The following is a 115,343-nucleotide window of genomic DNA, read 5'->3' on the forward strand; positions in this document are numbered from 1 at the left end:
ACCCGCTGGAGCGGGCTGCCAGTCCGTTCCTCCGCTTCCGCGAATTCCCTTTCCGGCGTTTCCGACTCTATCAGATCCTTTCGGACCCGATTCCCAGTCGAACGGGACTGCCTTTCCGGCCACCAGGCCGTTCCGGCGGTCGAAACTCTAGCCCATTTCCCGGTTGGCTCATAACTGAACCGATCGAAATGAGTTTCGGCATGCCGAAACTCATCCCGGTTGGGAGATCGTGCTGAGTTGGTGTGCCGCGTCCGCGGCGGGATCGGTTGCCGAAGAACCGTTCCGGCTCCGTGACAACTCGAAGAACCTTACGGGGTGGCCGGGATCGTGTCAACCTTCGCTGTTCATGTTCCTGATACCGGCTTGTCCGGTCCCCGGTCGAGGTCGGTGAGTCGCCCTCCCGCGTCGGGCTGGGCCTGCTCCACCCGGCGCAGAACCCTGATCAGCATCTCCCCCAGCACTCCCCGTTCCTCACCGCTGAGGTCCTGAAGCAGCTCCTCCTCGAAGTCCGTCGCCATGCGCATGGCCTCCATCCACTTCGCGCGGCCCTCGTCGGTCAGTTCGACGATCACGCGAACCCGGTTGGACTCGTCCCGGTCCCTGGTGACCAGGCCTTCCGCCGCCATCCGGTCGATGCGGTGGGTCATGGCCGCGGGAGTGAGGCCCAGGCGCCTGGCGAGGTCCCCGGGCCCCAGGCGGTACGGGGCGCCCGAGAGGACCAGTGTCTTGAGGACCTCCCATTCGGCGTTGCTGACACCGAGCGCGGCGACCTGCCGGCCGTACGCCACGTTCATCCGGCGGTTGAGCCTGCCGAGGGCCGAGACGACCTGCTCCACCTGGGGGTCCAGATCGCGGAACTCGCGCTGGTAGGCGGCGATCTGCTCGTCGAGGCTCGGCTCCTGCGACGCCCCGCGGCTCGCGGGGGTTCCCGGAGCCGCGCGGCCCGGAGGGTTCGGTGCGACGGGCCCACCGGAACCGGCAGGGACCGGAGGGGAGGAGTGGGAGGGGGCGGCGGCCGGGGTGGACCGGGCGCCCGGTGCCGACCGCCCGCTCTCCTCGCCGGACTTCCGGGACGGCGCCTTCGCGGCCGCCCGCCCGGTGCGCGCCGGACGGCCGGGCCTCTGCTCGGGGGTGTCGGACATGCGCCTCACTATCCCATGCCGCTGGTTTGGTTCTAAGTCCTTCAATGTGTATAGTTCATGTTCGAACTTTAGTTTCTAAGTCTTCGAACTTCAGTCCTCCGGGCTGACCGACCAGGGCAGGTGAGTGTGACCAAGGCGACGGGCGCGACGATGCGCCGGATCCAGGCGGGAAACGCGCTGAGCGCGTTCGGGCTCGGGTTCACCGTTCCGTACCTCTATGTCTATGTGGCGCAGGTACGGGAGCTGGGAGCGAGCACGGCGGGCGCCGTACTCGCCGTCTTCGCCCTGGCCGCGCTCGTCGTGCTCCCCTTCACCGGGCGGGTCATCGACCGGCGCGGACCGCTGCCCGTGCTCGGCGTGGCCGCGCTGCTGGCCTCCGGGGGCTCGCTGACCATGGGGCTGGCCGGCGGCGTGGCCACCGTCGTGATGTCAGCCGCGCTGCTGGGCGCCGGCACCGCCGTGATGCAGCCGGCCCTGGCCACGATGATCGTCTGGTGCTCCACCCCGTCCACCCGGACCAGGGCGTTCGCCACGCAGTTCTTCCTGCAGAACCTGGGCCTCGGCGTCGGTGGCCTCATCGGCGGGCAGATCGTCGACGAGAGCCGTCCCGGCAGCTTCACGCTGCTGTTCTCGATCGAGGCCGCGATGTTCGTCGTCCTGGCCGCGGTCGCCGCGACCGTACGGATGCCGCGGGCACCGTCGATTCCCGGCGCCATGCCGGAACACACCGAGGCCGGGGCCAGGGGCGGACTGCGGGTACTGCTCGGCCACCGCGCCATGGTGCAGCTGTGCGTGCTCGGCTTCGTGCTCTTCTTCGCCTGCTACGGCCAGTTCGAGTCGGGGCTTCCGGCCTACGGCACCGAGGCCGGGGGGATCGAGCCGGCGACACTCGGCTACGCCCTGGCCGCCAACACCGCGGTGATCGTGCTCGCGCAGTTCCTGGTGCTGCGCTTCGTCGAGCGCCGCCGTCGTTCACACGTGATCGCCGGGGTGGGGCTGGTCTGGGCCGTGGCCTGGCTCATCGCCGGATACGCGGGCCTCGGGCACGGCGGCCCGGCGATGGCGGCGGCCGCGTTCATCGCCACGTACGCCCTGTTCGGGCTGGGCGAGGCGATGCTGTCGCCGACCGTGGCACCGCTCGTCGCCGATCTCGCACCCGAAGCGATGGTCGGGCAGTACAACTCGGCGTTCGCACTCGTCAAGCAGCTGGCGCTGGCGGTCGGTCCGGCGGTGGGCGGTCCGATGGGGGCCACGCTGCACGCTCCGTACATCGTGACGTTCGTCCTCTTCTCCCTGGGCATCAGCGTGCTGGCCCTGAGGCTGGGGCGGAACCTCACCGCAGTCCAGGACCGGCCCTCGCTCGCGAACGCGTCACGGATCGTCCGCCGGCACCGGCCCGAACAGGACAGGGCCCGGGCCGGAGTCTGACCGGCCGGAGTCCGACCCGGCCGGGGCCCGGCGGCATCCGGGCGGCACCGGGCAACGGCCCATACCGGCGGCTGCCCCGGCTCGCCCTAAGGGCCGCCGGGGAGCGCGAACTCGCACCACACCGCCTTGCCACCGTCGGGGGTGCGGCGGGAGCCCCAGGACGAGGCGATCGTCGCGACGATGGAGATCCCGCGGCCCGCCTCGTCCTCCGTTTCCGCGCGGCGGCGGCGCGGAAGGTGCTCGTCGCCGTCCGTGACCTCGATGATCAGCCGGCGGTCGGTGCGCCGCAGACGCAGGCGCATGGGGGGTGTGCCGTGCTGGAGCGAGTTCGCCACCAGTTCACTCACGGCGAGCACACCGAGATCACGCAGTTCCACGGGGAACCGCCACGAGGCGAGCACCCCCGAGGCGAACGCCCGCGCGCGGGGCGCGGCCTCCACTCCGCCGAGCAGTTCCAGCGCCGCGTTGTGGAAGAGTTCCGCGTCCCCGCCCGAGCGGGCCGGATGCTGCAGGACGAGCACGGCGACATCGTCGTCATGGTCCGCCGTGACTCCCAGGGAGCGGATGAGCCGGTCGCACACGATCTGGGGGGAACCGGTCGCTCCGGCCAGCGCACGCTCCAGCGAGGCGACCCCCTCGTCGATGTCCTCGCCGCGCCGCTCCACCAGTCCGTCGGTGTAGAGGACCGCGGTGGAGCCGGGCTGCAACGGGATCGTGCCGGAGGAGTGGAGCCAGCCGCCGGTACCGAGCGGAGGGCCGGTCGGCTCCTCGGCGCGGTGGACCGTACCGTCGGCGTCGCGCACGAGGACGGGCAGATGCCCCGCGGAGGCGTACACGAGCCGGCCCTCGTTCGGGTCGTGCACCGCGTACACGCAGGTGGCGATCTGGCTGGGGTCGATCTCGGACGCCAGTCCGTCGAGGAGCTGGAGCACTTCGTGCGGGGGCAGGTCGAGCCGGGCGTACGCGCGGACGGCCGTGCGCAGCTGGCCCATGACGGCGGCCGCGCGCACCCCGCGGCCCATGACGTCGCCGATGACGAGCGCGGTGCGGCCGGCGCCGAGCGTGATCACGTCGTACCAGTCGCCGCCGACCGCGGCGTCCGTGCCGCCGGGGCGGTAGTCCGCGGCGATCCGGAGGTCGTCCGGCTGTTCGAGTTCCTGCGGGAGCAGCGACCGCTGCAGTGTGACGGCGGCCTCCCGGTGCCTGCTCTCACTGGCCCGCAGCCGTTCGGCGGCCCCGGCGTGGGCCGTGACGTCGGCGGCGAAGACCAGGACGCCCCTGGCGGACTCGCCCTCCCCGTGCGGGTCGGGCGCTTCGGCGGGCAGGCAGGTGACCGTGTACGAACCGCCGCCCCGGATCCGGCGCGACCTCACCGTGCGGGGCTTGCCGCTGCGCAGCACCTGGTCGAGCAGCGGGAGCAGTCCCAGCTCGGCGAGTTCGGGGCAGGCCTCGGCGGCCGCGGCTCCGGTGGCGCGGGGGCCGAACGCCGTCTCGTACGCCTCGTTGACGTAGCAGATCCGGTGCTCGGGGCCGTGGACGAGGGCGACCAGCGCGGGCAGCCCGTCGAGCAGCCCGCGGACGGGGAAGTGCTCGAGCGCGGGAACGGAGAATTCAGCGGGCGGGTCCTGCGGACCGCGCGGGTCGGTGACGACGTCCGCGGGGTCGGGCCGCAGGCCCGGCCGCCGGTCGTACTCGCCGCGGGCCGCGGGGACGGAACGGCGGTCCGTCCGCGCTGCGGCGCGGCGCTGCGTACCGGGGAGCCGGGCGCTCCAGCGCGTGAAGTTCACGGATTTTCAAGCCTCGTGGTGTCGTTGCTGTTGTCGTGCGCGGTTGCGCCCGTGTGTCCGACCGGGCCGGGGCGGTTCCGGTTCCGGTCGCGGGGCCGATCCTCACCGGAGCGGCCGGGTCTGCTGGTCCCGTCGCCGATCGGCGACGGGCGGGCGGTCGGCGCCCCGGGCATGTCACTCTGCGCTAGCCGCACGTCCACCTATCGTCACATGTCCAGTGTGGCCCACCGCGCTGACAGCCGGGTCAACCGTCCCCGGTTCCGGGCCAACCGTCCCCGGTTCCGGTGCCGGGTCCGCTCTGGTCCCCTCTCCGCCGGTCCTCCCCCGGTGCGCCGCCCGGGGGCTCCTCCGGCGGATCGCCGCCGGTTGCGGCCGCGGACGCCGCGGCCGGGCCTGGACGGGGCGGGGGAGCCTGGCGCCGCCTCCTCTCCCGTGCGCTCATGGGCGGATCCTCGTGGCGGCGCGCGAGCGGCCTGGACGGGACTGCGCCCGCGGCGAGTTCGAACTCGGCCCGCGGGTGCTCCAGCGACCCGAGGGAGACGATCTCACGTTTGAAGAGCCCGGAGAGGGTCCACTCGGCGAGGATGCGGGCCTTCCGGTTGAACGTGGGCATGCGGCTGAGATGGTACGCGCGGTGCATCAGCCAGGCGGGATAGCCCTTCAGCTTTCGGCCGTACACATGGGCCACGCCCTTGTGCAGCCCCAGTGACGCCACGGAGCCGGCGTACTTGTGGGCGTAGGTCTTCAGGGGCTGCCCGCGCAGCGAGGCGACGATGTTCTCGGCGAGCACCTTCGTCTGGCGGACCGCGTGCTGCGCGTTCGGCGCGCACACCGTGCCGGGTTCCCCGGCGGTGACGTCGGGCACGGCCGCGGCGTCACCGGCCGACCATGCGTGCCCGACCCCCTCCACGGTGAGTTCCGCGGTGCACTTGAGCCTGCCGTGCTCGTTGAGCGGCAGATCCGTGGCCGCCAGGACGGGAGCGGGTTTCACACCGGCGGTCCACACGACCGTGCGGGTCGGCATCCGGGAGCCGTCGCTCAGCGCCGCGACGCGGTTCTCGCAGGAGTCCAGGCGGGTGCCGAGCCGTACGTCGATGTTGCGGGCGCGCAGTTCCCGGATCGCGTACGTCCCCATCGCCTCGCCGACCTCGGGGAGGATCCGGTCGCTCGCCTCGACGAGGATCCACTTCAGGTCCGCCGGCTTGATGTTGTGGTAGTAGCGCGTGGCGTAGCGGGCCATGTCCTCGAGTTCGGCGAGCGCCTCGACGCCGGCGTAACCGCCGCCGACGACGACGAAGGTGAGCGCCGCGTCGCGCAGAGCGGGCTCGCGGGTGGAGGAGGCGATGTCCATCTGCTCGATGACGTGGTTGCGCAGGCCGATGGCCTCCTCGACGGTCTTGAAACCGATGGCGTAGTCGGCGAGTCCGGGAACGGGCAGGGTGCGCGAGACGGACCCGGGGGCGAGCACCAGCTCGTCGTATCCGATCGGGGTCGCCCCGGCGCCCTCCTCCTCGGAGGCGAGGGTGGTGAAGGCGGCGGTGCGCCTGGCGTGGTCCACCGACCGGACCTCGCCGACGACGATCTTGCACCGGTACAGGACCCGGCGGAGCGGTACGACGACATGGCGGGGCGAGATGGAGCCCGCGGCCGCCTCGGGGAGGAAGGGCTGGTAGGTCATATAGGGCGCGGGCGACACGACCACGATCTCGACCTCGCCGCGCTCCAGCTCGCGCCGGAGCTGCTGCTGGAGGCGGATCGCGGTGTACATCCCCACATAGCCCCCGCCGGCGACGAGAATGCGCGTGCTCGACGGGGTGCCGGGGATCGTGCCGGTAGTCGTGCCGGGGGTCGTGTCCCGGGAGTGTGCAGCCTTCACCACCCCATGACGCAACGCTCCTCGGAGTTTGTCCACAGTCCCGACGGATTGTGTGACCGGAGGTTCCGGCCACACCTCGGCGGAACTGGTGCGCCCATCGAGGGAAGGTGCGCAGGTCAGCGGGGTGGAAGAGGGTGCGGGGCGGGGGTGGGACCAGGAAGGATCCGGCCCTTGCTCCGATCGGGTGGGGCACCGGACGGAACTGCCCCTTCTGAATTGACCCCGACTCAACTATGTTCGTATCTCGTCGGGGTGTTCTGGCCGGTGACTCGCCTGATTCACCCCGGTGTCACAGCGGGGAGGTCTCCGGGGGGAGACGACATTATTTCCGGGGGAACATTGATGCACATTCAGGATTCGCATTGGCCGGGCGCCGTCGCCACGGAGGCCGGGGGAGACGGGCGCGCGGGGGCGACTGCGACCAGCCGGCCGGCCCCGCTGCGCGTGGACGCGCAGCGCAATCTGGAGCATGTGCTCAGGGCCGCGCGCGAGGTGTTCGGCGAACTCGGCTACGGCGCTCCGATGGAAGACGTGGCGCGTCGGGCCCGGGTGGGCGTGGGCACGGTCTACCGCCGCTTCCCGAGCAAGGACGTGCTGGTGAGACGGATAGCCGAGGAGGAGACATCGCGGCTGACGGAGCAGGCGCGTACCGCACTCGGCCAGGAGGAGGAGCCCTGGTCGGCGCTCTCCCGCTTCCTGCGCACCTCGGTCGCCTCGGGGGCCGGCCGACTGCTGCCACCGCACGTGCTGCGGGTCGGTGTGGCCGATGACCCGACGGCCGCCGAGGGCCCGGTCCGGGCGGAGGCGCGGGTGCCGCAGCAGCGTGCGGGCGTCGCGGGCCAGCCGGAACCGCGGGTGGTGGCACCGCGTCCGGTGCCCGCGGCAGAGCGGGACGACACCGGGTCGGATGAGCTGGTCGACGTGGTGGGGCAGCTCGTCGACCGGGCGCGGGAGGCCGGTGAACTGCGCGGGGACGTCACCGTCGCGGACGTGCTGCTGGTGATAGCCACCGCCGCACCCTCCCTCCCGGACGCGGCGCAGCAGGCTGCCGCCTCGGCGCGGCTGCTGGACATCCTGCTGGAGGGTCTGCGCTCGAGGCCTGTGTAGCCGGGGCCTCCATGCCCGTCAGCCCCGGCTGCACGGCGCCGGGGCCCTCTCGGGCAGCCCTCCCGCAGCGTCCCTCTCACAGCGGCTCTCCCGCAGGGGTTCTCCCGCGTCGGCTCTCCCGCAGCGGCCCGGGCTCGTGCTCGGGTTCGGACGGTCTCCCCGGACGAGTGGTTGCTGCGCATAGGAGGCTTGACAGCGCCATCCCTATGGCACTCTGGCCGGTGTTCGGGTCACTGGGTGGGTACGGGGGCTTCCGCGATGAGCGGTGACGGTCACAACGAGCCGCGCGCCGGGGGGATCGGCGGCGAACGCCGTGGGCGGGTTCCGTCGCAGCGCGGGGGAGCCTCGTCCGGCCCCAGCGCCGGCGCTTCGGCCTCCCCTCCGGCAGTGTCGGACGCCGAACTGGTCCTGCGGATGCGCGGAGGTGACGACAGCGCGTACGAAGAGCTGTTCAGGAGGCACGCGCAAGCCGTGCGCCGCTATGCCCGCACCTGCTGCCGCGACGTCCACACGGCGGACGACCTGACGGCCGAGGTGTTCGCCAGGACACTGCAAGCGGTACGCGGAGGCGCGGGACCGGAGCACGCGGTGCGGGCGTATCTGCTGACGGCAGTGCGCCGTGTCGCCGCCGCCTGGGCGAGGTCCGCCCGCCGGGAGCACCTGGTCGAGGACTTCGCGGTCTTCGCCGACCAGGCGGTCCGTGCCACCGAGGCGCCACGGGACGACACACTCCAACTCGGCGCGGACGTACGCGCCATGCACGAAGCCGAGCAGTCGATGGCCCTGCGGGCCTTCCGCTCGCTGCCCGAGCGCTGGCAGGCGGTGCTGTGGCACACCACCGTCGAGCAGGAGCCGCCGAGCGCGGTGGCACCGCTGTTCGGTCTCACGGCCAACGCCACCGCGGTTCTCGCCGGGCGCGCCCGGGAGGGGCTGAGGCAGGCATATCTTCAGGCGCATGTGAGTTCCGCGCTCACCTCGGGCGGTGACTGCGCCCGGTACGCCGACCGACTCGGCGCCTACGCCCGGGGCGGACTGCGGATGCGGGCCGAGCGCGGGCTGCGCAAGCACCTGGAGGTGTGCGCCGGATGCCGACTTGCCGCGGGGGAACTGGACCAGGTGAACTCCGGGATTCCGGCGCTGCTGCCGGTCGCCTTCCTCGGGTGGTTCGCCGCGGGTTACTCGTCCAAAGCCGCCGGGGCCGTGGCGGCCGGTGCGGTGGGAGCCGGAGCCGGGGCGGTGGGAGCCGGAGCCGCCGGGGCCGGAGCGGCCTCCGGCCCGTCGGGCGGCGCGGGGAGCGCGGCTGCGGCGGAAGGACTCGCCGCATCCGTGAAGGCCGGGATCGCCGCGGCGGTGGCGGCCACGGTGGGCGTGGGGCTGGTGTGGGCGCTCTCGGTCGTTCCGGAGCCGAAACCCCGCGCGCGGCCGCCGGCGGCGCAGCCCGTACCGGCGCACCCCGCCGCGCCTGCGGTGACGCCCTCACCGCAGCCGCCGGACTCCGCCGCACCGGGCCGGCCACCGGCAGCGGCACCCCGTGCGCCGGCACCCGCTGCACCGCCCGGGACATCGGGCCCCACGCCGTCCCGGGCACGTCCGGCGCCCGCGCCGGACCAGCCGACGGCGCCGCTGCCCGCGTCCGCTCCGCCCGGGACACCCGGGACACCCGGGGCGGCGACACCGGCCCCCGCGGCGGCGCCTCCTCCCCCCACGACCGTCCACCGGCTCAACCAGCTCCAGTACGCCGTCGCCGGCGACCATACGAACCCCGAGGTGCGGCTCGGGGCGAACAGCTGGTTCTGGAAGCGCGACAGCATGTCGATCGGCGGTACTCGCTACGAGCACGGGGTGTCGGTGCACGCCCGCTCGTCCGTGACGATCGATCTGAACCGCGAGTGCAGTTCGTACGACGCGCTCGTCGGCGTCGACGACATGACGCTCGGGCTGGGAACCGTCCGCTTCTCCGTCTACGCGGACGGGGTGCGGCGGTGGCGGTCACCGCTGCTGAGGGGAGGCGCCCCTGCGGTACCCGTGTCCGTCGGCCTCACCGGCAGCGAGACGCTCCGCCTGGTCGTCGCCCCCCACGGCGTGCGGCCACTCGCGGCGACGGCGGTCGCCGACTGGGCGCGGGCGCGGATCACCTGCTCCTGAGGGCTGTCGTGTCCGCCTTCACTCGGCGTGTCGGGAGCCGCTCCCGGTTCTGCGGGCCTACAGAGCCGCGGGCGGATCCGACTCCTGGGCCTGCGGCAGGGGCACGGGCACGGGCAGTGTGCTTCCTCGCCCGCGGCGCTCGGGGCCCGCTCGGGCCCGCACCGCCTCGCGCTCCCTTCGCGCCCGTCCCGCCCCCGGTGGCCTGGCACCTCGTCACCGGCGCCGCCGCGCGCCGTCTCGCCCGCCCGTCCCCGCCCCGTCGCGCCGCCTGACGCGCCCGTACCGCCCGTACCGCCCCGGGGTTCGGCCTGCTTCCCGCCAGGGCCGGATTCCCCGCCCCGCCCCACCCCCACCGCACACGGCCTCGCCCGGTTGCGGGGGTCCTCCAACCCCCGCCTCTTGACGCGGCCGCTGCGCCGACCGGGCGGCAGAGCGGAGACCTGAGCGTCCCCGGCGCCCCTACGCCCCCGCGCCTTCCACACGCACCGCCTTCCACAACCACCACCGTCCACACCCACCGCCGCCGTCGGGCGGCAGGGACGTGGTCGGACAGCGGCGAACACACCCCCGACGGGCGCGCCGCTACGCGCGCAGCGTCGGGCGGCGCGGTACGCCCGAGGCGACCGCGCGCCGGCGGGGTGCCTCCGTGCCCGTCCAGCACGTGCCGCGCCGGGCCAGCAGCCGCCGCAGCCAGAGTTCCATGGAGACCAGGTCCGCGAGCCCGTCCAGGGGGACCGGTTCGCCCTCGGACGCGGCCCGCAGGGCCTTGCGGACGACCCGTGCCTCCACGATGCCCGCGTCCGCGAGCAGCGGGGTGCCGAACAGGTCCAGCAGGTGCGGCAGCGACATCCGGATCCCCGCCCGCGTCGCCGTGGTCGAAGCGGTCTGGGACGGCGCCCCCCAGCCGGGCGGCAGGTCGTGGATGCCCGCGCCCGCGAGGACCGTGCGCAGTACGGCGGTGCGTGCGCCGGGCTGGACCCGCAGCGCCTCGGGCAGGTCGCGGGCGGCCCGTACGACCTGGTTGTCCAGGAAGGGGGCGTGCAGCCGCTGGCTGCGTACCTCCGAGGCCTGTTCCATCACCCGGTGGTCCGCGGCGTGGCGGGCGAGCGCCGCGCGGGCGCGGGACTCGCCGGGGCGCTGCACGGATGTCGGCCGGGTCGCCGCCTCCTGGAGGCGAACCGACACCTCGGCGAGCGCCTCGCCGGTCATCCAGTGCGCCGCGGGCCCGGGCCGGGACCAGGAGAGGGCCGCGAGGGACGCGCCGAGCGGCCCGTTGACGGCGGGCATCCGGCGGTTCGCCTCGGGGAGCCGGGAGGCCGCCGTCTCGAGGCCGGTGCGGTAGGGGGTGCGGGCGAGCCGCCGCGCCGCCCGGTAGACGGTGAGCGGCACGAGCAGCGAGCCGGCGGTGGGTGCGGAGGCCCGGGCGAGTGCGGAGACGGGGCGCAGCAGGGGCCGTCTGCGGCGGTCCATCAGCAGGTCCGCCAGGCGGGCCGGGTGGGCGTCCAGCACCTGCCGGGCGCCGTGTCCGGTGAAGTGGTCCGCGCTGCCGGACGCGAGGCGCCGCCGGTTGCGTTCGGCCTCGACGAGGGACGGTCCGGGTTCGTCGGTGAGGGGGCCGTCCAGGTCGGCGTAGGGCAGGGCCTCGGCGCCCGCGGCGACGACGACATGGTGCAGCCGCGGGTTCTCGGCGATGGTCCTGGCCCGTTCCGTCTCGGCCTGGTGCCCCTGCGGTGTGGCGAGGTCGTTGAAGGTCACGGCCAGCAGCCGTTCGCCGGCTCCGGTGCCGTGGCCGAGGATGGTGCCCGGGACGCCGGGCAGTCCGGCGGCGAGCAGGGCGAGGGTGCCGGAGGCACTGCCTCCGGAGAGGTCGGCGCCGATGCCGGGCGCGGGTGCGCCGCGGGCGGCGCGCCGTTCCGCCGGGCCCATGCCGGGCACCGGTCCCGGATCCGGTGGCAGGGTCTCGGGGGCGTGCCGGGGTGCGGTGAGTCGTGCGCGTACGGCGTCGACGAGTGCGTCCCGCACGGTCTCCACGGCCCGGTCCGGGTCGAGTTGGGGTGCGGCGACGGCGAGTGAGGCGACCGGTTCGTAGCCGGTGATCTCCCGGGAGCCCTCGCGCAGGATCAGTGCGTGGCCGGGGGGGATGCGCCTGACCCCGGCGTACGGGGTGGAGTCGCGCAGCGCCTCCGGTGACTCGGGGCAGGCGAGCAGGGCGGCGAGGTGCCCGATGTCGAGCGGGGCCTCGATGAGATCGGCCAGCGGCAGTGCGGCGGTCGCGTAGGCGGTGCCACTGGCCCAGGGGGTGTAGAAGACGGGGCGGGCGCCGGCCAGGTCGCCGGTGACGGTGACGCGGCGGCCGACCTGGACGACCGCGGTGTAGCTGCCGGCCCAGGCGGTGAGGTGGCGCAGTGCGCCCCCGCGCGCCGCGAACAGGCCGACGCGCAGTTCCTCGTCGCTGGCGGCGCAGCAGCCCAGCACGGCGAGGCGGACGGCGGGGGTGCCTCCGGTGAGGGCGGGGGGCGGGCCGGCGGTGACGACGCGGACCTCGTCGGGGCGCCAGTCGCCGACGGCCCACAGGGGATCGGGGTCGCCCCACAGGAGCTGGGCGCCCACGGGGTGGACGGTGCGGTTGTCGTCACCGGAAGGGGAGGGGCGGGATCCGGCGGATCCGGCAGATCCCGCCGTACCGAAGCTTGCGGCGACACTGCTCCACCCCACCAGCCACCGCATCGCGCCTCCACAGCCTGTGGACAACTCTCGGCACGCCCGACTCGGCACACCCCGATGAGGACATGCTGCCATGCCAGGGGCGCACCGGAGGGGCTCCCGGTAGCGTGCGCAAAAAGTGAACGCGCCCCTGGCATCGGCCGTACGGGGCCGTCCGGCCGCTGCGTATCCGTGCCCCGGCCCGCCGATCCACGGAGGGTCAAACACCGGCGGAGGATCGGCATTCAGCCAATTTGGAGCCGACGAGGTGCGGAAGACACCGCAAGAATCGGGGCGCGGGCGCTCGGTCCGGGAGACGGCAGCCGCCTCCCGGACCGGTCCGCCGCCCGCGGGGATTGAGGCGGCGGTGTCCCCCAGCCCATTGGATCCCTGGCCAATGGGCCGACCCACGCAGCACTCATGGAAGCCCTCCCGCGACGGCTGGAGGAGAGCGCACGGACGGGCGCACTGCCACACACCGGGAGCACGGTCCGCACGGGGAGTCGCACCCGAACACGCAACAATCTCGCCATACGGAACACTGCCTCTTAACGGTAGGGATGCGGCGAACTACCCTGTGTGGCACCGCTGTTCTCCTCGGGGGTGCATATTCCCGGGGGCTCGGACACCTGCTCTTGCGTCCGGCTTCCGTGGAGTTGTCCCCCTGGGGTGAAGGGCGGAGCGAACGCCGGGCGCGGATGCCCGGCGGCCGTCCGTGTGTCGAGGGGTGGCGCATGTCCAGGGAGCAACGCGGGCCGAACGAGAAGCTCGGCACCGTTCTCGCCCTCGCGGGAATCAGCAACGCCGGGCTCGCCCGGCGGGTCAACGACCTCGGGGCGCAGCGCGGTCTGACCCTCCGCTACGACAAGACGTCGGTGGCGCGATGGGTGTCGAAGGGCATGGTGCCGCAGGGCGCCGCGCCCCATCTCATCGCGGCGGCCATCGGGCAGAAGCTGGGCCGTCCGGTGCCGCTGCACGAGATCGGGCTCGCGGACGCCGATCCGGCGCCGGAGGTCGGTCTCGCGTTCCCGAGGGACGTGGGCGAGGCGGTGAAGGCCGCCACGGAGCTGTACCGGCTGGATCTCGCGGGCCGCCGCGCGGGCGGCGGCGGGATCTGGCAGTCGCTGGCCGGCTCCTTCTCGGTGAGCGCGTACGCCACACCCGCCTCGCGCTGGCTGATCAACCCGGCCGACTCGTCGGTCGAGCGGACCCTCCGGGGCTCGGAGGGCGCGGGGACGCCGGAGAGCCCGGACGACGGGCAGGTGCGGGTGGGCCACAGCGACGTGGCCAAACTGCGCGAGGCGGCCGAGGACGCCCGGCGCTGGGACTCCAAGTACGGCGGCGGGGACTGGCGCTCGTCGATGGTCCCGGAGTGCCTGCGGGTCGACGCGGCGCCGCTGCTGCTCGCCTCGTACTCGGACGAGGTGGGCAGGGCCCTGTTCGGCGCCACGGCGGAACTGACCCGGCTCGCCGGCTGGATGGCCTTCGACACGGGCCAGCAGGAGGCGGCCCAGCGCTACTACATCCAGGCGCTGCGACTGGCGCGTGCCGCGGCCGACGTCCCGCTGGGCGGCTATGTGCTGGCGTCCATGTCGCTTCAGGCGACCTACCGGGGCTTCGCCGACGAGGGCGTGGATCTCGCGCAGGCTGCGGTGGAGCGCAACCGCGGCCTGGCGACCGCGCGCACGATGAGCTTCTTCCGGCTGGTGGAGGCGCGGGCCCACGCCAAGGCGAGCGACGCGGCCGCGGCCGGGGCCGCCCTGAAGGCCGCGGAGAGCTGGCTGGAGCGCTCCCGCGAGGGCGACGCGGACCCGTCCTGGCTGGGGTTCTACTCGTACGACAGGTTCGCGGCGGACGCCGCCGAGTGCTACCGGGACCTGAAGGCGCCCCGCCAGGTCCGCCGGTTCACCGAGCAGGCGCTGTCCCGGCCCACGGAGGAGTACGTCCGCTCGCACGGGCTGCGCCTGGTGGTGAGCGCGGTGGCCGAACTGGAGTCCGGCAACCTGGACGCGGCCTGCGCCGCGGGCACCAGGGCGGTGGAGGTCGCGGGCCGGATCTCCTCCGCTCGCACGACGGAGTACGTGAGGGACCTGCTGCACCGGCTGGAGCCGTACGGGGACGAGCCGAGGGTGGCGGAGCTGAGGGAGCGGGCCAGACCGCTGCTGATGGCCCCGGCGTGAACCCCGCGCGCCCCGTGACGCGCGCCCTACCCGGTTTAGCGCGCCCGCCCGCGGGCCAGTGCATCATCAGGGGCGGGACGGTTTCCCGGGAGGGCACCGCCGGGCTGGAAGGTGTGTGGTGAAGGCGGCCGCGTTCGACTGCGACGTGCTGGTGATCGGTGGCGGGATCATCGGACTGTCGACGGCGTACGCCCTGACGCGTGCCGCGCCCGGCACCTCCGTGGTGGTGCTGGAGAAGGAGCCGGGCCCGGCCCGCCACCAGACCGGGCGGAACAGCGGAGTGATCCACAGCGGGATCTACTACCGCCCCGGTTCACTGAAGGCACGTTTCGCCGTGCGCGGCGCGGCGGAGACGGTGAAGTTCTGCGCCGAGTACGGCATACCCCACGAGGTCACCGGCAAGCTGATCGTCGCCACCGGGCGGGAGGAGCTGCCGCGGCTGCACGCGCTGGCCCAGCGCGGCAGGGAGAACGGCATTCCCGTCAGCGAACTCGGCCCCGCCCAGATGGCGGAGTGCGAGCCGGAGGTGGCCGGCGTCGCGGCGCTCCGGGTCGGCACCACCGGGGTGTGCGACTTCGGGGCCGTCGCCGGGCAACTGGCGGAGGTCTCCGCCGCCTCGGGGGCGGAGATCCGCTACGGCGAGGAGGTCCGGTCCGTGGACCCACGGCCGTGGGGTGTCGCCGTCGGCACGTCCTCCGGCCCGGTCGTCCGCGCCCGCGCCCTGGTGAACTGCGCCGGTCTGCACTGCGACCGGGTGGCCGAGCTGGCCGGCGAGCGGCCGGGCGTGCGGATCGTCCCCTTCCGCGGGGAGTACTACGAACTGGCGCGCCCCGAGCTGGTGCGCGGCCTGGTGTACCCGGTGCCCGACCCGGCGTTCCCGTTCCTCGGGGTCCACCTCACCCGCGGTGTCGGGGGCGGTGTCCACGTGGGGCCGAACGCCGTCCCGGCACTGGCCCGCGAGGGCTACGACTGGTCCACCGTCCGTCCCGGCGAGCTGGCGGCCGTCCTGGCCTGGCCCGGTTCCTGGCGGATCGCCCGGCGCCACTGGCGCTACGGCGCCGGCGAACTGCACCGATCCCTCTCGAAGCGCGCCTTCACCGCGGCCGTGCGGCGGCTGCTGCCGGCCGTCGCTGAGGAGGATCTGCGGCCGGCGCCGGCGGGGGTCCGGGCGCAGGCGGTGCTCCGAGACGGCACCCTGGTGGACGACTTCATGATCAAGGAGTCGGCCCGCGCGGTCCACGTCCTGAACGCGCCGTCGCCGGCGGCGACCGCCTCCCTGCCGATCGGCCGGGAGGTGGCCCGACGGGCGCTGGCCCGACTGGGCCGCACCTGACACCGACCCGTACGCGACACCGACCCGCACGCGAAACCGGCCGCACCTGACACCGACCGCACCTGACACCGGCCGTCCCCGGTCCGCGCCCGCCGCCGTACAATCGGGGCATTGTGTCTGAGTCCGAGAACACCACCCCCGCAGGCCGGCGGGGGAACGCTCCCCGCGACATCGCCACCGCCCGACCCGAGGGTGCGCCGCGCTTTCCCGACGGCCCCGCAGCCGATCCCGCGGGCGCGCACCACGAGCGGCGGATCCGCAGCTTCCAGCCGCGCCGGAGCCGGGTGACGCCCGGGCAGGCCGCCGCACTGCGGCGCCTCTGGCCGGTCTGGGGACTGGACATCGACGGGCTGCGCACCCTCGACCTGGACGCGATGTTCGGCGGACTGCCGGTCGTCCTGGAGATCGGCTTCGGCATGGGCGAGGCGACCGCGCGGATGGCCGCGGCCGACCCGGGGGCGGGCATCCTCGCCGTGGACGTCCACACCCCCGGCCAGGGCAATCTGCTGGGCCTCGCGGAGCGCGCGGGCCTGGACAACGTGCGGGTGGCCAACGGCGACGCGATCATCCTGCTCCGCGAGATGCTCCCGCCGGCCGCGCTCGACGGCGTGCGGGTCTACTTCCCGGACCCCTGGCCCAAGAAGCGCCACCACAAGCGACGGCTGATCCAGCCCGAGTTCCTCGCCCTGGCGGCGAGCCGGCTCAAGCCGGGCGCGCTCCTGCACTGCGCGACGGACTGGGAGCCCTACGCCGAGCAGATGCTCGCGGTGCTGACCGGCCATCCGGACTTCGAGAACACCGAGGCCGGCGGCGGCTACGCGCCCCGGCCGGCTTTCCGGCCACTGACCCGGTTCGAGGGCCAGGGCCTCGACAAGGGCCATGTCGTACACGACCTCCTCTTCCGGCGCCGGAGCGGATGACGGCGAAGTCGCGGTTCGCCGGCCCAACCCGAAGCGGACGGCGCCGAGGGCCCCTCCCGGGCGGCTGAGTCCGGCGAGGATCCGCCGGCACCCGAACGAACAGCACCCAGCACCCAGCGCCCATCCAGGAGCCCGGGCACCGACGGCACCGGCGCCGTCGCGCGTTGTCCGTACCTCTCGTTAGGGTCGTGTGGTGTCCGACTGGTCCCCGCAGCCGCATCCGGCCGCCCGCCCCGCCGTCCCGGCGTGCGACGAGCGGCCGCTCTTCGACGCCGTGCCGGAGCGTGCCCGCTGGCGCTACAAGCCGCGACGCGACTTCTGGCGCAGCGGGCCCGTCCGCGCGTGGGCGCTGATCACTCTGCTGGCCCTCTCGGGACTGATGATCCTCGCGCTGGTGCGCGAACAGACCGGGACAGAGGGCTTCCTGGTCGGACTCGGTCTCGCCGTGCTTCCCGTGCCGCTCCTGGCCGCGGCGTTCCGCTGGCTGGACCGGGTCGAACCGGGTCCCTGGCGCAACCTCGTCTTCGCCTTCGCCTGGGGTGCCTGTGCGGCCGCCCTCGTCGCCATCATCGCCAACACGTTCGCGACCCGGTGGATAGCCACCGCCACGGCCGACCCGACGCACGCCGACGCGATCGGCGCGACCGTCGTCGCGCCCGTGGTCGAGGAGACCGCCAAGGCGGCCGCCGTGCTGCTGCTCTTCCTCTTCCGGAGGCAGGACTTCACGGGCCTGGTCGACGGTGTCGTGATCGCCGGTTTCACCGCCACCGGTTTCGCCTTCACGGAGAACATCCTCTACCTCGGCAACGCCTTCGGCGAGGACCAGCAGTTCGGCACCTCGGGCTTCGCCTCCGTCACGGCGGCGACGTTCTTCGTCAGAATCGTGATGTCGCCGTTCGCCCATCCGCTGTTCACGGTGCTCACGGGCATCGGCTTCGGCCTGGCGGCGGCCTCGGCGCGGCACCGGAGGGTCCGCAGGGTCGCACTGCCGCTGCTCGGCCTGCTCCTCGCCATGGGCATGCACGCGCTGTGGAACGGCTCGGCGGTCTTCGGCCCGCTGGGCTTCTACGCGGTGTACGCGGCCTTCATGGTGCCCGCCTTCGGTCTGCTGACCTGGCTGGCGGTGTGGACCCGGCAGCGCGAGCTGCGCACCGTCGCCGCGGAACTGCCCGCGTACGCCGCGGCGGGCTGGCTGGCCCCGGCCGAACCGCTCGCGCTGTCCTCCATGAAGGCCCGCACGATGGCCCGGGACGTGGCGGGCCGCACCCACGGCCCGGCCGCCGCACGCGCGGTCTCCGAGTACGAGATCTTCGCCACCTCCCTGGCCTTCCTCCGGCACCGGGCCGGGCGGGGCGCGGCCGAGCCGGACTTCACCGCCCGGGAGCAGGAGCTGCTGCACCACCTCTGGCAGCGCAGGGGCGTCGCGGGCCCGGCCCTGACGTACGCCGCCCGTGCGACGGGCCGGGCCTGGCAGCCCCCGCCGCATCTGGACTACAGCGGCTTCAACCCGTACCGCGGCTGACCGCTGCTGATCGGTGGACGGGTCGAGACCGTGGACGCGGGGAGACGAGGGATGCGGGGAGACGGGGGACGCGGAGAGACAGGGGCACACCGGACGCGTGCCCTCCGGGCGGCCCGTCCCCGGGGCATGGCACGACCCCAGGTGGCCCGGGCGCCGGTGGGGCGCGTAGCCGGGCCGCCAGCGGCCCGGGCCGCCGGCGCCCGGACAGCAACGGCTCCCTGTCAGACCGGACGGGCCGACCGAGGGGCGGGCCGGGAGTTGCCGACGGGCCGAGGGGGATCAGATGGGCCGTGTGGCCGAAGGGCCGGGGGCCGGGGGGATTCACCGGGCCGAGGGACCCCACGGGCCCCACGGACCAGACGGTCAGACGGAGAGGCCCTTGCCTCGCAGCCAGGCGGCGGGGTCGATACCGTCACCACCCGGTGTGTGCACCTCGAGGTGCAGATGCGGGCCGGTGACATTGCCGGTGGCGCCGACCCGCCCGATGGTCTCGGAGGTGGAGACCTTCTGCCCCGCGCTCACGGTCATCGACGACAGATGGCTGTACCAGACCTCGGTACCGTCCTCGAGTTCCAGAACGATGTGGTAGCCGTACGACCCGGACCAGCCGGCCGACTTGATCGTGCCGCCGTGCACGGCCTTGACCGGGGTACCCGTCGGAGCGGCGAAGTCGAGACCCGTGTGGTAGCCGGAGGACCACAGTGATCCGGCCTGCCCGAAGGTGGAGGTGAGGGTGTACGACGAGGTCGGCAGGGAGTAGCTCGCCGCGAGCTTGGCGAGTCGCTCGGCCTCCGCCTTGCGCGCGGCCTCCTCCGCGGCCTTGCGCTCAGCCTCGGCGGCCGCTTCGGCAGCCTTCGCCGCCTCGGTCTTCTGCTGCTTCGCCTCGGCGGCGGCCTGCTCCGCGGCGGCCTGTTCGGCGGCCGCCCGCGCCTCGGCCTCTGCGTTGGCCTGCTGCTGCTCGGCCTGCTGGAGGATCCGGGCGCGCAGGGCCTCGCCCGCGTCGCCCCCCTCACCCGTGGTGTCGGCCGAGGTGAGCGGGCCGTCTGCGACGACCTCGTCAGCCGGCTCGTCCTGTATCAAGGAGCCCACGCCGGGCAGCGACTCGGGGTCCGGGAGTTTGTCCGCGATGACATCGGGCAGGGAGATGGAGACCGCGGGCTTGTCCTGGGCGGTGGCCATGCCGCCCGCGCCGACGGCGGCGATGACGCCGACACCGAGGACGGTGGAACTCCGCGCGAGCGCGTTGCGCTGCTTGACCACGCGGTGCCTGCCGCGGACGGGACGGACCGACTCCTCGGTCGGGTTCCACTCCTCCGCCGCGGGGGCGGAAGCCCACCGGTCGCCGGGTACCCACTGCGTAGTGGGGGGCTCCTGGAGGGCAGGCTCGTTGGACGCCACGGAGGCGTTCTCCTTTCCTTCCTTCTCACCTACCGGGTTAGCTGACGGGTTCGGAGCAGGAAGGTCTCCTTCGGGCACCGCGAAGTGCCCGATTCACCCCAAATAGATGGTTCCCCGGTTCCCTTGCGGGATTCGGCGCATGCGCACGGTGCCGCCTCTTGCGACGGCTGGGACGACCGCGCTGCGTTATCGAACGTTAATAGAGATCGAGGCCCGATTCCAAGCTGTTCCCGCTGATCGTTAGGAACGTTGGCCAGAGCTTAAGCACAACAACCGGTGCAAAATCGGCAAGTTGCCGCCCGTAATCGAGGCCAGCATTTCTGACAGTTCGTCAAATGTTATGCGGAGGGCTCCGCTTCGATCACGCTCCGTAGCGTCAGCCCATCGGCCCACCCCGGCCAACCCACCCGCCGTCCTACGCCACACAAGCACCACAAGCACCACAAGCACCACAAGCACCAACGGGACCTGCCACGGGAGGCCGGCGTCGTCCGGCGCCCCGCTGACTACCGCTCCCCGCGCCGGGTGACCGCGAGCAGCGCCATGTCGTCCGTCGCCGCACCGCCCGTGTGCCGGCGCACATCGGCGACGACCACGTCCAGCAGTTCCTCCGGGCCGGAGAAGGCACGGCCGCCCAGCCGGCTGCGCGGGTCGTACATCACACCGTGCGCGTCCCGTGCCTCGGACAGGCCGTCGGTGTAGAGCAGGAGCGTGCCACCGGGCGGATAGGAGGTCTCGGACACCAGATCGGGCCAGGTCCCCAGGTCCATACCCAGGGGCAGCGCCCGCTCGGGCGGATTCAGCACGAGCAGCGCGCCGTCCGCCGCGATCAGCAGCGGCGACGGATGCCCCCGGTTGACGATCCTGATCCGTTCTCCGTCGCCCGGGACCTCGGCGAGCACGGCGGTGGTGAAGCCCTCGGAACTCTCGGAGTTCTCGGAGTTCTCGGACCCGGCCTCCCACGCGCCCTCGCGCGCCAGCGCCCGCTCAAGCCGCTGCGCGACCCCCGCCAGCGAGGGCTCCTGCTCGGCTGCCTCGCGGAAGGCACCCAGGACCAGGGCCACCGTCCCGACCGCGCCCAGACCCTTCCCCCGCACGTCCCCCACGATCAGCCGCACCCCGTACGGGGTCTCCTGCACGGCGTACAGGTCCCCGCCGATGAACGCGTCCCGCTCGGCCGCCTCGTACCGGGCGGCGACCTGCAAGCCGTCGATCCGCTCGTCCGGAGTCGGCAGCACGGCCCGCTGCGCCGCCTCCGCGACGAACCGGGCCGACGCCAGGCGCTCCCCGCTCAGGCGCACGATCCGATTGAGGACGAGGGCCAGCACGGAGACCGTGAACACGGTCAGTATCTCCGTGATGGCCGGGATCCCCGTGAGTCGGTCGCTGTAGATGTGCATCCCGGTGACCGCCACGCAGGCGGCGACGCCGGTGGCCGCCGTCCAGCGCAACGAGCAGAAGGGGGCGGCGATCAGCGGTGCCGCCGTGAAGAGGGGTACGGCCGTGAAGGTGTCGGGTGTTCCCAGGTCGTAGAAGACCCCGCCCACGATCAGCAGCCACGGGAGCAGGGTGACGAGGCGGCGGCCACCGTTCTGCCACCCTTCCCCGCCGCGTTCTCGATGCCGCAACACTGTCTCCTGCCGGGTCCGTCCAGGCCGCGGACGGTACCGCGCCCCATTCAGGCTGACCGCAACAGCTCCGCCCGACGCATCGCCATCGGCCAACCGGCCCAGCCCGCGGGCACCGCCCCCGGCGGCCGCGGGTCACCAGGGGGCCCTCCTGGTGACGGGGCCGCGCGGGACACCGCCCGTCGGCGCCGGTCAGCGCCGGTCAGCGCCGGTCAGCGTCCGCACGCGGCTAGCGGTCTTCGCCGAGATGGCGCTCCGCGTAGACCTTCAGCGCGTCCCGGACGAAGGCCGCCGTGCCCTCGCCGTGCCGGTCGTAACCGGCCGTGAAGCGCGGATCGGCGACGTACATCTCACCCAGACCGATCACATACGACCTGGTGGGGGTGGCCGTCACCGAGAGCCACTCGCAGTGGCGCCGAGCGATGGCCTGGGCCTCCTCGCTGTCCGGCGCAAGCCCGTCCCTCAGAGCCTGCCCGAAATCGCGGGCGATCGCGACCTGGCGGTCCCGGAAGTCGCGCTTCTCCCGCGCGCTCAGCGAGCGCCACCAGCGGTCGCCCTCCTGGTACGCCCTGCGGCCCCAGCGCTCGGTCACCTCCTCCTCGTAGCGGGTGTGGTCGAAGCCGTCGAAGACCTCTTCGGCCATCAGTTCCTCTCCTCTCTCGGTCCGGTCGAGAGTGGTCCGCACCGAGGCGATCTGCCGCCCGATGCGCTCCCGCTCCTGCTCCAGCAGCCTCAGGTGCGCGCGCAGTGCGGTGGCCGTGTCCCGCTGGCCGTCCAGAACCCGCGCGATGGCGGGCAGGCCGAGGCCCAGCTCCCGCAACAGCAGGATGCGCTGCAGCCGGACCAGGGCGTCCTGGTCGTAGTAGCGGTAGCCGTTGCCGCCGATCCGGCTCGGCGGGAGGAGCCCGAGTTCCCCGTAGTGGCGAAGCGTGCGGCTCGTCGTGCCGGCTTTCCTGGCGATCTGCTGGATGGACCACTCCATGCCCGGAACGCTAGATCTTGACGCTGCGTGAAGGTCAAGGCGAGAAGAACCGGCCCCGGGGAACACCGGCCGCAGGGGCAACCTCAACGGCAACGGCAACGGCAACGGCAACGGCAACGGCAACGGAGGGTGCACGGGCCGGGGCGGCGGGGGAAAGGTCCCGGATGGACCGACGGGCCGGTCGGGGCAGGGAGAGAAGAGGAAGAGAGGCATACGCGCCGAGGGCCCGGAACCAGATGGTCCCGGGCCCTCGGCGTTCAGTAGCGGGGACAGGATTTGAACCTGCGACCTCTGGGTTATGAGCCCAGCGAGCTACCGAGCTGCTCCACCCCGCGTCGGTGAACACCACCTTACGCCATGCGGAGCAAGATCAAATCCATTTTCCCTCCCGGAGGCGCCGATCCGCGCGGAACGGGCACCCGGGACTCCGGGCAGCGGAGCCCCGGCGCGGTACCCGCTCCCGGCTCGGGTCCGCCGGAACGGCGAAGCCCGTGCCCATGCCGCCGGAGTCCCTGGCGGGGAGGGCGTGCCTGCTCCTCCGCGGGAGGGCACCGCCGAACGAACGCCAGGCGGCCCTCCGAACACCCGGGCACCCGGGTGCCCGCACAGCCGCACAGCCGGACAACCGAACGCCCACCGAGACCCGGCAGAGCCCCCAGGCCGGACGCCCGCCGAGACGGGGCACAGCCCCAGGTCCGCAGAGCACGCCGGGCGGCAGGACGGCGCACATGTCATTCCGGGGTGGCGAGACCGCCCCACCCGGCCCTTTCCAGCCCGCCGGACTGCGACTACTCCGCCACCTCGGTGCGCTCCCACCACTCGTAGACGGTCAGCCGCCCCTCAGGGGAGTCCTCGTGGCGGGTCGTGGCCTTGAAGTGCTCATAGCCGCCACGGTGCGGAATCTTCAGCTCCTGCCCCGGAGGGGTGATCGGCACGACCCGTCCGCGCAGGTCGTCCGGCCCGCCCTCGAGGCGTGCCTTGCTAGCCATACCTCCAGTCTTCCCCCACCTGAGAGCTCCCCGCACGCCCGCAGCCACCGAGCCGCCGTCCCGGCCGCCCAGTCCGGTGCCCCGTCCGCCGCACTCGTCCCGTCCGCGCCAGGCTACGGACGCACCGGCGACCAGCGGTTCGCCTCGGCATGAACCGCCTCGGCCCCGAACCGGCTCGCGTCGAAGTGGTTCCGGCGCCGCCCAGGGCCTGGAGGCCCCTTCCGTTCTCGTGAACACGGACCCGGGGGCCTGCTCGGGACGCCTCCCGGAGTGGTGCACAACGTCCGTCGAACCCCTGGACCAGAGTGCTGCGCCCGGCGCCTCGGCTGCCACCTCGACGGCGCACCCGTCCCGGAAACATCCGAGCGCCGCGGGCCGCTCTCCGCAGGCCTCGACCCCCAACGCCGCCAGTACCCATGAACACGACGCGCCCCCTCGCCCGGCATCACGGTCGGGCAAGGGGGCGCTTTCGTGCGTCCGAGGTCAGGCGCGTGGCTGCTCGATGCCGATCTCGTAGGCGATCTCCCACCGAACATCCGCGACGGTGATGCCTGCGGTTTCCACCGGCCGCCCCTCCGTGTCGTAGTACGTCCGCTCAATCTCTGTGATCAAGTCGCCGACGGAGATGCCAAGGAGGTTCGCCTGCTCCTGGGTGGCGCGCGCCGGGCGCGGGACCTCGACGGCGGTCTCGATGATGACGCCAATGGACCTCATCCGCTCGACCACACCAGCGCCCGCGTGCGGATCCCGCACACCCTGCGCTCCCTGGAACTGACCGACGAGATCACCGCCGAACTCACGGTCCTCGTGGGTTTCGACCAGGATCTCGCGGCCGAGGCCACCCGCACCTCCAACCGGATACGCGGCCTGCTCACCCAGTTCCACCCCAGCCTCGAACGCGTCCTGGGCCCGCGTCTGGACCACCAGGCCGTGACCTGGCTGCTGGAGCGCTACGGATCCCCGGCCGCCCTGCGCAAGGCAGGCCGCCGCAGACTCGTCGAGCTGATCCGCCCGAAGGCCCCGCGCATGGCGCAGCGGCTGATCGACGACGTCTTCGACGCCCTCGACGAACAGACCGTCATCGTCCCCGGCACCGGCACCCTGGACATCGTCATCCCCTCCCTGGCCGCCAAGAACGAGTGCGGGCTTGACCAGTACGAAGTCCGCCGCTACACCGGCTGGACGCGGCACATCACCCTGGCCATGCTGGCGCACGCCTTCCTGGCGGTCATGGCCGCCGACGCTGCAGCAAAAGGGGCAGCAGAAACAGTTCCTGCCTCGCGCCCCTCACCGTGGCTGAAGTTCGGCGGCTCCTGGCAACTGGCCACCCACCCGTCACACGCGCTGATCAGTCCCTCACCAGGTCACGCGCACTGAGATGGTCACACTGGCGCAGACGACGCCAAGCCGCCGCCCGCCGCTGCCACTATCAGCGGCGGCTGCACACGATCGAGGGGCAGTCCGGGAAAGAGAACACGGGCCGGAACGCAGCCCACTACACTCACCCAAACCGCCCCTGAACAGGGAAAACGTCAAAGTGCTGCTGGAGTACTAGTTGCAAGGCCGTGAAGCTTGCGGCTGGGCCGTGTCGTCAAGGGCCTGCGGCTGCGAGGATCTCGATGCCGGTGGTGGCCTTGTAGCTGGTCCGGTCGATACAGGGCCCTCGTGCCTGGTACTTCGAGATGGCGCGTCCCGCAGCCGCTCCTGGACCCTGCCCGTGGCCTTCAATGCCTCGTCGACCATTTCGAAGGGGATGCACTGGGTGAGTTCACCGAGATGACCGGGTGCGAACCGGCCTCCGGCCACCGTGACGACACGAGTGATGGCACACTGTCCGGACAGCGGAGCCTCCGGTCCTTGTGAACGGCTTGTCTTGGTCGACTGCCAGTTCTACCGGGGCTCCGCTCCTCATGTCCGCGAAACCGCAGCTTACGGACCCTGGACAACCCCACCCATCCGCAAACTGAACGGTCTTGGTACTAGTTGGCCAGAGGAACCCACCCACTGCACCAGCCGAGTCCAGCTCAGCTCTCAGGCGGAGATGAGGGGGGCGCCGGATGCTCGTCGCGCCGCCAGAAGGTGGGACGCCACCAGTACAGGGCCCTTGGGTCCTCAGGCCACTCGCCGCTGCTGCCTGGCTCTTCGAAGGAGTCCCGCGACGGGTCGATCGGACGCCACCCAGGGTCCAAGGGTTCATCCTGCGCAGGCGGCCGCACGTTCTTGAGGACGCGCTCCTCCGTGGCACCGAAGCGCTGGTAGTTGCGTTGTGCCTCCACTAGGCACACGGCGTTGGCCCCGAAGCTCCATGGCCAGCGCAGCTGCACCAGGTCGTCTTCCCAGTAGCAGACGGCACAGATCTCATAACTCCAGTGCTCGCCGAACATCTGGTGGCCGCAGCAGGGGCACGGAAGCCAGCCCTCTGCAGGGGGTGCCACGCTACTCTCCGGAATCACCAGAGGCTCCCCCCGCGCCTCCGCCGCTTCGAGAGCTTCGAGTTCAGCCAGCTCAGCGAGTATCTGCGGATCTACGTCGTTCATGGATAGGACCATACTGGGCAGCCTCACCAGGCGAATCGGCGGCTGAGCACCTAGTGTCTCGTGATCCGGTTCGTGTCAGTTTGCGTTGTTATTGAGAAGTTTCCGCACGGCGGTCTGGACGAGCCGGACCTTGGCGAGGATGTCCCCGGCGGTTGCGGTCCAGACGAACGGTTTCGCATTCGCGTTCCAGGAGTTGATGTAGTCACGGATCTGCTTGACCAGGACGTGGACGCTGGAGAAGGTGCCGCGACGAATCGACTGCCGGGTGATGATCCCGAACCAGAGCTCGATCTGGTTCAACCAGGAGGAGCCGACGGGGGTGAAATGGAAGTGCACGTGCGGGTTCTCCTCCAGCCATGCCTTGACGTCCGGGGTGGTGTGTGTGGACAGGTTGTCCAGCACGATGTGGATCTCCTTGCCGGCCTGCGGCTTCACCGCCTTCTTCAGGAAGGCCAGGAAGGTATCGCCGTTCCGGTTCGGTTTGCACTCGCCGACGACCTCGCCGGTGGCGATGTTCAGTGCGGCGAACAGGTTCGTGGTGCCGTGCCGTACATAGTCGTGGGTGCGCTTCTCGGTGGCCGCGAAGGTCACCGGCAGCACCGGCTGGGTCCGGTCCAGCGCCTGCACCTGCGTCTTCCCGTCCACCGACAGCACGACAGCGCCCCCGGGCGGGTCCAGGTACAGCCCGACGATATCGGCGACCTTCTCCGCGAACGCCGGGTCCTTCGACAGTTTGAAGGTGCCCGACCGATGCGGTTTGAGGTTCTCCTCGCGCCAGATGCGGGCGACATAGTGGAAGGAGACCTTGATGCCCTCGGTCCGCTTCAGGTAGGCGGCCGGCGTCCGCGTCGACCAATGCGACAGACCCGAATCCGGCGGCGGAGTCATCCTCGTCAGCGCGATCACCCGGCCGCGGGTCCGCGGCGGCACCTGATCCTTTCCGCCACCGCGCTTCCTTTCCACCAGGCCCGCCACCCCGTTCTCCGCGTACCGGGCCCTGGTCCGGTCCACCGTCCGCGCGGACACACCGGCCAGTTCGGCGATGTCCTTGCGGCGGCGGCCCTCGCCGGCCCACAACACGATGCGGGCCCGCAGAGCCACATCCGCCGTCACGTGACGGTCTGCCGCCAACGTCCGCAATTCCGCAGCCTGTTCCGAAGTGAGGTTCACACATTACCCCAACGAGTCAAAGAGCTTCAGGTGACACGAACCGGATCACGAGACACTAGTGACAGCCGCAATCCGCCACCGGCCTCGGGTCGTCGCGCTGGTAGTTGATAGCCGCATCCACGCCCGAACCCCAAGTGCAGGCTTGTGTAATGCCTTGGAGAGCTACCCATGCGGTGCTCTGGGCTTTCAGTTCATCCTGGCCTCGGCCACTCCGATCGACCAGACCGTGAAGGCGACCGGTAGGTCGCCCTTGGTGTACCGACGTCGGCCGGCCGGCGGCGGGGCCTTACATGTACTGGAAGTAGCGGTCGAACCAGACCGGGGGCAGGTCTTCCTCGTCCCCGTCCTCGTCGTCGCTGTCGTCGTCCCAGCCATGCTCGGCCGCCAGTGCCGCCAGGAGCGGCTCGGCGTACATCTGCTCGAGGACAGACCTGCCATCGTACGGCTCAAGGAGGAGCTCGACGGGGACGAAAACGCAGCCCAACTCGGTGCAGATGCGGTCGAGCCAGGTCAGGAACTCCTCGGTGAGGCCCTGCTCGGAGCCGGGCATGCCCTCGCCGCCCGTCCCGGCCGTGACGAAGCCGCCGAAGTTGCTCAGCAGCACCCACAACGGCCGGTCAAGGCCGGTCACTTCCGTGGGAACCGTGATGCCGCCGTAGTGACTGGTGTCCTGGGTGAGACCACTTGAGCAGGCTGGTCCGAAGTGTTCCTCAAGGGCGTGTACGAGCCCCGCGAAGCGGTCCCGTGAGGTGATCAGGTCGAAGTGCGGCGGGCGTTCCAGGTGGTCTGGATCGTCGTACTCCCTCAGGAGCGCCCGGATTTCGTCGGTGGGGAGCATAGTCGGGTCCTTTCGTGTTGTGCAGCGTGTGAACTGGACGTCGGTGGGCCCGGCCGGCTGCCGGGCCCACCGTCCCCCATGGGGTCAGGGACGGGGTGTCAGCCCCGCTACCGTGTTCCTCAGTGCCTCGGGCAGTCGGGCGAGGACGACGGGTAGGCGGTGATCACTCTGTCCTTCTTCTTGACAACCCTGGTGACGACGCAGAGGAATTTCTCGCCACCCTCACCGATTGCTTCGTCGTAGTCGATGCGGGTGACCTTGTTCTTGTTGTTGGTCGGGACGATCTCGCCGCCCTTCTTCCAGGCGTCGTCGATCATCTTCAGGAGCTCGTCCTGGTCCTTCACGATGAAGACGCCGTGCAGGGGCTTGCCGTCGACGGCCTTCGTGTGGTCCATGATGTGGTCGATGCGGTGCTTGGTGGCGCTTTCGCGCAAGTAGACCAGGCCTGCAGGCGACATGAAGATGTCGTTGCCCATGTTCACCATCCACGAGGGGCAGCTGATCGACTGTGTCATGGCCCGCGCCGCGGACCTGGCGCACGACGGGAACTGCGTGTTCTTGCCGAAGAGCTTCTTGAAGAAGTCGTCTGCCTTGGTGCCCCACTTTCCGAACTTGACGCCTGCGGCGCCCCATCCGGCGAGCGGCACCATGCCGGCACAGGACAGGCCCGCATCGATCTTGTTGTCTTCGCCGAAGTACCAGGCGCAGTTGGCGCCGTCTGCGATCTCGCCGAAGCCTGGGATCAGACCAAGGACGTCAAGGCCGAAGTGGCCGCCCTCGGAGAGGACCTTCCCCCAGTCGATCTCGTCGAGCTTGCGCAGGTACTCCTCGAACTCCTCGTCCTCCGCCTTGAGGGCCCGTTCATCGGCGTGGGCGTCGGCCTGCTCGGCGTACCCGTCCGCCTCGGCCGCGGAGGCCGCGGCCTGCGGGCGCGTTCCTCGACCGGGCGGCGAAGCACCGCCTTTACGCGCCGTACCACCTGATCGCGTTCCGAGGGCTGCGCCGAGGCGAGGCGTGCGGCCGGCAGTGGACCGACACCGACCTTGGAGCCGCGCTGCTCACCGTCGCCACACAGCTCGTCCAGCGCGGGTGGAAGGTCGAGGAGTCCGCCCCCAGGACGGACAGCGGCGAACGGGTGATCGCCCTCGACTCGGAGACCGTGAAGGTGCTCAAGGCACACCGGAAGCGACAGCTGAAGGAACGACTCAAGTGGGGCGAGTGGAGCGAGGCGTACGTCGAGACCGGCCGGGTCTTCACGCAGGGGAACGGTGAGTGGCCGCACCCCGCCTGGGTGACCGACCAGTTCCAGCGCCTGGCCGCCGAGGCGGGTCTGCCCCCGATCAGGCTGCACGACCTGCGCCACGGCGCCGCGAAGCTCGCTGTCGCGGCCGGCGCGGACATGAAGATCGTGCAGGAGATGCTCGGGCACTCCTCGATCACGATCACCTCGGACACATACGCAAGCGTGCTTCCAGAGGCCGCGCGGAAGGCCGCCGAGGACGCCGCGAGGCTCGTACCGCGTCAGGGACGACGTACCACCGGGCTCACCTCGGGCTCACACAGCGGTGATCAAGCGGGCGGAAAGAGCAGGACGCCCCGCCCGGGAAAGCCGGACGGGGCGCTCAAGCGCAGGTCAAAGAGGGTTTCCCCGGACCCGGGGGCGGTAGGCCGTGTGGGACTCGAACCCACAACCAACGGATTAAAAGTCCCGGCAGGTTCCTGCCGGGACTTCCGCTGACTACCCCTCTCGTCCAGAAGGGCCTGGTCAGAGAGACGCACTGTGGTGTCCCATCCAGATCCGGTGGCGTTATCCCAGTACGTCCGCTCACGCATCGCTCACGCATTCAGCCGCTGCGACCTCCACGTGACGGGCGGCCCGGAGGGTTGCGTCCGGGGCCCCTCCCACGGCGCTCCCGACCACCACATCTCCCGATACGGATTCCGCGCAGCCTTACGAGGTTGACGTGCCCCCTGCCCCTTGGCGAGCCTTCGCGTCCCGTCGAACGCCCGAAGCTCTGCGTGCCACGCCTCCCTGCTGGCCTCCAGCACAGCCAACGCGCGAAGCAAGGCACGTTCATCTGTGCTGTAGGGACCCGCCTTGGCTTCGAGAAAGCTCAGCGACGCGTGAAAGCCGATCGGCCGATACAACTGCACGCAAGATCGGAGCTGCGCCACACGGAGACCGTGAGGAAACGCCGCATCGCGGACCTTCCGCGCAATGTTGTTGAAGCTCACCCCTGGGTTCGACAGAATTCCCATCACCTAGAGTCACAAGATGAGGTCTGACCAGGGAGGATGCACTAGGTCATGGAGAGGGGGCGTGTCTCTAGGCTCTGACATTCTTGCTGGTCAGCGCGGTGATGACCGCCAAGGGCCCCTAGATGCTGGGGCGTTGCAACCACGCTATCCGATCACATAGCGGGTTTCTAGCCCCATCGCGCTACGCCGAGGCAAGCCCGCAAAAGTGGCGAAAGGTGATGAATCACCCTCGAATCTTGTGGCATTGTCAGAGAATCATGCCTCTCTCGCCAACTCCTTGACCAGCGGGAATGTCAGCGCCTAGAGACACGGGCAATTCGGGCGTGAGGCGATGAAGCTGCAGGTCATGGCCCACTTTGCATCTCTAGGCGAACCGACTTCTGTCGAACGCAGGTCACCTGGCGAGGGTAGCCAGACCTCTCGGCTTGCCTACGGAATTTTCGATCAGCTGCAGGTCGTCAGACAGCGCATCTAGACGTGGCCCCGCGTTATGAAGCTTCGATGATCACCAGACGGCCTTGAGTGATCCGCGTAGGCTGCTCCACGCGTCCTGCGGTACCCGGCCAGCGCTGCCATGGGCAGGCGACGGGGTCACCCATGAGGGCGTACCGAGCGCCTGATCCGACCGCTGGGTAGCGACGCCGAAGGCGAAGCTGGGATGCTTGTGCGGGAAAGCAGAGGATTCAGGAACCGGAGGGAGGCGTACCCCCATGGCCTACTCAACGCGCATGGCTGCCGCCCTGTCCGGTGCGACCATGGGTCAACTTCGGTCTTGGCGCCAAGACCGTGGCCATGGGCCGATCCTCCGCCCGGAGCTGGCAGCCAAGCCAGCCCTCTACTCATTCCGTGACGTGCTGGCTCTCCGCGCCTTCGCTCACCTCCGCCAGGACGTGTCACTCCAGAAGATCCGCAAAGCCCTGGTCACGCTGAAGAAGTTCGGCGAAGTCGAGCACCTGTCGAGTTACTCCCTTGTGGCCGACGGCGACTCGATCGTCCTTGTCGGCCATGAACACGAACACGCGACAGACCTGGTCAAGCATCCTGGCCAGCGAGTGATCGCCACCATGGCGGACATTCTCCAGGAGTTCGCCCCCCGACCTGGTGTGGTGGTCCCGCACCTCCTGCAGCCCAAACTGAACGTCAGCGTCGACCCCGAGACGCAGGGCGGGCAGCCGGTCATCACTGGAACCCGGGTCCCTTTCGATGCCGTAGCAGAACTGGTGGAGGACGGCGTCCTTCCCGAAAATATCCGCGATTACTACCCAGGCGTGACACCAGACGCAGCCCGCGACGCCGTGTCGTTTGCCCTCTACGTTGACAGCTACAGCCTCGGACCACGCGCTGCCTGATGCGAATTCTCATCGACGAGAACGTCCCGGTGCAGATGCTCGAAATGCTCAGGCGGCTCCTCCCTGAGCACGAGGTTCGTCACGTCAGCGAAATCAAGTGGGCCGGCAAGAAGGACCTCGCGCTGCTCCCTGACGCCGCGCGCAGGGGGTTTCAAGCCTTCCTCACTAAGGACGGACGCCAGCTGGAGATCCCGTCGGAATCCGCTGCGATCAAGAAGTCTGGAATGCATCACATCAGGTTCAGCCACGGCCACAAGGGCATGGCAGGGCTGGGCCTGGCCATGGGGGCAGTGATCGCCGCCATGCCACTGATAGTCCGCGAGCTGGAGGAAACAGATGAGCAGCGGCTGGTGCACATCAAGGGCCTGAATCCAGCAACCAAGCATCGTTTCGACCTGGTTGACCCGGCAAAGTCGCCACCAAGTTATTGGCCCCGGTAAAGGTTGCGAAGCCCCATCGCTCCCCTGCGCATTACGAGGGCCTGCAAGATCGTGACGAATGGTGATCCGCGATCATGCTTAATCCGGTTTTCCCTGGTCAGAGGCTTGCCGGACTCGCCAGCGTGATGCTCGATCCATCTGGTGCTGAGCCGTCCGCTCACGCTGGACACTGCGCTGACCAGCCCCGAACCACCCATGGTGAACATCGCGCCCACGTTGCCCCGTGGAGATCGCCCTCCCCGCAGAGGGGACTACCCGTTCGCTCAGTCTCCCCGCACCCGCTCGGCCCGCTCTTTCTGCATCGCCTCCCCCAGCAACGACTCCTGCTGAGCGCGGCCGGCGGCCGCCACAGCGGTGAGAGCGGGCACACGGGTCGAGAGGGTGGTGAAGTAGTCGATGAGTTCTTGGTGCCTCGCAGAAGCAGGGCCCCACCAAGTGTCGTACCACGCAGCTGTGGCGGCAATGTGAGCAGCAGGAACGCCGTGGTCAAGCAGCAGAGGGCCGAGGCTCTCCAGGATTTCGTTGCGCTGGCCGGAGAGGGCTTCGAGAAGCTGGTCGGCGGTGACTTCACCTTCGTGAAGCAATCGTTCAGCCAGGTCTCGGTCAGGGCCAACCAACTGGATGAGAGGGCTGGGCCCGATTCGGGGGAGGCCAGCACAACGGATGGCGAGCCGATATCGGTGTGTTTGGGAAAGAGTTGCCAGGTGAGCCTCGCAGCCACGGGGTTCGAGCGGAGTGAAGAAGCCCCGGTCGGTCATCTCGTCGAGCCGTTCGGTGAACCACGCCTCGAAGAGATCGGGATCGCTCTTGGCTAGGTGCCCGAGCAACTGACCGGCCCGCCATTGGCTGTGCTGGGGCAGGTCCTCCACCCTCATGTGCTGTACGGCCTCTCGCCAGGCCGGTCGCCATGCCTCGGGCAGCGAGGGGCCATGACGCTGGCCTATGGCGAAGCTAACGGCGGCGCTACTGGCGATCGCGGCGATCGGATGCAGCAGCAGCCGCTGCAGCACCTCTTCCGGCTCATCGTGTAGGAACAACGAGTCGAGTAGGCCGACGTCCTCCTTCCTCATCGCTGCGATCACGAACTCGGCGGACTCATCGATCTCCGCACGTCCGAGCACAACGCTGATAACACCGGAACGAAAGTCCGGATTATCCAGACACCTGGCGAGGATGTCCCTCGGGACCGTAGTCGGATCGGTCTTGAGCCACTGTCCCAGTGCGCTGCGAAGCAGGAGCGGGTTCCCGGCCGCCGCAGCGGCCTCATACCAGGCACTTGGGTCGCTCAGGAGTGGTGTCATCTGCTCAGCAACCCAGATCCCACCAGTCTGGTCACCGGCCAGCGCCGATTGCTCGGCCAGCTCACCGAATCGCGCCACTCCGTCGTACGGTCCTAGCTCTGCGATCTTCTGTGCGAGGGCCTCCACAGAGAGGGGCTGGTCCGGCTCAGCGGCGTCGGCAGCGTCGAGGTGACTCCACCACCCCCGACCTGCGAAGGCTTCCAGGTCCGGATCAACATTGAACGATGGAAGTTCACGCCCGGTGCCGTCGCGCTCGCGCAGTGAGTCGAGCATGCGTTGAGCTCGTAGAGCCAAGCCGGGAGAGGCTTGGAGCAGGGGATACAGCGTGGCAAGGATGCGGCTGCCTCCTTCAACCCCCAAGCGCTTCTGCTCATCTGAGGGTCCCGCATGGCCAGTTGCGTGCCCCTCGCCGAGCCGCAGCCAGGTGAGCGCGAGGTCGAGCAGCGGAACAAGCGCGCTCGGAGGGCATCCGTAGGGGCTCTCCCACTCGTCCGCTGCGTCGAGAACTGCCGCAACCTGCTCCCACAAGGAAATGAGCTGGGCCAGATTCTCCGCCCTGTCGATGCCCCGGCTCATGGTAACGGTGTTCGGTGCGCTGGGATCAGTCCAGTTTCCCGACACTTCCACGGTAAAGATGCTCGCCAACATCTCGGTCGCCACGGCCCAATGCGACGCTTCGCGATGAGTACGCAGCCAGTCCAGTGCAGACCGCAGAAGGAGCCTGCGAATCTCGATCTCGGTGCCGAAGTCAGGGTCGATGATGCCGGCCAAGTCACTCAACACGCGCAACGGGTGCTGCGGAGTGGAGTGACGCGGACGGTGGTCACCCACAGCAAGGTCGAGAAGCCCGGCGACAGCCTCGGGCAGCAGAAACTGTTCTGCAGATTGGATCAGTTGTCGAACCGCAGCGTCACCAGCAAGGTCAACGGAAACTCCAGATAGCTGATGAACATCGCGCGGCCCGTCAAGAACGGCGTGGGCGGCCGCGACGGCAAATTCAGCTGCCCGTCGGTCCAGGTGGGCGTATTCCGACACCACGGCGAAAATATCGGTATCCCAATCAGTCGGCGCGGGCAGCGCACGGACCCAGGCTTCCGCCGCCGCGCGAGCAGCGGGGGAGTCAGAGACCCGAGCAGCAGACATCACCGCCAACGCGAGGTCTGAAGCCCGTTCGGGAAAGGCATCACAAACGGTGGACCATGGCCTGCCGGCAGGAGTGGTGAAGAACCACCGAGCTACGAGTGGCGCGCGCAGTGCTGGCTGCAAGCTCCAGACATCGCCAACGGTTTCCACGAGGCCGTTGCGCGCGAGGCGCTCCATCAGCCCGGACATGCTGGCTGGCGGCTCGCCGACGAGGGGCGCCAGAGCGTACAGCGTCTCAGTGGACGCACCTCCAAGGGCCGCTACGCAAGCCAGGGTGTCCACAGCCGTCTCAGATTCAGTGACGCGCCGGAGATGTCGTTCCACGTTCGCCAGGTGCGCCCTACCAGTTACAACCCTGTCGCCCTCCCCCGTGGCAAGCAACTCACAGAGCGTAAGGGCCCAGCCCGGTCTGCCGTCCGCTTGAGCGAGAACCACAGCACGTGCCCGGTGGCCGGTCACACCGACTGAGGTGACCAACCTGTTCATGTCGGCCAGCTCCAGCAAGTCGACGTCGACGCGGACGGCCCCCGGAAGAGCTGACATCACCTCGTCGGCCCTGTCAGGCCAGGTCGGCGCGACGATAACGAATGAGAGGTCTGCCTGACGGCGGGCCCGCCGGAGAACGCGGATGTCGTCGAGGCGAACATGGGCTTCGTCCACCACGACGGCATCAGGCCGGGCCTGCAGCAGTTCGTCGATGAGTCGGTCGAGTTGCGTCTGCTCAAGGTAGACAACGCGGCGATCCAGCTCAGCGGTGAGCCGTGTCTTACCCACACCGGGGACACCGACCACAACAGTGTCGCGACCGGCATCAACCTCACTGTCGAGCATTGCAATGGTGCTCTCCCGGCCCACGAGCGGGGTCTGGTCTGTCACGTGGTCCGGTGCCTCGAGCGGACGGTCAAGCAGGGCACCCAAGTCCGCCGCGATGCGCAGAAGGTTCCATCGCCAAGCCGGCTCACGCACGAGATGGTCAACGAACCATTCCTGGGCGTAGATATGCGCTGCTGGGAGGCTGCGCCTCTCACACAACCGGTCCATGGCCGCGCGTGTATTCGCGTCGACGGCTCGCGAGCAGGCCATCACAATCAGGTCGGCTCGCACACCCTCCTCGCGCATTCTTCGCAGACCCGTGCGCAGGTTTGCCACAGGGTCGCCAGTGGTGACGAGTAGGCGCCCTCGGGCGTCCACGTCGTCGGTGCCGAGGGGAAAGTAGATGTCGGCATCACGGCCGAAGTCATGGCCGCCCTCCACTGCAGCCAGTCCCGGGTACTGCGATTGCAGGAGAGCGCACGCACACCGCTCGAACTCCGTCGGGTGAATGACCTGTTCTCTGAGTGCCTGACGCACCCGCGCCACGAGATCCACGAATGTTTATACTACGCGCGGCTTTGCAGTGGTGTGCGTGATGATGTCCTTCTGCTGACACCAGTGCGCCTTGTTCACTTACGATCCGCCGCGATCCGGTCCGCGGCGGTTCCATCACCCGACCGCCGTGATATGACCGTCCGCCTCCCTCAACCTGCCTCGGCGGTGCAGCTCATCGACGTCGGAGTCCAGGAAGCTGCGGATGTCCCGACCCATACGACGCCAGCCAAAGAACTCGCCTGCGTGCCGGACCAGTTCGTCCCGTGACATGCCTGGGCACTCCGCGGCAAGTTCGTACAGCGCCAGCTGCCGCTCGGCCGGGGCGATGTGCGCGGCCTTGCGAGGGGTGTCGCCCTCTCCCGGAACGCGAGCGTCCAAGTCCTCTCGGCCGGCCACGTCCAGGAACTGCCCGTCGACGGTGACCTTCCCCGAACGGACGAGGCCGCGCACTACTTCCCGCACGTTGTCGCGGATCCTGTTGCCCGCCCGGGCAACGCCCCACGCCTCCCTGGCGCGCTGTACCAAGAGTTCCTCGTGAATGGGTCCCTCGATCCCGATGACCCTGGTCAGGACGTTGCGCAGCGCGGGCCGGGCTTCCGGGGTGTGCAGTTCGTACGGTGAGGACACGGTCATCTCGCACGTCTCGTACATGCAGCTCCACGGCCGGTCGGGCTCGGTGTCGACAGGAACGCGCTCATGGTCCGGGGGCGCCAGGGTCGTAGGCGTCGCTCCGTCCCCCGGTCCCGGAGCATCAGGCCAGTCCGAAGCGCCAGAGAACGGAGCGGTCGGCCTCGTGCGCGAGGTCTCCTCCGCCTCATCCTCGGCGGCCACCGTCGGATCTACCGAGGTGGAGTCGGAGTCCGACATCGGTCCCCGCTCGACCGCCAGCTCGACCGCCTCACGCAATCTCAGCTCGGCGGCGGCCCGGCCGCGATACCAGTCGGTGCCCCAGATGCGGTGCAGCCGCCAGCCCAGCCCGGCGAGCACTTCCTCCCGCAGCCGGTCGCGATCCCGAGCCGTCCTGGACGAGTGGTACATCGCACCGTCGCACTCGATACCGAGTGCGTAGGCACCGGGGAACTGCGGATGGCGCACGCCGATGTCGATGCGGTATCCGGCCACGCCAACCTGCGGCTGCACGCGGTAGCCCCAGTCGCGTAGCACCTGCAGGACCGACTCCTCGAAAGGGCTGTCCGGTTCGGCGTCAGCCTGTGTCACGGCCTGCGCGAGGACTGCCGGTCCGTTCTCGGCGTACTCCAGATACCGCTTCAGGTGCTGAACGCTCTCGTTGGCGCTGTCGGTCAGGCCGCTGCCCCGGAACGAGGCGACGACCTCCATGCGGAAGCGTGCCCGGGTCACGGCGACATTCAGGCGCCGCCAGCCGCCGCCCTTGTTGATGGGCCCGAAGTTCGTGCCGAATTTGCCGTGCTCGTCGGGTCCGTACCCGATCGACATGATCATGACGTCGCGCTCGTCGCCCTGGACGGACTCGAGGTTCTTGACGAAGAACCCGTCGAGCCGGTCCTCGGTGAAGCAGTGGTCCAGGTCGGGGCGGAGCAGCCGGGCCTGCTGGACAGCCTGGTCGATGGCCGCCGCCTGCGCCTGAGAGAGGGCGACAACACCCAGAGTGCGGCCAGGGCGGGTGTCGAAGTGATGGATCACCCGCCGGGCGACGAACTCCGCTTCCACGCGGTTGTCGCGTCGGCCGCCACGGTCGTACACACCCTGTGTGTGGAAGAAGTCGACGCCGATGTCGTTGCCGTGGTCCAGCGCTCCGGGGAAGGTCACCATGGAGTTGCCGTAGAAGGACCTGTTGCTGAACGTGATCAGTTCCTCGTGACGGCTGCGGTAGTGCCAGCGCAGGGACAGCTCGCGCAGGGCGCCCGCCTTGCATGCGTGCAGCAGCGACTCGAAGCTGTCCGGAACGTCCTCGTCGTACTGGTCGGAGTCGTCCTCGACGGCCGAGTCGAAGAAGGATGTGGGCGGCAGCTGCTTTTCGTCGCCGGCCACGATCAGAGAGTCCGCCCGGTATACGCAGTTGATCGCGTCGGCCGGGCTAACCTGTGATGCCTCGTCGAAGATCACCACGTCGAAGTGATAGTCCGCGGGCAGGAACTGGCTCACCGTCAGAGGGCTCATCATGAAGCACGGCTTGATCAGCCGGACGACTTCGCGGGTCCGGCCGAGTAGTTCCCGCACTGGCATGTGGCGTCGCTTCAGCTCCGCTTGCTTCTTGATCACCAAGGCCGCCCCGCCGCTGAATCGGCGCGGCCGACGCTTGTTGCACGCTTCGATCACGGCACCGCTCGCGGCGGCGACCAGTCGGCGGTCGGCCTCCCGGAAGTCGGCCACCCGGGCGTCCAGGTCCGCGGAGCGGGTGGTGGCGAGACGGGTGTCCGTGGCCAGGAGGTCGTCGGCCCAGCACTTCAGCACGGCCTGCTCCACGACCACAGGCAACTGTTCGGGCAGGACGCCTCGTTCGACGGCACGGGGGACGAGGTCATCGATACCGTGACGCGCCAGGACGTCGACTCCAGAGCGGTATGCCTGCCATTCCTCCGAGCCACGCGGGTCGGCCCGGAGTTCGTCGACGGCCAGCTGGGCCTGGTCGAAGGTACCGAACAGGGCGAAGGACAACTGAGCCTGGCGGGGCTCCTCGAAGAGATCGTGTAGCGCGGTCGATGACTCCGACCAGCGAGCGGCACGGCGCGCCACCGTGTCGCACCAGCTGGTCAGCGCGCTACGAATGCCACGGGCCAACAACCCCGGCAGCGGGTCGGGCTCGGTGCCGTCGGCCAGGCGGGCAGTGAGCGGGTCCCGGTGAGCCGTCCCGCGGGTGAGTTCCGCGATGCGGTCCGCAGCAGCCAGCGCTGCGTCCATGGCGGGCAGTTCGCTTTCGTCGCGGGGGACGTAGCCGCCCAGCGCCTCCTTGTGACGTGCCACCGACCGAGCGAACTCAGCCGCAGTGTTCTGCCAGGCCAGGGCGTCGTTGAGGCGGTGGGGCAGTGTCTTGTCCCAGGCGCCGTCGCGCGTGAGCGCGGCCACCGCCGCGCGATCCTCCCGATACTGGCCAGCCAGACGCGCGAACACACCCCGATGCTGTTCAGTAAACCTCTCGGCCAGGGCGGGCAACTCTTCAGCTTCAAGCACCTGCTCACCAAAGACATCTCCCGCTGCAGCGCGGGCTGCCGCGCGGGCTGCAAGCGCGTCCCGCACCTCCTGAGCCGCTCGATGTGCCTCGCGCAGACCTTCCTCGTCGAACCATCGCGCAGGTGGCCGTTTCACCACGGAGGCCAGATCGGCGAGTTCCAGTAGGCCGAACGCTTCCTGGGAGGTTTCCGGCTTAGGCAGTCCGAACAGCTCTGCCAGCTGGGCGAGGCTTCCGGAGAAGTCGTCCGACAGTCCGCCGCCGACCGTGCCGACCGTGGCTGGGTCCCGGTCTGGCAGGCACGCTTCCAGGGTCCGTACGGTCTGCCGTACGTCGTGCACAGTACGCGGTTCGGGAGTCGTGACCGCAAACGGTCGACGCTCGGCAGCCGCGCGCAGGTCCGCGAGCGCGTCTGTGGCCTCCGCGAGGACTGTGGTGGGGACGGAGCTCCCCTTCAGCTTCAGCCAACGCCAGACGAACGCTTCGCCCTCCGCTGCCGGGCGCCAGGCCCGGCTGACGGTGCCGGCCGCTTCCATGAGCGCCTGCAGCTCCCCGGCGCCAAGCCGCCGGACGGTGGCGGTGCTCCTTGCGCCGAGGGTGAGCTGCGGGGTGTCGGCCTGCTCCAGGAGGACCAGGCGGCCCAGGACGTCGTGGAGGGTACGGCCGAGCGGTTCGCGGGTCTGGTTCATGGCCGCCGCGTAGGCCGACAGTTCCTCCCGCAGCCGGCGTGCCCTGTCCAGTTCGTGCTCAGCCGCTCCGGTGATCCGCACTTCGGTGGTCAGCACCCGCTCGAGCTCCGTCGCCACAGCCTTCTTGCTGGTGTCGCCGCTGTGCAGGGCCATCACGAAGTCGCCGAGGCCGACGCCTCGCAGCCTGTTGCGGACCACGTCGAGCGCTGCGGCCTTCTCACTGACGAAGAGGACGGACCGGCCGGCGTGCATGAGGGCGGCGATCATGTTGGTGATCGTCTGGCTCTTGCCCGTACCGGGCGGGCCGCTCATCACGAAGGAGCCGCCGTCCAACGCGGCCGCGATGCACTGCCGCTGTGAGGAATCCGCGTCCAGCACGAGTGGGGTTCGCTCAGGCAGCTGGATCTCGTCGATGCGGTCCAGCTCGGGCGGCTCGAAGCCGATCAGATCGTCGGGCAGCCCCGCGTCGGGTCCGAGGCCGACGGCCCGGACCAGCGGATGAGCGAGGATGCGCTCCTCGTTCTGCTGGAGGTCCTGGTACATGGCCTCCTTGTGCGAGGCGAAGAGGCCGAGTACCACCCGCTCGTCAACCGACCAGCCGTCCTGCGCACGCGCGACATCCCGGGCGGCGGCGAGAACCGCGCTCGGATCGGCCACGTCGCAGTCGGCGACGGAGCTCCAGTCGACTCCGAGCCGTTCCAGCTTGACCGCGAGCGCAGGGTTGTGGATCCGGTCCTGGTCCTCCGCCAGGTGCAGACGCGTCTGCCGTCGCCCGTCTCGGCGAAGCTCGACAGGTACAAGCAGCAGCGGAGCGGAACTCGTCTCCTCGGCACCCTCCTCCCGCCAGTCCAGCATGCCGACGCCGAGCCAGAGCACCCACAGACCGTAGTCGTTGTACATCTGGCCTGACTTCTGCCGCAGTTGGTAGAGCGACGCGTCCAGCCCCGCCTGCGTGCTCTTCTGTGTCACCAGGCCCGAGGCGGCACCGGGTCGGCCAGCCGCGGAGGGCGAGTCGTAGAACGCCAAGGTGCCCGGAGCCTCCGCCTCCCCCACCTCGCCGGCCGCGTTCCCCTCGGTTTCACCGCCCGAGATGGGGGCGAAGAACCAACCGCGGGCGAGCCCGGACAGCACAGTGAAGGGGTCGGGCGCCGTGATTTCAAGGGTTGCGGTCCGCGTATGCCTGAAGTTCAGCAGCCGGTTGCGCCCGCCGAGGTCGAGCAAGGAGCTGCGCCAGTCGCCCAGAACAGCCTTCAACCGATCGAGCGCAGGGTCACTGCCGCTTGCACTGCCACTGCTGCCCCAGTGCGCGGCTCTGGTCGTTCCTGAACTGGGCATGCAGACGTACCTCCGGCATGAACGCGCAGGAGGCAACGCACCTCGAAACCCCCCGAGTGCGACAATTATTCAGGCAGACAGGCCGACACACCAGTCTCAGCACCCCGCTCAGCGCTCACTCTCGTCGCTGCTCCGGCTGGGCACAGAAATCCCTTTGTCGGCCGAAGGCACGGTGAGCGTCGGCCCCCCGGGCACGGATCGTTCAAGCCGTGCCCTCAGGAGGCGAGCTCGTCATGTGGCTAGGCGTTCGTGCCGGTAAAGAGCAGCACCATGCGGCTGTCGCTTGTCAATGACATGCCCCTTCGGAAGTTCGCTGTCTGAGGTACCTACCGGATGCATGCTCCTGAGCGGTGCCGCGGTGCGGTTGGTGCTCCAGTCGGCGATGTGGGCGATCAGGTTCCGCGCCAGGGCGGTCGCGTCGAGTCCGTAGCCGGCGGCGCCGAGCCGTTTCGGACGTTCGAGATCCGAGGTGCTTGGAGAGTGACTGTCGGGCCACTGGGCATTACCAGGCCATGGATGAAGCTATGGTCGGCTGGGCGATTCAAGTAGCAGAAGCCGAACTCAGCACTGCGCTTCCACGTCGGTGGGCGCACACACAAGGAGTGGCTGAACGTGCGGCCGAGGTCGGGCCGGCCCTCGGCAAGAACACTGGCCTGCTCGTCGCTTCCGCCACACTGCACGACGTCGGGTACGCACCTCGACTGGCCGTGACCGGGTTCCACCCGCTGGACGGGGCCCGCTTCCTCCGTGACGAGCATGGAGCAGACGCGAGGCTGGTGCGGCTGGTCGCGAACCACTCGTTCGCGCTCTTGGAGGCCGAGGAGCGAGGGCTGCAGGACGAGCTCGCGACGGAGTTCCCCTTGCTGGAAAAGCCCCTGCTGGTGGACGCCCTCGTCTACTGCGACATGACGACCACCCCTGACGGCGCCCGGACCACCGCACAGGACCGCGTCGCGGAGATCCTCGACCGCTACGGCGCGGACAGTGTGGTCGGGCGGTTCATCCGCCGGGCGGCGCCGGAGATCTTCGCTGCCGTCGAGCGGATCGAGACCGCTCTGGCAGATCACCCCAGGTAGGGGTAGGTACCCGCGAGGTAGTCCCCGATCTGCTGGCGCATGCTCGGGTGGATGTCGTACTGGTCTAGGTCGGTCGGCTGGACGAAGCGGACGCCGTCGGCCTCGTCGTTGATCGTGGGGGCTCCGCCGACAGGGCGACCGATGTAGGTGTTCTCGTACTGCTGGCGGATCTCTCCGTCGGTGTAGGCGACGATGTGGTTCGGGTTGGTGTAGACACCGAGGAAACCGGTGATCTCCGCGACGATGCCGGTCTCCTCCAGGCACTCGCGCACCGCGCACTCAGCCGCAGTCTCGCCGATGTCCTGGGCTCCGCCGGGGAGGGCCCACTGGCCGGTGTCGCGGCGGCGCTGGAGGAGGATGGCGCCGGTCTCGTCGACAACGAGGAGGTTGCTGGCCGGGATGAGGGTGTTCGCCTTCGGGGCGGTGGGGTCGTTGTAGTACTCAGTCCTGCCCATGGTCGGCGGTCCTCTCCTGGTCGGGTGCCCATGGCCGCGCGGCGGCCCAGACGGCGTCGAAGCTCTGAGCGTAGTTGTCGAACCACCCTGTGCCGTCTGCCCTCTTGACGTGGAGGAGGGGGTTGGCGCTGGCCGGTTGTCCCCAGATGTGGGGATTGACGAGCAGGTTGTCGTCGTAGCGGAACATGGACGTGTAGAGGGTGGTGTCGTGGAGCCGTACGGCGCACCCGGCCTCGCCCAGCAGCGGGCGGTAGTACGTCAGTGAGGCGCGGATCTTGGCAGCGAGGGTGTCGCCGATTCCCTCCTCGCGGCCCCGGATGGCGACTGCCTGCCCGTCCGGGTCGCCGAAGCACAGGCGCACCCGCACTCCCTCGGCGGCGCGTTCGGAGAGCATCTTGGCGACGTGGGGGTTGGACTGAGCGAAGAAGGTGCCGGAGAAGACGAGGACGCCGATCTCGTGCCGAGCCTCTCGCAGCAGCGCGAGCCAGACGTCCCGGGGCACGCTGGCCCTGTTCTGGTAGGTGCCGACCAGTTCGGTGCCTAACCCGTCCCGCGGCCTGCCGGGGCGCTTGGACGGCTCAGGCCAGAGGAAGGTCTCCTCCACGCGGAGGTGTTGCGCGACGCGGAAGCGGTGCCGGGCATGGGGAATCCGCCCGCCGAGCCACCGGCTCACCGTTTTGGGATCTACCTCGCAGATCTCGGCAAGGGAGTCGGGCGAGACGCCGCGTTGGCCGAGCACGGTGCGCAGTCGGTCGTTCACAGCAGCTATCGAATCGGCGCACTGCGTGATCGCGCAAGGACGTTTTGGGACGCGGTGGCTGAGGCGCAACTACGACGACTGTCTACTCTGGCGGCATGAAGCTCTTCGTCCTGTGGGACATTGACCACACCCTGATCGAGAACGCGGGGGTGAGCAAGGAGATCTACGCCGCTGCCTTCTCAGAGCTCTCGGGACGCGAGCCCACGGAGGCGGCGCGTACTGAGGGGCGTACGGATCGACTGATCATGCGCGACATGTTCGTCCGCGAAGGGCTTCCCGTACCTGACTGGCACTTCATCGAGACCGCGCTCGCCCAGGCGGGGGAAGCGCGCCTGGAGGAGCTGCGCAGGCGCGGGACTGCCCTGCCTGGTGTCCATGAGGCGCTGAAGGCCGCCTCCGCTCAGGGCGGTTGGGTCTCCTCCGTTCTCACCGGCAACATCGCTTCCAACGCTCGTGTGAAGCTGTCCGCGTTCGGCCTCGAATCGCTGCTGGATCTACCGGTGGGCGCCTACGGAGCGGACGCTGAGCTCCGTCCCCATCTGGTCGCTGTCGCCCGCGAGCGCGCGCAGCGACTTCGCGGTGTTTCGGCCGACGTCCCCACCGTCCTCGTGGGGGACACCCCGCGCGACGTCGAAGCAGCTCTGACCACGGGCTCCAGGATCCTCGCCGTCGCCTCCGGCATCCACACGCCGGAGGAACTGACCGCGGCCGGCGCTACTGACGTCCTGCCCGACCTGTCGGACACGAAGCGCGTCCTCAGCATGGTGGAGTCCTTCGCAGGTCACTGAAGACGTCCCTGGACGTCCTCGGACCGTCCCTGAACGCGGTGACGAGGTCCCCGGGCAGAAGGCCACGATCGGGCTCCCAACAGGCAGTCAGCCGAAGGAGCCGATGTGATCGGGGAAGTCACCGGGATCAAGAAGATCCGAATGCTGTACCTGCAGCTGCTCTACCGCTGCAACTTCACATGCCTGCACTGCTTCCACGGCAAGCGGCTCCAGTACGCCGACGCGTTCACCGCCGAGGAAGCCTCGAGCCTCCTCACCCTGATGCGGGACGAGTACGGCACGGAGGCCGTGACCCTGCTCGGCGGAGAGCCGTTCGTCCACCGGGATCTCGCGCAGGTCGTCCGCCACGCGAAGGAGGAGCTGGGCCAGCGCGTCGAGATCTGCACCAACGGGTACCGGATCGAGCGCCGCCTGACCGAGATCGCTGCGCACTTGGACCTGCTCAGGGTCTCGCTGGAGGGCGTCGGATCGACCAACGACGGCATCCGCAGGCAGGGCAGTTACCAGAGCGCCCTGAACTCGCTCAGTCTGGCGCGGGACCTCGGCGTTCCGACGGGCGCGACCATGACCGTCACCTCGCGGAACATCAATGAGGTCCTCCCTCTCGCAGGCGTCTTGGCGCAGCTCGGGGTCCGGCAACTCAAGCTCCACCACCTGCGGCCGGTCGGCAACGCCGCCGACCACCCTGAACTGCCGGTCACCGCCCCCTCCGCCTACGGCCGGCTACGCGAAGAGCTCGCCTCGGCCGACCTGCCCTTGGAGGTGATCGTCGACGAGGACCTCTCCGAACACGGCGCCCCGCAGGCGTGCGCACCGTCCGACGGACCTCGCGAGATCGACCGCATCGAGGCCGACCCACGCGGTGCGCTGACCATGTCCTGCAAGGCCGTAGGCAAGGACTCGCACGCCTTCTGGTACGAGAAGGCGGCAGGACGCATCGTCCACAAGCCCTCGTCCGCCGACGAGCTCACTCTCGCGGTGCCGGACGTGGTGTATGGCCGTGCCTGATCACCCGCGTTTCGAGAACCTTGAGGGATTACGCGGCACCGGTAAGTCCACCCTGGCGCCGATGCTCGCCGCCGCCCGACAAGCCGTCCTCGTCCCCACCGTCCCGTCCCTCTACCAGCCACTCAGACACGCAGTGGACGAGCGGACGAACATCGAGGCGCGGATGTGCCTCTACCTTTCTGCTCTGTTCACCGCGGCCGAGCAGATCCAGCGCCATCTCGACGCCGGCGTCCCGGTCGTCGTCGAGAGCTACTTCGCCCGGTGCCTCGCCACCCACCGAGCCCTGGGCTCCCGGCTCGGTATCACCCTGCCGAGCCGGCTGCCGACACCCGTCACGTACCACCTCGTCTGCGACGACGACGAACGACAGCGTCGCCTCGGTGGGCGGAACAAGCCGGCATCGCGGTGGGATGCACTGATCGAGACCGTCCCGGACCGGGTGACGGACGCCTATGCCTCGTTCCCGATGCACCGCGTCGACACCACGGGGCGCAGCCCCGACGAGGTCCTCCGCGTGATCACGGACATCGATACGCAAGGAGCGCACTCCCATGCAGACACAGAGCCTGTGGGAGCACACCCTCACCTTCTTCCCGCAGTTCCTCGCCACGTTACGGGAACGCGTCACCCATGACGCCACCGTCGCGGTTGTCGGCGCGAGCGACGGCAAGTTCGTCCTGCCCCTCGCCGCCGCCGGCTACCACGTCGTCGCCGTCGAACGCGACGCGGTCGCCCTGCACGGGGGCGACGTCCACCTCCCGGGTGACAGCCAGGCACACGCGTTGGGCCTGATCGACCGACTGAAGCTCGAAGAACTCCACGACCGCGTACAGGTCGTTGAGGACGACTTCCTCGACGGCGGACCCCTGGGCCTGCAGTGCGAGGCGGTCTGGACGAGCTGCTCGTGGCACTACAGTGCCAACCACCACCGCCCGCTCGCCGAGTTCGTCGACCGCATGCAGCGCCTGGTCCGCCCGGGCGGTCTGTTCGGCGCGGAGTTCATGATGCCCGTCGATAGACGCCACCACATGATCGAGCACTACACCTCTCCCGAGCGCCTTCGCCACCACTTCCTCGGCGACTGGGAGGTCCTGCTCACCCTGCGCACCAACGAGTTCACCGAGCGGCCCCACGTCGGCCAACTGCACGACCACACCCACCGCATGGGCCTGCTCATGGGGGCCCGGACGTCCACCCTCACCGACCACTTCTGAGAGAAGGCCCCATGAAGCACGAGTACGAGGCGAAGTTCCTGGCCGTCGACGCCGCCGGCCTCCAGGCCAAGCTGACCGCCCTCGGCGCCGTCCAGGCGTTCCCCCGCACGCTCCTCACCCGCAAGATCTTCGAGAACGACTCCCTGGATGGCGGGGCCTGGATTCGGCTGCGTGACGAGGGCACCCGCTCGACGCTCACGCTCAAGCAGGTCACCGACGCCACGACGATCGACGGCACCAAGGAGATCGAGACCGAGGTCACCGACCTGCACGCCATGGCCGACATCCTCCGCCGGGTCGGCCTCACCGAGGTGCGCTACCAGGAGAACTACCGCGAGGAGTGGCGCCTGGGCGAGGTCGCCTTCGACTTCGACACCTGGCCCGACCTCCCCACCTTCCTGGAGATCGAGGGACCCGACGAGGCGTCGGTGCGGCAGGCCGCCGCACTGCTGGACCTCGACTACTCCGAAGCCCGCTTCGGCAGCGTCGATGAGATCTACAAGAGCGAGGCCGGCCGCGACATCCTCGCCGAACCCACCCTCCTGTTCTCCGACGCCGAGAAGCAGGAGGACGCTGCTACGACGGCCCAGACCCGTTAATCGCGGAGGCGGACGAGCAATGCTGACGGAAGTCGCCTTACAGCACAGGGTGATCCCCGGGATCGCCGAGTTCGCCCGCGGAGGACTGCCCGCACCGGCGGCCACCGACGACGGCAACGAATGGGTCGACGGATTCTGCTGGCTCTACTGCGGGCAGCGATGGACACGCGTCCTGTGGATCGGCCCCGCGAATGTCGCTGGCGCCCAGGCGCCGATGTACGCGTGCGGCCCCTGCATCCGCGTGCTGCAAGAACGGGTCTGGCAGTCCCTCCTCAGCAGAGACCGCCCGGACCGCTCCGTCCAGCCGAGCGAAGCCACCGCGGTGGGACAGCCGACCTCCGGCAGGCGGACCGGCAGGCACCGGGGTCAGAGCAGGTTCCTCCGCCGAGGTTAAGCCCCCGCCCTGGTCACGCAGGTGCCCGCCGTCCCCCGCGGCGCGAGCCCCGTGACCAGGGCGGGTCTTGGCGTGCACTCTTTCGACAGAGAACTACGCAAGACAAAGGCCCGACGCTTCCCGCTACCTGCGGCGCCGGCGACCCCAGCCAGGGGCAGGCCGTTCGAGGGAGCGTGGCTGGCACTCGGTCACAACGCCCACGGCGAGAAGGCCAGCGGCATTGAGGCGTCCCGCAGGGCCGACGCCCCACCGCCTGAGTTCCGCAGTTGGTAGGCATGCGGATGAGTCGAAAACAGGGATTGAGCTGCGGAAACGTCGGGATGGCGCCCGTGCGGGCGTGTGCCCACGTGGGCACGTTATGGCTGGTCAGGCCGGGTCTGCGGCGGTGATCCGTGGCGGCGGTTTGATGCCGCAGGCGCGGTAGAGGGCGGCCTGCTGGCTGGTGAGCGGGGTGGTCTGGGTGATCTGTCCGGCGTCGCCGGTGAGGGTGACCTCGTGCACGCGGCCGAGTTCGGTGCTGATCCGGTTCCAGGTCTGTCCGGTCGGCGGCCCGGCGGATCCGGGGCGGCTGCACGGCCCGGCTGGTCGCCGCGGACCTCGAGGCGGACCGGCCCTGGTTCGCCACCCAGTACGTACCCGGACCGTCCCTGCACGACAGGGTGGCGGGGGACGGCCTGATGTCCGCCGCGGAGACGGCCGCCGTCGGGGCGGCGGCAGGCAGGGCGGGCAGCAGTTCGTGCGCGGCGGAGCCGCGCGGCGGCACGGCGGGGCCGGGCCCGCCGTCACCGGATCCGTCGCCGCAGCCGGGGACCCGCTGGTCGCCCGGCGAAGCGATCCCGTGCGGCACAGAGCCGCGCGGCACAGGGCCGTGCGGCACGGCCGTGGCGACGGGCAGCGGCACGTCGGCCTTCGGCACCAGGGCAGCGGAGGCAGCCCCACCGGCCCGCGGAACCACGACACCGGACGCGGCCCCACCGGCCCGGTGGTCCGTCGCGACCCGCGGCCCGCCGGGCTCGGGCCCGCCACCGGTGGCCGCGGCCGTACTCGTCCCCGCGCAGAGAAGTGCCCCCGTCAGCACCGCCATGAGCGCCGCCACGACCGCGAGGGCGCGGTGCCGCCAACGGCTGCGGGGGCTGGGCATGGACGGGGGCTCCTGGGGTCGACGTGCCCGCAATCGTACGGGTCCACCGCTCGACGGGCCGGTACGCCCTGCCCCGTAGCGGCCGTCCGGAACCCTCGCCCGCCCGCGCTCCGTGGCGCCACCCCTGCGCCGTCCCCGCGCCGTCCCGGCCGGACGCGACCCGCCGCGGCACGGCCACCCGCGGACGGCAACACCCGTGCCCCTCGGCGGAACCGGCCGTCTCATCCGCCCCATCCGCTCCATCCGCCCCCGTACACCGGCCACTCACTCCCGTACACCGGCCACCGACTCCCGTACACCGCCCCCGCCGCGCACCGCAGCCCCCCGAGGCGGTCACCGGTCACCGGTCACCGAACCGCCGCCCCTGCCCGGCCCGTCCCGCCGGCCCGCCGTTCCGCCGGCCCGCGGCGCGTCCGGCCTACCCACCGCGATCCGCCACCGCGGACCGCGGACAGCGGACGACGGACAGCGGACGACGGACGACGGACGACGGACAGCGGACCGCCGACGACGGACCGCCGACGGCCCGTGTCGCGGAACACCGGAAATGGGTTCGCCAGTCCCCTCGACCGGGTGCGATCCTGGATCCCGTATGTCTACTTCCTTCGCCGACCTCCAGAAGCGGCTGGCCGAGATCTCGCTGCGTGACGCGCACCGGCTCGGGCGGCGCCTCGAGGGCACCCGCCGCATCCGCAAACCCGAGGCCCGGCAGGCCGTGCTCGACGAGATCGCGGCCGAGGCCGGCAAGGCCGCCGAGCGGACCGCCGGGCGCGCCGCGCGGGTGCCCCGGGTCACGTACCCGGAACTGCTCCCGGTCAGCCAGAAGAAGGACGAGATCCTCGAGGCGATACGGGACCACCAGGTCGTGATCGTCGCGGGTGAGACCGGCTCGGGCAAGACCACGCAGATCCCCAAGATCTGCCTGGAACTCGGCCGCGGCGTACGCGGCATGATCGGGCACACCCAGCCGCGCCGGATCGCCGCGCGGACGGTCGCCGAGCGCGTGGCCGAGGAGCTGCGCACCCCCCTCGGCGAGGCGGTCGGCTGGAAGGTCCGGTTCACCGACCAGGTGAACCCGGACGCGACCTTCGTCAAGCTCATGACGGACGGCATCCTGCTGGCCGAGATCCAGACCGACCGCGAGCTGCACGCCTACGACACGATCATCATCGACGAGGCCCACGAGCGGTCCCTCAACATCGACTTCCTGCTCGGCTACCTCTCCCAGCTGCTGCCCAGGCGACCGGACCTCAAGGTCGTGATCACGTCCGCGACGATCGATCCCGAGCGCTTCTCCCGGCACTTCGGCGACGCGCCGATCGTGGAGGTGAGCGGTCGTACGTATCCGGTCGAGGTGCGCTACCGGCCGCTGCTCGAGGAAGCGGAGCCCGACGCCCGCGGGAGCGACCGGGCCGACCGGGCCGACCGGGCCGGCGGGGGCGCCGGGGGCGGTGACTCCGACCGCGACCAGATCACCGCGATCTGCGACGCGGTCGACGAACTCCAGCGGGAAGGGCCGGGCGACATCCTGGTCTTCCTCTCCGGCGAGCGGGAGATCCGCGACACCGCGGACGCGCTGAACAAGAAGAACCTCCGCCACACCGAGGTCCTCCCCCTCTACGCCAGGCTGTCGCACGCCGAGCAGCACCGCGTCTTCCAGCCGCACACCGGCCGCCGGATCGTCCTGGCGACGAACGTGGCCGAGACGTCCCTGACGGTGCCGGGCATCAAGTACGTCATCGACCCCGGCACCGCGCGCATCTCCCGCTACAGCCACCGCACCAAGGTCCAGCGGCTGCCCATCGAGGCGATCAGCCAGGCCAGCGCCAACCAGCGCAAGGGCCGCTGCGGCCGTACGTCCGACGGCGTCTGCATCCGGCTCTACGGCGAGGACGACTTCCTGTCCCGGCCGGAGTTCACGGACGCCGAGATCCTCCGTACGAACCTCGCCTCGGTCATCCTCCAGATGACCGCGGCCGGGCTCGGCGACATCGAGAAGTTCCCCTTCATCGACCCGCCGGACCACCGGAACATCCGGGACGGCGTGCAGCTGCTGGAGGAGCTGGGCGCGCTCGACCCCGCCCAGAAGGACCCGGGGAAGCGGCTGACCCAGACCGGCCGCAGACTCGCCCAGCTGCCCGTCGACCCCCGGCTGGCCCGGATGGTCCTGGAGGCGGACAGGAACGGCTGCGTCCGCGAGGTCATGGTCATCGCCGCCGCGCTGTCGATCCAGGACCCCCGGGAGCGCCCCGCCGACAAGCAGGCGCAGGCCGACCAGATGCACGCCCGCTTCAGGGACGAGACGAGCGACTTCCTCGCCTTCCTCAACCTCTGGAGCTATGTCCGCGAGCAGCAGAAGGATCGCGGCTCGTCCGGTTTCCGCCGGATGTGCAAGCAGGAGTACCTGAACTTCCTGCGCATCCGCGAATGGCAGGACATCTACTCCCAGCTGCGCACGGTAGCCAAGCAGATGGGGCTCCGCGTCGAGGAGCCCTCGGCGGGCACCGGCGCGCCCGAGCAGTCCGTCCATGTCTCCCTCCTCGCCGGCCTGCTGTCGCACATCGGGATGAAGGACGTCAAGGACACCGGGAGGGAGGGCGGGAAGGGCGCCGCGCGGGACGGCGGGAAGGACGGCGCGCGGGACGGCGGGAAGGGCACGGCGAAGAACGAGTACCTGGGCGCCCGGAACGCCAGGTTCGCCGTCTTCCCCGGCTCGGCGCTGTTCAGGAAGCCGCCGCGGTTCGTGATGTCCGCCGAGCTGGTCGAGACGTCCCGGCTGTGGGCGCGGGTCAACGCGAGGATCGAGCCCGAGTGGATCGAGCCGCTCGCGGCACACCTGGTCAGGCGCACCTACAGCGAGCCGCACTGGGAGAAGGACCAGGCCGCGGTGATGGCGTACGAGAAGGTCACCCTGTACGGGGTGCCGATCGTCGCCCATCGCAAGGTGAACTACGGCCGGATCGACCCGGAGACGAGCCGTGAGCTTTTCATCCGCAACGCCCTGGTCGAGGGCGACTGGCGGACCCACCACAAGTTCTTCGCGGACAACCGCAGGCTCCTCACCGAGGTGGAGGAGCTGGAGCACCGGGCCCGTCGGCGCGACATCCTCGTCGACGACGAGACCCTGTTCGACTTCTACGACCAGCGGGTGCCCGAGCACGTGGTGTCCGGGGCCCACTTCGACTCGTGGTGGAAGCACAAACGCAGCGAGCAGCCGGAGCTGCTCGACTTCGAGCGCGAGATGCTCATCAACGAGAAGGCCGGGGCGGTCACCAAGGACGACTACCCGGACTCGTGGCGGCAGGGACGGCTGAAGTTCCGCGTCACGTACCAGTTCGAGCCGGGCGCGGACGCCGACGGCGTGACCGTCCACATCCCGCTGCAGGTGCTCAACCAGGTCACCGGGGAGGGCTTCGACTGGCAGATCCCCGGACTGCGCGCCGAGGTCGTCACCGAGCTGATCCGCTCCCTGCCCAAGCCGATCCGCCGGAACTACGTGCCCGCGCCGGACTTCGCCAGGGCCTTCCTGGAGCGTGCCGTCCCGCTGCAGGAGCCGCTGCCGGTCACGCTGGCGCGGGAACTCCAGCGCATGGTCGGGGTGCCGGTCACGGCGGACGACTTCGACCTGGCCAGGGTCCCCGAGCATCTGAAGGTCACCTTCCGGATCGTCGACGAGCGGCGGCGCAGGCTGGCCGAGGACAAGGACCTGGAGGCGCTGCGCCTGCGGTTGAAGCCGAAGGCGCGCCGGGCGCTGTCGGAGGCCGCCGCGGCCACCGCCGGACGGACCGGTGGCGGTGCCGTCGAGCGGACGGGGCTGAAGGACTGGACGATCGGGACGCTGTCGCGGGTCTTCGAGACCCGCCGGGCGGGCCAGCCGGTCAAGGCCTACCCCGCGCTGGTGGACGACGGCGACTCGGTCTCCGTGCGCCTGTTCGACACCGAGGCGGAGCAGGCGGAGGCGATGTGGCGGGGCACCCGTCGGCTGATCATGCTGAACATCCCGGTGAATCCGGCGAAGTTCGCCTCCGACCGGATGTCCAACCAGCAGAAGCTCGCGCTGTCGGCCAACCCGCACGGCTCGGTCCAGGCGCTCTTCGACGACTGTGCGACGGCCTCCGCCGACAGGCTGATCGCGGACCACGGCGGACCCGCCTGGGACGAGGAGTCGTTCCGCAAGCTCTACGACCGGGTCCGCGCGGACCTCGTGGACGCGACGGTGCGGACCGTCGACCGGGTGGGGCAGATCCTTGCCGCCTGGCAGGCCTGTGAGCGCCGTCTGAAGACCACCACCAGTCCGGCGCTCGCCGGCAACGTCGAGGATGTGCGCGAGCAGCTCGGCCGGCTCGTGCCGCCCGGCTTCGTGACCCGGACCGGTCTTCGGCGACTGCCCGACCTGATGCGCTATCTGGTCGCGGTGGACCGCCGGTTGCAGCAGATGCCGACCTCCGTCCAGCGCGACACGACGCGTATGGAGAAGGTCCGGGAGATGCAGGACGAGTACGCCTGGCTCCTGGAGCAGCTGCCCGCGGGCCGCCCGGTGCCGCAGGAGGTCCGGGACATCCGCTGGATGATCGAGGAGCTGCGGGTGAGCTACTTCGCCCACGCGCTGGGCACCGCCTACCCCGTCTCCGACAAGCGCATCGTCAGGGCGATCGACGCGGCGGCACCGTGACGCGGCCGTAGCCTTGAGTGAGTTCGACCGGACCCTCTGACCTGCTGTACAGTCTCTCTCGCAGCCAGCGCGAGAACGGCTGCGAAATCTGGTCCTGTGGAGCAGTTTGGAGTGCTCGCCACCCTGTCAAGGTGGAGGCCGCGGGTTCAAATCCCGTCAGGACCGCAGCTCAGCGAAAGGCCCGCACCCGATGGTGCGGGCCTTTCGGCGTATTGACTGGGGGCCCCGCCGCCGGTACCCAGTCAGGACAGGGGTTGCGGGGCCCCCGGATCCGCGGAGGTGGCGCGATGGCGGCATCCACAGCGAGACACGAGACCGGGGCGCTGCTGCGCGCCCATCTGTCGGCCGTCTCCGGCTATCGGCACCTCACCCGGCAGTGTCCGGTCTGCCATCGGCTGCTGCGCCTCGCCATGGACCCGGCGGAGGCCGTGCCGGAAGGGCCCGCGGCGCCGTCTGCCGCGTCCCTGGGGGGCCGTCAGACGCCCTTTGCCGCCCAGGCGCTGGGGAGCCGGGAGAACGCGGCGGGCGCGGCGGCGCGGGGCGCCCCGGGGCCCGGCACCACGGGGCTCGGCGCCACGGCGGACGCGGACACCGCGGTGGACGCGGACACCGCTGCGGGCGCCGGGTCCGGCACCGCGATCGAAGCCGGGCGTAACGAAGCCGGGCGTACCGAAGCCGGGCGTCGCGCCGGCTCCGGAGGCGAAGCCTCCGCCCGTCCATGACCGATGGCGCCGGACCCGCCACCGGGCGGGCGGCACGCCCGCCGTGCGGCGGTGAGCCGCTCCCGGCAAGACCTGCGGCATGTGACGGGAGTCACCAGACGAGTTCGGGGAGCGGTCGGCTCCGCGTACTCCTCTCAGGAGGAAAATCAAATACGTGCAATGGCACTACCGTCTGAGCAGCCCCGTACCATCTCACAGGGGCCCCGGAGGCCCCCTACGGGACACCGGCCCCCTCCCCGGAGTCGCCCCGGTCTCCCGGGCCGGCCACCCGACCCGCGGGTAGCACCCGGCACACAAAAAGATCGCGCTGGACCCGGCGGAGTCCAGCGCGATCAAACGACGAAACCTGTTGGGGCAGGCGCCCGCCGTGTCGAGCTCATTGCAGGGCTGCCGGATTGGGGCCCGGAACGCCCTTGATCGGGGTGTCAGGCCTCGCTGCGCTGCTGCGGGATACCCGCCAGCAGTGCACGGACCTCAGCCTCGCGGTACCGGCGGTGTCCACCGAGCGTACGGATGGACGTGAGCTTGCCTGCCTTGGCCCAGCGCGTAACCGTCTTCGGGTCCACGCGGAACATGGTGGCGACCTCAGCCGGGGTCAGCAGCGGCTCGGCATCAGGGGTGCGAGCGGTCATGAGCGGCCTCCTCGGGAGAACCGAACCTTCTCGGTTCTTTCCTCTAAATTCTGCACCTTGACCCGCGTTGCCCGAAATGGCAGACGCGGGCCGAGTCGGTTATAGGACGAACGGCTTGTCCTCGGCACTACAACTACACCATCTGTCCAGCCACGGCGGCCAAACCGATGGAATTGCCCTCTCAGGTGTCCATCAGCGGCGGAAGCCGATGGTTCATGCCATAACGGACAGTCACGCCACAGTGACGATCAGTCACAGAGTGATCAGGAGTCATCAGACCCCCCATACAGTGCAATGCTGAGATTTCCGCCCTTAGGTAGGCGGAAGGAACCCTCCCCGGACTCCTTGTCCTATTTTGGCATGAGGGTAGGCAAGGGTTGCAAGCGGCGACTTAGTGCCGTCCATCACGCTTGAACCAAAGGCCCGGATCGGGATTTACGTCCCCTACGTGCCCGGTTCATGCCCGGTTCGGTACCGGGAAGCGTACGCGACGTTCGAGCGTCAGTTCGCGAACCGGCGGTCCCGGACCGCCCGCCAGCGGTCCGCGAGCCGGCCGTAGGCCTCACCCGCACCGTCGCCGTCACCGTCCCGGAGGGCCGCGATACCCGCCGCCACATCGGCGGCCGACCGGTCGCCGGCCAGCAGGTCCGGGGGCAGCGCATGGACCAGCCCGCCGTAGTCGAGTTCGACCAGGGAGCGCGGGTGGAAGTCCTCGAGCCAGCTCCCCACGTCCACCAGCCCCTCCGTGAGCGGGCCCTCCTCGACGGCGTCCCGCAGGGTCTTCAGGGCCCGCGCCACCCTGCGCCTGGCCTGGACCATCGGTGTGCGGTAGCGCAGCACGGGCGGCACCCCGGGCACCGCACCCGGCTCGTACTCGCGCTCGTCGTCCGCGAACAGGACGAACCAGCGGACCGGCACCTGCCACACCGCCGTCCTGATCCACGGGCGGGCGTCGGGGTTGCGGTCCCGCCACGCCCCGTAGTCGGCCGCCGCCTGGCCGCGCACCACCGGCGGAAGCACCGCGTCGAGCACGGAGGGCGGGAAGAGTCCCGCCAGCTCCTCCAGGGCCAGCCAGCCGCGCAGCCGGGTCCGCCAGGGGCAGACCCGGACGACCCCGTCGTCCTCGTTGACGAAGGCGTCGGCGCTCTCGTGCACCGGAACCGGCACGGGAGGCGTGGGCAGCAGGTCCGCCAGGGACCGCCGGAGCTCGTCCTGGGCGGTGGGGGCCCGCCCGGACCGGGCATAACGGGACCAGTGACTCCGCTCGGGCTCGGGGAACGCCGCCAGGGGCTCGTACACCCGCAGGTACGACGCGTACGGGACGAGCACTGAAGTGACGGCCGGCATGTCGCAGATCCTTCCACGCGCGTACTCCGGGAGAGGGTGATCCTGAGCACCGGGACCGACCTACCCCCGCGTAGGACTTACCCTCTTGCCCATCAGGTCCCTCCCCACCCGCAGGAGGGCCGTCAATCGCCGCTTCGTACTTGGGAGTCACCACCGTGACCGATGTGACCGACGGCGTCCTGCACACCCTGTTCCACTCGGACCAGGGCGGACACGAGCAAGTCGTGCTCTGCCAGGACCGCGCCAGTGGTTTGAAGGCCGTCATCGCCATCCACTCGACCGCTCTGGGCCCCGCCCTGGGCGGCACCCGCTTCTACCCGTACGCCTCCGAGGAAGCCGCCGTCGCGGACGCGCTGAACCTCTCCCGGGGGATGTCGTACAAGAACGCCATGGCGGGCCTCGACCACGGCGGCGGCAAGGCCGTGATCATCGGGGATCCCGAGCGGATCAAGACAGAGGAACTGCTGCTGGCCTACGGCCGGTTCGTGGCGTCCCTCGGCGGCCGCTACGTCACCGCCTGCGACGTCGGCACGTACGTGGCCGACATGGACGTGGTGGCCCGCGAGTGCCGCTGGACCACCGGCCGCTCCCCCGAGCACGGCGGCGCCGGCGACTCCTCCGTCCTCACCGCCTACGGCGTGTTCCAGGGCATGCGCGCCTCCGCCCAGGCCGAGTGGGGCGACCCCACACTGCACGGCCGCACGGTCGGGGTCGCGGGTGTCGGCAAGGTCGGCCACCACCTGGTCGAGCACCTGCTCGAGGACGGCGCCCAGGTCGTCGTCACCGATGTACGCGAGGAGTCGGTACGGCGGATCACCGACAGGTTCCCGCGGGTGCGGGTGGCCCGGGACACCGCCGAGCTCATCCGCACCGAGGGGCTGGACGTCTACGCCCCCTGCGCCCTCGGCGGAGCGCTGGACGACGAGACCGTGCCCGCGCTGACCGCCCGGATCGTGTGCGGCGCGGCCAACAACCAGCTCGCCCACCCGGGTGTCGAGAAGGACCTCGCCGACCGCCGCATCCTCTACGCGCCCGACTACGTCGTGAACGCGGGCGGGGTGATCCAGGTCGCCGACGAGCTGCACGGCTTCGACTTCGACCGCTGCAAGGCGAAGGCGTCGAAGATCTTCGACACCACTCTGGCGATATTCGCACGTGCGAAGGACGACGGTATTCCGCCGGCCGCGGCCGCGGACCGTATCGCGGAGCAGCGGATCGCGGAGGCGCGCCGCCGGTAGCATCCCGCGGACACCCCTCGCCGACCGGGCGAGACAAGACTCACTGCCGGTCGGCGAGCCGCTCGCCGAGAAGAGGTTAAAATCGCGGTTGACCAGCGAGGACGGGGCACCTCGCGGGTCCTGCGAGGTGGCACGTGATGCGGGCGGCGTACCGTATGGCCGCGGAAGCAGGTACCGTTGAAGCCCTACGGACCGGTCTCTCCACGGAGAGCCCGCTCCGAACCATGAACGCGTGTCAAGACTCTGGGGCCGTCGAGCCCCGTCACCGAGGGGGTCGAGCCATGGGGCGCGGCCGGGCCAAGGCCAAGCAGACGAAGGTCGCCCGCCAGCTGAAGTACAACAGCGGTGGGACGGATCTCTCACGTCTGGCCAGCGAGCTGGGCGCATCGACGTCGAGTCAGCCGCCGAACGCGGAGCCGTTCGAGGACGACGAGGACGACGACCCGTACGCCCGCTACGCGGAGATGTACAACGACGAGGAGGACGAGGACGAGGAGTCCGGTCCTTCGTCGCAGCGTCGCGGCGCTTGACGCGCGCATCCTTCAGACCCGGTCCGGGGCCCGGCCCCGGACCGGGTTCTGTGCTGTTCAGCTCGCGTAGTCGCCGACCATTCCGGCGCCGGTGGAGTGCTCGCCGCGGTCGGTGACCTCACCGGCGACCCAGGCATCCACGCCGCGGTCGGCGAGTGTCGTCAGCGCGGCACCCACCGACTCCCGCGGAACCACGGCCATCATGCCGACGCCCATGTTGAGGGTGCTCTCCAGCTCCGCGCGCTCGACCCGGCCGGCGGTACCCACGAGGTCGAACACCGCGCCCGGCGTCCACGTCGACCGGTCCACGACCGCGTGCAGCCCGTCGGGGATCACGCGCGCGAGGTTGGCCGAGAGTCCACCGCCGGTGATGTGGCTGAAGGCGCGCACCTCGGTGGTGCGGGTCAGCGCGAGGCAGTCCAGCGAGTAGATCCTGGTGGGCTCGAGCAGTTCCTCGCCGAGGGTGCGGCCGAACTCCGGGACCTCCCGGTCGAGCGTCCAGCCCAGCCGGTCGAAGACCACGTGCCGCACCAGGGAGTACCCGTTCGAGTGAAGGCCCGAGGAGGCCATCGCGATCACCGCGTCGCCCGTGCGGATGCGCTCGGCACCCAGCAGCCCGTCGGCCTCCACGACGCCCGTACCGGCACCGGCGACGTCGAAGTCGTCCGGGCCCAGCAGGCCGGGGTGCTCCGCGGTCTCGCCGCCGACCAGGGCGCAGCCGGCGAGGACGCAGCCCTCGGCGATCCCCTTGACGATGGCGGCCACCCGCTCGGGGTGGACCTTGCCGACGCAGATGTAGTCGGTCATGAAGAGCGGCTCGGCGCCGCAGACGACGATGTCGTCCATGACCATGGCCACCAGGTCGTGCCCGATGGTGTCGTACACGCCCATCCGGCGGGCGAGGTCGACCTTGGTGCCGACGCCGTCGGTGGCGGACGCGAGCAGCGGGCGCTGGTAGCGCTTGAGGGCGGAGGCGTCGAAGAGCCCGGCGAAGCCGCCGATGCCGCCGAGGACCTCGGGGCGGCGAGTCTTCTTCACCCACTCCTTCATCAGCTCGACGGCGCGGTCGCCCGCCTCGATGTCGACGCCCGCCGCGGCGTAGGAAGCACCTGTCTCAGACATTGCCTGGGATCTTTCGGTTGGGATGACGAGGGTGGTGAGGGTGGTGTGAGTGGTGACGGTGACGAGGTTGGGTGAGGGTGACGAGGGTGACGAGGTTGACGAGGGGACCTGATCACGGACGACGGAGCGCGTCGGCGGCGTCGGCGCCACCCGCAAGCTCGCTCTCCAGCAGCTGCTTGCCGAGCAGCTCGGGGTCGGGCAGTTCCATCGGGTACTCGCCGTCGAAGCAGGCGCGGCACAGGTTCGGCTTGTCGATGGTGGTGGCCTCGATCATGCCGTCGATGGAGATGTACGCCAGCGAGTCGGCGCCCAGCGAAGTGCCGATCTCCTCGATCGTCATGCCGTTGGCGATCAGCTCGGCGCGGGTCGCGAAGTCGATGCCGAAGAAGCACGGCCACTTGACGGGAGGCGACGAGATCCGGATGTGGACCTCGGCTGCTCCGGCTTCGCGCAGCATCCGGACCAGGGCCCGCTGGGTGTTGCCGCGGACGATCGAGTCGTCGACCACCACCAGCCGTCGGCCCTTGATGACTTCCTTGAGGGGGTTCAGCTTGAGGCGGATGCCCAGTTGGCGGATCGTCTGGGAGGGCTGGATGAAGGTCCGGCCCACATAGGCGTTCTTGACCAGGCCAGAGCCGTAGGGGATGCCGGAGGCCTCCGCGTAGCCGATGGCCGCGGGAGTGCCGGACTCCGGCGTCGCTATGACGAGATCGGCCTCGACGGGTGCCTCCTTCGCCAGGCGGCGGCCCATCTCCACACGGGAGAGGTACACGTTCCGGCCGGCGATGTCGGTGTCGGGGCGGGCGAGGTAGACGTACTCGAAGACACAGCCCTTGGGCTTCGCTTCTGCGAAGCGGGAGGTGCGGATGCCGTTCTCGTCTATCGCGATGAGCTCACCCGGCTCGATCTCGCGCACCAGACTCGCACCGCAGATGTCGAGTGCGGCCGACTCGGAGGCCACCACCCAGCCGCGCTCCAGCCGGCCGAGGACCAGCGGGCGGATGCCCTGCGGGTCGCGGGCGGCGTACAGGGTGTCCTCGTCCATGAAGACCAGGGAGAAGGCTCCCCGGACGTCGGGCAGGACCTTGGCGGCCGCCTCCTCGACGGTGAGGGGCTTGCCGTCGTCGTCCGTCTGCCCGGCGAGCAGCGCGGTGACGAGGTCGGTGTCGTTGGTGGCGGCGACCTGGGTGGCGCGGCCGTCCTGGCGGGGGAGGTCGGCGACCATCTCGGCGAGCCGGGCCGTGTTGACCAGGTTCCCGTTGTGGCCGAGCGCGATGGAGCCGTGGGCGGTCGCCCGGAAGGTCGGCTGGGCGTTCTCCCACACGGAGGCGCCCGTGGTCGAGTAGCGGGCGTGACCGACCGCGATATGGCCCTGGAGGGAGCCGAGGGAGGTCTCGTCGAAGACCTGGGACACGAGGCCCATGTCCTTGAAGACGAGGATCTGGGAGCCGTTGCTGACCGCGATGCCCGCGGATTCCTGGCCCCGGTGTTGAAGGGCGTAGAGCCCGAAGTACGTGAGCTTGGCGACCTCTTCACCCGGCGCCCAGACACCGAAGACGCCGCAAGCGTCCTGGGGGCCCTTCTCGCCGGGGAGCAGGTCGTGGCTGAGTCGTCCGTCACCACGTGGCACGGCACCGAGTGTAGGCGAGATCGACCACTGGTCCGAATTGGGGATGCGGCGCAGAACCGCCCCGACGGGATCAGAGGTTCACACAAAAGCCGCGTAACGAAGCCTTTGGGGGCTCCTACGGGTCAGTAGAGGGCGTGCACGGGCGTGCCGCACATCACTCTCCGCACCGGCGGAGCGGGGGCTGCGGCTCCGGCTGGGCGGGGCCGGTGCGCACAGCGCGCGGGGCGGGCGCGCACAGCGGGACCGCCGGCCGTTCAGCAGGGGGCGCGGGCACCGCCGGCCCCGCGCGGCCGTCAGCCCGCCACCGCCACCAGCCCCTTCCCACTGCCCGCGGAGGTGAGGGTCAGACTGCGGTGCCCGAGCTCGTAGGAGACCTGGCCGGTGAGGGCGTCGGCCACGGCCTTCTCCAGCATCCCGGCGGTGCCGGTGCACATCTTGCGGGTACTGGACAGCCGGCCGACGGTGAGCATCGCAGCGGCCGTCTCCACCTCGGCCCGGAAGTCGTTGCAGCCGAGGTTGCCGCTCAGGGAGCCGTCCTCGCCGATCACGAAGTGCGCCCTGCCCTCGGTGCCGGGCGGCAGGGAGGCGGCCGCCTCCCCCTGGAGCAGGGCGGTGACGGTCCACTCGGTGCCCGCCAGCGGGGCGGCGGGCTGCGCGGTCAGCGCGATCGAGTCGCCGCCGGCGGCCACCAGGGTCAGGTTCTTCTCCGACACCTCCGCCTTCAGCTCACCGGAGAAGGCCGCACGCAGCGCCTCCTCGAAGTCGGCGACACCCTGCGGGCAGCCCATCTCCGTCATCTCCCCGGGCCCGACCGTGATGGTGTCGCCCTTGATCGTCACATCGGCACCGAAGCGGTTGCAGCCGTAGTTGCCCTCGGCGCGGCCCTTCGCGCCCGCCTCACCGGCCTCGCCCGCCTCACCGGCGGTGAACTCGACGTGGGCTCCCGCCGGTGCCGCGGTCCTCTTGCCGTCGACGGTCACCTCCCGGACGGTCCAGTGCACACCGGTGACAGGGGCCTCGGGCCGCACCGAGCCGCCCGCGCCGTCCCCCGCACCCTGCCCCCGGCCCTGTTCGGAGCCGCAGGCCGTGAGCGTGACGACGGCCGCCAGGGCGGCGACCGCGGGAACGATCAGTTGAGTACGCATACCGGTCTGACGGGACGGGCGTGGCCCCGGTTCCGGGAGCGGTATCCCGGTTGCGCGACGGACCTGGCCCGGGTTCCGCCGGAGCCGTCAGGACGTCAGCGGGAGCAGTCAGGCTCTCAGGGGAAGCAGCGCCGAGAGGTCGGAGCGCTCGCCGCTCGCGCTCACCCTCGCCGCTTCCCGCGCCGCCGCCCAGCCCTGCCGTCCCGTGGCCAGCCGGATCCAGGTCAGCGGGTCGGTCTCGACGACGTTCGGAGGCGTGCCGCGGGTGTGCCGGGGGCCCTCGACGCACTGCACCACGGCGTACGGCGGAATCCTCAGCTCCACCGAGCCGCCGGGGGCCTTCACGGCGAGCGCGTCGGCGAGCAGGCGCACGGAGGCGGCCAGCGCCTGGCGTTCGTACGGGACGTCGAGCCCGGTCGCGTCCGCCAGGTCGTCGGTGTGGACGACCAGTTCGACGGCGCGGGTGACGAGGTGGTCCCCGAGCCGCATACCACCGGACCCGGTGCGCACCAGCCGCTCTGCGGAGCTGCCCGCCAGCGCGGCTCCGACCGCTTCGGCGGTCCGCCCGTACAGGGCCGGGAGGTCCCGGGAGGCGCCGGCCGCCGGCCGTGCACCCTCGTCCGGGGCGCCCGACCACCCGGCCGCGGAGAACGGCCAGTCCAGCAGCGCGGCGTCCGCCTCAGCCGGCTCCGGGTGGTCGAGGGCCCCGGCGAGGGCGCCGAAGGTCAGCGCGATGTGCGCGGCGAGTTCGCGAACGGTCCAGTCACCGAGCCGGGTCGGCCGGGCCAGCTGCTCCGCGGTCAGCGTCCCGACGGCGTCCCGTACGTGCCCGAACTGGGCGAGGACGGCGGTGCGGATCCTGACGGGATCGTAGCTGCGGGTGCGCTTTCTGGCCGGTGGCATGCGGCCGAGACTAACCCGCACCTCTGACACCACCGGGACGCCTCCGCTGCCGGCGGCCGACCGCTGCCCGGGGGACGATGGAGAGGAGCCGTGGCTGCGAGCTACGGCGGCGGCCCCGAACCCGCTAGGCAAGGAGTGTGGCGGACATGTCCGAGCACCCGCACAGCGCCCTGGTCCGCCGGGGCTACGAAGCGTTCGGCGAAGCCGACCGGGAGACCCTCCGCTCCCTGCTGACGGCGGACTGCGTGCACCACGTCCCCGGCCGAAGCCGGGTCTCCGGGCACTACAAGGGCCGGGAGAACATCCTGGACCTCTACCGGGAACTCGGTGAACTCACCGGCGGCACCATGCGGGTCGGTCTCAGGGGTGTGTACCCCGACGGCCGCGGGCACGTGATGGCCGTCCACACGATCTACGCCGACCGCGGCGACCGCGGGATCGAGATGCCCGGCGGGTTCTGGTTCACCGTCGCCGGCGGGAAGATCTCCGACATCGACGAGTGCGTCCAGGACATCGACGAGGCGGACGCGTTCTGGGGCGCCCCGGGCTGAGCGGTGAACGCCTCCTCGTCGCGCGCTGCCGCGGCCCCGCGCCGGGTGGCGGGGGCGCCGCCCTGCGCCCGGGTGCCGGGCCCGGCCGTCATCGGTGGACGCGGTCTCCCCCGCCCTGCGGTCTCCCTGCGGTCTCCCCCGCCCTGCGGCCCCCCGGGACAAGGCAGTCCCCCAGGCACGGCGGTTCCCCGGCCCGGAAGACCTCCGGGCCGGGGACCGCCGCCGTCGGTGACTCGGGTGGACGGCGTCTCAGGCGAACAACGCCGGGACGGTCTCCTCGTGCGCGCTGCGCAGCTCGCCCAGCGGGACGGTGAACTCGCCCTGGACCTCCACCGCGTCCCCGTCGACCACACCGATCCGGGTGGCCGGCAGGCCCCGCGCCCCGCACATGTCGGTGAAGCGGAGTTCCTCGCTGCGCGGCACCGCGACGACGGCGCGACCCGCGGACTCGGAGAAGAGGAACGTGAAGGCGTCGAGACCGTCCGGCACGACCAGCCGGGCGCCCTTCCCGCCGCGCAGGCAGGACTCGGTGACCGCCTGGACCAGACCGCCGTCGCTCAGGTCGTGGGCCGCGTCGATCATGCCGTCCCGGGAGCCCGAGACCAGGATCTCGGCGAGCAGCTTCTCCCGGTCCAGGTCGACCTTCGGCGGCAGACCGCCGAGGTGGTCGTGGACCACCTGCGACCAGGCCGACCCGCCGAACTCCTCACGCGTGTCGCCCAGCAGGTAGAGCAGCTGGCCCTCCTCCGCGAACGCGACAGGCGTGCGGCGCGTCACGTCGTCGATCACCCCGAGCACGGCCACGACGGGCGTCGGGTGGATCGCCGTGTCGCCCGTCTGGTTGTAGAGCGAGACGTTGCCGCCGGTCACCGGGGTGCCGAGGTGCAGGCAGCCGTCCGCCAGACCGCGGGTGGCCTCGGCGAACTGCCACATGACGGCCGGGTCCTCGGGCGAACCGAAGTTCAGGCAGTCGGAGACGGCGAGCGGCCTGGCACCCGAGGCGGCGACGTTGCGGTACGCCTCGGCCAGCGCGAGCTGCGCGCCCGCGTACGGGTCGAGCTTCGCGTACCGGCCGTTGCCGTCCGTCGCGACCGCCACACCGAGGTTGGTGTCCGGGTCGATACGGACCATGCCGGCGTCCTCGGGCTGGGCGAGCACGGTGTTGCCCTGCACGAAGCGGTCGTACTGGTCCGTGATCCAGGACTTGGCGGCCTGGTTCGGGGACCCGACCAGCTTCAGGACCTGCTCGCGCAGCTCCCCGGACGTGGCCGGACGGGGCAGCCCGCCCGCGTCGTCCGCCTGCAGCGCGTCCTGCCACTCGGGGCGGGCGTACGGGCGGTGGTACGTCGGGCCCTCGTGTGCGACGGTGCCCGGCGGCACGTCCACGATCTGCTCGCCGTGCCAGAAGATCTCCAGCCGCTCGCCCTCCGTCACCTCGCCGATCACGGTGGCGATGACGTCCCACTTCTCGCAGATCTCCATGAAGCGGTCGACGTGCCGCGGCTCGACGATCGCGCACATGCGCTCCTGCGACTCGCTCATGAGGATCTCCTCGGGCGAGAGGGTCGCGTCGCGCAGCGGCACCGTGTCGAGTTCGACGCGCATACCGCCGGAGCCCGCGGAGGCCAGCTCGGAGGTGGCGCAGGAGAGCCCGGCGCCACCGAGGTCCTGGATGCCGGCGACCAGCTTCTCCCGGAAGACCTCCAGGGTGCACTCGATGAGGAGCTTCTCCTGGAACGGGTCGCCGACCTGCACGGCGGGGCGCTTGGCCGGCTTGGTGTCGTCGAAGGTCTCGGAGGCGAGCACGGACACGCCGCCGATGCCGTCGCCGCCGGTGCGGGCCCCGTACAGGATGACCTTGTTGCCCGCGCCGGACGCCTTGGCCAGATGGATGTCCTCGTGCTTCATGACGCCCACGCACAGCGCGTTGACCAGCGGGTTGCCCTGGTAGCAGGAGTCGAAGACGACCTCGCCGCCGATGTTGGGCAGACCCAGGCAGTTGCCGTAGCCGCCGATGCCGGCCACCACACCGGGCAGCACGCGCCTGGTGTCGGGGTGGTCCGCGGCGCCGAAACGCAGCGGGTCCATGACCGCGACCGGCCGGGCACCCATCGCGAGGATGTCGCGGACGATGCCGCCGACGCCGGTCGCCGCGCCCTGGTAGGGCTCGATGTAGCTGGGGTGGTTGTGCGACTCGACCTTGAAGGTGACCGCGTACCCCTGGCCGACGTCCACGACGCCCGCGTTCTCGCCGATGCCGACGAGCAGCGCGTCGTTCTCCGGGGCCTTCTCGCCGAACTGCTTCAGATGGACCTTGCTGCTCTTGTACGAGCAGTGCTCGGACCACATGACGGAGTACATCGCGAGCTCGGCGCCGGTCGGGCGGCGGCCGAGGATCTCACGGATGCGCGCGTACTCGTCCTCCTTGAGTCCGAGCTCCTTCCAGGGCAGCTCGGCCTCGGGAGACTCGGTTGCGTGCTTGACGGTGTCCAGGGTCACGCTCGGTCGCTCCTTCGCGCGTGATCGGTACTGCAGACGCGGACGGGACGCACACTCGCTCCCTCGGCCGCTCCGGTGTCCAGGGTCACGCTCGGTCGCTCCTTCGCGCGTGATCGGTACTGCAGACGCGGACGGGACGCACACTCGCTCCCTCGGCCGCTCCGGTGTCCAGGGTCACGCTCGGTCGCTCCTTCGCGCGTGATCGGTACTGCAGACGCGGACGGGACGCACACTCGCTCCCTCGGCCGCTCCGGTGTCCAGGGTCACGCTCGGTCGCTCCTTCGCGCGTGATCGGTACTGCAGACGCGGACGGGACGCACACTCGCTCCCTCGGCCGCTCCGGTGTCCAGGGTCACGCTCGGTCGCTCCTTCGCGCGTGATCGGTACTGCAGACGCGGACGGGACGCACACTCGCTCCCTCGGCCGCTCCGATGTCCAGGGTCATGCCGCGACCAGCCTCCTGAGGATCGAGGTGAAGAATCCCAGGCCGTCCGTGCCGCCTGTGCCGATGAGGGGCTCCACGGCGTGCTCGGGATGGGGCATCAGGCCGACGACGTTGCCCTCGGCGTTGGTGATGCCCGCGATGTCACGCAGCGAGCCGTTGGGGTTCACGTCCAGGTAGCGGAAGGCGACCCGGCCCTCGGCCTCGAGCTCGTCGAGGACGCGCTCGTCGGCGACGTAGCGGCCGTCCATGTTCTTCAGCGGGACGGAGATCTCCCGGCCCTGCTCGTAGTCTGCGGTCCAGGCGGTTTCCGCGTTCTCCACCCGCAGCTTCTGGTCGCGGCAGATGAAGTGCAGATGGTTGTTCCGGAGCATCGCCCCCGGCAGCAGATGGGCCTCGGTGAGGATCTGGAAGCCGTTGCAGATACCGAGGACCGGCATACCGGACCTCGCCTGGTCGATGACCGTTTCCATCACCGGCGAGAAGCGGGAGATGGCGCCCGCCCGGAGATAGTCGCCGTACGAGAAGCCGCCCGCCAGGACGACCGCGTCGACCTGCTTGAGATCCTTGTCGCGGTGCCACAGCGAAACGGGCTCGGCACCCGCCAGGCGGACGGCACGCAGTGCGTCCTGGTCGTCGAGAGTCCCGGGGAATGTGACGACACCGATACGAGCCGTCACGACTCCACCTTTACGACGAAGTCCTCGATGACGGTGTTCGCGAGGAACGTCTCGGCCATCTCATGGATACGGGCGAGGGCGGCATCGTCGACCGGCCCGTCGACCTCGAGTTCGAAGCGCTTTCCCTGACGTACGTCCGCGATCCCCTCGAAGCCCAGGCGGGGCAGTGCGCGCTGCACCGCCTGGCCCTGCGGGTCGAGGATCTCCGGCTTGAGCATGACGTCGACTACGACGCGTGCCACTGGCACTCCCGGTGGTGTGGTGCTGAAGGCGGTTCCCTCAGCGTACCCGCCCGAAAATTCTACGCGCATAGATATCCGGAGGGCCCCTGGGGGAAATCCGGGGAAAAGCCACACGGCCTCATTGCGGAGGACACGCGGATGCAATTGACTGGGCTTCCCAATACGATGCCGACCGCTGTACAAAGGAATACAGCGGAATGCGGCATTGCCCCGCGACAGCCGGAATAACGGATTCGCCCCGCGTCAGCACTGACCTGTACTGACCCGGACGGCGGACCGCAGGAAAGGACGATATCCGTGGCGCAGCGCGTAGTGGTAACGCTCTCCGACGACATCGACGGCGGAGCGGCGGCGGAAACGGTTTCGTTCGGCCTGGACGGCAAGTCGTACGAGATCGACCTCAATCCCGCCAACGCAGAGAAACTGCGCACCGCCCTCGCACCCTACGTGGCGGCGGGACGCAAGGCCGCCAAGCACACGGGCAGGGCGCGCAGGGAGTACCGGCGCACCCACCTCGCACCCGACCCGGCGGCCGTCCGCGCCTGGGCGCAGTCCAACAAGATGGACGTGCCGGCGCGCGGCCGGATCCCCAAGCGCGTCTACGAAGCCTTCCGGCAGGCGGGCTGAACACCCCCGCGCGCAGCGGGAGAAGACCCCGCGGAAGGACTTGGCCGAGAACCCGAGTTGCGCTGCACCCCCGCAGGTGGGCTAAAGTCTGGATCACGCCGAGGGGCGAGGTCGGAAGGCCGGATCCCACGGAGCGTGCGGGTGTAGTTCAGTAGTAGAACAGCCCTCTTCCAGAGGGAAGGCGCAGTGTGCAATTCCTGTCACCCGCTCCGCACCGCGTACCGACCACCACGGTGGATCGGGTAGAGTGGTGGGCGCGCCGCCGGTGAAAGCCGATCGGCAGCAGTGCGGACGTGGCTCAGTTGGTAGAGCATCACCTTGCCAAGGTGAGGGTCGCGAGTTCGAATCTCGTCGTCCGCTCTGATACGAAGGTCCCGGTCACAGCGACCGGGGCCTTCGTCGTGTTCACCCTTGTCGGCCCTTGTCGGCCCTTGTTCACGGTCTCCTCGTATACACCGCAACGCTGTTCGTGCGCCGGTGTCTCCTTCCGGGTCCCCGTCTCTTCCTCCGCTGCCGGATCCTCTTCCGTCTGCCGCCCGCCGTCACTGGAATTGGACCGCGCGGTGACGGCGGCACGCACTGCCGACGGCCCGGATCCGGCGGGACGCTGGGGCCATGGACAGCGACGGGCATGTGATCGAGGCAGCCGGGCTGTGCCGCGGATACCGCGGCGGGTTCGAGGCTGTGAGCGGAATCACCTTCACCGTGGGGCGCGGCGAATTGTTCGCACTGCTCGGGACGAACGGTGCCGGCAAGAGCCCCACCGTGGAACTGCCGGAGGGACTGGCCACCCCGAGCACAGGCGCCGTGCGGTCCTCGGCCGCGACCCGTACCGCGAACGGGCGGCGGCTCGGCCCCGATCGGGGGCCATCCTCCAGGAGGCCGCACTGCCCGTCGTCGCCGAGGCGGCCTCCGGAGCGGTGGCAGTGCCGGTAGCAGTAGTGGTGGCGGGGCGGTGGCGGTGGCGGTGGCGGTGGCGGTGGCACGCTCACACCGGCCGGACGTGGTCGTCCCGGATCTCCGGATGCCGGACGGGGACGGTGTGAAGGTCGCCACATCGCTGGGCGCAGTTGCCCCGCTGCCGGACGATGACCGTGACCGGTCGCGACCGTCCCGGCGACCTCGAGCGCGCGCTCGGCGCCGGGGTACGCGGCTTCGTGCCCGAGACGGTCAGCGCCCCAGCGGCTCGCCGGGATCATCCGTACCGTGCACGGGGGAAACCGTTATGCCGACCCCGAATTGGCCGCCGACGCCGTCCCCGCGGGAGACTCACCGCTCACCGCGCACGAGGCGGAGGTGCCGGAGTTCGCGTGGGACGGGGCGCCGATCGCGGAGCCCACCGAGCGGGCGTCGCTGTCACCGGGCGCGGTCGGCAACCGCCCGTCGGCGGCGGCGGCGAAACCGGGCGCGGCGAACCGGCACACCGCGGTGCGCCTCGCACGGGAGCGAGGTTGGGTATAGTGGGCTCCGCGCCACGGCGCATGCGGACGTAGCTCAGTTGGTAGAGCGCAACCTTGCCAAGGTTGAGGTCGCGAGTTCGAGCCTCGTCGTCCGCTCCAGTCGAGAAGCCCCGGCCCGGAGGCCGGGGCTTCTTCGCGTCATGACCAGGTGCTGCCCGTCAGAAGCTCGTACGCCTCCAGATACCGGCCGCGGGTCGCCTCCACGATGTCCTGCGGCAGGGCCGGCGGGGGCTGCTCGCTCCCGCGGTCCCAGCCGGAGGCGGGCGAGGTCAGCCAGTCCCGCACGTACTGCTTGTCGTACGACGGCTGGGGACGCCCCGGCTGCCACTGACCGGCGGGCCAGAAGCGCGAGGAGTCCGGGGTCAGCACCTCGTCGGCGATGACCAGCCGTTCACCGTCGAAGCCGAACTCGAACTTGGTGTCGGCGAGGATGATGCCGCGCTCGCGCGCGATGTCCCGGGCGCGGGCGTAGACGTCCAGCGTCGTCCGGCGCAGCAGCGCGGCCGTCTCCTCCCCCACCCGGCGGGCGACCTCCTCGAAGGACACGTTCTCGTCGTGGTCGCCGACGGCGGCCTTGGTGGCGGGGGTGAAGATCGGGGCGGGCAGCTCGGAACCGTCCACCAGCCCCCCTGGCAGCGCCAGCCCGCAGACCGTACGGCTCGCGTCGTACTCCACGAGGCCGGAGCCGGTGAGGTAGCCGCGGGCGACACACTCGACCGGGACCATGTCGAGCGGCCTGCAGACAAGGGTGCGGCCCGCCCAGCCGGCAGGTGCACCGGCCGGGAGGTCGGTGGAGACCACATGGTGGGGGACGAGGTCCGCCAGCCGGTCGAACCACCAGAGGGAGAGCCGGGTGAGCACCCGGCCCTTGTCCGGGATCTCGGTGGGCAGCACCCAGTCGTACGCGGAGATGCGGTCGCTCGCCACCATCACGAGGTCCCCCGCCTCGTTCTCGTAGAGATCGCGCACTTTGCCCGTGTGGAGGTGGGTGAGGCCCGGAACCTGAATCGGCTCGGGCTTTTCTACGAATCCGGACACGGTTCCTCCGCGTAGGTTGATCCAGGAGTGCTTCCGATTCTCTCCCACCCGGGGGCCGGGGCGGACCAGAGGGTCGCTCCGGACCCGAGGCTCGGTGCGGGCGGAGGGGGAGCCGGCCCGGTCCGTGAGGGCCGGTACCGGCGCGGGAAGGCAGACGGGAAGGCAGACGGGAAGGCAGACGGGAAGGCAGACGGGGAGGGGCCGGGCGGGGAGCCGGACCAGCGCGGGCTTCCGGGTCCCGGCGCGGGCGTTGGCTGCCGGTGTCGGAAGGCAGATGTCCGATCTCTGGTGTCTGGTGTCTGGTGTCCGGTCTCCGGTGTCTGGTGTCCGGGGCAGGTGCGGGCGAGGGGGCCGCCCCGTCCCCTTCGGCCGGCCTTCCCTTCGGCCGGCCTTCCCTTCGGCCGGCCTCCCCTCCGGGCGGCCCTCAGTCGCGCTTGCAGATCCGGTCGAGGAGATTGGCCGTGGCACGCTGGATCCGCCCGTCCACATGGCCCGGACGGTCGAGCGCCGGGGACCAGGCGAACGTGCCGGACGCGAAGACGAGTGCGCCGGAGGGCGCCCGGTAGAGCGAGGTCTCCTGGTGGCGGGTACCGCCTTCACCGTCGGTGTACGGGGAGTGGGCCAGCAGGATCCGGCCCTCGTGCCCGGGGAGCGGGGTGCGGGGGAAGTAGCGGTCGGCCTCACCCGCCACCAGCCCGGGGATCTCGTCTCCGTCCCCGGCGCCGGTCGCCTCCCACAGCCAGTGGTCCGCGTTGCGCACCACCATCGGGTGGGGCTCGGGAACCCGGCCCGCGTACTGGATGCCGAGGAGTTGCTGCTCGGCGCGGTCGGCCTCGCGCCAGAGGGCCGATCGGCCGGGGCCGCGGCGCTTGCGGCAGGTCAGCAGCCGGTCGGCGACTCCGGACGGAGACGGGCCCAGTTCCACCTGCCAGTACATGGTGTTGGCGGAGAGGAACACCAGGGATGTGCCGTGCTCGCGGGCCAGCTCCGCGGTACGGCGCATCGGCACCGACCAGTACTCGTCGTGGCCGGGGAACACCAGACCGCGGTACCGGGTCGGGTCGACCCGACCCGCGTGCAGGTCACAGGCGTCGGCGTACCCCAGGTCGTAGCCGTACCGCTCGGCCCAGCGGATGAAGTCGTATGCGTGCCCCACGTGCAGCGGGAGGCCGGCCCCGGCGTACGGGCGGTCGCAGGAGACCGTGATCGCGGCGTCGTCCTCACCGAGCAGCCGGCCCTTCTCGTCCCAGGCGTGGTAGAGGCTGGCGCCGGTCCGCCCGTCCTCGGGGTAGAGGTTGTACGCCTGCCATGTGATGTCGGGCAGGAGCAGCAGCAGGTCGGCCGGGCGGCCGTCGCGGACCGTGAAAGGGATGTGCGAGCGGTAGCCGTCCTCGGTGGTGAGGACGGCGACATGGGCTCCGACGGACCAGTAGGACGGCACCTGCAACCGCCAGGAGAGCCACCAGTGGTGGCAGGAGACCGTGCGGTCGGCGGCGAGGGGCGGCGGTTGGACGATGCCGGCGAGACGGGGACTGGTGATGATCTTGGCAGCGCCGTCGCCGCCGTAGTGGCCGATGCGGTACACGTCGACCGAGAACCGCTGCGGCGGGTCGACCGTGATGTGGAAGTCGATGGCCTCGCCCGGTGCGACCGCGCCCCCGGAGGCGAAGCCCTTGATCTGGCGGTGCACGTCGTCGGCGGTGCGCAGGCCTCGGGAGCGCCCGCTCCGGCCCGCCGCCGCGTCCGGGTCCGCGTACCAGGGCACGACCTGGCCGGTGTCGCCGAAGTAGTGCTCGCTGCCCCGCAGCCAGGGGAGCGGACCCTGACCGAACGGGTCCGTGACGGCGTGGGCGAGGGCGCCCGATTCCCAGCGCCGGATCGGCTCCCTGCGACGGATCTCCTCCGCCTCCATCGTGCGCCCCTCCCTCGTCCCCCGAGTGCCCGTCCTGCCACGCTGGCAGCCGTCGCCGGTCCCAGCACATCACATAACGCACGCGGGCCGTCACCGTTCGTCGTGAATCGATGCGAGCGGAACGCAATGCTCCGCCCTGAGATGGCGAGAAGCGACCGGGCCCCGTCTCACGCCGACCGCACGGACTGCCCCTCACACACCGGCCGGACGGGCTGCCATACAGACCGGCCGGACGGGCTTCTCGGTTCCACACCGGCCGGACGGGCTGCCCCGTCTCACACCAGCCGAACGGGCTTCTCGGGCCGGACGCCGGCCTTCGCGAGCCAGGCCCGCAGCGGTTCCGGGTCTCCGTCCTCGACCAGACTGAGCACCCTGGTGCCCAGGTCCGCGCGGCGCTCTCCGTTGATGAGCAGGGCGGGACCGTCCAGCCAGTCCATGCCGGGGGCGGCGCCCGCAGTGTCCACGGCCGCGCAGCACACCATGGCGGTCACATGGTCGGCCAGCAGCTCCCGCGCGGTGCGCGGCGGCTGGAGCGGGACGAGGGGCAGTGGGTCGGTGCCCCAGAGGTCCGCGTCGTCACCCGCGCGGTCCGCGGCCCGGTACGGCGCCGCCGAGCGCTCGCGCGCGGCCTCCTCACGGGCCACGTCGGCGCTGATCCCGGCGGCGAGGTCGGCACCGGGCCCGTCGGTTCCGGGAGCCTCGGGCACGGGCGGGACCTTCGCGGGATCGTTCGCGGGATCGTTCGCGGGATCGTTCGCGGGATCGTTCGCGGGCGGCGGCGCCGCCCGCGAACCACCGGCGAGGTGCTCCACGACACGGGCCAGGGTGGGGCCGGCGGGAACGCCCGCGGACGGCCGGACCCCCATCGCGTCCAGGACCCGGTGCAGCCGGGCGGCCTCGGTGCGCCACTTCCGGTCGACGACCTCCTCGGGGTAGTGCTGCCAGTCGACCGGCGACCAGTCAGGCCCGATCGCGGCCGGCCCGCCATGGAAAAGCCTGGCCGCCAGCAGCGAAGCCGCCTCGTCCACGGCCCCCGGCTCCTCCAGCAGATCGCAGGCGGGACGCTCCCCGAGCCGGGAGGCGAAGCCCTCCGCCAGCCGGTCGCGGCGGGACAGCTCGGTGAGGGCCGAGACCACTCCCGCGTCGAGCCGGTTCGGCCACCGCCCCATCTGCCAGGCGGGCAGCGCCACCCGGGTCAGCAGGCGGTCCCACCCCGCGTAGGCGAGGCCGACCTGCTCCTGGGCCACGATCCGCAGCCCGTAGTCCACGGCCTGCGCGCGTTCGGAGGCGGCAGCGGCGACGCCGCGCTCCATCTCCGCCGCATGGCCGCGGCAGCTGCGCAGCAGAACCCGGGCGACGCCGCCGACGGCCCCGTACGCCAGCCTTCGCACCGGGTCGGGCCCGGGACGGGCCGCCAGGCCGACGGCGGCGTCCAGTCCGCGCACGAAGCGGCGGGCCGCTGCTATGTCGGGATGCGCCGAGGGGCCCGTGCCGGCGACGACCGGAGCGAGCACGGCACGCAGCTCCGCGACCCGCATCCACCACAGGAACGGGGAGCCGATGACCAGGACGGGGGCGCCGTCCCGGATGGTGGTGCGGGGGCTGCGGCGGGGGCCGTGCGCACGGTGGGTGCGGTCCTCCAGCCAGCTGTCGCAGTCGGGGGTGAGGGCTATGGCCGAGGGCGCCGGTACATCCATGCGTTCGGCGAGGTCCTCCACCAGCCGGTACAGGTCGGGGGCCGCGGTCGGCGTCAGCGGAACCGTCGGGCTGACGGCGGGCCTTGCGCGGGCTATGACGGCGGCGACCGCGGCACCGGCGAGCAGCACGCCCACGGCGACCGCGGTCACCGCCCAGCGTGCGACGTCCCAGAGGCCACCGCCGATGCGGCCGCCGGCCTCGCCGACGAGCAGCACGACGGCGACGGCGGCGGGCAGCAGCACCAGGGCCAGTGCCCTGCTGCGCACCCGCAGCACGGCGAGGGCACGGGAACGCGCGGCCAGCGCGCCCGCCTCCTCACCGACAACGGTTCCGGACACGGCCGGACTCACCCCCTCTGCCCTGCGGCGGTGTTGCTCACTCCCCCACTGTGGCACCCGCCGCAGACATCGCAATGCCGGTGGGCCAAGTGCCGGAACGCCTGCGCCGCACCCTAGTTGGGGCTTTCGCGGCCGTCATCCGGATGGGGCAGCGGTCACTCGATGGAATGCCTTTGGGTAAAGCTGCTGACATGGCGGACCGGTGGCCTGCCGAACCCTCGGACCTCCCCTGACGAGCGGGCCGGGACCGGGCCGAGGCCCGGGCACCGCCCCCCTGGGGGACGGCCGCGCGGCGGTCGGACGAACGGGCCGCGAGGGGGTGGGTACGCCGGACGGGTCGCTCCCAACGCCAGGACGCCTCCCCGGGCCCGGGGAGGTGCCGGGGCGGCCGGAACCGGAACCGGATGCGGGGAGCAGGGCGACGGGACGGGGCGGACGGGCCGACACTGGACCGGGCGGGCGGAGACGTACACCGGGGGCGGAGCGGCACGGAGGGCTCGACCGGAGCCGGGCGGCGGGACGGCCGGAACCGGGCGGCGCAAACGGGGCACCGGAAGCCCGGGGCCGGAAGCCGGGCGCCGGAAACAGGGCGCCGGAAACAGGGCGGGAGAAACCAGACGGAACCAGACGCCGGGAGCGAACGCCGGAGGCCGGGAACGGACGCCGGTACGGGCAAGCCGGTACGGAACAGCCGGTACGGGGAGGCGGCGCCGGACGCCGGAAACGGACGGCTCCGGGACGCGGAGCGAGTCCGGACGCGGTCCGTACGGGCTTGGAGCAGGTCCGGGAGGGTCCCGGGAGTTTCCCGGGAGTGTTCGGGGAGTGTTCGGGGAGTGTTCGGGGAGTGTTCGGGGACATGCCCGAGCAGGTTCCGGGACATGCCCGGGAGGTTTCCGGGGCCGTCGGCGGGGAGCGGCGTGACCCCGCACACCGGGCCCGGGCCCCATGGCCCGGGCGGGGGTCGCGCGGAGCCCGTCAGGAGTGGGACGCGGCGCCGGCCGCGATGTCCGTGCGGTGGTGCGAGCCGTCCAGCCGAATGCGGCCCACCGCCGCATAGGCGCGTTCGCGGGCCTCGGTCAGGTCCTCACCGGTCGCGGTCACCGACAGCACCCGGCCGCCCGCGCTGAGGACCGCGTCGCCTTCCCTCCTCGTTCCGGCGTGCAGGACGTACGCCTGCGGCGCGTCCTGCGCGGCGACCTCGTCGAGCCCGCCGATCGGGTCGCCGGTACGAGGGGTGGCCGGGTAGTGGCGGGAGGCGATGACCACGGTCACGGCGGCTTCGCCGCGCCAGTTCAGCGGGGGCTCGTCGGCGAGGGCGCCCTTCGCCGCGTTCAGCAGGACGCTCGCGAGCGGTGTCCTGAGCCTGGCGAGCACCACCTGCGTCTCGGGGTCACCGAAGCGGGCGTTGAACTCGATCACGCGTACACCGCGGCCGGTGATCGCGAGTCCCGCGTACAGCAGGCCCGTGAACGGCGTGCCACGGTGGCGGAGCTCGTCGACGGTGGGCTGGAGCACCGTCTCCATGACCTCGTCGACCAGCTTCGGGTCGGCCCACGGAAGCGGCGAGTACGCCCCCATGCCCCCGGTGTTCGGTCCCTCGTCACCGTCCAGCGCGCGCTTGAAGTCCTGTGCCGGCTGGAGCGGCAGCACCGTCTCGCCGTCGGTGATGGCGAAGAGCGAGACCTCGGGGCCGTCCAGGTACTCCTCGATGACCACACGACCGCAGGCCAGCGCGTGTTCGCGGGCCTGCTCCAGATCGGCGGTCACGACGACGCCCTTGCCCGCGGCGAGCCCGTCGTCCTTCACCACGTACGGTGCGCCGAACGCGTCCAGGGCCTCGTCGACCTCCTCCGGAGTGGTGCAGACGTAACTGCGCGCGGTGGGAACGTTCGCCGCGGCCATCACCTCCTTGGCGAAGGCCTTGGAGCCCTCGAGCCGGGCCGCCTCACGTGAGGGGCCGAAGCAGGGGATGCCGGCGGCCCTTACGGCGTCGGCGACACCGGCGACGAGCGGCGCCTCGGGGCCGACGACGACCAGGTCTGCCTCCAGCCGGCCGGCGAGCGCGGCGACGGCGTCGCCGTCGACGGCGTCCACCGGGTGCAGCTCGGCGACGTCCGCGATGCCGGCGTTGCCGGGGGCGCAGTGCAGCGCGGAGACGTCGGGGTCGAGGGAGAGAGAGCGGCACAGGGCGTGTTCGCGGGCGCCGCCGCCGATGACGAGGACCTTCACGGCAGCCAGGGTAGCCCGCTCACCGGAGGTGGCCTTGTGCGGGCCGCCGAGGCAGCCATGCCTACTCGTTCGTGTATTCCTCCACAACGGTCGCGCCGAGTTCCCTCACGATCAGGTCGTGTCCGGACAGCGCCGAGTCGACCAGATCCGGATCGTCCTCCTCCGGGATGTCGTCCTCGAGCGCGACGGGAGGCGGCGAAGGCGGCGACTGCCGGGCCCCGGGCCCGGCGGGGTCCGCGGTGGAGGGACCCCGCCGGGAGGCCGAACTCCCCTCCCCTCCCGCCGGGTGCGAGGAGGGTGCCGCCGGGTGCGGGGACGGCCGCTGAGCCGGCGGAGGCTGGGGTGCGGATGCTGACGGGGCGGGAGGGGAAGGGGCGGCCCGACCGCCGTATCCCCCCTGGCTGCCGCCGTAGCCGCCGGACGACCCGCCCGGAGCGGGCTGGGGCTGACCGGCCCCACCCGACGGGTCGATGATCGCCTCGATCTTCCACTGCACGTTGAAGTGCTCGGCGAGCGCCTGTCGCAGCACGTCCTCGCTGCCGCTGCTCGCGAAGTTGTCCCGCGCCCCGGCGTTGATGAAGCCCAGTTGGAGGGTCGCGCCGTCGAAGCCCGCCACCTGGGCGTTCTGGCTGAGCAGGATCCAGGTGAAGCGACGGCGGTTCTTGACCGCGTCCAGGATCTGCGGCCACATGTTGCGCACCTGGGCGGCTCCCTGCGCCGCGGCGGGGGCGACGGCCTGGGGCTGGGCGGCGGGAGCCGGGTCCGCGGGCGCGGGGGCCGGCACCGGTCAGGGCGTCGAGCATGCCAAGGAGCAGTACCGGACCGACCGCGACCCCACCGAGCCGATCTTCACCCGCCGGGTCGTCGCGAACTTCGCCGTCGATCCCGACCTGGTCTTCGTCGCGACCACCCTCAAGGGCAGGAACACGCGCTTTCTGCCCTTCAACACCGGCTCCGAGGGCCCCGGCCGCCCCGGCGGCGCCGGAAACCCCGCTCCCACCGCCTTCGGCCGGTACGCGACCTCCTACCTCTGGGAGCAGGTCTGGGAGCGGGAGAACGGCCGGGCGCGGCAGCCGAGGGCCAGGCTCCCGGCCGGGCGGCGGGGGCACCCGAGCCGGGGGCCGCCGCTCCCGGCCATGCGCCGGGCCGAGGGGCGGTGGCCTCCTGCGCGGGGGCCGGAGACGGAGATCGCGGGGTCTCGGCCGGGGCGGGCCCCGCCTCGGCGGTCTGCCGGGAAGCCTGCGCGGACTGCGGCGGCGCGGACTGCGGCGGGACGGGCTGGCCCGGCTCCGGTCGGACGGGCTGAGGCTCGGCGCCGGGCGCTTCCCCACCCCGCACTGCCGCACGCGCGGCGGCGGGCCCGCCGCCCGGAACCATCGGCGCATGAGCCTCCGGCCCGGGCACATAGCCCATCGCCGGCCCGGAACCCTGCGCCGTGAACGCCGCGGCCGCACCGCGCTCCAGCCGATCGAGCCGGGCCTGCAGGGACCGCTCGTCGTCGAAGGCCGCGGGCAGCAGCACCCGGGCGCAGATCAGCTCCAGTTGCAGCCGGGGCGAGGTGGCGCCCCGCATCTCCGTCAGACCGGTGTTGACGAGGTCCGCGGCGCGGCTGAGTTCGGCGGCGCCGAATGCCTGGGCCTGGGCCTGCATCCGCTCCACCACGTCGGCGGGCCCGTCGATGAGCCCCTTCCCTGCCGCGTCCGGCACCGCGGCGAGGATCACCAGGTCACGCAGCCGCTCCAGCAGGTCCGCGACGAAACGACGAGGGTCGTTGCCGCCCTCGACGACCCGGTCCACGACCTCGAACGCCGCGGCGCCGTCGCCCGAGGCGAAGGCGTCCACGACCGAGTCCAGCAGCGATCCGTCGGTGTACCCGAGCAGGGCCGTCGCCATGGCGTACGTCACACCGTCGTCCGCCGCACCGGCCAGCAGCTGGTCCATGACCGACATGGAGTCACGCACCGAACCCGCGCCGGCCCGCACGACCAGCGGAAGGACCCCGTCCTCGACCGGGATCCGCTCCTTGCCGCACACCTCGCCCAGATACTCCCGGAGAGTGCCCGGGGGCACGAGGCGGAACGGATAGTGGTGCGTACGCGACCGGATCGTCCCGATGACCTTCTCGGGTTCGGTCGTCGCGAAGATGAACTTGAGGTGCTCCGGCGGCTCCTCGACCACCTTCAGCAGGGCGTTGAAGCCCGCCGAGGTGACCATGTGCGCCTCGTCGATGATGTAGATCTTGTACCGGCTCGACGCGGGACCGAAGAACGCCTTCTCCCGCAGCTCACGGGCGTCGTCCACACCACCGTGCGACGCGGCGTCGATCTCGATGACGTCGATCGAACCCGGCCCGTTGCGCGCCAGGTCCCGACAGGACAGGCACTCGCCGCAGGGGGTGGGAGTGGGGCCCTGCTCACAGTTGAGGCAGCGAGCGAGGATGCGGGCGCTGGTCGTCTTCCCGCATCCGCGGGGCCCGCTGAACAGATACGCGTGATTGACCCGGTTGTTCCGCAGCGCCTGCTGCAGCGGGTCGGTGACATGCTCCTGCCCGATGACCTCGGCGAAGGACTCGGGACGGTAGCGGCGGTACAGCGCGAGGGACGACACGCATACGAGGTTATCGGGGCCCGCCGACAACCACGGCGGCCACCGGGGAACCACCGGTCCGCTAGCGACGTGGCCACGGGCCCGGGAGCCGCAGACGCCGCCCCGGAACTCCCAGGGTCGTACTCCTCCCCGGGCCGGTCGCGGGGCCAGGCACCGGCCCGGGAGCTGCGTGCGGGCCGGCCCGGATTCGGCGTCCGGAACGTCCGGAAGTACGACGACGGCGCGGCGACCACCGCACCGGAACGCAAGCGCCCCCCACGCACCCGCCAGAGCCGACCTACCCTTGCTGCCTTCCGGCCCTGGGGGAGTTCAGTCAGATAGCGCCACGTGAGGGGCTGCGCACAGACTACCTGATGGTGAGGGCGGGGAACGAGTTCGCGACCACTCCTCCGCGTCATGTAATGTTTCCGGCGGAGGATTCGCCTAGAGGCCTAGGGCGCACGCTTGGAAAGCGTGTTGGGGGCAACCCCTCACGAGTTCGAATCTCGTATCCTCCGCCACGGCTGACCAGCCGAAACGAAGGTCCCGACCGCACTGCGGCCGGGACCTTCGTCGTTCCGTGGTCTCAGTTTTGGTCTCAGTCGAGGGAACCTGCCGGATACCGGACCGCAAGGTCGGACAAGCGCTCGGGGCACCGAGCGGGCCTGCCGAAATCGTGGAGAACCCGAAGGGTCGTCGCCCAGCTCGTGGTGCCAGCACCGGGACCGGGTTTCGTAGTCCCGGTCAGGTGGAGCAGCAGGGTGCAGGTTGTGTCGCGCTGACCGCCCCGCGCCCACGGATAGCCACCCGTGCTGGGACCTCGACCGAGGGCCGCTGATCCGGCCGATCTGACGGCGCCCTCTGACATGCTTGGGCCACACCACTGGTAGTCACTAGCTGTTTCTCTACCGTCGGGCGTTCGATGACGTCCCGTACGGTGTCCTGGATAAGGTGACGGAGTGCGGGAGTGGGCATGGGAACGGGGCCCTGTTCATAGCGTGTCGGTTGTCTAAGCCAGCCACGCGAGGAACAAAGCCCCGTCATGCAGAACGCTACCGTCGTCCTGTCCGATCGTCCGTTGCCCGACCTGCGGTTCGCCGCGGAGTGTGACTGTCTCGCTCACTTGTACGGCAATGCCGGTGACCGGCCGCTGCGGGCCCGCGTCTACGCGACCGATCTGACGGACGAGGAATGGCAGATCGTCCGGCGGGTGATGCCTGTGCCGGGCTGGCTGTGTGGCCGCGGGGGCAACCCGGAGGGTTTCTGCCACCGCGAAATGATCGATGCGGTGCGGTACTTCGTCGACAACGGCATCAAGTGGAGGGCGATGCCGCCCGACTTCCCGCCCTGGTCGGCCGTCTACGCATTCCAGCATCGCTGGCACACGGACGAGCTCCTGGACGTGCTGCACGAGAGGCTGCGGGAGCAGGTACGCATCGTGGAAGGGCGGGACGATCCCGAGCCGAGTGCGGCGATCGTCGATTCCCAGTCCCTGCGCGGCGCCTCCACCCTGACCGGGGAGCGGCGCGGGTACGACGGGGCGAAGAATGTGTCGGGTTCCAAGCGTCACATCGCCGTGGACTGTCTGGGTCTGCTGCTGGTGGTGATGGTCACCGCCGCGGACCTGCAGGACCGCGACGCGGGTGTGGCCCTCCTGGAACGGGTGCGTTCCCTGTTCACGCGGGTGCGTCTGGTGTGGGCCGACAGCGGCTATGCGGGCGCCCTGGTGGATTGGGCCCTGCACGCCCTCGGCATGAAGGTCGAGGTGTCCCGCCGCGGCGACGACAGAGCCGGCTTCGTGGTGATCCCGAGACGTTGGGTGGTCGAGCGCACGTTCGCCTGGCTGGTGAACTGCCGTCGCCTGGTGCGTGATTACGAGCGCACCGCCGCCGCCCACGAGAGCTACGTGAAGTGGGCCATGGTCACCCTCATGACCCGCCGCCTGGCCGCCGCGGACCACGAGGCGGCCGCCGGACGGGCCCGGCGGGTGTGAGCGCCCGTCATCCTGCCGCGGTGAACTCCCGGCCGTCGGCGCTGGTCAGCCAGTCCCGCTGGACGAGCCGCTTGAGCTGACAGCGCACACCCTCCTGCCGACTGCGACCGGCCCCCTCACCGAACAATGCCTGGGCCACCTCCCGAGCCCGCACCGGTTCCTGCGCTTCCCTCACGAACTCGACGATCTTCGAGTAGAGGCCGGGCAGCCTGCTGGGATCGGAGTCCTCCTGCCGTTGCGGCACATACCGCGACTCACCTCCGGCTCCGGTTCCAGCGCCGGCACCTGCGCCGGCAGGGCTCCCTACCTCCGCGTCGGCCGGCGCCTCCCTGTTGTCGGACGGGCTGCAGGAAACAGCAGCCACACCGGCATCACCGCGCAGTTCCTGTTCGACCTCGTCCCAGATCTCGCTGCCGATACGCCAGCGGGCGATCTCCCTGTCCACCTGGGCCGCTTCCTCCTCCAGAGCGGTGATCCGCTGCCGGAGCTCGACGGCACGGGCTTCGAAGGCGCGCAGTCGGCGCGTCATGACAGCGGCGGGCGTGGGCACAGCAGAACCTCCGGGCTCGGCAACGAAGACACCACCACCCTGCACACCCGCCCACGAAGATCACAAACCGCAAACATGCAGCTCAGACACCTGATCGGTTGAGAAACAGCTAGTGAGACCGAGGCGTCCGGTTCGAGATGCAGCGTGGGCCCACCTACCGGCGTTTGGCTCTGGACCGTGTTGCGATCTTCCTGGCACCCGAGGCGTTCATGCGCATTCGTGCGAACTCGATGCTCACATCGAAGCGCTGAGCGACTTCGTCATCGGCAAGGTTGTCGAACGCGGCCTTGATTGCGGCGGACTTGGGGATCAGGAGCTCCGCGGAGAGGTCGTGTGCTTCCTGCTCCTTCACCTTCATCGCCGGGTCCAGGTTGCGGCACCCGCCATCGCTGACCAGAACACCACTGAACTCGTGCTCAAGAAGGAGGTGCCCCATCTCGTGCGCGATGTTCGATCGGCGCCGCTGCGGTGTATGCGAGGAGTTCACGAGGATGAAGCAGCCTGTCCCTGCCGGGACCAGGGCAGCGGACCACTTTCCTGCACCGGCGGAACCGAAGTACTCCAGCGCCGCCTGTGAGCAACCATGAGCGGCGAGGTCGCTCAGGCCGTACACGCGGATACCCCACTCGTCGGTCAGGCGCGTGAGGTCTAGGGGCTCGTGGAGGTCGACTCCGATCCGTCGACGTTCCTCGAGTGCCAGTTCTTCGAGCGCCTTCTTGGTCCACCGAGATCCCATGCTCACCCCACAGGGGAGTCGCGGTCGGAGGAGAACCGACGCATTGCCGCTCCGATCACCTCTTCCAGGTACCGCACGTCTTCTTCACCCAGGTCGCTTCGGGCGCGCAGGAGCGGGGCGAGTTGCACCAGCAGCTCCGGCTCGGCGGTGGGCTTGCCCTCGACGTCGGTGCCCGGATCGATCATGAAGTTCTCGGCCGGCAGGGAGAGCCACTGCACGAGGGCGGCGAAGGCGTCCACGTCCGGTCGGTGGCCATTGGCTAGCCGGGTCATGGTCGAAGGGCTGACGCCCACCTCTCCAGCCAACTGTCGCCACGAGAGTCCTCTCGTGGTCCGCGCGGCGTCGAGGGCCGCGTACAGAGCGGCCACGTTCACGCGGGTCCTGGCCATCGCCCTCCTCCTCTTGGTGTGGGGGTGTTGCCTCCTTTCTATCAGTGTTCGACATCTCAAACACCTCCGTGTTAGCGTGATCACGAGTGTTCGACATCTCAAACGATGTGAAGATCTCGAAACGCAGGCGTGCCCGCCTGAGACCAGGCGGCATCGGTACCACCAGAAAAGAGGAACGCGATGGACACGGACACCGCCATCGAGCCGACGGTCGGCCAGGACAAGCGCCGCCCCGTCGAGGTCACGATCACCGTGAACAACCAGCCCGTGATCCTGCCCGGCCGTGAGTTCACTGGCCTGGGGATCAAGCAGGCAGCGATCGCCCAGGGCGTACCGATCGACACTGGCTTCCAGCTGTCGGTCAAGCAGGGGAACGGGCGCTACGAGGTCGTCGACGACGACGAGCAGATCCGGGTTCACCCGAACCAGGAGTTCCTGGCCGTGCCCCCGGACGACAACTCGTGAGCGCCCTCGCTTCGGCGATCACCGAAGCGGTCGAGGCCATCCGGGCCCAGTTCGCCGGTCATCCGGTCGAGGTGGTCCCGGACGGCAATGGCGGTGTGTTTGTCACCGTCGAGGACGTGTCGGTCGGTCCCTCCTACGCTCCGGCTGCCACCTGGCTGGGGTTCCAGATCAGCGCCGCCTACCCGGACGCCGACGTCTATCCCCACTACCTGAGTTCCGCAGTTCGTAGGCACATACGGGTCTGTCGATCAGTGTCTGCGCAGGTCACGGTGTTTCGGTGCATGCGCGTCGCGTGAATCGCGTGGGCACACGCCTAGTCCATGAGGTATTGATCTTCTTGCTGTGATCGTTGATGCTGTGGGCATGTACTTGCGGACCACCCAGCGGAAGAACAAGAACGGCACGACGGTTCGCTATGTTCAGCTCGCGCACAACCGGCGGGTGGGCGGCACTACGCAGGCCGAGGTGGTGCACAATTTCGGCCGCGAGGACCAGCTCGACACCGACGGCCTGCGCCGTCTGGTCGCCTCGATCAACCGCTACCTGGGCGAGGACGGCGCTGACGCGGCCGCTCCGGCGGCCGGCGGCGGCCTGCAGGTGACCGGCTCGCGCCCGCTCGGGGCGGTCTGGCTTCTGCAGGGCCTGTGGCGGCAGTTGGAGATCGACGCCGCCCTGAAGAAGATCCTCGGCGCGCGCCGGTTCCGCACCGACGTCGAGCGCGTGCTGTTCGCACTGGCCGCCAACCGTGCCATCGCCCCGGCCTCCAAGCTGTCGGCGGCCGAGTGGGCCGGCCGCGACGCGGTGATACCCGGCCTGGAGGCCATGGACGAGAACCAGGCATACCGGGCCATGGACCTGCTGGTGGAGGCCGACGCCCAGGCTGAAGTGCAGGAAGCGGTGTTCTTCGCGGTCGCCAACCTCCTCAACCTCGAAGTCGACCTGCTGTTCTTCGACACCACCAATACCTACTTCGAACGCGACGAACCCGACGAGGGCGAGACCCCGTTCCGCGCCTACGGCAAGAGCAAGGACCACCGCGACGACCTGCCGCAGATCACCATCGGACTGGCTGTCACCAAAGAGGGCGTCCCGGTCCGGTGTTGGTGCTGGCCCGGCGGCACCAGCGACCAGGCGATCCTGCCGCAGGTCAAGGACGACATGCGCGACTGGAAGCTGGGCCGCGTGATCACCGTGGTCGACCGCGGCTTCTCCTCCGCGGACAATCTCGCCTACCTCACCCGCGCCGGCGGCCACTACATCGCCGGGATGCGCATGCGTGACGGAGGCGACCTGGCCGAGGCCGCGCTCGCCCGGCAGGGCCGCTACCAGAGCGTCCGCGACAACCTGCGCGTCAAGGAAGTCAAGCTCGACCAGGCCCCGGGCCGGCGCTTCGTCATCTGCCACAACCCTGCCCAGGAGGAACGCGACCGTCGCCATCGCGAGGAGGCCATCAAGCGGATCGAGGCCGAACTGGAGCGGATCCGGTCCCAGCGTGAACGTGACGCCAAGCGCGCGACCACAGCCAAGGCGCGGGAGCGGGCGGAGGCCGCCCACGTGCGCGCCGAGTGCGCGCTGATCGAACACCCCACCCTGAAGCGGTGGTTGAGAACGTCGAAGAACGGACGGCTGGCCATCGACCGCGCCAAGGTCAAGGCCGAGGAGCGTCTCGACGGCAAGTACCTGCTGACCAGCTCCGATCCGCACCTGAGTGCCGAGGAGATCGCGGTCGGCTACAAGGCTCTCCTGGAAGCCGAGCGCGGATTTCGTGATCTGAAAACGGTGCTGGAACTACGACCGGTCTTTCACCGTCTCGAACACCGCATCCGCGCCCACGTGCTGCTGTGCTGGCTCGCACTGCTGCTGATCCGCGTCGCCGAACGCCGCACCGGACAGACCTGGAACCGGATCAGCACCGAACTCGGCCGCGTGCACGAGGTCACCCTCACCGGCGACGCCGGACAGATCACCCAGACCACCCCGCTCACCAGCCAGCAGGCCGCCCTCTACCGCGCCTGCGGCATCAAACCGCCGCCACGGATCACCGCCGCAGACCCGGCCTGACCAGCCACAACGTGCCCACGTGGGCACACGCCCGCACGGGCGCCATCCCGACGTTTCCGCAGCTCAATCTCTGTTTTCGACTCATCCGCATGCCTACCAACTGCGGAACTCAGGCACTACGTCGGGCCGCTTTCCCGTACCGACGGGCAGTCCCATGGACCGGCAGTCCAGTCGACGGGCTGGCGCGGCCAGCCCGCACTGCAGATTTCGCGCCGTTCCAGCCGTCGTGACGGGGCCATCGACAGCGCGGCACTCAAGGCCGAAAGGATCCGCCGGTGGCTCGCCGACCAGTGAACCCGCCCGCCGAGGGATGGAGTCTGACCATCCCCCACCGCCTCTGGACGGAATTGTCTGCGCATCTGTTCCCGGCTGGCGGTGGGGCCGTGCTGCTGGCCGGCCATGCCGAAGGGGCGCGAGGCCCGCGGCTGCTGGCCTATGACCTGATCACGGCCACCAATGACGCCGACTACATCCCTGGTGAGTACGGCCACCGCGCTCTCGCCCCATCGTTTGTCCGGGATGCGGCAGTCCGTGCCCGTGACGAATCTGCGGCCTACCTTGCGGTCCATGCCCATGCGGGGCTGGATCGGGTTCGCTTCTCCTCCGTCGACACCGCGAGCCATGAGCGTGGGTATCCGGCCCTGCGGCAGATCACCGGACAGACGGTCGGTGGGCTCGTCTTTACACCACACGCCGCTGCGGGGGACCTCTGGCTTGCCGACGGCAGCCGCACACCCCTGACCGAGACCGTGATCCCGGGAGGCAATCTGCTGCGCCTTCGCCCCTGTCCGGCCACTGCCACACCCGCCGGGCCGGACCATGATCGGCAGGCCCGGCTCCTGGGCGACATCGGGCAGGAGACGCTGAACCGGCTCCGAGTTGCGGTCGTCGGCCTGGGTGGTGTCGGCAGCATCCTCGTCGAAGAACTTGCCCGCCTGGGGGTTGGCACGCTCGTCCTCATCGACGACGACACCATCGAGGCATCCAACCTGCCTCGCCTCGTAGCTTCCGGAAAGGACGACATCGGCCGGCTCAAGACCGACCTCGCGGCCCGGAACGCGCAGCGCGCCAATCCCCGCATTCGTCTGATCCCCAAGGCCACACGCGTGGAGCACCCCGAGGCCCTCAAGGAGCTGGCGCTCTGCGACTGGATCTTCCTCGCCGCCGACAGCGCATCCGCCCGCCACTGGGTCAACGCCACCGTTCAGCAGTTCCTCATCCCAGGCGTCCAAGTGGGCGTCAAGATCCCCGTCGATTCCGCCGGCTGCGTCGGCCAGATCCACACCGCCACCCGGATCATGCTCCCGGGCGACGGTTGCCTGTGGTGCAACCGGCTCATCGACTCCACTCAGCTCGCGATCGACATGCACCCCAAAGCCGAACGGGACGCCGCCCGCTACGTCCCCGCTGTCCCGGCCCCCAGCGTCATCACACTCAACACCCTCGCAGCTGCCGAGGCACTCAACCACTTCGTTCTGGCCGCCACCGGCCTGCATCATGACGACCACGATCACGCCGCCGTCATTCATCGCCCCCGTACTCGCCAGCGCGACCTGCAAGACCCCCGCCAGGACGTGAACTGTCGGTGGTGCACTCCGGCTGGCCGCCTCGGCCGCGGTGACGCTGAGGGCGTTGCGAAACACTTCGACGGCGCTGGGGGCGCCTGACGGGCGTTCGTTGGCTGACGGTGGCGCAGCCGACTATAGGCGGATGAGCGAAGTACCGGTTGTCAGCCATTGGCTGATCGGCGCCCTTACGGTTCGGTGCCTCCTCCTTGATCCTGCTGTGCCGGACCAAAGGGAGGGTCATGGCGGCGGCACGGAAGCGGCGGGTATCGGCTGCGCGCAAGCGGCGCCAGCAGCGGTTCAAGGTCGGCGCTACCGCCGGGGGCCTCGGCCTCGTCGTGTTGGTCACCTTGTGGAGCGTGATCTGGCCCTATCTCGTCGGTGCGCTCGTTCTCGGAGGCGTTGCTGGCAGTGGGTGGTGGTTGTGGCGTACCGATCAATTCATCCGGGGCGGTGATCGGCAGTGGCGGCATGACGAGGCTGTTAAGGCCGGGCGTCGGAAGCTTGCTGAGGTCGACGTGATGACGGGGAGGGAGTTCGAGGACTTCGTCGTGGACCTCTGCCGACGGGATGGGTGCACGGATGTTCGGAGGGTCGGCGGCTCTCACGACAACGGTGCTGACGTCCTGGGGACTCTTCCCGATGGGCGGAGCATGGTGATCCAGTGCAAGCGGTACACGCCCAAGCGCAAGATCCCCAGCCGCGAGGTTCGTGACCTGCTCGGCGCGAGGGTCCATTTCAAGGTCGACGTGGCGATCTTCGTGGCCACCACGTACTTCAGCAGGCCGGCTGAGAATTTCGCTACGGAGAACGACGTTCTCGCCGTCCATCGTGATCACCTCGGGCTGTGGAACAACGGGGCCTCGCTGCTGTCGCTCGGCACGGTGAACGGCCTGGGACAAGGGGATCGACGGCACCGGGAACGATGGAAGGCGACGTACGAGTAGGGACGTCTACCGGTGATTCGCCGTGGAGGTCCACGCCGATGAGGGAGCGCGTACACGAGCGCCGTGTCTGTTGAAGGGGTCTCGCCCCGCGATCCGGGGATGCTCGCGATCGACTTCTACGCTGCCGGCGCCTGGGCGCCACAGCGGTGCCGGTGCCGTTGACCAGTCTGGCGCCTCGGGACGCTGAGCCTGGACGGTCTCCTCACCCATTCCGTGGTTCGCGCCCCCACAAGAGCAGTCGCACGGCGTCCCCGGTGATGCTCCTGCGCAGCTCATCGAGCCGCAGAACGGCGTGCCGTCCTCGGCTGGATGCTCTCGGCAGAGCCTGGGTGGGCACGAGGTCTGCAGATACCAGTCCAGGCACGCTATGCCGCCGGTGAGTTCGCGGTCGAGGACAGCGAGCATGACGGGAACCATGTCGTCGAGTGTCGTGAGTGCGCTCCAGTAGGACACGGGCGCGGCGTTCCCGACAATGAAGTCCCGGTATCCAGATCCGAAGGTGCGTGCCATGGAATGGTCGCTCACGGCACACATGTCGGTGCTAAGGCCCAGCGGACGGTAGTCGCCTACCGCCAGGGAGTCGTCGGACAGATGAGCCCACCGACTGCCGACCAGCCTGCACTCGAAGGTGCCGCCCCGAATCTCCTCCCACTCGCGGATCATGCCGAGGAGGACGGTCCTCGTGTCGCGGCCGTCCGTAAGTCGTCGCTGGTTGGCGGGCACCTTGGTCAGGGCGCGAGTGACCGCGTCCTCGGCCTGCTGGGTTTGTACACTCCGGGAATTAGCTCTGTTGCGCGACGAGTTCAACCGGCTCCTCTCGGCCCCGCGTAGGTTGTCGCATCGCACCGCAGACTTCAGTCGACCTGGTTGTGACGTGCCTGCTGCAGTCTCCGTGCCGTGGAAGTCTCACTGCCGCCGCGCGGAAGCCTTCAGTCCGCCGAGGCTCATGTTCGGATCCCGTCGTAGCGGCTCCACGCCTTCTCAAGGGCATCCAGCGCACCTTCACAGGCGTTCATGGAGTCGAGGTACTCGTTGTAGAGCTCGAACGACTCGGGTTCGCCCTCGGGCCATTCGGCGTCGTCCCGTACGTCACGGGCGAGGTCACCGATGGCCGACTGTTCGCCGACGTGGCGCATGAGCCAGGCTCGAAAATTGCTCGGCTCGTTGGACATGCGTACCCCCTGGGGCTTCGTGATGCCAGCCCTTTGACGGCATCCCTTGCTCAACGCCTATCACGCACCGTTGTGTTCGGAGCAGTAAACTGAAATACCGACTGAAATCTTCCGTGCGTGACTGAAGTCTTCCGCGCAATCCAAAATGTGTAGTGGCGAACCGCAGGTCCCCCATCGAACTTGGGCGGATGCTACGCGGGACCCACGACCTTGCCGACTGCGCGGCCGATGCGTTCACGGATTTCGTTTGCGGGCACGTAGGAGAGGGCCTGCTCCAAGCATTCGGTAGCGGCAGCGAACTGGACCGCCTGCTGGCGCAGGTGGGTGTCGAGGAAGGGTACGACGGCGTCCGTGGCGCTGCGCCGCGCCTCCCGTACGTACAGCACGGTGAGGGAGAAGGCCCAGCACGCGTGGAGAAAGCCGAAGACGGAACGCCGCGTGCCTCGCCAGGGGGAGAAGAAGGTGACGTCGGCGGGGAGGCGAACATTGTTAGCGGCCAGGGCGTCGTTGAGCCAGTTGTGGGCGGCCTCGTGGATCAGGTCTCGGGCCATGACCTCGGGGTACGCGGTGTAATCGGTGAAGACCGTGCCTGGGAGGCGGGTGAGGGCCCAGCTGTGGAGGGTCTCGTCGAGCCGGCGGCGCTTGAGCAAGCAGATGACGGGGGCGTGCTGGGTGAGCAGCCTGCTGAAGCCGTGCTCGGTGGCGGAGGCGAGGGCGGCACGCATGATCACCTGGGCCTCGGGCGTGGCAGGGGCGGTGTCCGGGCCGACGAGGTAGTACGCGGTTTCGGAGATCTCCGAGCACAGCAGATCCGCGGGGCGTGGGCTGAGCACGAGGTGCGGGTCGACCGACAGGTGGGTCAGGTCTCGCACCGTCCAATTCCGGTACCAGGTAAGGCGGTCCGCGTCCCGGGTGCGTGCGGCATGTTCGGCGCCTTCGAGGAGGTGGTGGGCGACGGCGTAGTCGAGGGCGGACGAGCCGAGGCGGTTGCCGAGTACGGAGGCGATACGGCTGGTCCGGAGGCGCTGGTGGTCGGCGATTCCGCCGACGGTGACCAGGGCTTCCGGGGAGAGAGCGCTCATCTGGGACTCCGGGGTGGAACGGGGCCGGACCGGGACGGGCCCGGCCCCGTGGCGGGTCAGGTCTCGGTGGTGGGCTCAGCGGCGTTGGGCTGCACCGTGGTGGCCAGCCAGGTCTCGGTGGCCGCGTTGGAGGTGTGCGCGGTGGTGCGCACAGGGTCGCTGTCGCGCAGGGACGCGACTGCCTCCAGGAACTCGTCGAACGTCTTGTCTTCTGCCACTGCTCGCTCTCTCGTCTGGTCGGGGCCGTGGGTTGGGGGCGGGTGGCCGTGAGGCGGGCCGCGGGGTCCGGTCATGATGGCGAAGCTTCCTACTCGGAGACGAAGAGCGTGAGGAACTTGCGGACGCGGCCGGCACGGACAGGTTCTGTGCCGTGAATGAGCTGGCTGCCGAAGACCACGAGCGTGCCGGGTGCAGGTGTGACGCTCCATCGGGTGCGGGGCATGGTGCGGAACCAGGGGGAGGACATGTCCGTCCCGTCGTGTGCGAAGCGCATCCCGTGGGCGTAACCCGACTCAGTCGGTGCCTCGTCTGCGGTCCAGACGGCGTCGCTGCCCGTGGTCTCCACATAGAACGCCCCGCCGGTGTCCTGGAGGTCGGTGAGCGTGACCGTCGCGGCCGCGATCTGCCGGGGACGGGTCAGGGGATCGGGGGCGATGCCGTCCGCATGCGGGGTGATGTACTGGCCGGCGCCGTATTCGAGGTAGATCCATGGCCGGTGGCCGGTGACCGAAGGCAGGGTGCGCGTGACGGCGGCCATGTGGAGCTTGAGGGCTTGGTCGAGGAGGGTGGTCGCCTCGTACGGGATGTCGGTCATCTCGATCCGGCCGGCCGGCTCGTAGACGTCCTGCGCCTCGGAGGGGGAGCGACCGGGGATCTCGTGGATGGTCGTATGGCGGCCCGCGCCGTACCGGTCGCGCCCGAAGGAGCCGAGCGCGCCGTCCATGACGTCGTTGAGGCGATCGATCTCGTTCGGTTTGAGGAAGCTCTCCACGGTCCGGATGGACAGCGTCTCGGCGATGTGGATCACTGCTCGCCTCCATCGCTGGAGCGGGCGGCTTCGGTCGCGCAGGCACAGCGGGTGGACGGCGGGGCAGAGGCGGCCTCGGCCAGGGCCTCTGTGAGGACGTGCACGGCCTGGGCGAGGTCCTCGAAGTACTCGGCAGGTGCGATGCCGGCAGCGGGTACGAGATGGAGGTCGAGCGTCGGGTACGCCCGGCCGGTGGTGCGGCAGGTGAGCTCGCTGCGGCCGAGGACCAGGGAACAGGTCCCGGGCAGAGAGGGCTCGGCTCGGTCAGCGGCCCGGCACAGGCGCGCTGCCGTACGCGCGTACTCGTCGCGGTCGCGCGGCAGGATGCCGACCGAGAGGAAGCGGGGCTCGGCTCCGGGGAGGTCGGCGTACGCGTGGCCTTGGCAGCTGTCATAGGTGATGGCGTTCCAGCCTGCGGTGAGTGCGTCGACGACCGGGCGGATGCCGGGTTCGATGCCCTCGTACCACTGGGGATGGTGGGGGTCGAGATCGTCTGCCTCGTGCACGCCGGGGAGACCGACCGTGTTGATGTTGCCCTGGGCGCTGACCTGCAGGCGTGCGGGCTTGCGGGGCACAGTGGGGTCGTCCCAGCGGGCCATGAACGCCGCGACGTGCTGCATGTCATTGGGTCGGACGGGACGCCAGCGAAGCCGGGAACAGGAGGCGCCGGGCGGGAAACTCGGCTGGGCGAGGAGGGCGGCGACGCCGTCGATCAGGCGCATGCGGTGGTCGCAGTACGCGTCTTCGTCGCCCGCAGCGGCGAAGCGGAGGCGGACCGCCGGGCAGCCTGTGCCGCAGGAATCGCGGTAGTCGCAGGTCGTGCACTTCGTGACCAAGGAGCGTGCCTGCTGAAGCAAGGGAGAGCCGCCCTGGGCGCCGGCTATGTCCGCCTCGGCGTGTATGTCGCCGAGTGCGGCGAGGCTGGCCTGCGGCCAGGGCAGCTCGTCACAGCTTCCCAGGCGGTCGTCGGGATAGAGGGTGAGGACGTGGTCGCACTTCAAGTCAGAGAAGTGGCAGGAACGCGTCTGCAGACCCTTCAGACGGCGGATGACGGAGACGACGGGCTCCAGCTTGACGCGGCGGAACAGGCCGTCGGCAACCCAGTGGTGGGCGGCCTCCAACACGAAGTCGGCGTACTGCCGAGGCGTGACGGCCCAGGCCGGGCCGGTGGGGCCGATGGCTCGTCGCTGGAGTGCCCGACTGGTCGGCGCACGGGATCCGACCACCATGGTCGACCGGGTGACCGCCGCGTCGAAACACGGCACCAGGCTGACCGTCGTCACGGCGGGAAAGGAGGCGAGGTGCTCCATGACCTCGGAGGCCCGGCCGAGGACGTACGGGGTGACGGCGCAGATGACGCCGACGTTGCGTTCCCGACGGCCGAGGAGCTCCAGGGCTTCGACCACTCGGGGGTACGTGGGGCGGCCGTCGTACCCGACGCGCCACGAGTTCCCAAGCGCGTCCCCGTCGAGGGAGATGCCGATCTCCAGCTCCGGGCAGTGCTGCTCGAACAGGTCCAGCCACGCGTCGTCGAGCCGGAGGCCGTTGGTCTGGAGGCTCACGCGGAGGACGTTCGGCTGTGCGGCGAGCGCGTCCAGGATCTCCGCGATCCGCTCCCGGCCGGCGGTCAGGGGCTCCCCGCCGTGGAGTTCGATGCTGAGCGGGCGCCCGGAGAAGATCGAACCGAGGCGGTGGACCTGTGCCGCGTTGATCCGGGCGCCGCCCGGTGCCTCCTTGCGCTTCTCGAAGCAGTACAGGCAGTCGATGTCGCAGGTCTCTCCCCGGAGCTTGAGGATGACGGAGACCGCCGTGTCCGGCCCGGTGTTCGACAACGGGGCGTAGAGACTCTCCAGGTCCGTGGGGGCGGTGCGGGTGACGGGCATCAGAAGCCTCCCGAGGAGGAGAGGCGCGGTCTACGCGCCATCGGTGGAGACCGCGGACAGCCATCCGAGAAGCTGTCCGCCGGTGATGGGGATGTGGACGTCGCCGCGGCGAAGGAACCACCCGTCGGCGTACCGCTGGGGCAGCCAGCCGGCGTCTGGGGCGCCCAGACTGGGAGGCTTCTGCAGCGGGTCGTCGACGGGCCAGCAGCCCAGGAGCGCTCTGGCCACGCGTCGCTGAACCGGACGGAACCACTCCCACGTCTCCGCGCGAGCCGGGTTGATCGACGGGCGGGGCGGCGCGCCGGTGAGCAGCGGCAGCCACTTGTCGCCCAGGACGGGATGGCCGGCCGCCGCGCAGTCGAGCGCGGCGAGACAGGTCTCCAGCTTCCGGCATACGACGCCGACCGATTCGGCCAGGCCGTCCTCGACGAGGCCGGTCAGGTCCTCGGCGAGACTGGCCGCCACTTCGGCCTGGTCGGCGACCGCCCACCGTCGGTAGCCCTGGCGCTCCTCGGGAGCGAGCACCGGATTCCAGCGTCCGGAGCCGTAGGAGAGAGCGGTGCGCAGGCACATGAGGTCGTGCATCGAGGCGCGTACCCGGCGGAAGGAGCTGAGGTCGTCGCGGCGGACGTCGAAGGAGCGGAACAGGTGACGGAGTTCCTCCGCCCGCTGCGGCGCCGTCGCCTGGAGGTCGACACGGACGCCGTCCACGATGCGGGACTCCCACACCGGAAGGGTGCCGTCCACGATGCCACGCAGGTCGATGTCGCTCGCCGCGTGGGCGAAGCCGCAGGCGAGGGCTCCCTCCAGCCAGACCTCACGAGCCTCGCCGGACGCGAGCAGAGACTGGGCGACTCTGTCGGCGATCTCCCGGCGCAGTCGTGCCGATGGGTTCACCGGTGCCCTCCTTCGATCAGGATCTTGTCGGCGGCGGTGATTTCCTTGAGGAGATCGATGGCCCATCGGTCGAGTGCGCCGCGCACGTCGGAGCGCTGGGCGCCGATGTGGGGCGAGGCCAGGAGGTTGAGCGGCGTCGTGGAGCCGGTGAGGAGTGGCAGGTGCTCCCGCTCGACCGGGTCGAGGGCGAGGCCCGAGAGCCTCCCGTCCGCCAGCGCCCGCAGGCAGGCCGCGACGTCGAGGGTCTCCAGCCGCCCGGCGCAGATCAGCAGAGGCCGCTGCGGAGTGACACGTGCGAGGAAGTCCTCGCCGATGAGCTGTTCGGTCGTGGGACGCAACGGCAGAGCGATCACATGTACCTGCGACTGCTCCATGAGGGCTGTCGGCGACAGCTCACGCAGACCGGGAGAGTTCGACGGCCACGCGGCGAAGGCCGTGCGGTCCACGTAGGGAGCGAGGGCCCACTCGGCGGCCAGCCCCACCGGGCCCGCGCCCCAGATTCCTGCGGTCAGGGTGCCGAGTGGTGCTCCCATGCACGCATGCTTCTCGTGCTGGCCGAGCAGCAGCGCGTGCTGCCCCAAGGGGATCCGCCGGGCCAGGGCGAGGGCAGCGGCGAGGACCCACTCTCCCACGGCGCCCGCGCCGGCCTCGGCGTTGCGGTGCAGTGTGATGCCACGGCGTTGGAGGGCGCTTACGTCGATGTGGTCGATGCCGGAGCCGGTCCGTACGACGTGCCGCAGGCGGGGCAGTGCGTCGAGCTCCCGCTCGCCGAGTCGGACACCGGAACGCAGGACGACCACGGCCGTGTCGGCTGGCAGAGGCCACTTAAGGTCGAGAAAATCGTGCACGAGGACGCCGGGCAGGGCGCGGCGGATCGCACCCGCATCCGCCGCTCCGCGCACCACGAGGACTGCGCTCATCCGAGGGTCCCCGGCTTCTCGTACCGGCCGAAGGCGAGATCACCCTCGCCGACGACGACGGTCACGGGCGATGGTGCGCCGAAGTACGCGTCGCAGGCGCGCTTCACCCCCGGGAGCCCGTCCCAGGCTCGCGGATTGACCGCCGTGTCCGCGTAGTCGTCGACGAGGAGTACGCCCGTCGGCACGAGGCGGGGGACGCAGTGCGTGAATCCCGTGAGAGTCGAGTCGTAGAAGTCGCCGTCCAGGTAGGCAAACGCGATCTCGCTGGGTAACTCCTTGGGAAGGGTCTCGTCGAACCATCCCGGGTGGATGACCGGCGTCGGCCTGTCCCAGGCCGTGTGCGTGGCGCGTACGTCGTCGGGGGACGACCGGAGCTCGCCCGCCGCCAGGTGGTCCGAGTCCTCGTCGCCGGGCGCGGGCATGCCCTGGAAGGAGTCGTAGACGTGGATCTCGCGGTCGCGGTCGCCCAGCGAGTCAAGCACGCTACGGATCCAGAGGGCCATCGCACCTCTGTAGCAGCCGAGTTCCACCACAGGTCCGGGCAGACCGCGGGCGGTCAGAGCAGCGAGCTCGTCGGCGATCACGCGGAGCCGGTCTGCACAGACCGTCCCGGAGTGCTCCCGTAGCAGCCACTCCCGCAGATCGTTCAGCTTCGGATCCATGAAGGTCACCACCTGTCCACGAAGGGGTCGGCGAGCTCCCCGTTCAACGCTGCCGACAGCGGGCGGTTGATCCGGGGCAGCAGGTACACGTCGCCCAGACGTTCCAGCGGAATCCACTCGAAGCCCACCTGGATGGGGTCTGGCGGTTCCGGCATGCGCGGCTCGGCGTCGTCCACCTGCTCGGCGAGGAAGTTGAACTGAACCTTCTGCACGTCCCCGAACTCGCCCTGCCACGACTCGGGCACGTACTCGACGACGCACAGCAGATGCCGGGCCACGACCTGGAGGCCGGTCTCCTGTGCGACCTTGCGGTTCACGGCTTGGCGCAGGTCCTCGCCGACCTGGGCCTTGCCGCCGGGGAGGTTGTAGTGGAACCCGGTCTCGTCGTCGTACGACAGCAGCAGGACGGCGCCGTCGCGCACGATCGCCGCCTTCACAGAGACACTGATCCGAGGCAGCTCAGGCGTCAGAGGCACGACAGCGCCTCCGGTTCGCCGACGCGCATCAGGTCGCCGACCTCCGCGAGGGACCCCGCGACGGTGGAGCGGAAACTCCCTCCGCGCCGGAACTGACGAGCGGCGGTGCGCATACCCGCGAGCGCGGCACGGCTCAGCTGGTTCGCGTAGATGCAGAGGCTGAAGCCGGCCTCGCCGAGCTCGGCGGCGCTCACGTCGGGGAACGCCGTGGGCACGCTGACCAGCGGCACGCCGTGGTTCCACGCACGTCCGATTGCCCGCGCCTGATCACCGGCCGCGTCCTTTGAGTGGATGAGGATCGCATCCGCTCCGGCCTCGGCGTACGCCTCGGCGCGGGCGATCGCCGTAGCCATGCCCTCGCCGGCAATCAGGGCCTCGGTGCGGGCCACGACCACGAGGTCATCACCGGCGAGCTTCCGTATGCGCCCCACCTGCTCGCACAGCAGATCCCGGTCAGCGAGGCTCTGGGCACGGTGGGCCGCGAAGCTGTTGCATTTGGGGTACGCGCTGTCCTCGACACACACTGCTGCGGCTCCGGCGCGCATCAGGTCGTACGCGAACCGCTCCGCCGTGCGCCCCGAGCCGCCCGCGTTGTCGATGTCCACGATGACGGGCAGCTCGGTGACACGGCCGAGCGAGGCGACCACGTCGGACAGGTCCCGGGGGCCCAGGACGTTGGCGTCCGGCAGCCCGGAGGCCGCGGACACCTCCAGACCGCTCACCCACAGGGCGTCGAAGCCCGCTTCCGCCGCGACGTGCGCGGCGAGTGCGTTCACCGCACCGATCGCCAGAAGCGGGTGCTTCCGCTCGCTGTCGTCGAGGGTCTCGCGCAGACGCGTCCCCTTCGGGTCGTCAGCCATGGATCTTTCCTCCTTCCGCGGGGGCGGCGAGCGACGGCACCAGCTGCCGTTCGCGCAGTACGTCCCAGGCGGCGAGCAGCATCTCGGACCGTGGCCGGCGGGCGTCCAGGCGGACCACGTCGCCCAGGAGCGGGAACTCGTCGGGCTTCGAGACCACGGCCTCGTAGGTTTCGCGAACCCGGCTCTGGACGTCGCGCACGTCCCAGTCGGCCCGCACGGCGTCACCCTGTCGGGCCTGCGCCCGGCTCATCGAGGCGTCGGTCTCCAGGTCCAGGACGAGCGTGATGTCCGGGGCTACGGTGAGCTGCGCGGCCAGCGCCCCGTACGTCTCCGATGCCCTCATGCCGTGCTTCACGGCGAAGAAGGCCAGCTCGCTGAGGAGCCAGCGATCCGCGATCACCGGCCGGGCCGCTCGCTGGGGGAGCACGAGGCGATCCAGCGTGGCCCGCTTGTCCGCCACGATCGCGGATAGGTAGGCGTCGCGGATACCGGCGTTCGGCTGGTACTTACCGGTGACGATGGCAGCGGCCTGGTCGGGGGCGAGGAAGTTGGTGGTGAGCACGCACAGCGGGGTGACGCCGTAGAGCCCCTCCCAGAGCCGGAACAGACCCTTGCGCAGCGTCGTCTTGCCGGTGCCGTCGAGCCCCTCGATGACGATGAACGGATAGCGGTGGTTCATTCGACCTGCCCCGCCCCCGTGCCGCCGGCGTACTTGGTGAAGCGACCCCGCCAGCGGGCCGTGGTGGACACCAGGTCCACCAGCCGCAGCTCTGCCAACTCGTCGATAAGGCGGGGCAGCTCGGGCTCGGCGCAGATACCGGCCTCGATAGCCCGGCAGTACGCGGCGCGGAGGGTGGGGTCGTCGACGGAGCCGCGCAGCGCCGCCTCGATCACTCGCGTAGCCATTCCGTAGGCCACGGTGCCCACCGCGGTGCCCAGGGCCTGCTCATGCAGCGTGCCCGGGTGCGGCTCCAACGTGATGTGGTGCACCCCGCGGTGGCGGATGACCGCGAAGAAGCCCACCCACCATGCGGCGGCGGCGCTGACGGCGGTCACGGCGCCGCACCAGGCCGCCCCGGACTGCTCCGCGAGGAGGTTCTGGGCAGCGGTGTCGGCGGCGCGGTGAAGTGCCCCGCGCCGGTTCCGCGACTCCGCTCCGTGTCGCTGGGGCAGCTCCCACCAGAAGCCGAGCCCGGCGTCCTCGAGCAGCGCCATCGCGGACTCGTCGCCTGCCGGCAGCGGAGACGGGCGCTGGGCCAGCACCGAGACATCGGCGCTCGGCACGTCCGGCAGTGCCTTCTCTTCGGCGACGGCAGCCCGCCATTCATCGAGATGGAGATGGAGCCGCTGGGTCAGCAGCCCGTCCGCCAGCGTCTGCCAGGCATGGATCAGCGGCGGCGAATCGGGGGGCCTGGGCGGCAGGGTCAAGGAGGTCACAGGTCGGATCCTCACGTGTCCGGGGAGTCGCGGCACGCGGCTCCGGTCGGTGGTGCTCCACCACGATGGCCGCCATGAAGGCCCACGCTTATGAGCGTTTATGAGCCTCACGAGCGGACTGTGTCCGGGTGGTCGCAGAGCGAGGCAGAATGCCGACCATGGTCGACAGCGGACAACGGCGGTGTACGCGCTGCGGTGCCCTTCTCAGCCGCTTCAACGCCGGTACACGATGCGCCTCGTGCCAGGACGGTCCGGCCGCCCGCCGGGCCGACCCGGCCTTCTGGCGTGATCCGACGGTCCGGCGAGCCGTGGCCGCATGGGAACTCGGCACCGTCGTCAAGCTGTTCAGACAGCACACGGGCCTCTCCCAGGCCGGTGTGGCGCGGATGGTCAACATCGACCAGGCCGAGGTCAGCAGACTGGAACGCGGACTCAAGCAGATCCGTGACCGACGGCAGTTCGTCCAGTGGACCGATGCGCTGGGAGTTCCGGAGGAGCTGCTCGGACTCCTGCCCACGGCCGATCCGCACATCCCGGACTCCAAGGGCCGACCGGGGGCGGCGGATGTCGGAGCTCGTGGGTACGCGGCACTGCCCGAAGGGCCGGGCCAGCTTCTGTTACCCGCCGGCCGGTCCGTCTCGACGACGGCGCTTCCCGTGCTGACCCTTCCCGCGGCCTCCTTCCTCGGGGACAGCCTGAGACTCGACTCCCGCCCGGAGCTGGATGCCTGGCGCACCATGCCGATGCGCGCGCTCATCGTCGCGAACCGCACGGTGGACGGGGCGGTCCGGCAGTTCGTCACCGACGCCCGACCAAGCGGCGTACGCGCCACCGCCTCCGACCCGGTCTACATCCCCGCCGCGTACGAACTGGACGACCTGACCTACGGCATCCTGTGGGCCATGTCGGGATTCGAGGCAGCACTGCTCGGCGACGACCAGACCCTGCACACCTCGCTCGCTTCGTTCACCGCTTCCCCGGGCTTGCCGCTCGCCTCCGATCTCGGCCTCACCGAAGTCTCCCGAATGCTGATCGGCTCGGAGACCGCAGCCCGGTACATCCTGGGCCACCGTGACCACCTGGGCGACGCACCCGTCTTTTGGACCAGGGAACAGCACGGTGAGGAGGCCGCCACCTGGCTGTTCTTCCGGCACAAGTACCAGTACCTGGAACGAATGGCGCCCAAGCGCCCGGGCGGTACCAGCGGTCGGGGGTTCTGCGTCCCCGAGGCTGCGGTCGCCTCCTCGCCGGCGTACGAGCGCGTTCTGCTCTTTCTCGCCATCGCGCTCATGGAGTCCTCCGGTATCCGCACCTGGGTGACGGACGACGGAGGCTTCGCCCACACCGACGGCTTCGCGCTCTCCCACGGGCGACGCGCCGTCATCGCCACATGGGTAAGGGCCGAGGGGGCGTCCCACCTCGCGGTCACCGCGCGGCCGGGAGCCCTGCGGACGTTCGCCGATGTGACGAGTCACGTCAGCCAGCACTCGGCCACGGCGGCTGAGCAAGCCGGACAGCGCCTTGCGGCAACGGCTGAGTACCTCGGCCTCGACGCCTCCTGGCTCGGTCGCCGGTGCGCACAGTTGTCGGCCGTCGGCACGGAGCGGCTCGCCCGGCCGCGCAGCCGGTTGCTCGGCCTCGAAGGGCTGGAGGCCGCCTGCCGGTTCGTGGCCGAGCAACTGGTGATCATTCCGCGTACCCGGACGGCGCCGACCCGATAGCCTGCCTGAACCACTCGCGAGGCCGTGCTCGGCGGCGTCCGGACAGGGGAGCAGGGGATATGACGGAGTCGGTCAGGAACGTGGCGGTCTTCTCCCTCGGCGGCACGATCGCCATGACCACCGATCCCACCACCGGAGGCGTCGTACCTGCGCTCTCGGCCCACGAACTCCTCGCCGCGGTACCCGCCCTGGCCACGAGTGGCATCGGCCTCAAGGTGCGGGACTTCCGACGTCTGCCCGGCGCCTCCCTGACCTTCGAGGATCTCACCGCACTGTCGGCCGCGATCGCGGCGGAGCTGGAGACCGGAGACGTCGACGGCGTCGTCATCACCCAGGGCACCGACACCATCGAGGAGACCGCCTTCCTCCTCGACCTCTACCACGGCCACGAGCAGCCGGTCGTCGTCACCGGCGCGATGCGCAACCCCACCCTGCCCGGCGCTGACGGTCCGGCCAATCTCTACGCCGCAGTCCTGGCCGCAGCTGACCCCGGCCTCAGCGGCGCCGACTGCCTCGTCGTACTCGGCGACGAGGTCCACTCGGCACGGGCCGTCCGCAAGTCCCACACCACCAGCCCCGGTGCCTTCGCCTCACCGGCGTGCGGCCCGATCGCGCGGATCGCGGAGAACCGGGTCCGGATGGTGGGCGGACTGCCGCGCCGCGGACCGCTGGTCGGCGCCCCCGACCGTGAGGCGCGCGTCGGGCTCTACACCGTCACCCTCGGCGACGACGGCGCCCTGCTCGACGTGTGGGACGGCAACTGCGACGGACTCGTGGTCGCGGCCTTCGGTGTCGGCCACGTCCCGGAGCGCCTCGTCGAAGGGCTTACCAAGCTCGCGTCCCGCATCCCCGTGGTCCTCGCCTCCCGCATCGGCAACGGACCTGTCCTGTCCGACACGTACGGCTTCCCCGGCTCCGAGAAGGACCTACTCGGACGAGGACTCATCAGCGCCGGAGACCTCGGCCCGTACCAGGCGCGGCTCCTGCTGCACGCCCTGCTTGCCCAGGGCGCTGACGGGGCGACGGTCCGCGAGACCTTCACCACCGCCTCCACCCGCTGATCCCATCTCATCAGGAGACACCCGCGCATGCGTGCTCACGAGCTGACCGTCGGCCGTACCTTCGGCGTCACCTTCGACCACGGGGAGGACTTCTTCGAGGCGCTGTCCACCTTCTGCCGGGATAACGGCGTACGGCAGGGCTACATCCCCTCGTTCATCGGAGCCTTCGCGGAGGCCGAGATCGTGGGCGCCTGCGAGAAGCTCGCGGACCCGGACGCACCGGTCTGGGCGAAGACGTACGTCACCAACGTCGAGGCGTTCGGCGCCGGCACCCTCGCCCACGACCCAGCCACCGGCGGGATACTCCCGCACATCCACGTCTCCGCCGGCCTGAAAGCCCAGTCGGCCGACGGCAGGACGAGCCACCTCCTGAGCGCCAAGGTCCAGTTCCTCAGCGAGCTGCTGATCGTGGAGGTCACGTCGCCCACCATGACCCGGCCCCGGAATCCCGACCTCTACGACGTTCCGCTGCTCACGTTCGGCTGACCGGCAGGAGTCGGCGGAGCCAGGGGTGGCCGGGCGCGATTACCTTGATCGCGTCCGCCAGCCAGGCGCGTGCCGGAGCGTCCAGCAGTGGCAGTACCGCTTCGAAGTCGGCCTCGTCCTTGTCCCGGGTCGCCTTCGCCTTGTAGAAGAGCTGCACCTCGGGCGCGAGATACGGGATGCCCGTCTTGCTCGTTCGCCCGAGTTGGTCGATCGGGAGGCGGATCGCCGGGTCTCGCCGCGAGACCCACTGGGTGCCCTCGGCCTCGTCCAGCATGAGCTGCACCGACCAGGGCGCCTTGGGCGTGCGGCGGCACCAGATGTCGTGGAGCGGCGCCCGTAGGACCTCTCCAGGACGCCACGGTCGCAATTCCCCCTGGCCGGGCGGGTCCGCCACGTACAGGTCCCAGTCGGCCAGCAGTTCACGTACGAGGGCTTGGTCGCGTCGGAGGACGAGGACGTCGAGGTCGCCGTGTGCGCGCAGCTCGCGGCCGACCGCGAGTTCGATCGCGTAGCCACCGGCGATCCACCACGAGAAGTCCGTCTTGGCGAAGTCCGCGGCCACATCCTCAGGACGATCCGGCACCCAGCGTCCCAACACGTCAGCACTCACCCGCCCATACTCCCAGTGATCAGAGAGGCGCAGGCGAAGGCCGACGGCGGGTCGGCGGTCTCGCTGGAGCGCCCTGTCGCCCGCTCGCGCCCCCTACGCTCATAAACGCCCATGAGCATCAGGGACACCGGCATCCATCGTTGAGCGCGTGACTCGCGACCGGCCTCGTGGCTGGTACCTGAGCCACGATCCTCCCGGGGCCGCGCGAAGCCAGGGTGATTCGTGCTGCCGTACGCCTCTCAGCGGCGTACTGGCCGCACTTCCGCGACCACGTCGCAGCTCCGGGAGAAGACCATCGCTGTCACCCACAGGAGGTCTGTCGCCCGATGACCAGCACGCCATCCGATGCTGTCGGCCTCGTGTACCGCTGGACCGACCGCACCCTCAACCCGACCGGCGAAGCCCGCGCGGTTCTGCGACATGTCCTCAAGGACTTGGGCCTGTCCGGGGACGTCGTCAGCGACGGGGTCTTGGCCATCCCGGAGCTCGTGGCGAACGCGCACGAGCACGCGTGCGGCCCATACGAGGTACACCTTCGCTCTGTTGCCGGGAGATACATCTGCGAGATCCACGATGGCAATCCGCTGCTTCCTACGGACCTCTACCTGGCTGCCGTGCCCTCGCTGGAAGCCACCGCGGCAGAGGTAGTGAGCGGGCTACTCACTGAGCGCGGAAGGGGCCTGCACATCGTGCACGAACTGACCCGAGGACAGTGGGTCTTCCAGGTCACGGACTGCGGAACCAAGGCTGCCTGGGTGGCGCTGGCCTAGGCTTCGGCTGCTAGGTCACCCCCGAGGCGGCCGGGCCTGGGACTCCGGGGTGCTGTTCATCTGCGTTAGCGCGTGCGGCCTCGATCGCATCCGTGGGGCAGCTATCAGCACTGGCCCCACTGACCCTCGACGGCACGCTGATCGAATCGGACCGCCTCGCCGGCGTCCGGGACAACGGCAACGACTGGTGGTTCAGCCAGAAGCACGAGGCGTTCGGCGGCAACATCCGGTTTCTGGCCGCCCCAGACGGCACCCCACTGTGGGTCTCCGACGTCGAACCCGGCTCCACGCCCGACATCACGGCCGCCCGCATCCACGCCCTGCCCGCCCTGCACAAGGCGGCGGCCGACGGCCTGCCGACCCTTGCGGACAAGTGCTACATCGGAGCGAGGATCGGCATCCTCATCCCGGCCCGCCGCCCAAAGGGCAAATCAGAACGGGTACTTCACGTCGACACCCGCATGTATGTTCAACACCCTGCTGCGGCACGTGCGGGCCCCGGGCGAGCGGACCGCCGCCGAGCTCAAGCAGCGATGGCGGGCCCTGCAGCACGTCACACTCAGCCCCAACCGGATCGGAGACATCGCCCGCGCCGCCCTCGCCCTCGCCCTCGACGGAATCTGGAAGTGATCACCGTTGAGAGAACCTCAGTGGCTTCGTTCACTTCAAAGGGCAGCTCTTGTTTGCCGGTTCGGGCCCCAACTGGCGATCTTGGTGCTCGTGGATGTTCACGAGAAATGACATCAGGTGGAGATCCGGAGTGTTTGACTGGCCCTCATGTCATCGACTCTTGGTGTGTCCCGACCTGACCAGGCTTCCTATATGTTGCGAACCGCGGCCAGCGACGCTGGCCGCGCCTACAAACAGCAGTTGCTTGACTTGCTGGACATCCAGGCGGGCCAGACCGCTCTGGATGTGGGGTGCGGCCCGGGCACCGATCTTCCGGCCCTGGCGGAACGCGTCGGTGACAGTGGCATGGTGATCGGTGTCGACCGTGACCCGGCCATGCTCATCCAGGCCAGGGAGCGAACCGGCGACCTGGACCAAGTGGAGGTGCGTGAAGGGGACGTGCACGCTCTTCCTCTCGTGCCGGGAACGGTAGACCGAGCCAAGGCCGACCGGGTCCTCATGCATGTTGCCGAACCCGCGGACGCTCTTGCGCAACTTCATCGCACGACTCGGCCAGGTGCCCGAGTCGGGCTTGCCGAACCGGACTGGGACACCTTGATCGTCGACACTGAGGATCTTGAGACAAGTCGCGCTTTCACCCGCTTCATCACTGCCGAAATAGTCCGAAACGCGACCATCGGGCGGAGCCTCGCACGTCTCGCCGAACAGGCAGGCTTCCACGTCGACACTGTGCTCGGCACGACGCCGGTCTTCCAAGACTTCCATGAGGCGGACCACACACTGGGCCTCGGCCGAAACATGCAGAAGGCCATTAGCGATGGCCACATCGACCGAGACCGTGGCCGTCGCTGGTTCGACGGTCTCTCCCAAGGACCGTTCTATGCGTCGTTCACCCTCGTCAGCGTGATCTGCTCCCGTTGATTCCGTCAGCCGGCCTTGGAGGGTTCCTCGGCTCGGGCTCGGGTGCTGGCGAGGCGGTAGGAGCCGGTTCCGGTCTCGATGATGGTGCCGTTGAACGTGAGCCGGTCAACGATGGCCGCGCAGAGGCGGGGGTCGGTGAACCGGGAGAGGAGATTCCATCGGCTACGAAATTCTCCAGCACTGCAAAGCGGCCCATCCACCAGGTTCGGCAGGCCGCTGACGACTCACGGGACAATGCCGTTCAGTTAGGCGGCTCGGGCGATTTTGACCTTGGGTGGACGGTCGTGTCGGGTTCCAGTGTCGTGCGGGCGTTTGACCCGGTAGGAGTTGTGGCGGGCCCGTTTGACAACCCGGCGGTAACTGCGGTGGCGACGTGGGGGATTGAGGCGCTGGAGGAGTTCGGCGGTGGCCGCCTGGCGGGCGGTGTCCTGGTGGTCAGGGGGGAAAGGCCGCCTGGTCGGGGACCTGGCGGCGGGTGATGCGGACGGCGCGGAGGAAGGAGAGCCGGTCGGGGTCGAGTCCGGCCTGGTCGGCGGCGCGCGTCATGAAGGACCGGATGGCGTGGTGGGTGAGCAGTAGCCCGTAGATCTCCTGCTCGACCAGCTCCGGGCTCTTCGAGCGCAGGACGGCGGCCGGGCCCAGGAGCTGGGACTTCAGCTCCGCCAGCGCCGTTTCGTGTTCCCAGCGCTGGTGGTAGGCCCAGGCCAGCGGCCCCTGCCGGGGCCGGGCTCAGAGGTGTCCACCACTCCGGGACAGGTCCCCAGTACTGCTCACCCCCTCTGCCGCGTGGTTGCGTACAGCCGGAACCGTGCGACTGTGGTCGTGGCGACCTGGTCTGCGTCATGATGGCCAGTCTGAGCGCGTCGAAACGGGGGCGTTATGGAAGGCTCCGACCTGATCCTCGCGGCCCTGGCGGCCGGTGGGACCGCCGCGGTCGGCCAATCGGCCACACTCGCGGTCAACAGTGCTCACACGGCGCTGCGTGAGCGACTACGGCAGCTGTTCTCCCGGCACCCGCAGGCCCCAGCCGCTCTCGATCTCCACGAGCAGGATCCCGACGCCTTTGCGCCGGCGATCCGCAGCTACCTCGCCGGGACGGGTGCCGACTGCGATGAGCAGGCGCTCCGTGCGGCGGCGGAGATCCTGCGGTCCGTCGATCCCGCGGGTTCGGCGAGCGGGAAGTACCGGGTCGACGTGGGCGACTCACAGGGTGTCCAGATCGGGGACTTCGGAAACCAGCAGAACACGTTCGGAGCGCGCCCGGCCGGGGCGGAGTGACGAGCGCCGGCCGGGCGGCTCACTGAAGCGCCCGGCTTGACCAGCGCGTCAGCCATCGGTGTGCCCTGCCTTCGCGCCAGCCGTCCGGTCCCGGCGGGTCGCCGGCGGTCGGAACGGTGCGTCCGTTCCGTGCCGTGGCCTGCCGCCACTCCAGCAGGGCGACGGCGGCCTCTTCCGTATGGCCCGCCTCCGTGAGCCAGAAGGCCAGACCTCGCAGGGTGTGCGATACGTCCGGGTGCCCGCCGCCCAGTACGCGTAGCCGGTCGTCCAGCAGCGCCCGGAACGCCTGCGCGGCGCCTTCCGCGTCACCGCTCTCACCTGTCCAGTCGGCGAGATCCTGGCGTGTCGTGAGGGTGCGCGGGTGGTCCGCGCCCAGCACCCGCCGCCTGTCCTCCAGCAGTGCGGTCATGGCCGCGACCGCCGTGGGGACGTCTCCACCGGCGCCCTGCCAGCAGGCCAGATCGTGACGCGTCGTCAGGGTGCTGGGATGGTCGGTACCGAGCAGCCGCCGCTTGTCGTCGAGGAGCGCGCCCAGCTCCGCCACCGCGTTGCGGCAGTCGCCTGCGGCTCCGCGGAAGCACGCCAGAGCGTGACGTGACGCGAGCGTGTCCGGGTGGTCGGGCCCGAGCACCCGGGTGCGGTCGGCGAGCAGGTGCTCGAACTCCCGGACGGCGCCCTCCGGGTCACCGGCCACACCCTGCCAGCGAGCCAGGCTGTGCCGGGTCATCAGGGTGTGCGGGTGATCGGGCCCCAACAGCCTCAGCCGGTCCCGCAACAGGTCCTCAAGCGCCGTGGCCGCCGCGGCGGCGTCTCCTACGGCTCCCCGCCAGTCGCAGAGATTGTGCCGACTGTTGAGGGTCTCCGGGTGCTCCTGCCCGAGAAGCCTGCCCCGGTCCTCGAGCAGCGCGCTCATGGCCTGCAGCGCTTCGGCGACGCGGCCTGCCGACCCCAGCCAGTACGCCATGCCGTAGCGGGCCGCCAGAGTGTCCGGATGGTCGGGCCCGAGGCGCCGGGTCGCCATGGCCGTGAGGCTCTCCCAGTTGGCGACCGCGCCGTCGATCAGCCCCAGTTCGGCCATGCTGCCCGCTGACTTGAACAGCACTTGATGCAGTCGCGCATGCCACAGCGCCGGGCCTTCGTGGGCTGCGAGAGCGGCGACGTTGTGCCGGAGTACGCGTGAGTGCTCCGGGTCGTCCTCGATCGCCGGCCAGTCGGCGGTCAGGGCGTCCGCCGCGGCTCGTACCGCGTCGTCGTGGATCTCGGGCGGCAGTGGATCGAGAACGGCACGCTGCACGAGGGCATGGGTGCGGATCGCCACCGAGCCCCCGGCTGGGTCGTGGGTCAACAGGCTCAGCCGGTGCAGGTTGCGCAGTGCCGCCCTGGCCTCCGCCGATGTGACGTCCGACCGCGCGGGGGCCGTTGCCGCGGCCAGGAACCGGCGTACGGGTCCGGCCGACCAGATCGAGTCCGGCGCGCCGTTCGGGTCGAGGACGGCAGCCACGTACAGAGCCGGGCGGGCCAGTCCCACGGGCGGGAGTTGGTCCGCGCGGTCGACGGCCAGGGACCACGTGGTGGCCACCGTGTGCGTGTAGCCGTCCGCGCTCGCGTCCGTGGGGAAGAGGTGCTCGAGCCGCTGTGACCGCCGGGCGAAGGAACGCCGGTACTGGGCGCACGTGATGCCCTGGTTGCGGACGACACCTGCCGCCTGCGCGAGGGCGACCGGTAGTCGTCCCAGGTCCTCCGCGAGCGCGGCTGCCTCGTCCAGCACCTGCGGATGGGTCTCCTGCGCCCCGGGAGTACCGAGTCGGTGCACGAGATAGTCGTGCGCCTCCTCAGGGGTGAACACGTCCACCGTGACCTGCCGAGCGCCGGCCGGCGCACAGTCCCGGCGCCGTGTGGTGACCAGGACCCGTCCCGCCGGGCCTTCTGGCCACAGCCCGGCCAGATCCCCGGGATCGCTGACGTCGTCCAGAACGATCAGCCAGGTCGTCCGGGTGGTGCTCAGCCAGTCCAGGAAGCGGTCGCAGAGGACGTCGGCCGACTGGGCGTGCAGCGCGCCGGGGTTGGTCTCGATGCGCGCCTGTGCGAACGTACTGACGATTGATTCCCTGGACATGGCGTTCACCCAGAGCAGCAGTTGCAGACCTTCGTCACGGGCCCTGAGGAAGGTGTCCGCAGCCAGCTGTGTCTTGCCCACACCACCGCCGCCGGTCGCCACCACCTGCGTCAGCACGGTGGCGCAGCCGTCATCCAGTATCCGCGAGATCCTCGCGGCCATGGCGCGCCGCTGCTGGAAGGCTGCCGGTCGCGTGGGGGGCCGCCCCACCTGCATGGGCCACTGTACGGCCGGGACCGTGGTGATCCAGGTGTTGTGCCAGGTGTTCGTCTGGTGGCCGCCGTCACCGATCTGGGCACCCTGGAGGTCCCGTGCCGTGATCTCGGTGGGACGTTCACTCATCGAGGTCACCCCGGCCCGTCTCCACCGATGCGCTCTCCGACGCCGAGATGAGTTGCCGTATCGAACGGTGGTCCGGGAGGGCGGACGAGGATCCGACGGTGCGTACGGTGAGGGCTCCGGCCGCGTTCGCGTAGGACGCGGCGGCCCGAAGGCCCGCTCCCGCGACCATGCTCACTGCCAGAGCGGAGCAGAAGGCGTCGCTCGCCCCGTTCGTGTCGCGCACGCGGGAGGGAAATCCGGGCGACCGGAACGTCCCTTCGCGCGATGCGACGGCGCATCCCCTGTCGGCGTCGGTGACGCAGACGACGCGGATTCCGTTCCCGTGCAGGGCCTCGGCGAGTTCCTCGGCGCTGCCGGGCTCGCCGGGGCCGACGCCGTGTGCCAGGAGCGACGCCTCTTCGCGGTTGGGCACCAGGACGTCCACATAGGGGAGGAGTTCGCAGATCTCCGGCAGGTCGGCAGGGTCGGGCGCGGGCCCGGGGTTGAGCATCACGGGGACTCCGGACTCCGCCGCGATCCGGAAGAGCCGCAGCAAGGCGGCAGGGTGGATCTCCAGCGTGGCCATCAGCATGTCCGCGCCATTCACGACGGGCCGGGCCGCTTCGATGTCGGCGTCGCGCAGTCGCAGGAGCGGGGGCTGCTTCCACCCGATGAAGGACGTCTCACCACCCGGGCCCACCAGGACCGCGACAGGCGATGTGACAGCACCTTCTCTCAGTAGCAGATGGGAGACGTCCACTCCCTGCGCGATCAGCGACTCCTTCAACTGCGTGCCCCAGGGGTCCTGACCCGCGGCGCTGAGGAGGTGGACTCGGGCGTCCAACCGGGCGGCGGCCAGCGCCTGGTTGAACCCCTTGCCGCCCGGCAGCACGGCCACGTCGGAGGCCGGCACGGCCCCGGACCACTTCGGCAGGGACCGCACACGGTAGAGGAGATCCATGACCGAGTTGCCCGTCACCACGATGTCCGGTCTGTCCGCGTCGGTCTGCCACTCGCCCATGCGTTGTCCCATCCGGTCCTCTCCTCGGTGGCAGACCGCCTTCGAGCGGCCGGCGTCACCCGATGACGTCGTTCGAGCGGCTCGCGTCACCCGAAGACGTCGTCGGCCATGCCGGACCCGTACCTGCGATACAACCGTCCGAGAAGGCAGTCGGTCCCGGACAGATCGTCCAGCCCGCGGAGGATGTGCTCACGCTGGACGCCGATGCGGTTCAGGCCTCCGTAGTCGCTGGGAAGTCCGGACTTCTCGTAGAGCCGGCGGATCGACCGGTAGAAGTCGTGCTCACTGCTGCTCCGGGAGAACATCGCACACACCAGAAGCGTTCCGATGCTGACCAGCCGTCCATGTGTCGCGCGGTCGGCAGGGTAGGGATACCTCTCCTGGAGCCGGTAGCAGAGCTGGTGTTCGCTCGCGGCGTTCAACCTGGTGTGGCCCAGGCGCAGCACTTCGAGAGACGACTCGTGCGAGTACCGGGCCAGGGACCAGAGGTCCAGATCGCCGGCCCGGCCCGGACTGCCGAGCACCCATTCGGCAGCTGCCCGGACGACGGGGACCCGGGCCGTCACCTCGATGGGCGACAGGTGGTTCCGGTCGTCCGCCCCGGAGGGCCACTGCCACTCGATCGAGGCACTGAACGAGCTGAAGAGGTCGCCAAGGCCCGAGGTGGTCCATTTGACGCCTTGGCCCCTGTGGGCCGCCTGGACGGAGGGCTTGCTGATCACCGTCACGACCGGTGCGACGGTACGGCTGCTGGTACGGACACCGTCCCGGATCAGCACGCTGCGGTCCGTGCTCAGGCACGAGTGGGAGAGAATCGACGGAAACACCGTCAGGGCTCCCGGTTGGGCGCAGGCCCGGCCCACGTCCAGCACCGAGCAGCCGCCGACGGCGATCACCTTCTCGTACCGATAGCCGGTCCGGATGTCGTTCACGGTGTCGACGTGCGGCTCGGCGACGAGCACCGTCTCGCCCAGCCCCCGGACGATGGGGAAGTTGTGGCTGTCGGCCACGACGATGGTGGAGTCGTCCACGGCGCCGCAAACGGCCTCCCGGATCGACTGCGAAACGAACTCCAAGCGCGGATAGCACGTCTTCTCTCTCCGAGCGCTCCCCGCCCCGGCCGACCTTCTCATTGATCACCCACCCGGAAAGGTCGAATGGTGGCCCTGGATCGATGGTTCACGGGTTGTACATCTGTCCCGACCGATAACTGTGAAGAGCCAGTTGCACGGGCAGAAACAGTGGACTGGGCGGCGAGTCGAGCGGGTACCAGGCCCAGCTCTCCAACCGGTCCGGCTCTCTCACGACGGGAGTGCCTTCCAAGGTGTCCGCGACGAACTCGATGTCGATGTAGTGGCGCCCGTACTCGCGGACATTGCTCACGCACAGCAGGCTGAGACCGTGTACTTCGAGGCCGCTCTCCTCCATGACCTCCCGGGCAGCGGCTTCCTCCAGCGACTCACCGAACTCCACGTGCCCGCCGCACCAGCCGTAACTGCCGGCGCCGTGCGCTCGCAGACGCCTGCCCAGCAGGATTGCGGAATCCCTGAGCAGCATGACGCCCACTCCGATTTTCGGTCGTTCGGCCTCGGTCACGGGAGCCCCACGAAGACGTCACGTCCCAGCCACCGCATCACAGCGTCCTCCCCGGGCGTCGGCGTGGTGGCACTGATCCGTCTGGCATACCCTCCGCCGGCCGGCGTCAATCGTCGGCTGTGCCTTTCGGCCGGCGCTCTGCGGGCCGGAAGCGACGTCTCAGGACGTCGCCGCGTTCCGGACGCCCGGGTGAACGGGCGACCGAACCCCGCGGCGGTGTGCCGGGAGCCGTGAAGACCCCGTTCCACCCCCTCCGGGTCGAACCTCGTGACGGCCTTCATCGGCTTCGGTGCCGGGGCCACCGCGACGATGGTGGACGAGCGGAAGGACGCCCGCTGCTCACCCTGGTACCGCTGCTCACCCTGGTACCGCTGCTCACCCTGGACCGCGACGGCGGGGGCCAGCGGACTGCCGCGGGCGCAGCGCACGCGCGGGACGCCGCGGCGCGCGGGACGTGAACCGGCCCACGGGACTACGGCACCGAGAACCCGTTCGCCTGCACGACCCGCGTCGGGGTGCCGCGGTTCCAGGAACCATCGGGCAGTTCCGTGATATCCGTCACGCCGAATTCGGTACTGGGGAGCCCGAATAGTAGAAGGCCAGGGCCTGGACAAATGAGACTTGTCCACCTTGAGCAAGACATGTCCCGCAGAGGCCGGAGGGGTGTTCGACGGGCTCGCCGGTTGCCTCCGTCCGTGCTGCATCCAGGGGTTGCTGACGGGTCGACAGAAACGCACGCCTGGGTGGAACCGAGGGCAGCACGCCCGCGGGTGCATTTCAAGAGACCACTCGCCCTACGAACCGGAATAGTAGAGACGCTCGTTGCCCCGGCCGCGCGGCGCTTCTAAGAATGGCTGCGCGCAAAGGCGTCTCCGCAGCTCAGCACAGGACCAGTGCCGGGTCGACCGTTCCCCGGGGGCGCTCCGCGAAAACCGAGTGAGGTCATGCATGAGGAAGCACCGCAGGAAGACGCACCACCGGAAGATAACGATCGCCGCTGTCGCCCTGGGCGCCGTGGCCGTGCCCTCCGTCGCCATGGCCTGTCTGGACCCGCAGGAAAGCCAGGAAAACCTCGAGAGCCGTGACAGCCGGTCCTGGGGGGAGTGGCGGAACGCCTCGGACGAGTCCGCATGGCAGCGGGGCGACTGGGACTGGAAGAGCAAGCACGGTGGTGAGCCCGGCGGCGAGCAGCCCGGTTCGGAGCCGGGCGCCGCCCAGCCCGACGGCTCGGCCCCGGCACCGCAGGCACCGCAGGCACCGCAGACCCCCGCTCCCGCCGCCCCCGCTCCCGCCCCCTCGCCGGCATCGCCGGAGCCCGCGGCACCGAAGCCGGCCGCCCCCGCGTCGCAGCCGGCCACTTCGAAGCCCGCGGCCTCCCCGAACACGCCCGCGCCCTCCGCTCCTGCCTCCGGTGCCGTCGCTCGCGTCGTGCAGCTGGTCAACAGCGAGCGCGGAAAGGCCGGATGCTCCCCCCTGACCGTCAACGCCAAGCTGGCCAAGGCCGCCCAGGACCACAGCAAGGACATGGCCGCCCACCGCAACATGTCCCACACGGGGTCCGACGGCTCGAACCCGGGCACCCGCATCACCCGCGCCGGCTACCACTGGAGCACGTACGGCGAGAACGTCGCCTACGGCTACGAGACCCCGGAGAAGGTCATGGCGGGCTGGATGTCCAGCCCGGGACACAAGAAGAACATCCTGAACTGCGAGTTCAAGGAGATCGGCGTCGGCCTCGCGCAGCCGGGGAACTACTGGACCCAGAGCTTCGGCACCGCCCGCTGACCACGCCGCAGCCGCTCACCGCACCTGCGAACGGATCCCACCCCGGCCCCCGAAGGCCCCGACCGTGCGCGGACGACGGCAACGTCCGCTCGACGGCCGGGGCCTGCGCCGCGTCCGGCCGCCGGACCGCCGCACGCCAGGCGAGGGGCCGTTCAGGGACCGGCCTCGCGCGCGGCAGCGGACGGCGATAGAGCGCGGCCCGCCGGGCAGGGACGGCGGGCACGGACGCGAGCAGGGACGCCGGCAGGGTCGGCGAGCACGGACGGCGACACTGCCGGCGGGGCAACCCGGGACCGGGGACGGCCGGAGGCAGGCGGCCTGGTCAAGGTTCCTCCGTCCGGAGTCCGTGGTCTCCGCCCGAGTCTGGGCTCTCCGCCCCCGAGCGGCGCGGGGCCTTCGACTTCCTGCTGGGGGTCTCGGCTCTCCGTCCGGGGTCTCCGTCCGGGGTCTCCGCCCGGGGTCTCCGTCCGGGGTCTCCCAAGGGCGCGGGCAGTCGCCGACGAGGTTCGGCGGGCCGGGTGGAAAGTCCTGCCGGACCTCTGGCCGTCCATCCGGCCCACCAGTACCTTACCGCCGGTAAGACCCTGTCTCCCTGCTGCCCCACACCCCCAGGAGCGCACCGTGAAGACAGCTCTCCCTCCGGCTCTGGCCGGTGCCGCCGTCGCCCTCGCGGTCGTCGCCGCCTCCGCCCCGGCGTCCGCTGCACCGGTGCCTCGGACGCCCGCGGCGGCCTCCACGACCTCCACGGCCTCCGCCGCCCCCGGCTCGTCCGCCTCGTCCGGCCTACGCGAGGTGCTGTTCGTCGGCAACAACTGGGACGGCACCGCCGACGTACTGGAACCCTCCGGCTCCCTCGCCAGGATCGGCCGGATCAACGTGATCCCGGACAAGCGCCAGCGGATGCTGGAGATCCACCTCAACCCCCTGAAGCTCGCGTACTTCCTCGGCATCCGGTGGTCCGTCGGCGAGGGCCACGACCAGTTCGTCGACGACATGTACTCGACGCCGGACGGGTCGGCCGTCGTGGTGTCCCGCCCCAGTTTCGCCGACGTCGTCTCCGTCGACGTGTCCAGCGGACGGATCAACTGGCGCTTCCCGGTGTCGGGCTACCGCTCCGACCACATGGCGGTGTCCCCGGACGGGACCCGCGTCGCGGTCTCCGCGTCGACGTCCAACCGGGTACACGTCCTGGACATCCGGACCGGCCGGGAGACGGGCTCGTTCGCCACCGGCGACAAGCCTCACGAGAACGTCTTCACCGACGGCGGCAGCCGGATCTGGAACAGCGCCATCGGCGAGGTCGGCACCGCGCTGGACGATCCCGTCTGGGACTTCACCAAGGGCGACCGCAAGATCACCGTCGTCGACGCGAAGACGTACCGCACGGTCGAGGTCATCGACATGCGGCAGCGGCTGGACGCCTTCGGCCGCAAGGACCTCTCGGACGCGGTGCGGCCCGTGGCGTTCACCCCCGACGAGTCGAAGCTCTACTTCCAGGTGTCCTTCTTCAACGGCTTCCTGGAGTACGACGTGGCCGCCGACCGGATCACCCGCGTGAAGACCCTCCCGAAGAATCCGGCGACCAGCGAGGACCGCACGACCTGGGTCAACGACTCCCGCCACCACGGCATCTCGATGAGCCCCGCGGGCGACAAGATCTGCGTCGCCGGAACGATGGACGACTACGCGACGGTGGTCGACCGGGCCACCCTCCGGGAGGGCCCGCTGGTCCCGGCGTCGAAGCCGTACTGGGCCACGGTGAGCGGGGACGGAAGGTCCTGTGTGGTCTCCGAGAGCGGATCGGACTCGGTCTCGGCGATCGACTTCGCCACCGGCCGGAAGGTGGCGAGCGTGCCGGTGGGCGACCATCCGCAGCGCGTGCGGCTCGGCAAGGTGGCGGCGGACTGGCGGGCGCCCTCGGCCCGGTGGAAGTAGCCCCGGAGCCGGGCACCCCGGCGCGCAGGGCGGGGACGGCCCGCGGTCCGGCGGACACGGGCGCCTCGGCTCCCGCACCCACACCGACGCCACGCGCGGCCGCCACGGAGGTGCGGCGCGTCCCGGCGGGAGGGATCATCGGGGAATGAGTCCCGAGATCCACCTCGCCCAGCAGCCCGAGGCCGACGAACTCCTCGGGCGCAGTCCGCTCGCCCTCATGATCGGCATGCTGCTGGACCAGCAGGTCCCGATGGAGTGGGCCTTCACCGGCCCCTTCACGATCGCCGAGCGCCTGGGAAAGAACGATCTCGACGCCCGTGAGATCGCCGCCCTGGACCCCGAGGGTTTCGCCGCGCTGCTGTCGCGGAAGCCCGCCGTGCACCGCTATCCGGGGTCGATGGCGAAGCGGATCCACCAGTTGTGCCGGTACCTGGTGGCCGAGTACGACGGCGACCCGACGGCGCTGTGGAGCGACGCGCCGTCGGGCCCGGAGGTGCTCGGCCGGCTGCTCGCCCTGCCCGGCTTCGGCAGGCAGAAGGCCCAGATCTTCCTCGCCCTGCTGGGCAAGCAGTACGGGGTGAGACCTGAGGGGTGGCGGGAGGCCGCGGGGGCGTACGGCGAGGAACGCGCCCACCGTTCGGCCGCGGACATCACGGGGCCGGAGTCGCTGGCCAGGGTCCGGGCGCACAAGCAGGAGCTGAAGCGCGCGGCGAAGGGAGCCGAATGACGCACAAGTACGCCCGAAGGCGTACGAGTTGCGGTCATTGGCGGTAAGTATCGCGTGAGTTGCGGCACATGTGTTCACAGAACACTCAGAGATCGCTAGCTTCCCCTCAACCTCGTTCGCACCGGGAAGGACCTCTGTGAACGCAACCCATCGCAGAGCAGTGGCCACCGTGGCCGCAGCCGCACTCGCGACCCCGCTCCTGCTGGCATCCGCCTCGCCCGCAACCGCCGACCGGCACGACCCCGCCAGGCAAGCGGCCAAGCAAGCGGCCAAGCTCTCCAAGAAGCTGGTCCGCAAGTCGTCCGCCGAGGACGCCTTCAAGCACCTGAAGAAGTTCCAGCAGATAGCCGACAGCACCGGCGGCCACCGTGCCGCCGGTTCGCTGGGCTACGACGCCTCCGCCGCGTACGTCTACCAGCAGCTGAAGAAGGCCGGGTACGACGTCTCGTACCAGAACTTCGACTTCATATACACCGAGACCCAGGCCGAGAAGCTGTCGGTGGTCTCCCCCGCGCCGCGCGACATCGCGATATCGGCGATGACGTACACCAAGTCGACCCCCGCGGGCGGTGTCAGGGCCGACCTGGCCGCCGTCCCCGTGGACGCCGACGGCACCACGGGCTGCGAGCCCGGGGACTTCGCCTCCGGAACCTTCACCGGCAAGGTGGCGCTGATCCGGCGCGGTGGCTGCACGTTCGCCCTCAAGCAGCAGAACGCCGCCGAGGCGGGCGCGATCGGCGCGATCATCTACAACAACACCGAGGGATCGCTCTCCGGCACCCTCGGCGGCCCGGAGGCCGGGAAGATCCCGACCGGTGGCATCACCCAGGCCGAGGGCGCCAAACTGG

At 70.4% G+C, this 115,343-nt stretch carries 89 protein-coding genes, 6 tRNA genes, 1 other RNA gene, 12 pseudogenes and 1 riboswitch (1 of these 109 only partly in view); of the genes and pseudogenes, 50 read left to right on the forward strand and 58 right to left on the reverse strand.

Annotated elements, in window-relative coordinates; all coding sequences use genetic code 11:
- Window positions 1-344: 344 nt before the first annotated feature.
- A complete protein-coding gene (locus DDQ41_RS14495) occupies window positions 345-878 on the reverse strand; it encodes a MarR family winged helix-turn-helix transcriptional regulator (protein ID WP_109297734.1) in 534 nt (177 codons plus the stop codon).
- 414 nt (window positions 879-1,292) lie between these two features.
- Between DDQ41_RS14495 and DDQ41_RS14500 the strand changes: the two genes are divergently transcribed.
- Window positions 1,293-2,570, forward strand: coding sequence for an MFS transporter (locus tag DDQ41_RS14500; RefSeq protein ID WP_394342184.1), 1,278 nt, complete (start codon window positions 1,293-1,295; stop codon window positions 2,568-2,570).
- Between the two features lie 86 nt (window positions 2,571-2,656).
- Here DDQ41_RS14500 and DDQ41_RS14505 read toward each other — a convergent pair whose 3' ends face one another.
- Both DDQ41_RS14505 and DDQ41_RS14510 read right to left on the reverse strand, forming a co-directional pair.
- On the reverse strand, window positions 2,657-4,357 hold the full coding sequence (locus DDQ41_RS14505) for an ATP-binding SpoIIE family protein phosphatase (RefSeq protein WP_109294881.1): 1,701 nt from the start codon (window positions 4,355-4,357) through the stop codon (window positions 2,657-2,659).
- Window positions 4,358-4,601: 244 nt separating this feature from the next.
- Window positions 4,602-6,125 (reverse strand): NAD(P)/FAD-dependent oxidoreductase, encoded by a 1,524-nt coding sequence (locus DDQ41_RS14510; RefSeq protein WP_394342185.1) that lies wholly within the window; start codon window positions 6,123-6,125, stop codon window positions 4,602-4,604.
- A gap of 450 nt (window positions 6,126-6,575) precedes the next feature.
- Here DDQ41_RS14510 and DDQ41_RS14515 point away from each other — a divergent pair, with 450 nt between their 5' ends.
- Both DDQ41_RS14515 and DDQ41_RS14520 read left to right on the forward strand, forming a co-directional pair.
- Window positions 6,576-7,340, forward strand: coding sequence for a TetR/AcrR family transcriptional regulator (locus DDQ41_RS14515; RefSeq protein ID WP_109294883.1), 765 nt, complete (start codon window positions 6,576-6,578; stop codon window positions 7,338-7,340).
- A 258-nt stretch (window positions 7,341-7,598) separates the two neighbouring features.
- Window positions 7,599-9,485 carry a sigma-70 family RNA polymerase sigma factor gene (locus tag DDQ41_RS14520; RefSeq protein WP_109294884.1) on the forward strand — a complete coding sequence of 629 codons (1,887 nt, stop codon included), beginning with the start codon at window positions 7,599-7,601 and terminating at the stop codon, window positions 9,483-9,485.
- A gap of 582 nt (window positions 9,486-10,067) precedes the next feature.
- Here DDQ41_RS14520 and DDQ41_RS14525 read toward each other — a convergent pair.
- Window positions 10,068-12,212, reverse strand: coding sequence for an asparagine synthase-related protein (locus DDQ41_RS14525; RefSeq protein WP_109294885.1), 2,145 nt, complete (start codon window positions 12,210-12,212; stop codon window positions 10,068-10,070).
- A gap of 710 nt (window positions 12,213-12,922) precedes the next feature.
- Here DDQ41_RS14525 and DDQ41_RS14530 point away from each other — a divergent pair.
- The 4 genes from DDQ41_RS14530 to DDQ41_RS14545 all read left to right on the forward strand — a co-directional run bounded on the left by DDQ41_RS14530 (window position 12,923) and on the right by DDQ41_RS14545 (window position 18,143).
- Window positions 12,923-14,368, forward strand: a complete 1,446-nt coding sequence (locus tag DDQ41_RS14530; RefSeq protein ID WP_109294886.1) for an MFS transporter — start codon at window positions 12,923-12,925, stop codon at window positions 14,366-14,368.
- Between the two features lie 115 nt (window positions 14,369-14,483).
- Window positions 14,484-15,701 (forward strand): L-2-hydroxyglutarate oxidase, encoded by a 1,218-nt coding sequence (gene lhgO, locus DDQ41_RS14535; protein WP_109294887.1) that lies wholly within the window; start codon window positions 14,484-14,486, stop codon window positions 15,699-15,701.
- A 113-nt stretch (window positions 15,702-15,814) separates the two neighbouring features.
- Window positions 15,815-16,621, forward strand: coding sequence for a tRNA (guanosine(46)-N7)-methyltransferase TrmB (trmB, locus tag DDQ41_RS14540; protein WP_394342141.1), 807 nt, complete (start codon window positions 15,815-15,817; stop codon window positions 16,619-16,621).
- Window positions 16,622-16,814: 193 nt separating this feature from the next.
- Window positions 16,815-18,143 (forward strand): PrsW family intramembrane metalloprotease, encoded by a 1,329-nt coding sequence (locus tag DDQ41_RS14545; protein WP_109294888.1) that lies wholly within the window; start codon window positions 16,815-16,817, stop codon window positions 18,141-18,143.
- A gap of 363 nt (window positions 18,144-18,506) precedes the next feature.
- Here DDQ41_RS14545 and DDQ41_RS14550 read toward each other — a convergent pair whose 3' ends face one another.
- From DDQ41_RS14550 to DDQ41_RS14575, 6 genes and pseudogenes are all read right to left on the reverse strand, one after another.
- Complete coding sequence (locus tag DDQ41_RS14550; RefSeq protein ID WP_109294889.1) at window positions 18,507-19,541, reverse strand: M23 family metallopeptidase; 1,035 nt, start codon at window positions 19,539-19,541, stop codon at window positions 18,507-18,509.
- An 11-nt stretch (window positions 19,542-19,552) separates the two neighbouring features.
- Window positions 19,553-19,689, reverse strand: a riboswitch (cyclic di-AMP (ydaO/yuaA leader).
- Between the two features lie 358 nt (window positions 19,690-20,047).
- The gene (locus DDQ41_RS14555) at window positions 20,048-21,169 is read right to left on the reverse strand and encodes a PP2C family protein-serine/threonine phosphatase (protein ID WP_109294890.1); all 1,122 of its coding nucleotides are present in this window, start codon (window positions 21,167-21,169) and stop codon (window positions 20,048-20,050) included.
- A gap of 229 nt (window positions 21,170-21,398) precedes the next feature.
- Window positions 21,399-22,151, reverse strand: a complete 753-nt coding sequence (locus DDQ41_RS14560) for a MerR family transcriptional regulator (protein ID WP_109294891.1) — start codon at window positions 22,149-22,151, stop codon at window positions 21,399-21,401.
- Window positions 22,152-22,412: 261 nt separating this feature from the next.
- Window positions 22,413-22,486: transfer RNA gene (locus tag DDQ41_RS14565), tRNA-Met, on the reverse strand.
- A 453-nt stretch (window positions 22,487-22,939) separates the two neighbouring features.
- Window positions 22,940-23,140: a DUF5988 family protein gene (locus DDQ41_RS14570; protein WP_017950123.1), complete on the reverse strand. Its 201-nt coding sequence runs from the start codon at window positions 23,138-23,140 to the stop codon at window positions 22,940-22,942.
- Between the two features lie 483 nt (window positions 23,141-23,623).
- Window positions 23,624-23,884 (reverse strand): annotated as a pseudogene (locus tag DDQ41_RS14575) (UTRA domain-containing protein); the annotation flags it as partial.
- Here DDQ41_RS14575 and DDQ41_RS32455 point away from each other — a divergent pair.
- Window positions 23,885-24,517 (forward strand): annotated as a pseudogene (locus DDQ41_RS32455) (IS110 family transposase); the annotation flags it as partial.
- Between the two features lie 300 nt (window positions 24,518-24,817).
- Here DDQ41_RS32455 and DDQ41_RS33035 read toward each other — a convergent pair.
- The 5 genes and pseudogenes from DDQ41_RS33035 to DDQ41_RS14605 form a co-directional block, all read right to left on the reverse strand.
- A pseudogene (locus DDQ41_RS33035) lies at window positions 24,818-24,982 on the reverse strand (transposase domain-containing protein); the annotation flags it as partial.
- Between the two features lie 182 nt (window positions 24,983-25,164).
- Entirely contained in the window at window positions 25,165-25,677 is a 513-nt protein-coding gene (locus tag DDQ41_RS14590; RefSeq protein ID WP_109297736.1) for a CPCC family cysteine-rich protein, read from the reverse strand.
- Between the two features lie 75 nt (window positions 25,678-25,752).
- Window positions 25,753-26,790, reverse strand: a complete 1,038-nt coding sequence (locus tag DDQ41_RS14595) for an IS630 family transposase (protein ID WP_262508461.1) — start codon at window positions 26,788-26,790, stop codon at window positions 25,753-25,755.
- 343 nt (window positions 26,791-27,133) lie between these two features.
- Window positions 27,134-27,685, reverse strand: coding sequence for a hypothetical protein (locus tag DDQ41_RS14600; RefSeq protein ID WP_109294893.1), 552 nt, complete (start codon window positions 27,683-27,685; stop codon window positions 27,134-27,136).
- A 119-nt stretch (window positions 27,686-27,804) separates the two neighbouring features.
- On the reverse strand, window positions 27,805-28,200 hold the full coding sequence (locus tag DDQ41_RS14605) for a hypothetical protein (protein WP_162602682.1): 396 nt from the start codon (window positions 28,198-28,200) through the stop codon (window positions 27,805-27,807).
- A 252-nt stretch (window positions 28,201-28,452) separates the two neighbouring features.
- Here DDQ41_RS14605 and DDQ41_RS14610 point away from each other — a divergent pair, with 252 nt between their 5' ends.
- From DDQ41_RS14610 to DDQ41_RS14625, 4 genes are all read left to right on the forward strand, one after another.
- Window positions 28,453-28,668, forward strand: a complete 216-nt coding sequence (locus tag DDQ41_RS14610) for a hypothetical protein (protein WP_109294895.1) — start codon at window positions 28,453-28,455, stop codon at window positions 28,666-28,668.
- A gap of 14 nt (window positions 28,669-28,682) precedes the next feature.
- The gene (locus tag DDQ41_RS14615; RefSeq protein WP_316684189.1) at window positions 28,683-29,423 is read left to right on the forward strand and encodes a site-specific integrase; all 741 of its coding nucleotides are present in this window, start codon (window positions 28,683-28,685) and stop codon (window positions 29,421-29,423) included.
- 1,249 nt (window positions 29,424-30,672) lie between these two features.
- Complete coding sequence (locus tag DDQ41_RS14620) at window positions 30,673-31,293, forward strand: DUF433 domain-containing protein (RefSeq protein WP_109297737.1); 621 nt, start codon at window positions 30,673-30,675, stop codon at window positions 31,291-31,293.
- A complete protein-coding gene (locus DDQ41_RS14625) occupies window positions 31,293-31,733 on the forward strand; it encodes a PIN-like domain-containing protein (RefSeq protein WP_109294897.1) in 441 nt (146 codons plus the stop codon). The genes DDQ41_RS14620 and DDQ41_RS14625 overlap by 1 nt, the downstream gene beginning before the upstream one ends.
- A gap of 263 nt (window positions 31,734-31,996) precedes the next feature.
- Here DDQ41_RS14625 and DDQ41_RS14630 read toward each other — a convergent pair whose 3' ends face one another.
- Complete coding sequence (locus DDQ41_RS14630; protein WP_162602683.1) at window positions 31,997-35,545, reverse strand: hypothetical protein; 3,549 nt, start codon at window positions 35,543-35,545, stop codon at window positions 31,997-31,999.
- 114 nt (window positions 35,546-35,659) lie between these two features.
- Window positions 35,660-40,717 (reverse strand): DUF3320 domain-containing protein, encoded by a 5,058-nt coding sequence (locus DDQ41_RS14635; protein WP_109294899.1) that lies wholly within the window; start codon window positions 40,715-40,717, stop codon window positions 35,660-35,662.
- A 512-nt stretch (window positions 40,718-41,229) separates the two neighbouring features.
- Between DDQ41_RS14635 and DDQ41_RS14640 the strand changes: the two genes are divergently transcribed.
- A complete protein-coding gene (locus DDQ41_RS14640) occupies window positions 41,230-41,793 on the forward strand; it encodes an HD domain-containing protein (RefSeq protein WP_109294900.1) in 564 nt (187 codons plus the stop codon).
- On the opposite strand, the gene DDQ41_RS14645 is transcribed toward DDQ41_RS14640, so the two are convergent.
- Entirely contained in the window at window positions 41,781-42,248 is a 468-nt protein-coding gene (locus tag DDQ41_RS14645) for an NUDIX hydrolase (RefSeq protein ID WP_109294901.1), read from the reverse strand. The genes DDQ41_RS14640 and DDQ41_RS14645 overlap by 13 nt on opposite strands.
- Window positions 42,235-43,008 (reverse strand): XRE family transcriptional regulator, encoded by a 774-nt coding sequence (locus DDQ41_RS14650; protein ID WP_174720284.1) that lies wholly within the window; start codon window positions 43,006-43,008, stop codon window positions 42,235-42,237. The genes DDQ41_RS14645 and DDQ41_RS14650 overlap by 14 nt, the downstream gene beginning before the upstream one ends.
- 95 nt (window positions 43,009-43,103) lie before the next feature.
- Between DDQ41_RS14650 and DDQ41_RS14655 the strand changes: the two genes are divergently transcribed.
- From DDQ41_RS14655 to DDQ41_RS14675, 5 genes are all read left to right on the forward strand, one after another.
- Window positions 43,104-43,796, forward strand: a complete 693-nt coding sequence (locus DDQ41_RS14655) for an HAD family hydrolase (protein WP_109294902.1) — start codon at window positions 43,104-43,106, stop codon at window positions 43,794-43,796.
- A gap of 105 nt (window positions 43,797-43,901) precedes the next feature.
- Window positions 43,902-44,804: a radical SAM protein gene (locus DDQ41_RS14660; protein ID WP_109294903.1), complete on the forward strand. Its 903-nt coding sequence runs from the start codon at window positions 43,902-43,904 to the stop codon at window positions 44,802-44,804.
- Window positions 44,805-44,865: 61 nt separating this feature from the next.
- Window positions 44,866-45,438: a hypothetical protein gene (locus DDQ41_RS14665; protein ID WP_109297739.1), complete on the forward strand. Its 573-nt coding sequence runs from the start codon at window positions 44,866-44,868 to the stop codon at window positions 45,436-45,438.
- Window positions 45,356-46,018, forward strand: coding sequence for a methyltransferase domain-containing protein (locus DDQ41_RS14670; protein WP_109294904.1), 663 nt, complete (start codon window positions 45,356-45,358; stop codon window positions 46,016-46,018). The genes DDQ41_RS14665 and DDQ41_RS14670 overlap by 83 nt, the downstream gene beginning before the upstream one ends.
- A gap of 11 nt (window positions 46,019-46,029) precedes the next feature.
- Entirely contained in the window at window positions 46,030-46,617 is a 588-nt protein-coding gene (locus tag DDQ41_RS14675) for a class IV adenylate cyclase (RefSeq protein WP_109294905.1), read from the forward strand.
- 760 nt (window positions 46,618-47,377) lie between these two features.
- On the opposite strand, the pseudogene DDQ41_RS32465 reads toward DDQ41_RS14675, so the two are convergent.
- A pseudogene (locus tag DDQ41_RS32465) lies at window positions 47,378-47,554 on the reverse strand (IS1634 family transposase); the annotation flags it as partial.
- Here DDQ41_RS32465 and DDQ41_RS32470 point away from each other — a divergent pair.
- The 4 genes and pseudogenes from DDQ41_RS32470 to DDQ41_RS14700 all read left to right on the forward strand — a co-directional run.
- A pseudogene (locus DDQ41_RS32470) lies at window positions 47,554-47,724 on the forward strand (serine/threonine protein kinase); the annotation flags it as partial. The pseudogenes DDQ41_RS32465 and DDQ41_RS32470 overlap by 1 nt on opposite strands.
- A 1,020-nt stretch (window positions 47,725-48,744) precedes the next feature.
- A complete protein-coding gene (hrpA, locus tag DDQ41_RS14690) occupies window positions 48,745-52,824 on the forward strand; it encodes an ATP-dependent RNA helicase HrpA (protein WP_109294907.1) in 4,080 nt (1,359 codons plus the stop codon).
- Between the two features lie 90 nt (window positions 52,825-52,914).
- Window positions 52,915-52,989, forward strand: a tRNA-Asp gene (locus tag DDQ41_RS14695).
- A gap of 122 nt (window positions 52,990-53,111) precedes the next feature.
- Window positions 53,112-53,546 (forward strand): DUF6274 family protein, encoded by a 435-nt coding sequence (locus DDQ41_RS14700; RefSeq protein WP_109294908.1) that lies wholly within the window; start codon window positions 53,112-53,114, stop codon window positions 53,544-53,546.
- Window positions 53,547-53,971: 425 nt separating this feature from the next.
- Here DDQ41_RS14700 and bldC read toward each other — a convergent pair whose 3' ends face one another.
- Together bldC and DDQ41_RS14710 are read right to left on the reverse strand one after the other, a co-directional pair.
- Window positions 53,972-54,178 carry a developmental transcriptional regulator BldC gene (bldC, locus tag DDQ41_RS14705; RefSeq protein ID WP_003949541.1) on the reverse strand — a complete coding sequence of 69 codons (207 nt, stop codon included), beginning with the start codon at window positions 54,176-54,178 and terminating at the stop codon, window positions 53,972-53,974.
- Between the two features lie 501 nt (window positions 54,179-54,679).
- On the reverse strand, window positions 54,680-55,525 hold the full coding sequence (locus tag DDQ41_RS14710; protein WP_109294909.1) for a hypothetical protein: 846 nt from the start codon (window positions 55,523-55,525) through the stop codon (window positions 54,680-54,682).
- A gap of 155 nt (window positions 55,526-55,680) precedes the next feature.
- Between DDQ41_RS14710 and DDQ41_RS14715 the strand changes: the two genes are divergently transcribed.
- The gene (locus DDQ41_RS14715) at window positions 55,681-56,763 is read left to right on the forward strand and encodes a Leu/Phe/Val dehydrogenase (protein ID WP_109297740.1); all 1,083 of its coding nucleotides are present in this window, start codon (window positions 55,681-55,683) and stop codon (window positions 56,761-56,763) included.
- Between the two features lie 281 nt (window positions 56,764-57,044).
- The gene (locus tag DDQ41_RS14720; RefSeq protein WP_017950140.1) at window positions 57,045-57,293 is read left to right on the forward strand and encodes a DUF3073 domain-containing protein; all 249 of its coding nucleotides are present in this window, start codon (window positions 57,045-57,047) and stop codon (window positions 57,291-57,293) included.
- 57 nt (window positions 57,294-57,350) lie between these two features.
- Here DDQ41_RS14720 and purM read toward each other — a convergent pair whose 3' ends face one another.
- From purM to DDQ41_RS14740, 4 genes are all read right to left on the reverse strand, one after another.
- Window positions 57,351-58,415 (reverse strand): phosphoribosylformylglycinamidine cyclo-ligase, encoded by a 1,065-nt coding sequence (gene purM / locus DDQ41_RS14725; RefSeq protein ID WP_109294910.1) that lies wholly within the window; start codon window positions 58,413-58,415, stop codon window positions 57,351-57,353.
- Between the two features lie 112 nt (window positions 58,416-58,527).
- Window positions 58,528-60,045 carry an amidophosphoribosyltransferase gene (purF, locus tag DDQ41_RS14730; RefSeq protein ID WP_109294911.1) on the reverse strand — a complete coding sequence of 506 codons (1,518 nt, stop codon included), beginning with the start codon at window positions 60,043-60,045 and terminating at the stop codon, window positions 58,528-58,530.
- A 293-nt stretch (window positions 60,046-60,338) separates the two neighbouring features.
- Window positions 60,339-61,190, reverse strand: a complete 852-nt coding sequence (locus tag DDQ41_RS14735) for an META domain-containing protein (RefSeq protein WP_109294912.1) — start codon at window positions 61,188-61,190, stop codon at window positions 60,339-60,341.
- A gap of 108 nt (window positions 61,191-61,298) precedes the next feature.
- Window positions 61,299-62,093 carry a maleylpyruvate isomerase family mycothiol-dependent enzyme gene (locus tag DDQ41_RS14740; protein ID WP_109294913.1) on the reverse strand — a complete coding sequence of 265 codons (795 nt, stop codon included), beginning with the start codon at window positions 62,091-62,093 and terminating at the stop codon, window positions 61,299-61,301.
- 146 nt (window positions 62,094-62,239) lie between these two features.
- Here DDQ41_RS14740 and DDQ41_RS14745 point away from each other — a divergent pair, with 146 nt between their 5' ends.
- Window positions 62,240-62,644 (forward strand): nuclear transport factor 2 family protein, encoded by a 405-nt coding sequence (locus DDQ41_RS14745; RefSeq protein WP_109294914.1) that lies wholly within the window; start codon window positions 62,240-62,242, stop codon window positions 62,642-62,644.
- Window positions 62,645-62,893: 249 nt separating this feature from the next.
- Here the strand turns inward: DDQ41_RS14745 and purL are convergent, their stop codons facing one another.
- The 3 genes from purL to purS all read right to left on the reverse strand — a co-directional run bounded on the left by purL (window position 62,894) and on the right by purS (window position 66,507).
- Complete coding sequence (purL, locus tag DDQ41_RS14750) at window positions 62,894-65,143, reverse strand: phosphoribosylformylglycinamidine synthase subunit PurL (protein WP_109294915.1); 2,250 nt, start codon at window positions 65,141-65,143, stop codon at window positions 62,894-62,896.
- 441 nt (window positions 65,144-65,584) lie between these two features.
- Window positions 65,585-66,265 carry a phosphoribosylformylglycinamidine synthase subunit PurQ gene (purQ, locus tag DDQ41_RS14755; RefSeq protein ID WP_109294916.1) on the reverse strand — a complete coding sequence of 227 codons (681 nt, stop codon included), beginning with the start codon at window positions 66,263-66,265 and terminating at the stop codon, window positions 65,585-65,587.
- A complete protein-coding gene (gene purS / locus DDQ41_RS14760) occupies window positions 66,262-66,507 on the reverse strand; it encodes a phosphoribosylformylglycinamidine synthase subunit PurS (RefSeq protein WP_109294917.1) in 246 nt (81 codons plus the stop codon). The genes purQ and purS overlap by 4 nt, the downstream gene beginning before the upstream one ends.
- Window positions 66,508-66,804: 297 nt before the next feature.
- Between purS and DDQ41_RS14765 the strand changes: the two genes are divergently transcribed.
- From DDQ41_RS14765 to DDQ41_RS14785, 6 genes and pseudogenes are all read left to right on the forward strand, one after another.
- Entirely contained in the window at window positions 66,805-67,134 is a 330-nt protein-coding gene (locus tag DDQ41_RS14765; RefSeq protein ID WP_167450257.1) for a histone-like nucleoid-structuring protein Lsr2, read from the forward strand.
- Window positions 67,135-67,271: 137 nt separating this feature from the next.
- Window positions 67,272-67,343, forward strand: a tRNA-Gly gene (locus DDQ41_RS14770).
- A gap of 78 nt (window positions 67,344-67,421) precedes the next feature.
- A tRNA-Gly gene (locus DDQ41_RS14775) sits at window positions 67,422-67,494 on the forward strand.
- 255 nt (window positions 67,495-67,749) lie between these two features.
- Window positions 67,750-68,027 (forward strand): annotated as a pseudogene (locus tag DDQ41_RS31910) (ATP-binding cassette domain-containing protein); the annotation flags it as partial.
- 77 nt (window positions 68,028-68,104) lie between these two features.
- A pseudogene (locus tag DDQ41_RS14780) lies at window positions 68,105-68,595 on the forward strand (response regulator); the annotation flags it as partial.
- 22 nt (window positions 68,596-68,617) lie between these two features.
- Window positions 68,618-68,693 (forward strand) — tRNA-Gly (locus DDQ41_RS14785).
- Between the two features lie 39 nt (window positions 68,694-68,732).
- Here DDQ41_RS14785 and DDQ41_RS14790 read toward each other — a convergent pair.
- The 6 genes and pseudogenes from DDQ41_RS14790 to ffs form a co-directional block, all read right to left on the reverse strand.
- Window positions 68,733-69,632: a phosphoribosylaminoimidazolesuccinocarboxamide synthase gene (locus tag DDQ41_RS14790; RefSeq protein WP_109294919.1), complete on the reverse strand. Its 900-nt coding sequence runs from the start codon at window positions 69,630-69,632 to the stop codon at window positions 68,733-68,735.
- 424 nt (window positions 69,633-70,056) lie between these two features.
- Entirely contained in the window at window positions 70,057-71,544 is a 1,488-nt protein-coding gene (locus DDQ41_RS14795; RefSeq protein WP_109294920.1) for a N,N-dimethylformamidase beta subunit family domain-containing protein, read from the reverse strand.
- Window positions 71,545-71,819: 275 nt separating this feature from the next.
- Window positions 71,820-73,580: a M48 family metalloprotease gene (locus DDQ41_RS14800; RefSeq protein WP_109297741.1), complete on the reverse strand. Its 1,761-nt coding sequence runs from the start codon at window positions 73,578-73,580 to the stop codon at window positions 71,820-71,822.
- Window positions 73,581-74,555: 975 nt separating this feature from the next.
- Window positions 74,556-75,809 carry a phosphoribosylamine--glycine ligase gene (gene purD / locus DDQ41_RS14805; RefSeq protein WP_109294921.1) on the reverse strand — a complete coding sequence of 418 codons (1,254 nt, stop codon included), beginning with the start codon at window positions 75,807-75,809 and terminating at the stop codon, window positions 74,556-74,558.
- A 61-nt stretch (window positions 75,810-75,870) separates the two neighbouring features.
- Window positions 75,871-78,416, reverse strand: a pseudogene (locus DDQ41_RS14820) (DNA polymerase III subunit gamma and tau).
- A 241-nt stretch (window positions 78,417-78,657) separates the two neighbouring features.
- Window positions 78,658-78,756, reverse strand: an RNA gene (ffs, locus tag DDQ41_RS14825) — signal recognition particle sRNA small type.
- 72 nt (window positions 78,757-78,828) lie between these two features.
- On the opposite strand from ffs, the gene DDQ41_RS14830 reads away from it, so the two are divergent.
- Window positions 78,829-78,916: transfer RNA gene (locus DDQ41_RS14830), tRNA-Ser, on the forward strand.
- 521 nt (window positions 78,917-79,437) lie between these two features.
- Window positions 79,438-80,388, forward strand: a complete 951-nt coding sequence (locus DDQ41_RS14835) for an IS5 family transposase (protein ID WP_109294922.1) — start codon at window positions 79,438-79,440, stop codon at window positions 80,386-80,388.
- Between the two features lie 7 nt (window positions 80,389-80,395).
- Here DDQ41_RS14835 and DDQ41_RS14840 read toward each other — a convergent pair whose 3' ends face one another.
- From DDQ41_RS14840 to DDQ41_RS14850, 3 genes are all read right to left on the reverse strand, one after another.
- Complete coding sequence (locus DDQ41_RS14840) at window positions 80,396-80,938, reverse strand: hypothetical protein (RefSeq protein WP_109294923.1); 543 nt, start codon at window positions 80,936-80,938, stop codon at window positions 80,396-80,398.
- Window positions 80,939-81,092: 154 nt separating this feature from the next.
- A complete protein-coding gene (locus DDQ41_RS14845) occupies window positions 81,093-81,674 on the reverse strand; it encodes an ImmA/IrrE family metallo-endopeptidase (RefSeq protein WP_109294924.1) in 582 nt (193 codons plus the stop codon).
- Between the two features lie 2 nt (window positions 81,675-81,676).
- A complete protein-coding gene (locus tag DDQ41_RS14850; protein ID WP_109294925.1) occupies window positions 81,677-82,063 on the reverse strand; it encodes a helix-turn-helix domain-containing protein in 387 nt (128 codons plus the stop codon).
- 180 nt (window positions 82,064-82,243) lie between these two features.
- Here DDQ41_RS14850 and DDQ41_RS14855 point away from each other — a divergent pair, with 180 nt between their 5' ends.
- The 5 genes from DDQ41_RS14855 (at window position 82,244) to DDQ41_RS14875 (ending at window position 87,101) form a co-directional block, all read left to right on the forward strand.
- Window positions 82,244-82,528, forward strand: a complete 285-nt coding sequence (locus DDQ41_RS14855) for a multiubiquitin domain-containing protein (RefSeq protein WP_109294926.1) — start codon at window positions 82,244-82,246, stop codon at window positions 82,526-82,528.
- Window positions 82,525-82,824: a hypothetical protein gene (locus DDQ41_RS14860; protein ID WP_109294927.1), complete on the forward strand. Its 300-nt coding sequence runs from the start codon at window positions 82,525-82,527 to the stop codon at window positions 82,822-82,824. The genes DDQ41_RS14855 and DDQ41_RS14860 overlap by 4 nt, the downstream gene beginning before the upstream one ends.
- 67 nt (window positions 82,825-82,891) lie before the next feature.
- Complete coding sequence (locus DDQ41_RS14865; protein ID WP_109297466.1) at window positions 82,892-84,589, forward strand: IS1634 family transposase; 1,698 nt, start codon at window positions 82,892-82,894, stop codon at window positions 84,587-84,589.
- Between the two features lie 383 nt (window positions 84,590-84,972).
- Window positions 84,973-86,256, forward strand: coding sequence for a ThiF family adenylyltransferase (locus DDQ41_RS14870; RefSeq protein ID WP_262508465.1), 1,284 nt, complete (start codon window positions 84,973-84,975; stop codon window positions 86,254-86,256).
- A gap of 140 nt (window positions 86,257-86,396) precedes the next feature.
- Complete coding sequence (locus tag DDQ41_RS14875) at window positions 86,397-87,101, forward strand: restriction endonuclease (protein ID WP_109294929.1); 705 nt, start codon at window positions 86,397-86,399, stop codon at window positions 87,099-87,101.
- Window positions 87,102-88,045: 944 nt separating this feature from the next.
- Here the strand turns inward: DDQ41_RS14875 and DDQ41_RS14880 are convergent.
- The 12 genes from DDQ41_RS14880 to DDQ41_RS32020 form a co-directional block, all read right to left on the reverse strand.
- On the reverse strand, window positions 88,046-88,273 hold the full coding sequence (locus tag DDQ41_RS14880) for a YozE family protein (protein ID WP_109294930.1): 228 nt from the start codon (window positions 88,271-88,273) through the stop codon (window positions 88,046-88,048).
- A 191-nt stretch (window positions 88,274-88,464) separates the two neighbouring features.
- Window positions 88,465-89,355, reverse strand: coding sequence for an aKG-HExxH-type peptide beta-hydroxylase (locus tag DDQ41_RS14885; protein ID WP_109294931.1), 891 nt, complete (start codon window positions 89,353-89,355; stop codon window positions 88,465-88,467).
- Between the two features lie 56 nt (window positions 89,356-89,411).
- Window positions 89,412-89,573, reverse strand: coding sequence for a hypothetical protein (locus DDQ41_RS31305; protein ID WP_162602684.1), 162 nt, complete (start codon window positions 89,571-89,573; stop codon window positions 89,412-89,414).
- A gap of 89 nt (window positions 89,574-89,662) precedes the next feature.
- Window positions 89,663-90,382 carry a 2OG-Fe(II) oxygenase gene (locus DDQ41_RS14890; protein ID WP_109294932.1) on the reverse strand — a complete coding sequence of 240 codons (720 nt, stop codon included), beginning with the start codon at window positions 90,380-90,382 and terminating at the stop codon, window positions 89,663-89,665.
- A complete protein-coding gene (locus DDQ41_RS14895) occupies window positions 90,379-92,265 on the reverse strand; it encodes a radical SAM protein (RefSeq protein WP_109294933.1) in 1,887 nt (628 codons plus the stop codon). The genes DDQ41_RS14890 and DDQ41_RS14895 overlap by 4 nt, the downstream gene beginning before the upstream one ends.
- Window positions 92,266-92,295: 30 nt before the next feature.
- Window positions 92,296-93,162, reverse strand: a complete 867-nt coding sequence (locus DDQ41_RS14900; protein WP_109294934.1) for a hypothetical protein — start codon at window positions 93,160-93,162, stop codon at window positions 92,296-92,298.
- Window positions 93,159-94,082 (reverse strand): NAD(P)-dependent oxidoreductase, encoded by a 924-nt coding sequence (locus DDQ41_RS14905; protein ID WP_109294935.1) that lies wholly within the window; start codon window positions 94,080-94,082, stop codon window positions 93,159-93,161. Before DDQ41_RS14905 ends, DDQ41_RS14900 begins: the two co-directional genes overlap by 4 nt.
- Complete coding sequence (locus tag DDQ41_RS14910) at window positions 94,079-94,744, reverse strand: TylF/MycF/NovP-related O-methyltransferase (RefSeq protein WP_109297742.1); 666 nt, start codon at window positions 94,742-94,744, stop codon at window positions 94,079-94,081. Before DDQ41_RS14910 ends, DDQ41_RS14905 begins: the two co-directional genes overlap by 4 nt.
- A gap of 5 nt (window positions 94,745-94,749) precedes the next feature.
- A complete protein-coding gene (locus DDQ41_RS14915) occupies window positions 94,750-95,220 on the reverse strand; it encodes an NUDIX domain-containing protein (RefSeq protein ID WP_109294936.1) in 471 nt (156 codons plus the stop codon).
- Entirely contained in the window at window positions 95,211-96,080 is an 870-nt protein-coding gene (locus DDQ41_RS14920; protein WP_217364436.1) for an isocitrate lyase/phosphoenolpyruvate mutase family protein, read from the reverse strand. Before DDQ41_RS14920 ends, DDQ41_RS14915 begins: the two co-directional genes overlap by 10 nt.
- Window positions 96,073-96,759 carry a dTMP kinase gene (locus tag DDQ41_RS14925; RefSeq protein WP_109294937.1) on the reverse strand — a complete coding sequence of 229 codons (687 nt, stop codon included), beginning with the start codon at window positions 96,757-96,759 and terminating at the stop codon, window positions 96,073-96,075. Before DDQ41_RS14925 ends, DDQ41_RS14920 begins: the two co-directional genes overlap by 8 nt.
- On the reverse strand, window positions 96,756-97,517 hold the full coding sequence (locus DDQ41_RS32020) for a hypothetical protein (RefSeq protein ID WP_217364437.1): 762 nt from the start codon (window positions 97,515-97,517) through the stop codon (window positions 96,756-96,758). Before DDQ41_RS32020 ends, DDQ41_RS14925 begins: the two co-directional genes overlap by 4 nt.
- Before the next feature lie 308 nt (window positions 97,518-97,825).
- On the opposite strand from DDQ41_RS32020, the gene DDQ41_RS14935 reads away from it, so the two are divergent.
- From DDQ41_RS14935 to DDQ41_RS14945, 3 genes are read left to right on the forward strand one after another with little or no spacing between them, the layout of a single operon-like run.
- Window positions 97,826-99,238, forward strand: coding sequence for a helix-turn-helix domain-containing protein (locus DDQ41_RS14935; protein WP_162602685.1), 1,413 nt, complete (start codon window positions 97,826-97,828; stop codon window positions 99,236-99,238).
- A 59-nt stretch (window positions 99,239-99,297) separates the two neighbouring features.
- Complete coding sequence (locus tag DDQ41_RS14940) at window positions 99,298-100,299, forward strand: asparaginase (RefSeq protein ID WP_109294939.1); 1,002 nt, start codon at window positions 99,298-99,300, stop codon at window positions 100,297-100,299.
- 27 nt (window positions 100,300-100,326) lie between these two features.
- Window positions 100,327-100,785, forward strand: a complete 459-nt coding sequence (locus DDQ41_RS14945) for a PPC domain-containing DNA-binding protein (RefSeq protein WP_009311896.1) — start codon at window positions 100,327-100,329, stop codon at window positions 100,783-100,785.
- Here DDQ41_RS14945 and DDQ41_RS14950 read toward each other — a convergent pair.
- A complete protein-coding gene (locus DDQ41_RS14950; protein ID WP_109294940.1) occupies window positions 100,772-101,395 on the reverse strand; it encodes a nucleotidyltransferase domain-containing protein in 624 nt (207 codons plus the stop codon). The genes DDQ41_RS14945 and DDQ41_RS14950 overlap by 14 nt on opposite strands.
- Before the next feature lie 326 nt (window positions 101,396-101,721).
- Here DDQ41_RS14950 and DDQ41_RS14955 point away from each other — a divergent pair, with 326 nt between their 5' ends.
- The 4 genes and pseudogenes from DDQ41_RS14955 (at window position 101,722) to DDQ41_RS14965 (ending at window position 103,716) form a co-directional block, all read left to right on the forward strand.
- Complete coding sequence (locus DDQ41_RS14955) at window positions 101,722-102,165, forward strand: ATP-binding protein (protein WP_109294941.1); 444 nt, start codon at window positions 101,722-101,724, stop codon at window positions 102,163-102,165.
- Between the two features lie 92 nt (window positions 102,166-102,257).
- Window positions 102,258-102,584: pseudogene (locus tag DDQ41_RS32475) on the forward strand (transposase family protein); the annotation flags it as partial.
- 46 nt (window positions 102,585-102,630) lie between these two features.
- A complete protein-coding gene (locus DDQ41_RS32480; RefSeq protein ID WP_174720285.1) occupies window positions 102,631-102,795 on the forward strand; it encodes a hypothetical protein in 165 nt (54 codons plus the stop codon).
- Window positions 102,796-102,987: 192 nt separating this feature from the next.
- Complete coding sequence (locus tag DDQ41_RS14965) at window positions 102,988-103,716, forward strand: methyltransferase domain-containing protein (protein WP_262508466.1); 729 nt, start codon at window positions 102,988-102,990, stop codon at window positions 103,714-103,716.
- Between the two features lie 5 nt (window positions 103,717-103,721).
- Here DDQ41_RS14965 and DDQ41_RS32030 read toward each other — a convergent pair.
- Together DDQ41_RS32030 and DDQ41_RS32485 are read right to left on the reverse strand one after the other, a co-directional pair.
- Window positions 103,722-103,856, reverse strand: a pseudogene (locus DDQ41_RS32030) (IS21-like element helper ATPase IstB); the annotation flags it as partial.
- A gap of 295 nt (window positions 103,857-104,151) precedes the next feature.
- Window positions 104,152-104,424, reverse strand: a pseudogene (locus DDQ41_RS32485) (IS4 family transposase); the annotation flags it as partial.
- Window positions 104,425-104,595: 171 nt separating this feature from the next.
- Between DDQ41_RS32485 and DDQ41_RS14980 the strand changes: the two are divergent.
- Complete coding sequence (locus DDQ41_RS14980) at window positions 104,596-104,994, forward strand: hypothetical protein (protein WP_109294943.1); 399 nt, start codon at window positions 104,596-104,598, stop codon at window positions 104,992-104,994.
- A 19-nt stretch (window positions 104,995-105,013) separates the two neighbouring features.
- On the opposite strand, the gene DDQ41_RS14985 is transcribed toward DDQ41_RS14980, so the two are convergent.
- From DDQ41_RS14985 to DDQ41_RS33045, 5 genes and pseudogenes are all read right to left on the reverse strand, one after another.
- The gene (locus tag DDQ41_RS14985; RefSeq protein ID WP_147317751.1) at window positions 105,014-107,452 is read right to left on the reverse strand and encodes a tetratricopeptide repeat protein; all 2,439 of its coding nucleotides are present in this window, start codon (window positions 107,450-107,452) and stop codon (window positions 105,014-105,016) included.
- On the reverse strand, window positions 107,445-108,464 hold the full coding sequence (locus tag DDQ41_RS14990; protein ID WP_109294945.1) for a PfkB family carbohydrate kinase: 1,020 nt from the start codon (window positions 108,462-108,464) through the stop codon (window positions 107,445-107,447). The genes DDQ41_RS14985 and DDQ41_RS14990 overlap by 8 nt, the downstream gene beginning before the upstream one ends.
- 74 nt (window positions 108,465-108,538) lie before the next feature.
- Window positions 108,539-109,528, reverse strand: a complete 990-nt coding sequence (locus DDQ41_RS14995) for a dehydroquinate synthase/iron-containing alcohol dehydrogenase family protein (protein WP_162602686.1) — start codon at window positions 109,526-109,528, stop codon at window positions 108,539-108,541.
- Between the two features lie 103 nt (window positions 109,529-109,631).
- Window positions 109,632-110,048 (reverse strand): nucleotide triphosphate diphosphatase NUDT15, encoded by a 417-nt coding sequence (locus DDQ41_RS15000; RefSeq protein WP_216365133.1) that lies wholly within the window; start codon window positions 110,046-110,048, stop codon window positions 109,632-109,634.
- Window positions 110,045-110,482 (reverse strand): annotated as a pseudogene (locus DDQ41_RS33045) (DUF6777 domain-containing protein); the annotation flags it as partial. The pseudogene DDQ41_RS33045 and the gene DDQ41_RS15000, both read right to left, overlap by 4 nt.
- A gap of 514 nt (window positions 110,483-110,996) precedes the next feature.
- On the opposite strand from DDQ41_RS33045, the gene DDQ41_RS15010 reads away from it, so the two are divergent.
- The 4 genes from DDQ41_RS15010 to DDQ41_RS15025 form a co-directional block, all read left to right on the forward strand.
- Window positions 110,997-111,833 carry a CAP domain-containing protein gene (locus DDQ41_RS15010; RefSeq protein ID WP_109294947.1) on the forward strand — a complete coding sequence of 279 codons (837 nt, stop codon included), beginning with the start codon at window positions 110,997-110,999 and terminating at the stop codon, window positions 111,831-111,833.
- 621 nt (window positions 111,834-112,454) lie between these two features.
- Window positions 112,455-113,768 (forward strand): YncE family protein, encoded by a 1,314-nt coding sequence (locus DDQ41_RS15015; protein WP_174720286.1) that lies wholly within the window; start codon window positions 112,455-112,457, stop codon window positions 113,766-113,768.
- A 145-nt stretch (window positions 113,769-113,913) separates the two neighbouring features.
- Window positions 113,914-114,495 carry an HhH-GPD-type base excision DNA repair protein gene (locus DDQ41_RS15020; RefSeq protein WP_109294948.1) on the forward strand — a complete coding sequence of 194 codons (582 nt, stop codon included), beginning with the start codon at window positions 113,914-113,916 and terminating at the stop codon, window positions 114,493-114,495.
- Window positions 114,496-114,655: 160 nt separating this feature from the next.
- A protein-coding gene (locus DDQ41_RS15025; protein WP_109294949.1) for a M28 family metallopeptidase crosses the window boundary here: on the forward strand, window positions 114,656-115,343 show its start. 854 nt of this gene lie beyond the right edge of the window; only the first 688 of its 1,542 coding nucleotides appear in the window; it begins with the start codon at window positions 114,656-114,658; the stop codon falls past the right edge of the window.

It is taken from the genome of Streptomyces spongiicola, from assembly GCF_003122365.1.
GTDB classification, from domain to species: Bacteria; Actinomycetota; Actinomycetes; order Streptomycetales; family Streptomycetaceae; genus Streptomyces; species Streptomyces spongiicola.

Coding starts and splice junctions, on each gene's coding strand:
- DDQ41_RS14850 (WP_109294925.1), bottom strand. CDS start 82,063: ATGGCCAGGACCCGCGTGAACGTGGCCGCTCTGTACGCGGCCCTCGAC.
- DDQ41_RS14945 (WP_009311896.1), top strand. CDS start 100,327: ATGCGTGCTCACGAGCTGACCGTCGGCCGTACCTTCGGCGTCACCTTC.
- DDQ41_RS14625 (WP_109294897.1), top strand. CDS start 31,293: ATGCGAATTCTCATCGACGAGAACGTCCCGGTGCAGATGCTCGAAATG.
- DDQ41_RS14600 (WP_109294893.1), bottom strand. CDS start 27,685: ATGCTCCCCACCGACGAAATCCGGGCGCTCCTGAGGGAGTACGACGAT.
- DDQ41_RS14965 (WP_262508466.1), top strand. CDS start 102,988: ATGTTGCGAACCGCGGCCAGCGACGCTGGCCGCGCCTACAAACAGCAG.
- DDQ41_RS14980 (WP_109294943.1), top strand. CDS start 104,596: ATGGAAGGCTCCGACCTGATCCTCGCGGCCCTGGCGGCCGGTGGGACC.
- DDQ41_RS14875 (WP_109294929.1), top strand. CDS start 86,397: ATGGCGGCGGCACGGAAGCGGCGGGTATCGGCTGCGCGCAAGCGGCGC.
- DDQ41_RS15020 (WP_109294948.1), top strand. CDS start 113,914: ATGAGTCCCGAGATCCACCTCGCCCAGCAGCCCGAGGCCGACGAACTC.
- DDQ41_RS14520 (WP_109294884.1), top strand. CDS start 7,599: ATGAGCGGTGACGGTCACAACGAGCCGCGCGCCGGGGGGATCGGCGGC.
- DDQ41_RS14560 (WP_109294891.1), bottom strand. CDS start 22,151: ATGGAGTGGTCCATCCAGCAGATCGCCAGGAAAGCCGGCACGACGAGC.
- DDQ41_RS14515 (WP_109294883.1), top strand. CDS start 6,576: ATGCACATTCAGGATTCGCATTGGCCGGGCGCCGTCGCCACGGAGGCC.
- DDQ41_RS14885 (WP_109294931.1), bottom strand. CDS start 89,355: ATGAGCGCTCTCTCCCCGGAAGCCCTGGTCACCGTCGGCGGAATCGCC.
- DDQ41_RS14605 (WP_162602682.1), bottom strand. CDS start 28,200: ATGACACAGTCGATCAGCTGCCCCTCGTGGATGGTGAACATGGGCAAC.
- DDQ41_RS14955 (WP_109294941.1), top strand. CDS start 101,722: ATGACCAGCACGCCATCCGATGCTGTCGGCCTCGTGTACCGCTGGACC.
- DDQ41_RS14500 (WP_394342184.1), top strand. CDS start 1,293: ATGCGCCGGATCCAGGCGGGAAACGCGCTGAGCGCGTTCGGGCTCGGG.
- DDQ41_RS14845 (WP_109294924.1), bottom strand. CDS start 81,674: ATGGGATCTCGGTGGACCAAGAAGGCGCTCGAAGAACTGGCACTCGAG.
- DDQ41_RS14670 (WP_109294904.1), top strand. CDS start 45,356: ATGCAGACACAGAGCCTGTGGGAGCACACCCTCACCTTCTTCCCGCAG.
- DDQ41_RS32480 (WP_174720285.1), top strand. CDS start 102,631: ATGTTCAACACCCTGCTGCGGCACGTGCGGGCCCCGGGCGAGCGGACC.
- DDQ41_RS14745 (WP_109294914.1), top strand. CDS start 62,240: ATGTCCGAGCACCCGCACAGCGCCCTGGTCCGCCGGGGCTACGAAGCG.
- DDQ41_RS14795 (WP_109294920.1), bottom strand. CDS start 71,544: ATGGAGGCGGAGGAGATCCGTCGCAGGGAGCCGATCCGGCGCTGGGAA.
- DDQ41_RS14910 (WP_109297742.1), bottom strand. CDS start 94,744: ATGGATCCGAAGCTGAACGATCTGCGGGAGTGGCTGCTACGGGAGCAC.
- DDQ41_RS14710 (WP_109294909.1), bottom strand. CDS start 55,525: ATGCCGGCCGTCACTTCAGTGCTCGTCCCGTACGCGTCGTACCTGCGG.
- DDQ41_RS14590 (WP_109297736.1), bottom strand. CDS start 25,677: ATGAACGACGTAGATCCGCAGATACTCGCTGAGCTGGCTGAACTCGAA.
- DDQ41_RS14735 (WP_109294912.1), bottom strand. CDS start 61,190: ATGCGTACTCAACTGATCGTTCCCGCGGTCGCCGCCCTGGCGGCCGTC.
- DDQ41_RS15010 (WP_109294947.1), top strand. CDS start 110,997: ATGAGGAAGCACCGCAGGAAGACGCACCACCGGAAGATAACGATCGCC.
- hrpA (WP_109294907.1), top strand. CDS start 48,745: ATGTCTACTTCCTTCGCCGACCTCCAGAAGCGGCTGGCCGAGATCTCG.
- DDQ41_RS14740 (WP_109294913.1), bottom strand. CDS start 62,093: ATGCCACCGGCCAGAAAGCGCACCCGCAGCTACGATCCCGTCAGGATC.
- bldC (WP_003949541.1), bottom strand. CDS start 54,178: ATGACCGCTCGCACCCCTGATGCCGAGCCGCTGCTGACCCCGGCTGAG.
- DDQ41_RS14990 (WP_109294945.1), bottom strand. CDS start 108,464: ATGGGACAACGCATGGGCGAGTGGCAGACCGACGCGGACAGACCGGAC.
- purM (WP_109294910.1), bottom strand. CDS start 58,415: ATGTCTGAGACAGGTGCTTCCTACGCCGCGGCGGGCGTCGACATCGAG.
- DDQ41_RS14675 (WP_109294905.1), top strand. CDS start 46,030: ATGAAGCACGAGTACGAGGCGAAGTTCCTGGCCGTCGACGCCGCCGGC.
- DDQ41_RS14700 (WP_109294908.1), top strand. CDS start 53,112: ATGGCGGCATCCACAGCGAGACACGAGACCGGGGCGCTGCTGCGCGCC.
- DDQ41_RS14525 (WP_109294885.1), bottom strand. CDS start 12,212: ATGCGGTGGCTGGTGGGGTGGAGCAGTGTCGCCGCAAGCTTCGGTACG.
- DDQ41_RS14620 (WP_109297737.1), top strand. CDS start 30,673: ATGGCTGCCGCCCTGTCCGGTGCGACCATGGGTCAACTTCGGTCTTGG.
- DDQ41_RS14645 (WP_109294901.1), bottom strand. CDS start 42,248: ATGGGCAGGACTGAGTACTACAACGACCCCACCGCCCCGAAGGCGAAC.
- DDQ41_RS14865 (WP_109297466.1), top strand. CDS start 82,892: ATGTACTTGCGGACCACCCAGCGGAAGAACAAGAACGGCACGACGGTT.
- DDQ41_RS14985 (WP_147317751.1), bottom strand. CDS start 107,452: ATGAGTGAACGTCCCACCGAGATCACGGCACGGGACCTCCAGGGTGCC.
- DDQ41_RS14925 (WP_109294937.1), bottom strand. CDS start 96,759: ATGAACCACCGCTATCCGTTCATCGTCATCGAGGGGCTCGACGGCACC.
- DDQ41_RS14920 (WP_217364436.1), bottom strand. CDS start 96,080: ATGGCTGACGACCCGAAGGGGACGCGTCTGCGCGAGACCCTCGACGAC.
- DDQ41_RS14880 (WP_109294930.1), bottom strand. CDS start 88,273: ATGTCCAACGAGCCGAGCAATTTTCGAGCCTGGCTCATGCGCCACGTC.
- DDQ41_RS14855 (WP_109294926.1), top strand. CDS start 82,244: ATGGACACGGACACCGCCATCGAGCCGACGGTCGGCCAGGACAAGCGC.
- DDQ41_RS14530 (WP_109294886.1), top strand. CDS start 12,923: ATGTCCAGGGAGCAACGCGGGCCGAACGAGAAGCTCGGCACCGTTCTC.
- DDQ41_RS14655 (WP_109294902.1), top strand. CDS start 43,104: ATGAAGCTCTTCGTCCTGTGGGACATTGACCACACCCTGATCGAGAAC.
- DDQ41_RS14665 (WP_109297739.1), top strand. CDS start 44,866: ATGCTCGCCGCCGCCCGACAAGCCGTCCTCGTCCCCACCGTCCCGTCC.
- DDQ41_RS14570 (WP_017950123.1), bottom strand. CDS start 23,140: ATGGCTAGCAAGGCACGCCTCGAGGGCGGGCCGGACGACCTGCGCGGA.
- DDQ41_RS14640 (WP_109294900.1), top strand. CDS start 41,230: ATGGATGAAGCTATGGTCGGCTGGGCGATTCAAGTAGCAGAAGCCGAA.
- DDQ41_RS14720 (WP_017950140.1), top strand. CDS start 57,045: ATGGGGCGCGGCCGGGCCAAGGCCAAGCAGACGAAGGTCGCCCGCCAG.
- DDQ41_RS14895 (WP_109294933.1), bottom strand. CDS start 92,265: ATGCCCGTCACCCGCACCGCCCCCACGGACCTGGAGAGTCTCTACGCC.
- DDQ41_RS14635 (WP_109294899.1), bottom strand. CDS start 40,717: ATGCCCAGTTCAGGAACGACCAGAGCCGCGCACTGGGGCAGCAGTGGC.
- DDQ41_RS14835 (WP_109294922.1), top strand. CDS start 79,438: ATGCAGAACGCTACCGTCGTCCTGTCCGATCGTCCGTTGCCCGACCTG.
- DDQ41_RS14905 (WP_109294935.1), bottom strand. CDS start 94,082: ATGAGCGCAGTCCTCGTGGTGCGCGGAGCGGCGGATGCGGGTGCGATC.
- DDQ41_RS14510 (WP_394342185.1), bottom strand. CDS start 6,125: ATGTACACCGCGATCCGCCTCCAGCAGCAGCTCCGGCGCGAGCTGGAG.
- DDQ41_RS14940 (WP_109294939.1), top strand. CDS start 99,298: ATGACGGAGTCGGTCAGGAACGTGGCGGTCTTCTCCCTCGGCGGCACG.